Annotated in this window: 84 protein-coding genes, 2 tRNA genes, 1 other RNA gene and 2 pseudogenes; 28 read left to right on the top strand and 61 right to left on the bottom strand. The window is 58.6% G+C overall.

The genetic code is table 11. The annotated features are described in order from the left end of the window. Positions 1–1,426: 1,426 nt before the first annotated feature. The 10 genes from hisC to P406_RS25495 all read right to left on the bottom strand — a co-directional run bounded on the left by hisC (position 1,427) and on the right by P406_RS25495 (position 9,417). On the bottom strand, positions 1,427–2,479 hold the full coding sequence (gene hisC / locus P406_RS25540; RefSeq protein WP_046237717.1) for a histidinol-phosphate transaminase: 1,053 nt from the start codon (positions 2,477–2,479) through the stop codon (positions 1,427–1,429). Continuing rightward, the gene (gene hisD / locus P406_RS25535) at positions 2,479–3,825 is read right to left on the bottom strand and encodes a histidinol dehydrogenase (RefSeq protein WP_003418811.1); all 1,347 of its coding nucleotides are present in this window, start codon (positions 3,823–3,825) and stop codon (positions 2,479–2,481) included. The genes hisC and hisD overlap by 1 nt, the downstream gene beginning before the upstream one ends. A 123-nt stretch (positions 3,826–3,948) precedes the next feature. Then, positions 3,949–4,584, bottom strand: coding sequence for an ATP phosphoribosyltransferase (hisG, locus tag P406_RS25530; protein WP_002555077.1), 636 nt, complete (start codon positions 4,582–4,584; stop codon positions 3,949–3,951). Between the two features lie 153 nt (positions 4,585–4,737). Then, on the bottom strand, positions 4,738–6,003 hold the full coding sequence (gene murA / locus P406_RS25525) for a UDP-N-acetylglucosamine 1-carboxyvinyltransferase (protein ID WP_003413384.1): 1,266 nt from the start codon (positions 6,001–6,003) through the stop codon (positions 4,738–4,740). 22 nt (positions 6,004–6,025) lie between these two features. Beyond that, positions 6,026–6,265 (bottom strand): BolA family protein, encoded by a 240-nt coding sequence (locus P406_RS25520; RefSeq protein WP_002555079.1) that lies wholly within the window; start codon positions 6,263–6,265, stop codon positions 6,026–6,028. A 115-nt stretch (positions 6,266–6,380) separates the two neighbouring features. Continuing rightward, a complete protein-coding gene (locus P406_RS25515; RefSeq protein ID WP_003418813.1) occupies positions 6,381–6,686 on the bottom strand; it encodes an STAS domain-containing protein in 306 nt (101 codons plus the stop codon). Continuing rightward, positions 6,683–7,333 (bottom strand): MlaC/ttg2D family ABC transporter substrate-binding protein, encoded by a 651-nt coding sequence (locus P406_RS25510; protein WP_046237716.1) that lies wholly within the window; start codon positions 7,331–7,333, stop codon positions 6,683–6,685. The genes P406_RS25515 and P406_RS25510 overlap by 4 nt, the downstream gene beginning before the upstream one ends. Positions 7,334–7,343: 10 nt before the next feature. Beyond that, entirely contained in the window at positions 7,344–7,811 is a 468-nt protein-coding gene (gene mlaD / locus P406_RS25505) for an outer membrane lipid asymmetry maintenance protein MlaD (RefSeq protein WP_003313587.1), read from the bottom strand. After that, the gene (mlaE, locus tag P406_RS25500; RefSeq protein ID WP_003313588.1) at positions 7,811–8,608 is read right to left on the bottom strand and encodes a lipid asymmetry maintenance ABC transporter permease subunit MlaE; all 798 of its coding nucleotides are present in this window, start codon (positions 8,606–8,608) and stop codon (positions 7,811–7,813) included. The genes mlaD and mlaE overlap by 1 nt, the downstream gene beginning before the upstream one ends. Then, the gene (locus P406_RS25495) at positions 8,608–9,417 is read right to left on the bottom strand and encodes an ATP-binding cassette domain-containing protein (RefSeq protein ID WP_003313589.1); all 810 of its coding nucleotides are present in this window, start codon (positions 9,415–9,417) and stop codon (positions 8,608–8,610) included. The genes mlaE and P406_RS25495 overlap by 1 nt, the downstream gene beginning before the upstream one ends. A 305-nt stretch (positions 9,418–9,722) precedes the next feature. Between P406_RS25495 and P406_RS25490 the strand changes: the two genes are divergently transcribed. The 10 genes from P406_RS25490 to P406_RS25445 all read left to right on the top strand — a co-directional run bounded on the left by P406_RS25490 (position 9,723) and on the right by P406_RS25445 (position 16,759). Continuing rightward, a complete protein-coding gene (locus P406_RS25490) occupies positions 9,723–10,697 on the top strand; it encodes a KpsF/GutQ family sugar-phosphate isomerase (protein ID WP_003413388.1) in 975 nt (324 codons plus the stop codon). Continuing rightward, complete coding sequence (locus P406_RS25485; protein ID WP_046237715.1) at positions 10,697–11,236, top strand: KdsC family phosphatase; 540 nt, start codon at positions 10,697–10,699, stop codon at positions 11,234–11,236. Before P406_RS25490 ends, P406_RS25485 begins: the two co-directional genes overlap by 1 nt. An 8-nt stretch (positions 11,237–11,244) precedes the next feature. Further along, the gene (lptC, locus tag P406_RS25480) at positions 11,245–11,817 is read left to right on the top strand and encodes an LPS export ABC transporter periplasmic protein LptC (RefSeq protein ID WP_003413393.1); all 573 of its coding nucleotides are present in this window, start codon (positions 11,245–11,247) and stop codon (positions 11,815–11,817) included. After that, positions 11,804–12,349 carry a lipopolysaccharide transport periplasmic protein LptA gene (lptA, locus tag P406_RS25475; protein WP_003413399.1) on the top strand — a complete coding sequence of 182 codons (546 nt, stop codon included), beginning with the start codon at positions 11,804–11,806 and terminating at the stop codon, positions 12,347–12,349. The genes lptC and lptA overlap by 14 nt, the downstream gene beginning before the upstream one ends. Beyond that, positions 12,350–13,075 carry an LPS export ABC transporter ATP-binding protein gene (lptB, locus tag P406_RS25470; RefSeq protein ID WP_003313594.1) on the top strand — a complete coding sequence of 242 codons (726 nt, stop codon included), beginning with the start codon at positions 12,350–12,352 and terminating at the stop codon, positions 13,073–13,075. 183 nt (positions 13,076–13,258) lie between these two features. After that, complete coding sequence (locus P406_RS25465) at positions 13,259–14,752, top strand: RNA polymerase factor sigma-54 (protein WP_003340639.1); 1,494 nt, start codon at positions 13,259–13,261, stop codon at positions 14,750–14,752. A gap of 75 nt (positions 14,753–14,827) precedes the next feature. Continuing rightward, entirely contained in the window at positions 14,828–15,136 is a 309-nt protein-coding gene (hpf, locus tag P406_RS25460; protein WP_002555091.1) for a ribosome hibernation-promoting factor, HPF/YfiA family, read from the top strand. A 10-nt stretch (positions 15,137–15,146) separates the two neighbouring features. Continuing rightward, entirely contained in the window at positions 15,147–15,611 is a 465-nt protein-coding gene (ptsN, locus tag P406_RS25455) for a PTS IIA-like nitrogen regulatory protein PtsN (RefSeq protein WP_046237714.1), read from the top strand. A gap of 2 nt (positions 15,612–15,613) precedes the next feature. Then, complete coding sequence (rapZ, locus tag P406_RS25450; RefSeq protein ID WP_003413405.1) at positions 15,614–16,471, top strand: RNase adapter RapZ; 858 nt, start codon at positions 15,614–15,616, stop codon at positions 16,469–16,471. Between the two features lie 15 nt (positions 16,472–16,486). Next, on the top strand, positions 16,487–16,759 hold the full coding sequence (locus P406_RS25445; protein ID WP_003313599.1) for an HPr family phosphocarrier protein: 273 nt from the start codon (positions 16,487–16,489) through the stop codon (positions 16,757–16,759). A 186-nt stretch (positions 16,760–16,945) separates the two neighbouring features. On the opposite strand, the gene P406_RS25440 is transcribed toward P406_RS25445, so the two are convergent. The 3 genes from P406_RS25440 to pmbA form a co-directional block, all read right to left on the bottom strand. Next, a complete protein-coding gene (locus P406_RS25440) occupies positions 16,946–17,557 on the bottom strand; it encodes a superoxide dismutase (RefSeq protein WP_046237713.1) in 612 nt (203 codons plus the stop codon). A 1-nt stretch (position 17,558) separates the two neighbouring features. Continuing rightward, the gene (locus P406_RS25435; protein ID WP_003418820.1) at positions 17,559–18,020 is read right to left on the bottom strand and encodes a DUF2753 family protein; all 462 of its coding nucleotides are present in this window, start codon (positions 18,018–18,020) and stop codon (positions 17,559–17,561) included. Between the two features lie 786 nt (positions 18,021–18,806). Further along, on the bottom strand, positions 18,807–20,153 hold the full coding sequence (gene pmbA, locus P406_RS25430) for a metalloprotease PmbA (RefSeq protein WP_046237720.1): 1,347 nt from the start codon (positions 20,151–20,153) through the stop codon (positions 18,807–18,809). Positions 20,154–20,260: 107 nt separating this feature from the next. Here pmbA and yjgA point away from each other — a divergent pair, with 107 nt between their 5' ends. Beyond that, on the top strand, positions 20,261–20,782 hold the full coding sequence (gene yjgA / locus P406_RS25425; RefSeq protein WP_003364101.1) for a ribosome biogenesis factor YjgA: 522 nt from the start codon (positions 20,261–20,263) through the stop codon (positions 20,780–20,782). A 48-nt stretch (positions 20,783–20,830) separates the two neighbouring features. Here yjgA and tldD read toward each other — a convergent pair whose 3' ends face one another. The 8 genes from tldD to mreB form a co-directional block, all read right to left on the bottom strand. Further along, positions 20,831–22,270, bottom strand: coding sequence for a metalloprotease TldD (gene tldD, locus P406_RS25420; RefSeq protein ID WP_046237712.1), 1,440 nt, complete (start codon positions 22,268–22,270; stop codon positions 20,831–20,833). 2 nt (positions 22,271–22,272) lie between these two features. Further along, positions 22,273–23,118, bottom strand: a complete 846-nt coding sequence (locus P406_RS25415; protein WP_017277896.1) for a carbon-nitrogen hydrolase family protein — start codon at positions 23,116–23,118, stop codon at positions 22,273–22,275. 48 nt (positions 23,119–23,166) lie between these two features. Further along, the gene (locus P406_RS25410) at positions 23,167–26,982 is read right to left on the bottom strand and encodes a YhdP family protein (protein ID WP_046237711.1); all 3,816 of its coding nucleotides are present in this window, start codon (positions 26,980–26,982) and stop codon (positions 23,167–23,169) included. Between the two features lie 180 nt (positions 26,983–27,162). After that, positions 27,163–28,620: a ribonuclease G gene (rng, locus tag P406_RS25405; RefSeq protein WP_003364105.1), complete on the bottom strand. Its 1,458-nt coding sequence runs from the start codon at positions 28,618–28,620 to the stop codon at positions 27,163–27,165. Next, positions 28,617–29,219 carry a Maf family protein gene (locus P406_RS25400; RefSeq protein WP_046237710.1) on the bottom strand — a complete coding sequence of 201 codons (603 nt, stop codon included), beginning with the start codon at positions 29,217–29,219 and terminating at the stop codon, positions 28,617–28,619. Before P406_RS25400 ends, rng begins: the two co-directional genes overlap by 4 nt. A 67-nt stretch (positions 29,220–29,286) precedes the next feature. Beyond that, a complete protein-coding gene (mreD, locus tag P406_RS25395) occupies positions 29,287–29,778 on the bottom strand; it encodes a rod shape-determining protein MreD (RefSeq protein WP_003364106.1) in 492 nt (163 codons plus the stop codon). Continuing rightward, a complete protein-coding gene (gene mreC / locus P406_RS25390) occupies positions 29,771–30,838 on the bottom strand; it encodes a rod shape-determining protein MreC (RefSeq protein ID WP_004411686.1) in 1,068 nt (355 codons plus the stop codon). The genes mreD and mreC overlap by 8 nt, the downstream gene beginning before the upstream one ends. A 231-nt stretch (positions 30,839–31,069) precedes the next feature. After that, complete coding sequence (gene mreB, locus P406_RS25385) at positions 31,070–32,107, bottom strand: rod shape-determining protein MreB (protein WP_002555108.1); 1,038 nt, start codon at positions 32,105–32,107, stop codon at positions 31,070–31,072. Between the two features lie 205 nt (positions 32,108–32,312). On the opposite strand from mreB, the gene gatC reads away from it, so the two are divergent. The 6 genes from gatC (at position 32,313) to P406_RS25355 (ending at position 37,795) form a co-directional block, all read left to right on the top strand. Next, the gene (gene gatC / locus P406_RS25380; RefSeq protein ID WP_032699716.1) at positions 32,313–32,600 is read left to right on the top strand and encodes an Asp-tRNA(Asn)/Glu-tRNA(Gln) amidotransferase subunit GatC; all 288 of its coding nucleotides are present in this window, start codon (positions 32,313–32,315) and stop codon (positions 32,598–32,600) included. A gap of 14 nt (positions 32,601–32,614) precedes the next feature. After that, positions 32,615–34,066 carry an Asp-tRNA(Asn)/Glu-tRNA(Gln) amidotransferase subunit GatA gene (gene gatA / locus P406_RS25375; RefSeq protein ID WP_004411689.1) on the top strand — a complete coding sequence of 484 codons (1,452 nt, stop codon included), beginning with the start codon at positions 32,615–32,617 and terminating at the stop codon, positions 34,064–34,066. Between the two features lie 10 nt (positions 34,067–34,076). Next, entirely contained in the window at positions 34,077–35,522 is a 1,446-nt protein-coding gene (gatB, locus tag P406_RS25370; protein WP_046237709.1) for an Asp-tRNA(Asn)/Glu-tRNA(Gln) amidotransferase subunit GatB, read from the top strand. A gap of 377 nt (positions 35,523–35,899) precedes the next feature. Continuing rightward, positions 35,900–36,268, top strand: a complete 369-nt coding sequence (locus tag P406_RS25365) for a septal ring lytic transglycosylase RlpA family protein (protein ID WP_002555111.1) — start codon at positions 35,900–35,902, stop codon at positions 36,266–36,268. Positions 36,269–36,346: 78 nt separating this feature from the next. Further along, positions 36,347–37,378, top strand: coding sequence for a calcium/sodium antiporter (locus P406_RS25360; RefSeq protein WP_003340605.1), 1,032 nt, complete (start codon positions 36,347–36,349; stop codon positions 37,376–37,378). Between the two features lie 33 nt (positions 37,379–37,411). Next, a complete protein-coding gene (locus P406_RS25355; RefSeq protein WP_003400208.1) occupies positions 37,412–37,795 on the top strand; it encodes a carboxymuconolactone decarboxylase family protein in 384 nt (127 codons plus the stop codon). Here P406_RS25355 and P406_RS25350 read toward each other — a convergent pair. Together P406_RS25350 and P406_RS25345 are read right to left on the bottom strand one after the other, a co-directional pair. Then, complete coding sequence (locus tag P406_RS25350) at positions 37,792–38,733, bottom strand: AEC family transporter (RefSeq protein ID WP_046237708.1); 942 nt, start codon at positions 38,731–38,733, stop codon at positions 37,792–37,794. The two genes, P406_RS25355 and P406_RS25350, sit on opposite strands and share 4 nt — an antisense overlap. 107 nt (positions 38,734–38,840) lie before the next feature. Further along, on the bottom strand, positions 38,841–40,424 hold the full coding sequence (locus P406_RS25345; protein WP_046237719.1) for an alkaline phosphatase D family protein: 1,584 nt from the start codon (positions 40,422–40,424) through the stop codon (positions 38,841–38,843). Positions 40,425–40,581: 157 nt separating this feature from the next. On the opposite strand from P406_RS25345, the gene P406_RS25340 reads away from it, so the two are divergent. The 3 genes from P406_RS25340 to P406_RS25330 all read left to right on the top strand — a co-directional run bounded on the left by P406_RS25340 (position 40,582) and on the right by P406_RS25330 (position 45,041). After that, positions 40,582–41,598, top strand: a complete 1,017-nt coding sequence (locus P406_RS25340) for a class I SAM-dependent rRNA methyltransferase (protein WP_046237707.1) — start codon at positions 40,582–40,584, stop codon at positions 41,596–41,598. Positions 41,599–41,721: 123 nt separating this feature from the next. Further along, complete coding sequence (locus P406_RS25335) at positions 41,722–44,706, top strand: DUF748 domain-containing protein (protein WP_046237706.1); 2,985 nt, start codon at positions 41,722–41,724, stop codon at positions 44,704–44,706. Beyond that, the gene (locus P406_RS25330; RefSeq protein WP_032703184.1) at positions 44,703–45,041 is read left to right on the top strand and encodes a DUF2845 domain-containing protein; all 339 of its coding nucleotides are present in this window, start codon (positions 44,703–44,705) and stop codon (positions 45,039–45,041) included. The genes P406_RS25335 and P406_RS25330 overlap by 4 nt, the downstream gene beginning before the upstream one ends. A gap of 151 nt (positions 45,042–45,192) precedes the next feature. Here the strand turns inward: P406_RS25330 and P406_RS25325 are convergent, their stop codons facing one another. The 16 genes from P406_RS25325 to rlmE form a co-directional block, all read right to left on the bottom strand. Then, the gene (locus tag P406_RS25325; protein WP_046237705.1) at positions 45,193–45,546 is read right to left on the bottom strand and encodes a BON domain-containing protein; all 354 of its coding nucleotides are present in this window, start codon (positions 45,544–45,546) and stop codon (positions 45,193–45,195) included. A 289-nt stretch (positions 45,547–45,835) separates the two neighbouring features. Then, a complete protein-coding gene (gene pnp / locus P406_RS25320) occupies positions 45,836–47,941 on the bottom strand; it encodes a polyribonucleotide nucleotidyltransferase (RefSeq protein ID WP_004411700.1) in 2,106 nt (701 codons plus the stop codon). A gap of 175 nt (positions 47,942–48,116) precedes the next feature. Next, positions 48,117–48,386 carry a 30S ribosomal protein S15 gene (rpsO, locus tag P406_RS25315; protein WP_002555121.1) on the bottom strand — a complete coding sequence of 90 codons (270 nt, stop codon included), beginning with the start codon at positions 48,384–48,386 and terminating at the stop codon, positions 48,117–48,119. Positions 48,387–48,545: 159 nt separating this feature from the next. After that, positions 48,546–49,463, bottom strand: a complete 918-nt coding sequence (gene truB, locus P406_RS25310; RefSeq protein WP_003400189.1) for a tRNA pseudouridine(55) synthase TruB — start codon at positions 49,461–49,463, stop codon at positions 48,546–48,548. 3 nt (positions 49,464–49,466) lie between these two features. After that, positions 49,467–49,883, bottom strand: a complete 417-nt coding sequence (rbfA, locus tag P406_RS25305) for a 30S ribosome-binding factor RbfA (protein ID WP_003340588.1) — start codon at positions 49,881–49,883, stop codon at positions 49,467–49,469. 159 nt (positions 49,884–50,042) lie between these two features. Continuing rightward, entirely contained in the window at positions 50,043–52,568 is a 2,526-nt protein-coding gene (gene infB / locus P406_RS25300; RefSeq protein ID WP_003424545.1) for a translation initiation factor IF-2, read from the bottom strand. A gap of 27 nt (positions 52,569–52,595) precedes the next feature. Continuing rightward, on the bottom strand, positions 52,596–54,077 hold the full coding sequence (nusA, locus tag P406_RS25295; protein WP_046237704.1) for a transcription termination factor NusA: 1,482 nt from the start codon (positions 54,075–54,077) through the stop codon (positions 52,596–52,598). Positions 54,078–54,136: 59 nt separating this feature from the next. Next, positions 54,137–54,595, bottom strand: coding sequence for a ribosome maturation factor RimP (gene rimP / locus P406_RS25290; protein WP_002555126.1), 459 nt, complete (start codon positions 54,593–54,595; stop codon positions 54,137–54,139). Between the two features lie 130 nt (positions 54,596–54,725). Further along, positions 54,726–54,802: transfer RNA gene (locus P406_RS25285), tRNA-Met, on the bottom strand. Between the two features lie 95 nt (positions 54,803–54,897). Beyond that, positions 54,898–54,983 (bottom strand) — tRNA-Leu (locus P406_RS25280). Between the two features lie 46 nt (positions 54,984–55,029). Continuing rightward, positions 55,030–55,410 (bottom strand): preprotein translocase subunit SecG, encoded by a 381-nt coding sequence (gene secG / locus P406_RS25275; protein ID WP_046237703.1) that lies wholly within the window; start codon positions 55,408–55,410, stop codon positions 55,030–55,032. 4 nt (positions 55,411–55,414) lie between these two features. Then, the gene (gene tpiA / locus P406_RS25270; protein WP_046237702.1) at positions 55,415–56,170 is read right to left on the bottom strand and encodes a triose-phosphate isomerase; all 756 of its coding nucleotides are present in this window, start codon (positions 56,168–56,170) and stop codon (positions 55,415–55,417) included. A gap of 66 nt (positions 56,171–56,236) precedes the next feature. Continuing rightward, the gene (gene glmM, locus P406_RS25265; RefSeq protein ID WP_003395197.1) at positions 56,237–57,580 is read right to left on the bottom strand and encodes a phosphoglucosamine mutase; all 1,344 of its coding nucleotides are present in this window, start codon (positions 57,578–57,580) and stop codon (positions 56,237–56,239) included. A gap of 16 nt (positions 57,581–57,596) precedes the next feature. Beyond that, a complete protein-coding gene (gene folP / locus P406_RS25260) occupies positions 57,597–58,448 on the bottom strand; it encodes a dihydropteroate synthase (protein ID WP_046237701.1) in 852 nt (283 codons plus the stop codon). Between the two features lie 8 nt (positions 58,449–58,456). Further along, positions 58,457–60,361 (bottom strand): ATP-dependent zinc metalloprotease FtsH, encoded by a 1,905-nt coding sequence (ftsH, locus tag P406_RS25255; RefSeq protein ID WP_003313633.1) that lies wholly within the window; start codon positions 60,359–60,361, stop codon positions 58,457–58,459. A 193-nt stretch (positions 60,362–60,554) separates the two neighbouring features. Then, entirely contained in the window at positions 60,555–61,205 is a 651-nt protein-coding gene (gene rlmE / locus P406_RS25250; protein ID WP_003313635.1) for a 23S rRNA (uridine(2552)-2'-O)-methyltransferase RlmE, read from the bottom strand. 103 nt (positions 61,206–61,308) lie between these two features. On the opposite strand from rlmE, the gene P406_RS25245 reads away from it, so the two are divergent. Beyond that, the gene (locus P406_RS25245) at positions 61,309–61,620 is read left to right on the top strand and encodes a YhbY family RNA-binding protein (RefSeq protein ID WP_010427742.1); all 312 of its coding nucleotides are present in this window, start codon (positions 61,309–61,311) and stop codon (positions 61,618–61,620) included. A gap of 79 nt (positions 61,621–61,699) precedes the next feature. Here the strand turns inward: P406_RS25245 and greA are convergent, their stop codons facing one another. The 7 genes from greA to grpE form a co-directional block, all read right to left on the bottom strand. Further along, positions 61,700–62,176 (bottom strand): transcription elongation factor GreA, encoded by a 477-nt coding sequence (gene greA / locus P406_RS25240; RefSeq protein ID WP_046237700.1) that lies wholly within the window; start codon positions 62,174–62,176, stop codon positions 61,700–61,702. Further along, positions 62,173–65,394 (bottom strand): carbamoyl-phosphate synthase large subunit, encoded by a 3,222-nt coding sequence (gene carB, locus P406_RS25235; protein ID WP_003340565.1) that lies wholly within the window; start codon positions 65,392–65,394, stop codon positions 62,173–62,175. Before carB ends, greA begins: the two co-directional genes overlap by 4 nt. 136 nt (positions 65,395–65,530) lie before the next feature. Further along, positions 65,531–66,667 (bottom strand): glutamine-hydrolyzing carbamoyl-phosphate synthase small subunit, encoded by a 1,137-nt coding sequence (carA, locus tag P406_RS25230; RefSeq protein WP_003418841.1) that lies wholly within the window; start codon positions 66,665–66,667, stop codon positions 65,531–65,533. 216 nt (positions 66,668–66,883) lie between these two features. Next, positions 66,884–67,687, bottom strand: coding sequence for a 4-hydroxy-tetrahydrodipicolinate reductase (gene dapB / locus P406_RS25225; protein ID WP_003431540.1), 804 nt, complete (start codon positions 67,685–67,687; stop codon positions 66,884–66,886). Between the two features lie 21 nt (positions 67,688–67,708). Further along, complete coding sequence (dnaJ, locus tag P406_RS25220) at positions 67,709–68,851, bottom strand: molecular chaperone DnaJ (protein WP_003395180.1); 1,143 nt, start codon at positions 68,849–68,851, stop codon at positions 67,709–67,711. Between the two features lie 327 nt (positions 68,852–69,178). Further along, positions 69,179–71,095: a molecular chaperone DnaK gene (gene dnaK, locus P406_RS25215; protein ID WP_003418845.1), complete on the bottom strand. Its 1,917-nt coding sequence runs from the start codon at positions 71,093–71,095 to the stop codon at positions 69,179–69,181. A gap of 111 nt (positions 71,096–71,206) precedes the next feature. Beyond that, positions 71,207–71,770, bottom strand: coding sequence for a nucleotide exchange factor GrpE (gene grpE, locus P406_RS25210; RefSeq protein WP_003418846.1), 564 nt, complete (start codon positions 71,768–71,770; stop codon positions 71,207–71,209). 270 nt (positions 71,771–72,040) lie between these two features. Between grpE and recN the strand changes: the two genes are divergently transcribed. Next, entirely contained in the window at positions 72,041–73,714 is a 1,674-nt protein-coding gene (recN, locus tag P406_RS25205; protein ID WP_046237699.1) for a DNA repair protein RecN, read from the top strand. Positions 73,715–73,758: 44 nt separating this feature from the next. Here recN and fur read toward each other — a convergent pair whose 3' ends face one another. After that, positions 73,759–74,166, bottom strand: coding sequence for a ferric iron uptake transcriptional regulator (fur, locus tag P406_RS25200; protein ID WP_003313643.1), 408 nt, complete (start codon positions 74,164–74,166; stop codon positions 73,759–73,761). A 98-nt stretch (positions 74,167–74,264) separates the two neighbouring features. Between fur and P406_RS25195 the strand changes: the two genes are divergently transcribed. Next, positions 74,265–74,786 carry an outer membrane protein assembly factor BamE gene (locus tag P406_RS25195; RefSeq protein WP_003418851.1) on the top strand — a complete coding sequence of 174 codons (522 nt, stop codon included), beginning with the start codon at positions 74,265–74,267 and terminating at the stop codon, positions 74,784–74,786. A gap of 75 nt (positions 74,787–74,861) precedes the next feature. Here the strand turns inward: P406_RS25195 and P406_RS25190 are convergent, their stop codons facing one another. Genes P406_RS25190 through P406_RS25180 form a run of 3 tightly spaced genes read right to left on the bottom strand, consistent with a single transcriptional unit; the run spans position 74,862 to position 77,014 of the window. Then, on the bottom strand, positions 74,862–75,176 hold the full coding sequence (locus P406_RS25190) for an RnfH family protein (RefSeq protein ID WP_046237698.1): 315 nt from the start codon (positions 75,174–75,176) through the stop codon (positions 74,862–74,864). Further along, positions 75,169–75,603 (bottom strand): type II toxin-antitoxin system RatA family toxin, encoded by a 435-nt coding sequence (locus P406_RS25185; protein WP_003400153.1) that lies wholly within the window; start codon positions 75,601–75,603, stop codon positions 75,169–75,171. The genes P406_RS25190 and P406_RS25185 overlap by 8 nt, the downstream gene beginning before the upstream one ends. 7 nt (positions 75,604–75,610) lie before the next feature. After that, the gene (locus P406_RS25180; RefSeq protein WP_024648070.1) at positions 75,611–77,014 is read right to left on the bottom strand and encodes a sodium-dependent transporter; all 1,404 of its coding nucleotides are present in this window, start codon (positions 77,012–77,014) and stop codon (positions 75,611–75,613) included. Positions 77,015–77,127: 113 nt separating this feature from the next. Between P406_RS25180 and smpB the strand changes: the two genes are divergently transcribed. The 3 genes from smpB (at position 77,128) to ssrA (ending at position 78,703) form a co-directional block, all read left to right on the top strand. Beyond that, the gene (smpB, locus tag P406_RS25175) at positions 77,128–77,610 is read left to right on the top strand and encodes an SsrA-binding protein SmpB (RefSeq protein WP_003400147.1); all 483 of its coding nucleotides are present in this window, start codon (positions 77,128–77,130) and stop codon (positions 77,608–77,610) included. A gap of 306 nt (positions 77,611–77,916) precedes the next feature. Further along, a complete protein-coding gene (locus P406_RS25170) occupies positions 77,917–78,201 on the top strand; it encodes a PA2433 domain-containing protein (RefSeq protein ID WP_003364180.1) in 285 nt (94 codons plus the stop codon). 110 nt (positions 78,202–78,311) lie between these two features. Next, positions 78,312–78,703, top strand: a transfer-messenger RNA (tmRNA) gene (ssrA, locus tag P406_RS28385). Positions 78,704–78,981: 278 nt separating this feature from the next. Here the strand turns inward: ssrA and P406_RS25165 are convergent. Further along, on the bottom strand, positions 78,982–86,490 hold the full coding sequence (locus P406_RS25165; RefSeq protein ID WP_046237697.1) for a Tc toxin subunit A-related protein: 7,509 nt from the start codon (positions 86,488–86,490) through the stop codon (positions 78,982–78,984). 795 nt (positions 86,491–87,285) lie between these two features. Here P406_RS25165 and P406_RS25160 point away from each other — a divergent pair. After that, positions 87,286–88,371: a GGDEF domain-containing protein gene (locus P406_RS25160; RefSeq protein WP_046237696.1), complete on the top strand. Its 1,086-nt coding sequence runs from the start codon at positions 87,286–87,288 to the stop codon at positions 88,369–88,371. Between the two features lie 15 nt (positions 88,372–88,386). On the opposite strand, the gene P406_RS25155 is transcribed toward P406_RS25160, so the two are convergent. After that, a complete protein-coding gene (locus tag P406_RS25155; RefSeq protein ID WP_046237695.1) occupies positions 88,387–88,818 on the bottom strand; it encodes a GNAT family N-acetyltransferase in 432 nt (143 codons plus the stop codon). 389 nt (positions 88,819–89,207) lie between these two features. Here P406_RS25155 and katG point away from each other — a divergent pair, with 389 nt between their 5' ends. Beyond that, a complete protein-coding gene (gene katG, locus P406_RS25150; RefSeq protein ID WP_046237694.1) occupies positions 89,208–91,478 on the top strand; it encodes a catalase/peroxidase HPI in 2,271 nt (756 codons plus the stop codon). An 88-nt stretch (positions 91,479–91,566) separates the two neighbouring features. On the opposite strand, the pseudogene P406_RS30450 reads toward katG, so the two are convergent. From P406_RS30450 to P406_RS29520, 9 genes and pseudogenes are all read right to left on the bottom strand, one after another. Continuing rightward, positions 91,567–91,833: pseudogene (locus tag P406_RS30450) on the bottom strand (methyl-accepting chemotaxis protein); the annotation flags it as partial. A 21-nt stretch (positions 91,834–91,854) separates the two neighbouring features. Then, positions 91,855–92,574: pseudogene (locus tag P406_RS30445) on the bottom strand (PAS domain-containing protein); the annotation flags it as partial. 556 nt (positions 92,575–93,130) lie between these two features. After that, positions 93,131–94,309 (bottom strand): Na+/H+ antiporter NhaA, encoded by a 1,179-nt coding sequence (gene nhaA, locus P406_RS25140; protein ID WP_046237692.1) that lies wholly within the window; start codon positions 94,307–94,309, stop codon positions 93,131–93,133. A 166-nt stretch (positions 94,310–94,475) separates the two neighbouring features. Then, the gene (locus P406_RS25135) at positions 94,476–95,990 is read right to left on the bottom strand and encodes an ABC transporter substrate-binding protein (protein WP_003418984.1); all 1,515 of its coding nucleotides are present in this window, start codon (positions 95,988–95,990) and stop codon (positions 94,476–94,478) included. Positions 95,991–96,039: 49 nt separating this feature from the next. Beyond that, the gene (locus P406_RS25130; protein WP_046237691.1) at positions 96,040–97,020 is read right to left on the bottom strand and encodes an ABC transporter ATP-binding protein; all 981 of its coding nucleotides are present in this window, start codon (positions 97,018–97,020) and stop codon (positions 96,040–96,042) included. Next, positions 97,017–98,009 carry an ABC transporter ATP-binding protein gene (locus P406_RS25125; RefSeq protein ID WP_046237690.1) on the bottom strand — a complete coding sequence of 331 codons (993 nt, stop codon included), beginning with the start codon at positions 98,007–98,009 and terminating at the stop codon, positions 97,017–97,019. Before P406_RS25125 ends, P406_RS25130 begins: the two co-directional genes overlap by 4 nt. Then, positions 98,006–98,869, bottom strand: coding sequence for an ABC transporter permease (locus tag P406_RS25120; protein ID WP_046237689.1), 864 nt, complete (start codon positions 98,867–98,869; stop codon positions 98,006–98,008). Before P406_RS25120 ends, P406_RS25125 begins: the two co-directional genes overlap by 4 nt. After that, a complete protein-coding gene (locus P406_RS25115; protein WP_046237688.1) occupies positions 98,866–99,813 on the bottom strand; it encodes an ABC transporter permease in 948 nt (315 codons plus the stop codon). The genes P406_RS25120 and P406_RS25115 overlap by 4 nt, the downstream gene beginning before the upstream one ends. Beyond that, a complete protein-coding gene (locus P406_RS29520; protein WP_003368637.1) occupies positions 99,813–99,968 on the bottom strand; it encodes a hypothetical protein in 156 nt (51 codons plus the stop codon). Before P406_RS29520 ends, P406_RS25115 begins: the two co-directional genes overlap by 1 nt. Positions 99,969–100,139: the final 171 nt, after the last annotated feature.

The following is a 100,139-nucleotide window of genomic DNA, read 5'->3' as shown; positions in this document are numbered from 1 at the left end:
CCCCTCTCACCCCAGACTTTACCTTGATCAAAGACACAAGCGAGCTTGCTCGCGAAGACGGTGTTTCAGTCGATGCATTTTCGGCGTTTGTACAGACCCTTTCGCGAGCAAGCTCGCTCCCACAGGTACGGGGTGTTTTCGGGCCATGTGAAACACTCCCACAGGGCCGTGGTGTCTTCAAGCCATGTGGATTACTCACATAGGTCGGCTGTGTTTCAAGCCATGCGAATGCCCTGCGGCAATGATGACCTTGTGGGAGCGAGCTTGCTCGCGAAGACGGTGTTTCAGTCGATGCATTTTCGGCGTTTGTACAGACCCTTTCGCGAGCAAGCTCGCTCCCACAGGTACAGGGTGTTTTCAAGCCATGTGGATTACTCACACAGGTCGGCTGTGTTTCGAGCCGTGCGAATGCCCTGCGGCACTGATGACCTGGTGGGAGCGAGCTTGCTCGCGAAGACGGTGTTTCAGTCGATGCATTTTCGGCGTTTGTACAGGCCCTTTCGCGAGCAAGCTCCCACAGGTAACGGGGTGTTTTCTAGCCATGTGAAACACTCACACAGGGCCGTGGTGTTTTCGGGCCATGTGAAACACTCACACAGGTCCGGGGTGTTTTCAAGCCATGTGGATTACTCACACAGGTCGACGGTGTTTCGAGCCGTGCGAATGCCCTGCGGCAATGATGACCTTGTGGGAGCGAGCTTGCTCGCGAAGACGGTGTTTCAGTCGATGCATTTTCGGCGCTTGTACAGGCCCTTTCGCGAGCAAGCTCGCTCCCACAGGGCCGTGGTGTTTTCGAGCCATGCGAAACACTCACACAGGGCCGGGGTGTTTTCGGGCTATGTGAAACACTCACACAGGGCCGGGGTGTTTTCAAGCCATGTGGATTACTCACATAGGTCGACGGTGTTTCGAGCCGTGCGAATGCCCTGCGGCACTGATGACCTGGTGGGAGCGAGCTTGCTCGCGAAGACGGTATTTCAGTCGATGCATTTTCGGCGCTTGTGCAGCCCGTTTCGCGAGCAAGCTCGCTCCCACAGGGCCGGGGTGTTTTCGGGCCATGTGAAACACTCACACAGGTCCGGGGTGTTTTCAAGCCATGTGGATTACTCACACAGGTCCGAGGTGTTTTCGAGCTATGTGGATTACTCACACAGGTCGGCTGTGTTTCGAGCCATGCGAATGCCCTGCGGCACTGATGACCTTGTGGGAGCGAGCTTGCTCGCGAAGACGGTGTTTCAGTCGATGCATTTTCGGCGTTTGTACAGACCCTTTCGCGAGCAAGCTCCCACAGGGCCGTTGTGTTTTCGGGCCATGTGAAACACTCACACAGGGCCGGGGTGTTTTCGAGCCATGTGGATTACTCACACAGGTCGGCGATGAGTGACAGCGCAGAGTCAGCCCGTTTTCGGGCTGACCGGTCCGCTTCTCAGAGGTCGCTCAAACCTTCCAGCAATGCCTGATGCTGCTCTGGCGTGCCGATGCTGATGCGCAGGAACTGGGCAATTCGCTGCTGTTTGAAGTGGCGGACGATGACGCCCTGCTCGCGCAGTTTGGCGGCCAGTGCTGCGGCATCATGTTGCGGGTGGCGGGCGAAGATGAAGTTGGCTGCCGATGGCAGCACCTCAAAGCCTTTGCCCTGCAACTGCTCGACCAATGCCTCGCGGCTTTCGATGACCTTGTTACGGGTCATCTCGAAGTGCTCGCGATCCTCGAAAGCGGCCGCCCCGCCCACATTGGCCATGCGGTCCAGCGGATAGGAGTTGAAGCTGTTCTTGATCCGCTCCAGCGCCTCGATCAGGTCAGGATGCCCCACCGCCAAACCGACGCGCAGACCGGCCAGCGAGCGCGACTTGGAGAGGGTCTGGGTGACCAGCAGATTCGGGTAACGATCGACCAGCGTAATGGCTGTCTCGCCACCAAAGTCGATATACGCTTCATCGACGACCACCACCGAGTCCGGGCTGGCCTTGATGATCTGCTCGACCTTGTCCAGACCGAGCAGGCAACCGGTCGGCGCATTCGGGTTGGGGAAGATGATCCCGGCGTTCGGCCTGGCGTAGTCTTCGGCACGAATCTGGAACTGCTCATCCAGCGGGACCGTTTCATAGTCGATGCCATACAGGCCGCAATACACCGGATAGAAGCTGTAGCTGATATCCGGGAACAGCAGCGGCGCCTCGTGCTGAAACAAGGCGTGAAAAATGTGCGCCAGCACCTCGTCCGAGCCGTTACCCAGGAACACCTGATTGGGCTGCACCTTGTAGTAATCGGCGACAGCGTGCTTGAGCAGATCGCTGTTAGGGTCCGGGTACAGGCGCAAGTCGTCGGTCAGCGCAGCGCGCATGGCGTCGATGGCCTTTGGCGAAGGGCCATACGGGTTTTCATTGGTATTGAGCTTGACCACTCGGGTCAGCTTCGGCTGTTCGCCCGGCACATAAGGCACCAGATCGCTGACAAAAGGGCTCCAGAATTTGCTCATTATTTGCCGTCCTCTGTGTTGCCTGCTTTCCAGTCAGGGTCAGTGATTCGATATTCGGCACTGCGCGCGTGGCCGCTCAGAGACTCGCCACGAGCCAGCACGGACGCTGTCTTGCCCAGCTCGGACGCACCTTGCGGCGAGCAATAGATGATCGACGAGCGCTTCTGGAAATCGTAGACGCCCAGCGGCGAGGAAAAGCGCGCCGTGCCGGAGGTCGGCAGCACATGGTTGGGGCCGGCACAGTAATCGCCCAGCGCTTCGGAGGTGTGGCGTCCCATGAAGATCGCACCCGCATGGCGGATCTGCGGCAGCCAGGCTTCCGGATCGGCGACCGACAGTTCGAGGTGCTCGGGCGCGATGCGATTGGCGACTTCGATGGCCTGGGCCATGTCAGCCACCTTTATCAGCGCGCCGCGACCGTTGATCGACGTTTCGACGATGGCCGCCCGCTCCATGGTCGGCAGCAGACGGGTGATGCTGGCCGCCACCTTGTCGAGAAATTCGGCATCCGGACTGACCAGAATGGCCTGGGCATCTTCGTCGTGCTCGGCCTGGGAGAACAGGTCCATGGCGATCCAGTCAGGATCGGTCTGACCGTCACACACCACCAGAATCTCGGAAGGACCGGCGATCATGTCGATCCCCACCTGACCGAACACGTGACGCTTGGCGGTCGCCACATAGATGTTGCCAGGGCCGACCACTTTGTCGACTTTCGGCACGCTTTCAGTGCCGTAAGCCAGCGCTGCAACAGCCTGCGCCCCGCCGATGGTGAACACCCGGTCGACCCCTGCAATGCAGGCAGCGGCCAGCACCAGCTCGTTGATTTCACCACGTGGCGTCGGCACGACCATGACCACTTCGGTCACGCCTGCCACTTTGGCCGGTATGGCGTTCATCAATACCGAAGACGGATAGGAAGCCTTGCCACCCGGCACGTACAGGCCTGCACGGTCCAGCGGCGTGACCTTCTGGCCCAGCACTGTGCCGTCGGCCTCGGTGTAGCTCCAGGAATCCTGCTTCTGCTTTTCGTGGTAGCTGCGCACACGCTCGGCGGCCTTTTCCAGGGCTTCGCGCTGAACCGCAGTAATGCGCGTCAACGCCAGCTCCAGGCGCTCGCGAGGCAGGATCAGGTCAGCCATCGACGCAACCTGCAGCCCGTCGAACTTCTGGGTGAACTCGACCAGCGCCGCGTCGCCACGCTCACGCACCGCCTTGATGATGTCGAGCACGCGCTGGTTGACCGAGTCGTCAGACACACTTTCCCAGCTCAGCAGATGATCCAGATGTCGTGCGAAATCCGGGTCAGCAGCGTCGAGTCGGCGAATTGCAGTGGGAGTGGTCATAGCGGGGCCTCAATAATTGGCGGATGCTCAGGAGCCTAAAGCTACCAAGCTATCCGCGCAGGCACCTGAGAAATTTGGCTATGACACGGATAGCTGGACGCAACTCAACGTTGCGTGTGGGGATCAGCTACGGTGTCGCGACTCCACTGCCTTGCGCAGGGTGTCGATGAGGGCCTGAATACGTGCGTGCTGCATCTTCATGGAGGCCTTGTTGACCACCAGACGCGAACTGATGGTCGCGATCAGTTCCTGGGGCTCGAGGCCGTTGGCGCGCAGGGTATTACCGGTGTCGACCACGTCGATGATCTTGTCTGCCAGACCAATCAGCGGTGCCAGCTCCATGGAGCCGTACAACTTGATGATATCGACCTGACGGCCCTGCTCGGCGTAGTAACGCTTGGCAACGTTGACGAACTTGGTCGCCACACGCAGACGGCCCTTGGGCTCGACCGCACCGATGGCACCCGCGGTCATCAGCTTGCACTTGGCAATCTGCAGGTCCAGCGGCTCGTACAGGCCCTGACCGGTGTATTCCATCAACACATCCTTGCCCGCGACACCCAGGTCGGCGGCACCATGCTCGACATAGGTCGGCACGTCGGTAGCACGCACGATCAGCAGGCGCACATCGGCCTGAGTCGTGGGGATGATGAGCTTGCGGCTCTTGTCCGGATTCTCGGTCGGCACGATGCCCGCTTCAGCGAGAAGCGGCAGGGTGTCATCAAGAATGCGGCCCTTGGACAGTGCGATGGTCAACATGGGAAACGTAAGTCCTTATCAGGAAACTTTTGTCACGACGCAAGCGGCGCGTGACAACCCTCAGGCCTGTTGACCTGAAGTGAAACGAATCAGAAATCACACCCGCGACAGAACAGGCGGCCCCGATGCCAGCGGCATCAGGACCGCATGCTGCTAGCCCGGAACGCGGCGGATCTTGGCACCCAGCATTTGCAGCTTCTCTTCGATGCACTCGTAACCACGGTCTATATGGTAGATGCGGTCGATCAGCGTGTCGCCCTGAGCGACCAGCGCCGAGATCACCAGACTGGCCGATGCACGCAGGTCGGTCGCCATGACTGGCGCGCCCTTGAGCACTTCGGTGCCGGTGACAATGGCGGTGTTGCCTTCAACCTGAATCTGAGCGCCCATGCGGTGCATTTCATACACGTGCATGAAGCGGTTTTCGAAGATGGTCTCGATGACCGCCCCCGTGCCTTCGGCAATCGCGTTGAGCGAAATGAACTGCGCCTGCATGTCGGTCGGGAACGCCGGATAAGGCGCGGTACGCACATTGACGGCTTTCGGACGCTTGCCGTGCATGTTCAGCTCGATCCAGTCTTCACCGGTCGTAATTTCCGCACCGGCTTCCTGAAGCTTGAGCAGCACAGCTTCGAGGATGGTCGGATCGGTGTCCTTGACCTTGACGCGGCCGCCGGTAACGGCAGCGGCCACCAGGTAGGTGCCGGTCTCGATACGGTCAGGCATGACCTTGTAAGTGGCCGGGCCCAGACGCTTGACGCCGTCGATGGTGATGGTGTCGGTACCTGCGCCGTGAATCTTGGCACCCATTGCGATCAGGAAGTTGGCTAGATCGACAACCTCTGGCTCGCGCGCGGCGTTCTCCAGCACGCTGCGACCGTTGGCGAGGCTGGCAGCCATCATGATGTTTTCAGTACCGGTCACGCTCACGGTATCGAAGAAGAAATGCGCACCACGCAAGCCGCCTTCCGGTGCCTTGGCCTTGATGTAGCCACCTTCGACATCGATGATCGCGCCCATGGCTTCAAGGCCACGGATGTGCAGGTCGACCGGACGCGAACCGATGGCACAGCCACCTGGCAGAGCCACTTCGGCCTCGCCGAAGCGAGCGACCATCGGGCCCAGCACCAGAATCGACGCACGCATGGTCTTCACCAGCTCGTACGGGGCGACCAGGGTCTTGATGGTGCGCGGGTCGATCTCGACACTGAGCTTTTCGTCGATCACAGGCTCGATGCCCATGCGACCGAACAGCTCGATCATGGTCGTGATGTCGTGCAGATGCGGCAGGTTCTGAACGGTAACGGGTCCGTCCGCCAGCAACGTGGCAGCAAGGATCGGCAGGGCAGAGTTCTTTGCCCCGGAAATGCGAATTTCGCCATCAAGACGAACGCCGCCGGTAATAATCAATTTATCCATTAGAGTCTCGACACCAATTGGCTCAGGAACGCTCGGCCCATGCAGCGCGGCTGAAAAATTTCATGGTCACCGCGTGGATGCTGCCATCGGCAATCCAGGGGTTCAGATGGGTATAAATCTGTTGCTGACGTTTGACCGGGCTCAGGCCGGCCAACTCGTCGCTGATGATGTTCAGCTGGAAGTTGCAGCCTTCGCCTTCGACTTCCACTTTGATTTCCGGCAGCTTTCCTTCAAGGAAGCTTTTAACTTCTACGGCCTGCATGCTCAACCTCGATCGGCGCTATACGCGCGCGGGTCTGGCATCATACAAAAAAAGCCCATGTTATGCGAAGCCCGACAAGCAGGTCCCGGATAAAGGGCTTTTTCGATAGTGCCTTTCAGTGGGCGCCCAGCAGCTCGGTCAAACCTGATACGCGAGCTATCTGGCGCATGTCTTCGGGGAGTGAGCGGATAGTCATCGACTTGCCCGCATCCCTGGCATCACGCATGAACGCCAGCAACAAGGCCAGGCCGACGCTGCTGGACTTCTCGACACCCGAGCAGTCCAGCGTGAGGTCTGCCAGATCACCGGACTTGATCAGTGCCGCACCCTGCTTGCGCAGTTGCGGCCCTGTGCGGTAATCCAGCACACCGATCAGACTGAGCTCACCCGGCCCGATAAGGCGGACGGCAGATTCGGTCATTGTGCCGTCTTCTGCGTCGCATCAACGGTAGATTTGGTCTTGGCCACTTCGCCAGCCCAGTTGTCGATGGTTTTATCCAGATTGTTACCGTTGCGCTGCATCGCATCAGCGAACTGATCACGGAACAGCTTGCCGATATTGATACCGTTGATGACAACGTTACGCACTTTCCACTCGCCGTTCAGCTTGACCAGCGTGTAGGAGACCGGATAGACCGCGCCGTTATTGCCCTTGACCTGCATGTCCACGCTGGTGCGATCATCGCCTTCGTCCTTGGCAGGCGCGACGGTGATGCCCTGGTTGTTGAATTCAAGCAACGCATTGCCATAGAACTGCATCAGGCTGCGCTTGAAGTTTTCCTGAAAATCTTGAACCTGCTTGGGCGTCGCCTTGCGGGAATACTTCACGGTCATGATGCTTTTGGAAATGCCGTCGGCATCCACGACAGGACCGACGATGCGGTTCAGCGCATCGTAAAACGCGCTTGGGTTGGTTTTGTACTGTTCGCGATTGGTCGCCAGATCACTCAACAGTTCCTTGGTGGTGCGCTCCACCAGGTCATGAGCCGACGGGGTGGCCGCAGCATTCGCCAGCATTGGCAGAGTGGCCAGCAATACCAGCAGGCCACGGCGCAGAATAGAGATCATTTGAAGCTCCTCACTTGGCGTCTTTACTAACAGTATTGAGCAGGAATTTTCCGATCAGGTCTTCCAGCACCAGCGACGACTGCGTGTCATGGATAGTCCCGCCATCCTTGAGCAGCTTGTCATCGCCACCGACGCTGAGACCAATGTATTTTTCACCCAGCAAACCGGCAGTCAGAATCGACGCAGTCGAGTCCGAAGGCAGGTTATCGACCTTCTTCTGAATCTCCAGCGTGACGCGACCGGTGAAGGTATCGCGATCCAGATCGATCGCCGTCACCTTGCCGATCGTGACGCCAGCCATGCTTACCTTGGCTCTGACAGTCAAACCGGCAATATTGTCGAAGTAGGCATAAAGTTTATAGGTGTCGGTGCTCGCGCTCGTGCTCAGACCACTGACTCGCAGGGCCAGCAGGAGCAGAGCCAGTATCCCCGCCAGCAGGAACAGACCGACTCCGGTTTCGATGGCACGGTTTTGCATCAGAAATCTCCAAACATCAAAGCGGTCAAAATAAAGTCCAGTCCCAGCACGGCCAACGAGGCGTAAACGACAGTTCTGGTCGTCGCGCGACTGATCCCCTCGGAAGTAGGCTCGCAATCGTAACCCTGGAAAACGGCAATCCATGTCACCACGAAGGCAAATACGACGCTTTTGATCACCCCGTTGAGCACATCGTTCGTGAAAGAAACGCTGTTCTGCATGTTCGACCAGAAAGAACCGTCATAGACTCCCAGCCAATCGATCGCCACCCAGGAAGCTCCCCAGATACCAACCACGCTGAAAATCATCGCCAGAATCGGCAGCGAGATAAACCCGGCCCACAGACGCGGCGCAACGATGTACTTGAGCGGGTCGACACCGATCATTTCCAGGCTCGACAGCTGCTCGGTGGATTTCATGTTGCCGATCTCGGCGGTCAATGCAGAGCCTGCACGACCGGCGAACAGCAAGGCTGTCACCACAGGGCCGAGTTCACGCAGCAGGGTCAGGGCAACCATCTGGCCGACCGCCTGCTCCGAACCGTATTTGGTCAGGATGCTGAACCCCTGCAGCGCCAGCACCATGCCGATGAACATGCCGGACACCACGATGATGACCAGCGACATGACACCCACCGAATACAGCTGCCTGACCAGCAGTTGAAAACTGCTGCCCGCACCGCCGCGACCGAGCAAGGCATGCACCAGAAACAGACCGGAACGCCCCAGAACAGTAACAATATCGATGGCCGAGCGCCCCAGCAGGCGAACCCGGTCCATCAGTGACTTATTGCGCATCAGCGCTTCCCCAATAGATCTTCGCGAAAATCCGGCGCCGGATAGTGGAACGGTACAGGGCCGTCCGGCTCGCCGGTCATGAATTGACGAATACGTGGATTGTCCGAGGACATCAGTTCCTGAGGCGTACCCTGCCCCAGCACCTGCCCGTCGCCGACAACATATAGATAGTCGGCAATGCTCGCCGTCTCGCTGAGGTCATGGGACACCACGATACTGGTGATACCCAGCGCGTCGTTGAGCAGGCGGATCAGGCGCACCAGCACCCCCATCGCAATCGGGTCCTGCCCGACGAAGGGCTCGTCATACATGAGAATCTGCGGGTCGAGCGCGATTGCGCGCGCCAGCGCGACACGACGCTTCATGCCGCCCGACAATTCGTCCGGCATCAGTTCCACCGCGCCGCGCAGGCCTACGGCCTGAAGCTTGAGCAGAACGATGTCGCGGATCATTTCTTCCGGCAGCTCGGTGTGCACACGCAGGGGAAAGGCGACGTTTTCGAATACATCCAGATCGGTAAACAGCGCACCGCTCTGAAACAAAACGCCCATCTGCTTGCGGGCATCGAACAGATCACTGCGCGAAAGCTCCGGCAGATTCTGGCCGTTGACCCACACCTGCCCTTCGCTCGGGCGCAACTGGGCACCCATCAGGCGCAGCAGGGTTGTCTTGCCGCAGCCTGACGGCCCCATGATCCCGGTGACCTTGCCGCGCGGAATACGAATATCAACGTTATTGAAAATGCTGCGCGCACCGCGTTTGAAAGACACACCTTTCAACTCGACCGCATAGGCGTCATCAGGACTCATCTAAACTCCTTGCGATACAGCTTCCACCCCGAGCCGCCGGTTTTTTGAACACCGAGAGGCTGCCCAGGCGTGCCGAACAGGCCGCGAACTATATCACCGCAGCCACCCGCCCCCAAGAAGAGAACCGAGCGGTTCAGGTATTCGCTGAATTATTCTGTACCACAATGTTATGGCCACAGGCTTGAATACAGACCCGCAGGTGCGTAGGAAATTCGTTTAAAAACAACACAACGACGATCAGACGTGAGGGAATCGTTCATTACCGCTATAATCGCCGCCTTTCAGCAGGCTGACCCTCTCCAGACATGAACCAATCCAGTGACCTGATCCAATCGGCGCAACGCACCATTCGCCTTGAGATAGAAGCCATACAAGGCTTGCTTGAACGTCTTGACGGCGATTTCGTGCGCGCGTGCGAAATGATCCTCGCCAGCAAAGGGCGTGTGGTCGTGGTCGGCATGGGCAAGTCCGGACACATCGGCAACAAGATCGCTGCGACGCTGGCGAGCACCGGCACCACCTCGTTTTTCGTGCATCCGGCCGAAGCCAGCCACGGCGACATGGGCATGATCACCCGTGATGACATCATCCTGGCCCTGTCGAACTCCGGCAGCACCAACGAAATCGTCACCCTGCTGCCACTGATCAAACGTCTGGGCATAAAGATGATCAGCCTGACCGGCGACCCCGAGTCCATTCTGGCCAAGGCTGCCGACATCAACCTCAACGCGCATGTCGTGCATGAGGCCTGCCCGCTCAACCTGGCACCGACGTCCTCGACGACCGCCGCACTGGTCATGGGCGACGCCCTCGCCGTGGCGCTGCTCAACGCACGCGGCTTCACCGCCGAAGATTTCGCATTCTCCCATCCGGGCGGCGCATTGGGTCGCCGCCTGCTGCTCAAGGTCGAGAATGTGATGCACTCCGGCGAATCACTGCCTAGCGTGCAACGCGGCACCCTGCTGCGCGACGCGCTGCTTGAAATGACTCGTAAAGGTTTGGGTATGACCGCCATCGTCGAAGCTGACGGCACACTGGCCGGCATCTTCACCGACGGTGATTTGCGCCGGACCCTGGACCGCCCTGTCGATATCCGCCAGACCATCATCGATGAGGTCATGACGCTTCATGGCAAGACCGCCCATGCCGAGATGCTCGCCGCCGAGGCGCTGAAAATCATGGAGGACAACAAAATCAGTGCGCTTGTTGTCGTAGACCAGAACGACCGTCCGGTTGGCGCATTCAACCTGCAGGATCTCCTGCGCGCAGGCGTCATGTAATGGAAACCCAAATAATGACCCAGGATCTCAAGCAACGCGGCAAGGCCATCAAGCTGGCAGTCTTCGACGTCGATGGCGTACTGACCGATGGCCGCCTTTACTTCATGGAAGATGGCAGCGAGATAAAGACATTCAATACCCTCGACGGCCAAGGCATTAAAATGCTGATAGCCTCAGGCGTCACCACGGCGATCATCAGTGGCCGCAAGACCGCGATAGTCGAGCGCCGGGCAAAGAGCCTGGGCATTGAACACCTGTTCCAGGGACGTGAAGACAAGCTGGTAGTGCTGGACAAGTTGCTGGCAGAACTCGATCTGAGTTACGAACAGGTCGCCTATCTGGGTGATGATCTGCCAGACTTGCCCGTTATCAGACGCGTCGGTCTGGGCATGGCAGTGGCCAATGCTGCCGGCTTTGTACGCGAGCATGCACACGGGATAACCAGGGCGCGAGGCGGCGAAGGTGCAGCGCGCGAATTCTGCGAACTGATTCTGAGTGCGCAAGGCAACCTTGAAGCGGCTCACTCCGCCTATTTATAGAAGCCATTATGTTCACTAAAAAATTTCGCAAGTTCCTGCTTCTCGGGGTACTGGCGCTGCTGCTGGCAGCGGTCGGCTACTGGAACATCAGCCCGGAAAGCTTCATGGATCAGCCTGATGCGTCGATTGACGACACGGCGATCGACTACTATGCGGTCAATACTCGCAGCGTGCAGTATCTGCCAGATGGCACACTTCAGTACGACATGACCTCCGACAAGGTCGAGCATGTGAAGGCCACAGATGTGAGCCTGCTGACGACACCCAATCTGAACATGTACCGCGGCGGAGCATTTCCGTGGCACGTGCAAAGCAAACGAGGTGAAGTTTCGTCCGGGGGCGATCAGGTCGAGCTCATGGATTCCGTTCGTGTTGAGCGCACCGATGAAAAACAGCGTACGACCATTATTACCAGCAGTCGCATGACCGTATTTCCTCAGAAGGAATATGCGGAGACCGACCAAGACGTTAGAATCGACGGCGCGGGCGGTGTCACTACGGCCAAGGGAATGAAAGCGTATTTGAAAGACAGCAGGATGGACCTGCTGTCCAACGTAAGAGGACAGTATGAGGCTCGTTAAAACTCTTCCTTTATTGCTCGGCCTGGGCGCAGCACTGGGAAGCGCGAGCGCCTGGTCCCTGCCAACCGACCGAGATCAGCCTATCCACATCCAGTCTGACGATGCTCAGCTCGATGACAAGAAAGGCGTGGCGACTTACAAGGGCAATGTCATCATCACTCAGGGCTCGATGAAAATCACAGGCAACACCGTGACGATCACGCGAAACGCCCAGGGCGAAGTCGACATATTCACCTCCGTCGGCAACCTGGCCTACTACGAGCAGAAGCCTGCCGTGGACAAACCGATCGTGCAGGCCTATGCCGTCACCATCCAGTATTACGCCGGCCAGGACCGTATCGTCCTGATCGACAAGGCCAAGGTCATCAATGATGGCAACACCTCGGAAGGCGAGAAGATCGTCTACGACACGGTCAGACAGGTCGTCAGCGCCGGTCGGGCCAATGGCGCCAAGGTGACTACACCACGTCCGCGTATCGACATGGTCATCCAGCCGAAAAAGAAAACCGATCAACCTCAGAAGGCCCAGTAAATGGCGACGCTCAAAGCCCAGCATCTGGCTAAAAGCTACAAAAGCCGGCAGGTCGTGCGCGATGTGAGCATCTCCATCGACAGCGGCCAGATCGTCGGCCTGCTGGGCCCGAACGGCGCCGGCAAGACCACTTGCTTCTACATGATCGTGGGTCTGGTCCAGGCTGATCAGGGTCGTGTGCTGATTGACGATCTGGATGTCAGCCATCAACCCATGCACGGTCGCGCCCGCGCGGGTATCGGCTACCTGCCTCAGGAAGCCTCGATTTTCCGCAAGCTGTCGGTGTCCGACAATATCATGGCGATTCTCGAGACCCGCAAGGAGCTCGATGCCGGTGCGCGCCGCAAGGAACTGGAAAGCCTGCTGCAGGAGTTCCACATTACCCATATCCGCGACAACCTGGGCATGAGCCTGTCGGGTGGTGAACGTCGCCGCGTGGAAATCGCTCGGGCCCTGGCCACCGCGCCGAAATTCATCCTCCTGGATGAACCGTTCGCAGGTGTCGACCCTATTTCGGTAGGCGACATCAAGCAGATCATTCACCACCTCAAGGCCAAGGGTATCGGTGTACTGATCACTGACCACAATGTCCGGGAAACGCTGGATATCTGCGAAATGGCCTACATCGTCAACGATGGACAGCTGATTGCGGAAGGCGACTCCGAGACCATTCTGGCGAATCAGCTGGTGAAAGAGGTCTACCTCGGCCACGAGTTCCGCCTTTAATCGACTGCCCCTTTGCGCTTCGCAGCCGATTGATGCCTACGCAGTGTATTGACAAGATTTTATTTGTCATACCACTCTAGGCAAATGCACAGGTTTCAGGCATATAATTTGCTTAAGTTGGCGCCACGGCGCCTGTAGTAGATGGCGCATGCGCGCCGGCGAATAAGGTGTTTAGCCCCTGCCATGAAACCATCGCTAGTCTTGAGAATGGGCCAGCAGCTGACGATGACACCGCAGCTGCAACAGGCAATCCGTTTACTCCAGCTTTCCACTCTGGATCTCCAGCAGGAGATCCAGGAGGCGCTGGAGTCAAACCCTATGCTGGAGCGGCAGGAAGAAGGCGACGACTTCGACCACTCCGACCCGCTTGCCGACAACATCGAACAAAAGCCCAACCCCGACGTTCAGGAACCGACTTATCAGGAATCCGCGCCTACCGTGGACAACCTTGAAGAAGGCGAATGGAACGAACGCATTCCCAACGAGCTGCCCGTCGATACGGCCTGGGAAGACATCTACCAGACCAGCGCCAGCAGCCTGCCAAGCAACGATGATGACGAGTGGGACTTCACCACACGCACCTCTGTCGGCGAAAGCCTGCAAAGCCACCTGCTGTGGCAACTGAATGTTGCGCCGATGTCCGACAAGGACCGCCTGGTGGCAGTCACGCTGATCGACTGCATCAACAACCAGGGTTACCTCGACGAGACACTCGATGAGATTCTCGAGTCGTTCGACCCCGAGCTGGACATCGAGCTCGACGAGATCGAAGCGGTACTGCACCGCATCCAGCAGTTTGAACCTGCTGGCATCGGCGCACGCAACCTGAGCGAATGCCTGCTGCTGCAACTGCGCCAGCTACCGGCAAAAACGCCCTGGCTGACGGAAGCACAACGCCTGGTCAGCGACTACATCGATCTGCTCGGAAGCCGCGACTACGGCCAACTGATGCGGCGCATGAAACTCAAGGAAGACGAGCTGCGCCAGGTCATCGAGCTGGTGCAGAGCCTCAACCCGCGTCCCGGCTCACAGATCGAATCCACCGAAGCCGAATACGTCATTCCGGACGTGATCGTGCGCAAGGACAACGAACGCTGGCTGGTCGAACTCAATCAGGAGTCGGTGCCGCGCCTGCGCGTCAATCCGCAATACGCGGGCTTCGTGCGGCGCGCCGACACCAGTGCAGACAACACCTTCATGCGCAATCAGTTGCAGGAAGCACGCTGGTTCATCAAGAGCCTGCAAAGCCGCAACGAAACGCTGATGAAGGTCGCCACGCAGATCGTCGAACATCAGCGCGGTTTTCTCGAGTACGGCGACGAGGCCATGAAGCCGCTCGTGCTGCACGATATTGCCGAGGCAGTGGGCATGCACGAATCGACCATCTCGCGGGTGACCACGCAGAAATTCATGCACACCCCACGCGGCATTTACGAGCTGAAATACTTCTTCTCAAGTCATGTGAGCACCTCCGAAGGCGGTGAATGCTCGTCCACGGCAATTCGCGCAATCATCAAAAAACTGGTTGCGGCGGAAAATCAGAAAAAGCCGTTGAGTGATAGCAAGATCGCTGGTTTACTGGAGGCACAAGGCATTCAAGTAGCCCGTCGCACAGTCGCCAAGTACCGTGAGTCTCTCGGGATCGCCCCTTCCAGTGAGCGTAAGCGACTGATGTGATGCAGGCCGAGCCACAGCGTTCCAGTGGCAGGCGCCATGCCTGCCTCTTTATGCACTGGCAAAGGAGAAAGCTGTATGCAAGTCAACATCAGTGGACACCAACTGGAAGTGACCAAACCCCTTCGTGAATACGTTGAGCTCAAGCTCAAGAAGCTCGAAGGGCATTTTGACAAGATTACCAACGTGCAGGTCACGATGACGGTCGAAAAGCTCAAGCAGAAGATCGAAGCCACGTTGCACATCCATGGTGGAGAGGTCGTTGCCAATGCTGAACATGATGACATGTACGCTGCCATCGACCTGCTCACTGACAAGCTAGACCGACAATTGCTCAAGCATAAGGAAAAGCAGCAAAGCATCCTCAAAGGTGCGGCCGCTCGCTAACGCCCATTTAATGATCCGAATCGAAAATATCCTGACCCCCGGCCGCTCCCTCGTGAACGTGCCGGGTGGCAGCAAAAAGCGTGTACTCGAAGAAATTGCCAACCTGATCGGCCGTGAAGTGCCGGGCATGGTTTCGGACATGGTATTCGCAAGCCTCGTCGCCCGGGAAAAACTGGGCTCGACCGGTTTTGGCAACGGTATTGCCATCCCCCACTGCCGCCTCGCTGACTGCAGCGAGCCTGTCAGTGCAGTGATTCACCTCGCTACACCCGTGGATTTCGACGCCATTGATGGCGCGCCGGTTGACCTGCTGTTCGTACTGCTGGTCCCGCAAGCCGCTACCGATGAGCACCTGGAGCTGCTGCGCCAGATCGCCAGCATGCTCGACGACAAAGATGTGCGTAAGCGTCTGCGCAGCGCCCAAAGCGCTGAGGCGCTTTATCAGGTGGTGCTGGACGTGCAGAACGGAAACTGACCATGCGCATGATCATCGTCAGCGGTCGCTCCGGCTCAGGCAAGAGTACGGCGCTCGATGTACTGGAAGACAGCGGCTTTTACTGCGTCGATAACCTGCCGGCCGGCCTGTTGCCGGAGCTGGCCGAACGCGCGCTGATCAACACAGAACTCGCCGAACCCTTGCTGGCGGTTTCGATAGATGCCCGCAACCTGCCCAGCCATCTGACCCGTTTTCCGCAGATGCTGGATGAAGTACGTTCGCGCAATATTCAGTGCGACGTGCTGTACCTGGATGCAGACGAAGCCACCCTGCTCAAGCGCTTCTCGGAAACCCGGCGCCGCCACCCCCTGAGCACGGCAGATCGTTCGCTGGCCGAAGCGATACGCGACGAGACTGCACTGCTTGGCCCGATCATCGATCTGGCCGACCTGAAGATCAACACCACCCACCTGAACCTCTATCAGTTGCGCGACGCGCTCAAGCTTCGTCTGCTGAACAAGCCCGAACCAGGCACTGCGTTTCTGATCGAGTCGTTTGGTTTCAAGCGCGGCATGCCTGTCGATGCAGACCTGGTATTCGACGTGCGCTGCCTGCCCAATCCGTACTGGAAGCCAGAACTGCGCGACCACTCTGGGCTTGAACAACCCGTAATCGACTACCTGTCGGTGCAGCCTGATGTCGAAGAAATGTTTCAGGACATCTTCGCTTACCTGAACAAATGGCTACCCCGGTTTGCAGCCAGTAACCGTTCTTACGTTACCATTGCCATCGGCTGCACCGGCGGACACCACCGTTCGGTCTACCTGACCGAGCGGCTTGGTCAGGTCTTGCAACAATCACTCAAGAACGTTCAGGTTCGCCACCGCGACCTCAGCTGAAGGATTTTCACTGCGATGCCCGCTCGTCAAATCACCATCATCAACAAACTGGGCCTGCACGCCCGCGCTGCCGCCAAATTCGTCGGCGTCGCAGGCAAGTTTCCCTGCAAGATCAGGGTCGGCCGCACTCCGGAGAGCATGGTCGACGGCAAAAGCATCATGGCCGTGATGATGCTGGCTGCCGGCAAGGGCACCGAGATCCACCTGCACACCGAAGGCGAATTCGAACAGGAAGCGCTCGATGGTCTGGTCGAGCTGATCGACAACCGGTTTGATGAAGGCGAATAAGCCCTCGGACAAACGCGGTATCCGTCACCACCAGCCTTGAACGCGCATCCAGTTCAGCCCATGGGCAACCAGGAGCGCCATACCCGCCAACAGCAACACGCTCCCGACTGCCAGACGAAATAACCGCACATTGCTGAGCGTGAGGAATCCGGAGCGCATACGCGGCCTTGGGACCGGCTGCCAGGCTCAGGCCAGAGCGGCCTGATAACGGCGGGACACCTCTTCCCAATTGATCACGTTGTAGAACGCGTTAATGTATTCGGGACGACGGTTCTGATAGCGCAGGTAGTAAGCGTGCTCCCACACGTCCAGCCCCAGAATCGGCGTGTTGCCGTTCATCAACGGGCTGTCCTGGTTACCACTGCTTTCCACCACCAGCTTCTTGTCAGGCGTGACGCTCAGCCATGCCCAGCCACTGCCAAAACGGGTCAACGCGGCCTTGGTGAATGCCTCCTTGAAGCGTTCGTAGCCGCCCAGTTGTTCGTCAATCGCCGACGCGACAGCGCCTTTGGGTAAACCTCCCCCGCCCGGCACCATGACCTCCCAGAACAACGAATGATTGGCATGGCCGCCACCCTGATTGATCACTGCGGGGCGCAGGTTTTCAGGCAACTGTTGGACACTGGCGACCAGCTTCTCCAAAGACCAGTCGGCGAACTCCGTGCCTTCGATTGCCGCATTGAGGTTGTTGATGTACGTCTGGTGATGCTTGGTGTAGTGGATTTCCATGGTTTGCGCATCGATATGCGGCTCAAGGGCGTCGTATGCGTAAGGCAGTGCTGGCAAGGTGTAGGGCATTTCAATGTGCTCCGTAGAAAAGTCCGGAAGGGGCTGCCGAATGGCGCTGCAGCGCTGAGCGCGTATGCTCGCTGCTGCTGTTCAGCAACCGATGAGTGCGCGGGTATTCGCCGTGTTCGCTGATGAAACTCAGCAGCTCGGCGTAGGTTTTGCTGCTGTGGCGCAAGGCCGCTTCACGCAGGGCGGGCGAAAGACGTTGATCCTGCAGGGTCCGCAACAGGTGCTGGTGGATGGCGCACAGGTACTCGGCGCTCTCCTCCGGCTGGCCCAGACTCAGGTGCAGATCCGCCAGGTTATGGTGAGAAATCACACAGGCCGCGACGGCTTCGTCGACATCCGCCCAGCGCTCGAACAAGACCTGCGCCAACGCCAGCGCCTGAAGGTACAACTCGCGGGCCTCGACCCACTCGCCGAGATTGAAACAGCGATTGGCCTGCTCGATGGTGCGTTTCCAATGCTGCATGAAGTACCTCCAGGAACGTTGGCTAGGCAGCGACCATGGGCCGGGGCGTGGCGGTCAATCGCGTCAGGAACGCCTCTTGGCGAGGTAATGCTCGATCAGCAGAGGCTCGTCGGTTTCAAGCGCACAACGAATCCGCAGACTCAAGCCACGCTGATTTCCAGCTAAGACAACTCGCTCAGAACAGACCCCATGATCGCAGTTCATTTTAGAAATGATATTCATTATTAAATGAGATACAGAATCAACACAAGCCCGATCGCTTCACCGCCTTGCGCCGGTGAGCGTGAACATGCTTTGAGGGAAACGTAAAACGCGGGTTCGGACGGAGGTTATTGGCGGTCAACGCCGCAAGCGGATGGGTGACGCAGAGCGTCACGAAATGCATTCCCACGCTGGAGCGTAGGGAACGATAACCTCAACTATCGTGCGACGCTCTGCGTCCTCTTGCGACGCAGAGCGTCGAGAACTGCATTCCCACGCTGGAGCGTGAGGAACGATAACCGCAACTATCGTGCGGCGCTCCGCGTCGTATGCCTTTCCGGACGCTCTGCGTCCTCTTGCGACGCAGAGCGTCGAGAACTGCATTCCCACGCTGGAGCGTAGGGAACGATGATCGCAACTATCGTGCGGCGCTCCGCGTCGCATGCCGTTCCGGACGCTCCGCGTCCTCTTGACGGCGCAAAGCGTCGAGAACTGCATTCCCACGCTGTAGTGTAGGGAACGATGATTGCAACTATCGTGCGACGCTCTGCGCTTATGGGCACGATAGCCAGAATCGGGGATCTGTCAGCTCCCCGCCACCATCATTCGCTCGATCAGTACCGAGCCGGTGCGGATGTTGCTGCGCAGCTCAAGATCGCTGCCAACGGCGACGATCTGCTTGAACATGTCGCGCATGTTGCCGGCAATGGTCACTTCCTGAACCGGGAACTGAATCTCGCCATTCTCTACCCAGAAGCCTGCCGCGCCGCGCGAATAGTCGCCGGTGACCATGTTCAGGCCGCTGCCCATCAGTTCGGTCACCAGCAAGCCGCGTCCCATGCGCCGGATCAGCGCGCCCTGGTCGTCCGAACCGTGGGTAACGAACAGGTTGTGCACACCGCCCGCGTTGGCAGTGCTCGGCATGCCCAGCTTGCGGCCGGAATACGTGCTCAGCACGTAGGAAACCAGATCCCCACCTGCCACGAACGGTTTGGCGAAGGTCGCCAGACCATCACTGTCGAACGCCGAACTGCCCATCGCATGCTTCAGGTGCGGGCGCTCATCAATGGTCATCCACTCGGGGAACAGCCGCTGACCCAGCGCGCCTTCGAGGAACGACGACTTGCGGTACAGGGTACCGCCGGAAATGGCGCCGAGAAAGCTGCCGAACAGACCGCCTGCCAACTCCGCAGCAAACAGCACCGGCACTTCACAGGTCGGCACAGGACGCGCGCCCAGACGGCTCGCTGCACGCAACGCCGCCTTGCGGCCAATACTCTGCGCATCGGCCAGCAGATCGCCTTTGCGGTTGACGTCATACCAGTAATCGCGCTGCATCTGGCCTTCGCCCTCGGCGATCATCACACAGCTGAGGCTGTGCCGCGTTGACGCATAACCACCGATGAAGCCATTGCTGTTGCCGTATACACGGCAGCCCTGATGGGTATTGAGCGTGGTGCCGTCGGCGTTCTTGATGCGGCTGTCGGCATCGAAGGCTGCCGCTTCGCAGAGCAACGCCTTCTCGATGGCCTGCTCGGGCGTGATGTCCCAGGTGTGGTAAAGGTCAAAATCCATGACCTCTTTGGCCATCAGCGCAGCGTCGGCCAGCCCGGAGCTTTCATCTACGGAGGTGTGTTCGGCAATCGCCAGGGCAGCGGCGACCGTTTCACGAATCGCATCGGCGCCGGTTGCCGACGTGCTGGCCGAGCCCTTGCGCTGTCCGACATACAGGGTGATACCAAAGCCCTGATCGCGGTTGAACTCGACGGTTTCGACTTCACGCTGACGGACCGATGTCGACAGCCCCTGATCCACCGACACCGCGACTTCGCAGGCGCTGGCGCCCTGACGCCGGGCTTCGGCGATGATCTGCTCGACCTGCTCCTGCAGCTCGGGCAAGGCTTGTGGGCCGACGCTTTGGGTTGCACTCATGATTTTCTCCATCAAATTCTTCTTTCAGCACAGGCCGAATACCGACCGGGCCGGACAAGCGGCCCATGACTGGTTATCATGGCGGCGTTTCTTTGCGGACTGCCCCCATGGTTGATTCTTACGACGACTCCCTCGACGGGGAGAAAAGCAAAACCCAGGTCAAACGAGAGCTGCATGCTCTGGTCGACCTCGGCGAGCGACTGACAACACTCAAAGCCGATGTGCTGGCCAAGCTGCCGCTGACCGACGCTTTGCGCAAGGCCCTGGCCGAAGCGCCCAAGCACACGGCGAACATCGCGCGAAAGCGGCATATTCTGTTCATCGGCAAGCTGATGCGCGATCAGGACCAGGAAGCCATTCTGGTATTGCTGGACCAACTCGATGCCTCCACTCGCCAATACAATGAACGTTTCCACAATCTGGAGCGCTGGCGTGATCGCCTGATCGCGGGCGATGACGCCGACCTCGAGAAATTCGTTGTCGAATACCCCGATGCCGACCGTCAGCAGCTGCGTTCGCTGATCCGTCAGGCGCAACACGAAGTTGCACGCAACAAACCGCCGGCCACCAGCCGCAAAATCTTCAAATACATCCGTGAGCTGGACGAACTTCAACGCGGTCTGCGTTGATTTCGCCCTCGGGGCCGGCAGCAGCAAGCAGCCGGCCCCGACTCACATTCAGCTACCGGTGCCACCCACGGTAATCGCGTCGATTTTCAGCGTAGGCTGACCCACACCGACTGGCAGCGACTGGCCATCTTTCCCGCACGTACCGACGCCGCTGTCCAGCGACAGATCGTTACCCACCATCGACACCCTGCTCATGGCTTCCGGCCCGTTACCGATCAAGGTCGCGCCTTTGACCGGCGCAGTGATCTTGCCGTCTTCGATCAAATAAGCCTCACTGGTCGAAAACACGAACTTGCCGCTGGTGATATCCACCTGGCCACCGCCCAGGTTGGCGCAGTAGATGCCGCGCTTCACTGAGGCGATGATTTCCTGCGGATCGCTCTGCCCGCCCAGCATGTAGGTGTTGGTCATGCGAGGCATCGGCAGGTGGGCATAGGACTCGCGACGGCCGTTGCCGGTGCTGGCCACGCCCATCAGGCGTGCATTGAGCTTGTCCTGCATGTAGCCCTTGAGCACGCCGTTCTCGATCAGCGTCGTGCATTCGGTCGGTGTGCCTTCGTCATCGACACTCAGCGAGCCACGACGCCCCGCCAGGGTGCCGTCGTCGACGATGGTGCAGAGTTTCGACGCAACCATCTCGCCCATGCGCCCGCTGTAGGCCGAACTGCCCTTGCGGTTGAAGTCGCCCTCAAGGCCGTGGCCGACCGCTTCGTGCAGCAGCACACCGGACCAGCCGGAGCCGAGTACCACCGGCAAGGTGCCTGCCGGTGCGGGAATCGCTTCCAGGTTGACCAGTGCCTGACGCAGGGCCTCACGGGCGTAGCCCATGGCGCGATCGTCGGCCAGGAAATAACGGTAGTCGGTACGCCCGCCGCCGCCGTGCCCGCCCCGCTCGCGGCGGCCATTCTGCTCGACGATGACACTGACGTTGAAACGCACCAGCGGACGCACATCAGCGGCCAGGCTGCCATCCGCGGCGGCCACCAGGATGCGCTCCCAGACACCGGCCATGCTCACCGAAACCTGCTGGATACGCGAGTCCAGCGCACGCGTCGCAACGTCGATGCGCTTGAGCAACTCGACCTTCTCGGCGCGGCTCAGCACTTCCAGCGGGTTATCCGGGGCATACAACTGCGCCACGTCCTGCGAGGTGAAGGCTTGTACACGGCCCTTCTGGCCAGCGCGGGAAATAGAGCGCGCGGCCTGTGCGGCGGTGCGCAAGGCCTCGGGGGTGATCGCGTTGCTGTACGCAAAGCCGGTTTTCTCGCCCGACTGGGCACGCACGCCAACGCCTTGATCGAGATTGAAACTGCCTTCCTTGACGATCCCGTCTTCGAGCGACCAGGACTCGGAGATCATGCCCTGAAAATACAGATCGGCCGCGTCGATTCCTGGCCCGGCCAGATCGCCCAGCACGGACTGCAGGCTGTCGAGGCTCAGGCCGCCGGGTGCCAGAAGGTGTTCGCTGACTGAGGACAGATCACTCATATTCACTCCGAAGCAGGCCGCATGGCGTCCTGCGAAAAAAAGCGCCGGTGACTGGACACCGGCATCCGCGCCCGTATGGACGCCTGTTCTTCACTGTCGCGTGTGGCCAGCAGCACCGCTTCACCCTGCGCCTGCTCGGCCAGTACGCGGCCCCATGGATCAACGATGGCCGCGTGTCCGTAAGTCTCGCGAGGCCCCGGATGGACCCCGCCCTGTGCGGCCGCCAGCACGTAACACTGGGTTTCGATAGCACGCGCGCGGATCAGAATGTCCCAGTGCGCAGCCCCCGTTACCGCAGTGAACGCTGACGGCGCGGTAATCAGTTCAGCACCGGCCTCACGCAGCGCGGTGTACAGCTCGGGAAAGCGCAGGTCATAACAGACGGTCAGCCCCAGACGCCCCACAGGCGTATCGGCTACCACCACCCTGCTCCCATGAGCATAGTCATCCGATTCACGATAGCGGCCACGATTGTCAGCGACGTCCACATCGAACAGATGCAGTTTGTCATAACGGGCCACCTGCTCACCGTGCTCATCGATCAACAGCGAACACGCCGTCACCTTGCCATCCGGTCGCTCATCCGGCGGCAGTGGCAAGGTTCCGGCAACAATCCATAACTTGAGGTCGCGAGCGGCCAGTTTCAACCATGGCAGGATCGGTCCGTGCCCCTGAGCCTCGGCACGCCCGATATCGGCGACGTCGCGGCGCCCCATTGCGACGAAGTTTTCGGGCAGTACCGCCAGCCGCGCGCCACCTTCGGCAGCCTGTTCCAGCAGACGTCGGGCGCTGGCCAGATTGGCCAGGACATCGCTTTGGCTGACCATCTGAATCACCGCGAAGGACATGGCAACCCGCTCCTGAATGACATGGCCACCACTGTACTCCATGGGACGCTATTGGGGCTTTTCAAATGGCTTGTCGAAGGTGATCTTCGGCTCTTTCCAGGGCCCTTCGACCTTGTATTGCACGCTGGCAAAACGCGCAACCCGGTCGCCCAGCAGCTTGTCGACCAGGAACAGTGCCCCGCCAATGGCTGGCGCGCCGACAATCAGTGCAGCGATAGGCAGGTTATTGGTCACCGGCAAGGTCACCAGCAGCTTCGCATCGACACGATCGCGGACCATGTCCAGCGTACCGTTGAGCTCCAGATTGCTCGACGGCCCGGTCAGGGTGATCGGGTTACGCGTCACATAGACACCGTCGCTGGCGACCAGCAGCCCTTTGACCCGGTCGTAGCTCAGGCCTTTGCCCAGCAGGTCAGAGAAGTCCAGGCGCAGACGCCGGCCGATGGAGTTGAAATTCAACAGCCCGAACACCCGCAACGCCTGAGCGCCACCCTCGACTTCGACGAACTGGCCTCTGTTCAGCGTGGCATCCAGGCTGCCGGAATAGCGCTTCAGACCGACCCAGGCAGGCGAACCCGGCCAGCGTCCGTCCACGTTCATCTCGAAGCGTTCACTGGTGACAGTGGGTGCGAAGTTCCAGGCCTTTAGCACATCCGCGAGGTTCTTGCCCGCCAGACGACCTTTGAACGAACTGCTGCTGGCCCCGCGCGTACCCTCCCAGGTAGCGTCACCCTCCAGCAGAATACCTTTGAGCCCCAGGCTCATGTCCGACATGCGCATGCCGGCAGGCGTCGGCCGGGTTTTCAATGCCCAGGCCCCGAGCAACTGATCGCCCTGAAACAGCTGGGAGATCTTCACGTCCAGCGCAGGGATATTGTGCGGGTCGATATCCGCCAGAGGATCAGGCGCGTTTTCCACCACGGTCGCTGTCGGATCGGATGCAGGCAGTCGAACGTAGAGCATGTTGACCCCGATCGGTGCAGACTTGGCGTCGGGCAGCGTTGCCGTGCCTTTGGCCAGCGCGCTGTCCAGCGACAGGGCCCAGGCTGCCGCGTTGCGCTGCAGCTGGACACGCACGTCATTGAGTGTGGTGCCCATCGCGGTCAGCTTGCCAATCTGCAGATCAACGCTGTTAAGCAGTTGTTTTGCGTTGCCGCCCGGATCATTCCCGGTGTAGCGAGCGGCCAGTTCCTGCCAGGGCGCGATGTCCAGTTCGGACAACTCTCCACGGATCCGCAAGCCCTTGGCGTCCGGCACGATCGCCCCGCCGCGCCCCAGATAAAGCTCGCCACGACCTTCGGCAAACTTGCCATTCGGTGCTGAGAACGCAAAGTTGGCCCGATCGTTATAGGCCGCGCCGAGCCTGCGCTCCGCGCCTTGCAGGGTCATGCGGAATTCGCTGGGACGCTCCTGCTCGGCGGTCTTGCCAAACGGTGCGGGCAAATCGATCGCCACGCCCTTGAGCGTGGAGTTGATTACCAGCGGGCTGTCCTTGCTGTCCAGAATGAGCTGCAGCTGATACGGCAGATCACCGGACACCGGCAGCGGCTGGGTCACGTTCAGCCAGTCGGTGAGCCGCTTCACGGTGATTTGCCCGTTCGCCATAATGCGCGTCACGTTGTCGCCAGGCTTGCCCTCGGCGGCGATCTCTGCGGTGACAGGGCGATCGAATGCCTGGGCCTTGATGCCCTTGCCGCTCAGCCCGCTGGAGCTGTCAAAACGGAAGTCGCCTTTCAGGCGGGTCAGCTCCAGTACCGGGTCAGCCAGTTTCAAGCGCGCATTGTCGGTGCTGAAATCCACCACGACCTTTGGCTCGACGCCCTTGGCCAGCGGTATATCCAGCTTCAGCTTGCCGCCCAGCGGGCCCTCGCCCTGCCAGCCGGCAAACGTGCTGCCCGTACCGATGGGCGCCTGCTGGAGAATCTTCAGGCCGTCGATCAGGTTTCCGGAGAAATTACCGTCCACCAGCAGGTGACTGTCCTGACCTGACGGCACATGAGGAATATTGACCAGCACATTGCTGACCTTGGTATCCAGCAACTGGCCTTTGCTTGCCTTGACACGTACACCGCTGTTTTCGACGTAGACCTTGCCATCCACCCCGGTCAGCGACGGCCAGCCTGGCTGGAACGCCAGCGTTGCGTTGTTGACGTCGAAGAACAGGCTGATGACACGCGCCGTATCGGGCGAGTTCTTGTTCAGCGACCCTTGATACTGGAAGAAACCCTGCTTGACCGCGCCACTGACCACGGCGGTGCGCAACCAGTGATCAAGCTCCGGACTGAGCGCGGTCGGCAGGTACTTGCTGGTGTAACGGCCGTCGCCGTCAACCATGCCGACCCGCAGGTCCATGTAGTCTTCCTGATCATGATTGAGATGAATCTTGATCAGAAAGTCCGCCGCAATCTTGCCTTCGTCGCCAAGCACCTTGATGTACGGGGCGATCAGCGTGAACGCCTGGTCATCCAGTTTCCAGGTCAGACGGGCATTGGCCTTCTGGTAACGCCAGGGTTTGGCGAAGATCGGGTCCAGGTGCAGCATGAAGTCATCGGTGTCGAGGCGCAGCTCGCCCTGCCCCAGATCACCGCTGATGGCACCGCTGACATTTCCAGCCGCAGGCGCCCCGCGATACGCGTTGAAACCCACCTTGTCCAGATTGGCGGCAAAGCTCAGGCGCTTGTCGCCGACTGCCTGTGGCCGGTAGTCGAGCAGCACGTTATGCAGCCCGCCTGTCACCTTGAGGCCGTCGACCACTGCCATGGCCTTGTCAGGCAGCGGCGCGAGCGAGTCGATCAGCGGCGTGACGGGGGTCAGGTCCAGACGATCCGCCTGCACGTGCCAGAGCTCTTCGCTGTCAGGCGTCGCGGCGGTTTGCGTCAGTTGCACACGGCTTTCCCAACGCGTGTCGCCAAGGCTCATCGCCAGTGAATCGAGGTTCAGGTCGAAACCTGTTTCAGTCCGTGCAAACCATGCGTTCAGCGCAAGGTTATCGATCGTCGACGGTTTGCGGCCGGCATAAACGCCTTTGACCTGCGGTGCATTGAGGCGCGTGGTCGCGCTTTGCACCGTGCCCTTGCCCCAACTCAACCAGACCTCGCCGCCGGCCTGCAGCTTCGACAGTGTCCATTCGCGCGTGAGGCTTTTCGGCAGCCACTTGGCCCAGTCACTTTGCGGCAGGCTGGCGTAGACATCGGCCTCGCCGTCCTTCCACTGACTGGCCTGGATACGCGAGCGCACGTTGAGCGCGACCGGCTGACCATCCGGCAGGGTCAGGCGTGCGTCAAGTCGCTGGGCATAGCTGCCGGTGTCCAGGCTGAGGTTTACATAGGTGAGGGTCAGCGGCGCAGCGTCAAACGGTTGCACCGTGACCTGGCTGCCGAGCAACGACACATGCGCGACCATCTGCATCTGCTTGAGCACCTGCTCGGGATCGAACGGGCTGTCGTTGTGCACCGGCAAGCCCTGAACCGACCACGCGCCGTCCTTGTCCTGCCTGAGGCTGAACTGCAGGCCGTCCACTTCAAGATGAGCGATGCGCACGTCACGCGCCAGCAGACTTTCCCAAAGGTCGGGAACCACCCTTACGCGATCCAGACGCAGAGCACTGGCACCCTCGCCGACCATCACGTCGTGGGCCAGCAATACCGGGGCAAAGCGGCTCCAGCTGCCTTCCAGGCTGCCGATGCTCAGCGGTATGCCCAGCGCGCTGCTGGCACGGGTTTCCACATCGACACGGTATTCGGCAACCAGCGGCGTCAACTGACGGCCGAGGCTCACGTACAGCGCCGCAAGCACCAGAATCAGTGCGCACAGGCTCAGCCCCCAGCGGGTCAGGGTTGCGACGAGGCGAGGAAGACGTCCCATCTCAGGAGGTCCTCCACTGCGGGGTGCGAGGAGCAGAATCGGCGAACGGATTCCGGCTCGGATGTGCAGGTGCGGTCAGGTACAGGTTTTGCTCATTCGCCACGCATCATTCTCGATAAAACGGCATACCTGCCAGAAACCCTTAGGGCACTTGTCATATATTTCAAACGATCAGCACCCTCAGAGCAGCACCACGTCGTATTGTTCCTGCGAGTACATGGTTTCTACCTGAAAACGGATAGTGCGGCCAATAAAGCTCTCCAGCTCAGCCACGTTGCCGGACTCCTCGTCGAGCAGGCGATCCACCACGCGCTGATTGGCCAGAACGCGATAGCCCACTGCCTGATAGGCCCTGGCCTCGCGCAGGATTTCCCGGAAGATTTCGTAGCAGATGGTCTCGGGGGTCTTCAGCTTGCCCCGCCCTGCGCAGCAATGACACGGTTCGCACAGCACCTGTTCGAGACTTTCGCGGGTGCGCTTGCGGGTCATCTGCACCAGACCCAGCTCGGTGATGCCGATGATGTTGGTCTTGGCGTGATCGCGTTCCAGCTGTTTCTCCAGCGTGCGCAGCACCTGACGCTGGTGTTCACCGTCTTCCATGTCGATGAAATCGATGATGATGATGCCGCCCAGATTGCGCAGGCGCAGCTGCCGGGCGATGGCCGTGGCAGCTTCCAGGTTGGTCTTGAAGATGGTTTCTTCGAGGTTGCGATGCCCTACGAACGCGCCGGTGTTGACGTCGATGGTGCTCATCGCTTCGGCTGGATCGATGACCAGATAGCCGCCCGACTTGAGCGGCACCTTGCGCTCGAGGGCCTTCTGGATTTCGTCCTCGACCCCATAGAGGTCGAAGATCGGCCGCTCGCCCGGATAGTGCTCGAGCCTGTCGGCGATCTCCGGCATCAGCTCGGCGACGAACTGGGTGGTTTTCTGAAAGGTTTCCCGCGAGTCGATACGGATCTTCTCGATGCGCGGGCTGACCAGATCGCGCAATGTGCGCAGCGCCAGGCCCAGGTCTTCGTAAATCACCGTGGGCGGGCTGACCGTCTTGATCTGCTCGCCGATCTGATCCCAGAGTCTGCGCAGATAGCGGATGTCCATGAGGATTTCATCCGCCCCGGCGCCTTCGGCAGCGGTGCGCAGAATGAAACCTCCAGCTTCCTTGATACCTTCCTGGGCAACACAATCACTGACCACTTTCTTGAGTCGTTCGCGCTCGGCTTCGTCCTCGATCTTCAGCGAGATGCCCACATGCGCAGTGCGCGGCATGTACACCAGATAACGCGAGGGAATGGAGAGTTGCGTGGTCAGCCGTGCGCCCTTGCTGCCGATCGGGTCTTTGGTGACTTGCACGACAAGGCTCTGGCCATCATGTACCAGCGACGCAATGCTCTCGACCGCGGGCCCTTCACGCATGGATATTTCCGATGCATGAATGAACGCCGCGCGATCCAGACCGATGTCGATGAACGCCGCCTGCATGCCGGGAAGCACCCGCACAACCTTGCCTTTGTAGATATTTCCGACGATGCCGCGACGCTGGGTACGCTCGACATGCACTTCTTGCAGAACCCCGTTTTCCACCACGGCCACGCGCGATTCCATCGGCGTGATGTTGATCAGAATCTCTTCACTCATGACTTGTCACCTTCCAGGCATTGCCAGCAGGGTATGCCGAAATGGCCAAGCAGTTCTGCGGTTTCGCACAGGGGCAGACCCACCACCCCAGAATAGCTGCCTTGCAGACCCTCGACGAAAATCGCTGCCAACCCCTGGATGGCATAGCCGCCAGCCTTGTCGGCGGGCTCGCCACTGGTCCAGTAGGCTTGGGCTTCATGGGTTTGAATCGGGCGAAAGCGCACACGACTGGTAACAATACGGGTATCGCTGCGTTGCCGATCACAGAGCGCGACAGCCGTCAGCACTTGATGCTCGCGCCCGGACAGGGCCATCAGCATGGCCAGCGCATCCGCTTCATCGACCGGCTTGCCGAGAATGCGTCCATCGAGCACCACCGCCGTGTCAGCGCCCATCACGCAGGCCTGTTGTTCGGCTGACAGCACGGATAGCCCAGCCTGAGCCTTGCCCAGCGCAAGACGCTCGACATAGGCAGCCGGGGTTTCATGGTCGAAAGGAGTTTCGTCGATCTGAGCGCTCAGTACGGTAAAGGGCACACCGATCTGAGTCAGAAGTTCGCGGCGGCGCGGCGAGCCAGAAGCCAGATAAAGCGAGGGCATAAGGACATCTCCGTGTCTGTGCGGGTGAGCGCGAACAACGCAGCGGGGCGTCGCGCTCACCTTGCGCTTAATTGATTTTCAAACGTTTGCGCAATCCACGCAGGCCATAACTGATCCAGGGCCACAACAGAGCGCTGACCAACGCGGGCAGCACCAGCGCCAGCGTAGGCTGACGGTTGCCGGTCAGCGCACTCAGCCAGAGTTGCGCAAGCTGCGCCAGACCGAATACCACCAATAGCACCAGACACTGCTGCCACATGGGAAACATGCGCAGACGCTGCTGCAGGGACATCACCAGAAAGGTAATCAGGCTGAGGATCAGGGCATTCTGGCCGAGCAATGTGCCGTACAGCACATCCTCCATCAGGCCCAGTATCCACGCGGTGGTCATGCCGTATTTGTGCGGCAGCGCCAGGACCCAGAAGGTCAGCAGCAAGGCCAGCCACAGTGGCCGGAAGATTTCCATGAATTGCGGCAGCGGCGAAACACTCAGCAGCAGACCGATCGCGAACGTCAGCCAGACCACCCAGCCATTGCGCCCGGAAACATGACTAACCATCGATAGGCTCCCGGGCAGTGGAAGGTCGTGAGGCAGGCGGCTGTGACGCCGCAGGCCGGGCGGCAGGCCTTGCAGGTGTCGCGGGCGTTGCCGCCGGTGCAGGTGTTGCCGACTGCGCCGCCGGCTTGTGCGTCAGCGTACTGCCCGGAAAGACCGGAACGACTGCCTGCGGCCACATTGGGAAAGCGGGTGTCGGCGGCGGCAGCGTCGCCATCACGGAGGGCTCGACGCCCTTGTCGAGGGATTCCTGCGCTTGCGCCGCATCGGCAGCGCGCTCTTCCGGCGAGCGGCCGTCAGAGAACACCAGCAACAAATAGCGGCTGCGATTCAACGCGGCGGTTGGCACCGCACGAACGATCGCGAACGGCTGGCCGGAGTCGTGAATCACCTCCTTGACCGTCGCCACCGGGTAACCGGCCGGGAATCGCTGCCCAAGGCCCGAACTGACCAGCAGGTCGCCTTCCTTGATGTCTGCGGTGTCCGCCACATGCCGAAGCTCCAGACGTTCCGGGTTACCGGTGCCGCTGGCGATGGCCCGTAGGCCGTTGCGGTTGACCTGCACCGGGATGCTGTGGGTCGTGTCAGTCAGCAACAAAACGCGTGAGGTATAGGGCATCAACTCGACCACCTGCCCCATCAGACCGCGTGCATCGAGCACAGGCTGGCCGAGCACGACGCCGTCGCGTTCGCCCTTGTTGATGATGATGCGATGGGTGAAGGGGTTCGGGTCCATACCGATCAGCTCGGCGACCTCGACCTTTTCGTTGACCAGCGCCGAGGAGTTCAGCAACTCACGCAGCCGAACGTTCTGCTCGGTCAGTGCCGCCAGCTTTTGCAGGCGACCTTGCAAGAGCAGGGCTTCGGTCTTGAGTTTTTCGTTTTCGGCGATCAGCTCTGTGCGGCTGCCGAACTGACTGGCGACGCCTTGATACAGACGCTGTGGCAGGTCGACGATCCAGTAGGACTGCATGAGCACCATCGACATCTGGCTGCGCACGGGCTTGAGGATCGTAAAGCGGGCGTCGACAACCATCAACGCAACCGACAGAACGGCCAGCACCAGCAGACGTACACCCAGCGACGGGCCTTTTGAGAAAAGCGGTTTAATAGGCCGCTCCTCCGGGGCATGCGATCGTTGGATCGAACTTCGATTGGCAATTATTCATGCGGTATGTAACCGGCCCGGACAAATGAGAGAGATAGGCACCCTGTTTCGGCGTCAGCCCGAAGCATACAGGTAGCATATACGCCACCTGCATACAAAAGACTCCGTGAAAGGCACCCCGGCGAATTATTCGCTGGAGAGCAGATCCATGGTGTGCTTATCCATCATTTCCAGCGCACGACCACCGCCACGCGCTACACAGGTCAGCGGGTCTTCGGCGACGATCACCGGCAGACCGGTTTCCTGAGCCAGCAACTTGTCCAGATCACGCAGCAGCGCACCACCACCGGTCAGGACCAGACCCCGCTCGGCGATGTCCGAAGCCAGTTCAGGAGGCGATTGCTCCAGAGCGCTCTTGACCGCCTGAACGATGGTCGCCAGCGACTCCTGCAGTGCCTCGAGCACTTCATTGGAGTTCAGGGTGAACGCACGTGGAACGCCTTCAGCCAGGTTGCGGCCACGGACGTCGACTTCACGCACTTCACCGCCCGGATAGGCAGTACCGATTTCCTGCTTGATGCGCTCGGCAGTCGATTCGCCGATCAGGCTGCCGTAATTGCGGCGCACGTAGGTGATGATCGCTTCGTCGAAACGGTCACCGCCGACCCGTACGGATTCGGCATACACCACACCGTTCAGGGAGATCAGGGCGATTTCGGTGGTGCCGCCGCCGATGTCGACAACCATCGAACCGCGAGCTTCTTCCACCGGCAGGCCGGCACCGATTGCAGCGGCCATTGGTTCTTCGATCAGGAAGACTTCGCGTGCACCTGCACCCAGGGCCGACTCGCGAATCGCGCGACGCTCAACCTGTGTGGATTTGCACGGAACGCAGATCAGCACACGAGGGCTGGGCTGCAGAAAGCTATTTTCATGAACCTTGTTGATGAAGTACTGCAACATTTTTTCGCAGACGCTGAAGTCGGCGATAACGCCGTCTTTCATTGGACGAATGGCTGCGATGTTGCCTGGAGTACGGCCCAGCATGCGCTTGGCTTCGGTACCGACGGCCACGACACTCTTCTGGTTGCCGTGAGTACGAATGGCAACGACAGAAGGTTCATTCAGAACGATACCGCGCTCACGCACGTAAATAAGGGTGTTGGCAGTGCCCAGGTCGATGGATAGATCACTGGAAAACATGCCACGCAGTTTCTTGAACATGGGAAAGGGACCCTAGGGAACGCGTGGTAAAAAAAGTGCGGCAAACTCTAACAACGACAGGGATTTTGGGCAAGGAGCCAATATGCTAAATTGGCGGTTTTCCGAACACCACCCTCGACGTTAGCGGCTTGAGACAGTAATAACGCGATAGTGTTCCGCAATTGGCAACAAAGCAAATCCATAAGCATTCCACTGGAGATACCCCATGGCGCTTGAACGCTCCGACGTGGAAAAGATCGCTCATCTGGCCCGACTGGGCCTCAATGACGCCGATATCCCGCGTACCACCGAAGCACTTAACAGCATTCTTGGGCTGGTCGATCAGATGCAAGCCGTCGACACCTCTGGCATCGAGCCGCTGGCTCACCCGCTGGAAGCCACCCAGCGCCTGCGCGAAGACGCCGTCACCGAGCGAAATCGTCGTGACACTTACCAAGCCATCGCACCAGCGGTCCAAGACGGGCTGTATCTGGTTCCGAAAGTCATCGAGTAAGGGAAAGCGCCTGCATGCATCAAATGACTCTGGCCGAGATCGCTCGCGGACTCGCCGATAAAAAGTTTTCTTCCGAAGAGCTGACTCGCGTTCTGCTGTCGCGCATCGCGACGCTCGACCCGCAGCTCAACAGCTTCATCAGCCTCACCGAAGACCTGGCCATCACCCAGGCGCAGGCAGCAGACGCGCGCCGTGCAGCCGGTGAAAACGGCCCGCTGCTCGGTGCGCCGCTGGCCCACAAGGACCTGTTCTGCACCCAGGGCATCCGCACCAGCTGCGGCTCGCTGATGCTCGACAATTTCAAGGCACCCTACGATGCGACGGTCGTTTCGCGTCTGGCATCGGCCGGCACAGTGACCCTGGGCAAGACCAACATGGACGAATTCGCCATGGGTTCGGCGAACGAATCCAGCCATTACGGCGCGGTGAAAAACCCGTGGAACCTGGAATGCGTGCCTGGCGGTTCTTCCGGTGGTTCGGCAGCCGCTGTTGCTGCGCGCCTGTTGCCCGCTGCGACCGGCACCGACACCGGAGGCTCGATTCGCCAGCCTGCGGCACTGACCAACCTCACGGGTCTCAAGCCGACCTACGGCCGCGTATCGCGCTGGGGCATGATTGCCTACGCGTCAAGCCTCGATCAGGCGGGCCCGATGGCACGCACAGCCGAAGACTGCGCACTGCTGCTGCAAGGCATGGCCGGTTTCGACCCGCAGGACTCGACCAGCATCGACGAGCCGGTTCCGGACTACTCTGCCAGCCTCAATACCTCGCTCAAGGGCCTGCGTATCGGTGTGCCGAAAGAATATTTCAGCGCAGGCCTCGACCCACGCATCGCGCAGCTGGTGCATGAAAGCGTCAAGGAGCTGGAAAAGCTCGGCGCGATCGTCAAGGAAATCAGCCTGCCGAACCTGCAGCACGCGATCCCGGCCTACTACGTCATCGCCCCGGCTGAAGCCTCGTCCAACCTGTCGCGCTTCGACGGTGTGCGTTTCGGCTACCGCTGCGAAGACCCGAAGGACCTGACCGACCTGTACAAGCGCTCGCGCGCCGAAGGCTTCGGCCCGGAAGTCCAGCGACGCATCATGGTCGGCGCCTACGCGCTGTCGGCGGGCTACTACGACGCCTATTACCTGCAGGCGCAGAAAATCCGTCGCCTGATCAAGAACGATTTCATGAGCGCGTTCGCCGATGTCGACGTGATTCTCGGCCCGACCACGCCCAACCCGGCCTGGAAGATCGGCGCCAAGACCAACGATCCGATTGCCGAATACCTGGAAGACTTCTACACCATCACCGCCAACCTGGCGGGCCTGCCCGGCTTGTCCATGCCTGCGGGCTTCGTCGACGGTCTGCCGGTCGGCGTGCAACTGCTCGCTCCGTATTTCCAGGAAGGCCGTCTCTTGAATGTGGCGCATCAGTATCAGCAAGTCACCGACTGGCACACTCGCGCACCTGAAGGCTTCTGAGGAGAAACACATGCAATGGGAAGTCGTCATCGGGCTGGAGATTCATACCCAGCTTTCGACCCAATCAAAGATTTTTTCCGGTAGCGCGACCACGTTCGGCTCCGAGCCCAACACGCAGGCCAGCCTCGTCGACCTGGGCATGCCTGGCGTATTGCCGGTGCTGAACAAGGAAGCCGTGCGCATGGCCGTCAAGTTCGGCCTGGCAGTGAACGCCGAAATCGGCCAGCACAACGTGTTTGCCCGCAAGAACTACTTCTACCCGGACCTGCCCAAGGGCTATCAGATCAGCCAGATGGAGCTGCCGATTGTCGGCAAGGGCCACCTGGACATCCCCCTTGAAGATGGCACCGTCAAGCGCATCGGCATCACCCGTGCGCACCTGGAAGAGGATGCGGGCAAGAGCCTGCACGAAGACTTCCAGGGCATGACCGGTATCGACCTGAACCGTGCCGGCACCCCGCTGCTGGAGATCGTTTCCGAGCCGGACATGCGCAACGCCAAGGAAGCCGTGGCTTACGTCAAGGCCATCCACGCGATTGTCCGCTACCTGGGCATCTGTGACGGCAACATGGCCGAAGGTTCGCTGCGCTGCGACTGCAACGTATCGATTCGTCCGAAGGGCCAGGTCGAGTTCGGCACGCGCTGCGAGATCAAGAACGTCAACTCGTTCCGCTTCATCGAAAAAGCGATCAACAGCGAGATTCAGCGCCAGATCGATCTGATCGAAGACGGTGGCAAGGTTATCCAGCAGACGCGCCTGTATGACCCGAACACCAACGAAACCCGCGCCATGCGCAGCAAGGAGGAAGCCAACGATTACCGCTACTTCCCCGACCCGGATCTGTTGCCGGTGATCATCGAGGACTCGTTCCTCGAAGAAACCCGCGCCACCTTGCCAGAGCTGCCGCCGCAGAAACGCGAACGCTTCCAGAGCCAGTTCGGTCTATCGACCTACGACGCAAGCGTACTGGCTTCGAGCCGCGAGCAGGCTGACTACTTCGAACAGGTGGTGAGCATCAGCGGTGACGCCAAACTGGCAGCCAACTGGGTCATGGTCGAGCTGGGCAGCCTGCTCAACAAGCAGGGCCTGGAGATCGAACAGTCGCCGGTCAGTGCAGAGCAGTTGGGCGGCATGCTCAAGCGCATCACCGACAACACCATTTCCGGCAAGATCGCGAAAATGGTCTTCGAAGCAATGGCCAATGGTGAAGGCAGCGCCGATGAAGTCATCGAAAAACGCGGTCTGAAGCAGGTCACCGACAGCGGCGCCATTGAATCGATGCTCGACGAGGTGCTGGCAGCCAACGCGGAACAGGTCGAACAGTATCGTGCAGCGGACGAAGCCAAACGCGGCAAGATGTTCGGCTTTTTCGTCGGTCAGGCGATGAAAGCCTCCAAAGGCAAGGCCAACCCGCAGCAGGTCAATGAGCTGCTGAAGGCCAAGCTGGAGGGCTGATCCGCGTCACTCTCGTTCCCACGCTGTGCGATCAGCGTTATACACGAGTCTTGTGGGAGCCAACTTGCTCGCGAATAGGCCGGTACAGCCTCTAGAGACAGGGCGTTTGGACCAAGGTCTTCGTGAGCACGCTCACTCCCACAGAGGTCTTATTCACATCGCGATTATGGTCAAAGAGCCCGCCTTCTGGGCTCTTCATGACTTGTGTATAACGATGAGCGCTCTGTGTGGGAATGCAGTTCCGGACGCTCTGCGTCCGCTGTCGAGTACGCGCTGCGACACCGGGTTATGACGCGGAGCGTCACGAAATGCATGCCGACGTGGAGCCTTGGCACGAGCGTCAACCACAACTACTCCGGCACTCAGGAACCCACCCCATGCGCCGCCTTATTTTTGCCTGCAGCCTGCTGACGTTATTGGCAGGATGCGCTAATCACATCATCGACCCCCATGGTTATGACGAGACCGGCACCGCCGCTTATTACGGCGCCCGCCATCATGGCAACCGCACTGCCAGCGGTGAGCCGTTCAATCAGAATGCGCTGACCGCTGCACATCGACAGCTGCCCTTCGGCACGCGCGTCAAAGTCACCAATCTGGACAACGACAGGTCGGTAGTCGTACGTATCAACGATCGCGGCCCTCACACGCGCGGCCGTCTGATCGATGTCTCTCGCGAAGCGGCCGAACAACTGGGTATGCTGCGCAGCGGGACAGCGCCAGTCCGCGTACAGGCCCTGGATTAACCCCGACTCTCGATCACCTCCGATAAGGACACTCGTATTCTCCAGCTATCGGCCTTGCCCGCCCCCGCGCTCATCCAGATGCTCAGTGGCTTGTTATTGCTGCTGATCGGGGCAGAACTGTCAGTGCGCGCAGCGGTGCATCTGGCGGCGATTTTCAAGGTCCGGCCACTGATCGTCGGCCTGACCGTCGTGGCAATGGGCACCAGCGCGCCGCAGATGGCAGTAAGCCTGCAAGCCGCGTTTGCCGATAACACCGACATCGCTGTGGGCAGTGTCATCGGCGGTAACATTTTCAATGTGTTGGTGATCCTTGGCCTGTGCGCGCTGATCATTCCGTTACGCGTTGCCCGTCAGGTTTTGCACGTCGACATTCCGCTGATGATTGGCGCCTGCCTGCTGGCTATCGGCCTGTCCTGGAGCGGCGAATTCAGCAAACTGGACGGCGCAGTGCTGCTTGCCGGATTGCTGTTCTGCCTGATCGTCATCATCCGCCAAGGCGGCCATGCGCCGCGTCACGGACAGGCCGAGACAACCGAAAAACCTCGTACCTTCACGCGCATCCTCATGCTTGCCAGTGGCTTGCTGCTGTTGACCGCTGGCGGACACCTGCTGGTCGACGCGTCAGTGGTGATTGCCATACACCTGGGGCTTTCCGAACGCATAGTCGGCCTGACCATCATTGCCATTGGCACCTCATTGCCGGCACTGATGACGTCGCTGATCGCAGCGTTTCGTGGTGAGCGTGATATTGCCGTAGGCAACGTGATCGGCAGCAACCTGTTCAATCTGCTGGGCGTTCTGGGGCTGACCGCACTGGTCGCCCCGGTGCCGCTGACGATCTCGCCAAATGCACTGGTGTTCGACCTGCCGATCATGCTCGGTGTGTCGCTGCTGTGTGTGCCGCTGTTTTATTCCGGATACCGCATAGACCGTCTGGAAGGCCTGTTTCTGCTGTCGTTGTACCTGACCTACGGGCTGCATATCCTGTCGATCAGCACCGGTATGGCGCTGGCCGAACGGCTTGAAAGCAAAATGCTCACGCTGGTGTTACCTGTGCTGGGCGCTGTGGTTGTCTGGGGCACGATTCGCGCCTGGCGACGCCAGCACTGACCTCCAACCCGCATCGATACAAGGAGCAAGGCCATGACAGACAAGACAATCAGCGACGGCGAACAGATCCGTCGCCAAGTGATGGGCGATGTCTACGTCGACCGCGCGCTGGGCAATGCCACCGAGTTCAGCCAGCCGCTGCAGGATTTCGTCAACGAGCACGCCTGGGGCAGCGTCTGGAGTCGCGAGGGCCTGCCATTGAAAACCCGCAGCCTGATCACCCTGGCCACCCTCACCGCCCTGAAATGCCCGCAAGAACTGAAGGGCCACGTTCGTGGCGCACTGAACAATGGCTGCACGGTCGAGGAGATTCGCGAAGCCCTGCTGCACTGCGCGGTGTACGCCGGCGTGCCAGCGGCCATCGACGCGTTTCGTGCGGCGCAGGAAGTGATCGACAGCTACGTCAAAGCGGATTAAATCCAGCCGCCCCATTGCAGGATGAAAATCCCCACGTTGGTCGTGACTGCTGCCGCCAGCGTGGTGATGACGATGATCGCAGCGGCCAGCTCGTAATTGCCGTTGGCCGTGCGCGCCATGATGTAGCTGGCAGCCGCCGTCGGGCTGCCGAAATACAGGAACAGAATCCCCAATTCAGCGCCGCGAAAACCGGCCAGCCAGGCGGCCAGCGTGCACAGCACTGGCAGCGTGATCATCTTCATGACGCTGGCACTGACAGCCAGTTTTCCGCTCTTGCGCAACGAGGCCAGCGACAGCGTGCCACCGATGCAGATCAGTGCCAGCGGCAAAGTCATCTGTGCCAGGTAGCTGCCGGAGGTTTCCAGCCATTTGGGCAAGCCGATGGCGAAATAAGCGAAGGGCGAGGCGATGATCACACTGATGATCAGCGGATTGGCCAACACGCTTTTGAAGATGCTCCAGGGATCGGACTTGATCACCGGGCTGTAAACCGCCAATACCACCGTCGATAACGTGTTGTAGAAGACGATGACCAGCGCGGCGAGAATCGCGCCCAGTGAAATGCCAGGAGGCCCGTACATGCTGGCCGCCAGGGCCAGACCGATAACCCCGTTATTGCCACGAAACGCGCCCTGGACGTAGATCCCGCGCTCTTCGTGCGGGCAGCGCCAGATCGCCCAGCACCAGGCGAATGCAAAACTCAGAAGCGTGGCGATGCTGAAAAAAATCAGCAGTTTGGGCTGCAGGGCGGTGCGCAGGTCGGCGTGAATAATGCCCAGAAACAGCAGCGCAGGCATGGTGACGTTGAACACCAGCCCGGAAGCCGCAACGATGAAACCATCATTGATCGCGCCGATACGCCTGAGGAACACGCCCAGAAACAGCATGGCAAACACCGGGGCGGTGATGTTCAGGGTCTCGAGAAAAATAGCCAGCATGCAACGCGTCCGGTCCCGTCGTTAGGTCGCTCATGATAGGCCACCGAGGACAAGCATGTTGCACGGAATTTCCGAAACCCTGATCACCCCGCCGCGCCTGTTGTTCATCAGACGATGCGGCTGACTTCCTTCACAGGCTGGAGCTTGCGCTCGAAGACCGAGACCCCGTCCAGATCGCGCAGCGCCACAGTCAGTTCACCGGTCTGCCCGTCGATATTTACCTCGCCAAAGAACTGAAAACCCGCAAATGGCGAGGTGTTCTGCGCAGGGGGCGCCTTCTGGAACACCAGCTCGGGGCCAAAGGTCTTGTCCAGCACGTTAGGACCATAGCTACCGGCATTCAATGGCCCGGCGACGAACTCCCAGAACGGGTCGAAGTCCTGGAACACGGCCAGGTCCGGCTGGTAATGATGCGCAGCGCAGTAATGCACGTCGGCCGTCAGCCAGACACAATCGCGAATCTTCTGCGCGCGCAGGTACGCCAGCAATTCGGCGACCTCCAGCTCACGCCCCAACGCCGGGCCGTCATTGCCGTTGGCGATGGCCTCCCAACGCTGTACGCCGGGGCTGACCTCGCCATCCGGCACGCCCAGACCAATGGGCATGTCCGCCGCGATGACCTTCCACTGCGCGCGCGACGCATTGAGCTCGCGCTTGAGCCAGTCCAGTTGCTCACGGCCCATGAATGCGGTGGTCGGACCCGGCTTGTCGGCCAGATTGGCATCGTTGCCGGCGCGATAGCTGCGCATGTCGAGGACGAAGACGTCGAGCATCGGACCGTAGGGGACCTTGCGATAAATGCGTCCGCCGTTGTCGGCTTCCTGCAAGCGCAGCGGCGCGTATTCCAGATAAGCCTGGCGGGCACGCGAGGACAGCAGGCCGATGTCCTTGACCTTGTAGCGATCATCGAGCTGTTTGCTGGGCGACCAGTTGTTGGTCACTTCGTGATCGTCCCACTGCCAGATCTGCGGGACTTCGGCGTTGAAGCGGCGCAGGTTTTCATCCATCAGGTTGTAGCGGTAATTGCCCCGGTATTCGTCGAGGGTCTCCGCCACCTTGCTTTTCGCCTCGGTGGTGATATTGCGCCAGACGCGCCCGCCCTCCGTGGTGAGCTGCTCCGGCACCGGGCTGTCGGCGTAGATGGTGTCACCGCTGTGGATAAAAAAGTCCGGCAAGCGCAAACGCATGGCTTCGTAGATACGCATGCCGCCAATATCGGGGTTGATGCCAAAGCCCTGCCCTACCGTGTCGCCGCTCCAGACGAAACGGATGTCGCGGCGCTGCTGCGGTGTGCTGCGCAAATGACCGAACCACGGCTCACCGGCGACACCGCTCTGCGCATCCTCGAAAGACACCCGGTAGAAAATCGCCTGATCGACCGGTAGCCCGCTCAACTCGACCCGCGCGGTAAAGTCGGTACGCTGATCGGCCAGCGCCGACACCACGCGGCGTGGCTGGGTGAACATGCTGCGTGTGTCCCACTCGACGACCATGCGCGAAGGCCGGTCGCTACGGCTCCAGACGATTGCCTTGTCGCCGAACACATCGCCGGACTGCACGCCATCCATCATCTTCGGACGATCCTGCACCGAGGCGATAACCGCCGGCGCAACACCCGGTAACAGCAGACCGGCACCTACCGTTCCGACGGCCTGGATGACACGGCGACGCTTGAGATCGAACTGGCTCACGGTTATCCCCTCGCTGACAGGCAAAAAAGCACCGTAGCAGGGGAATATTGGCGCTGTATGACAACGCAGGAGATCAAGCGCATGACAGACGCCAAAAACCTCCGGCGCCCGGTAACTGGTAAACTCCCGCGCCTTATTCCAGCCCGAGGCGCTCAGCATGTCTTCCTTGAATCTGGCGCTCAGCGTCGCCCTCGACAATCGCCAGGCGTTGCTCGACGAACTGCATGGACAGGGCACGGACTGCTATCGACTGTTTCACGGCAGCCAGGAAGGTGCCAGCGGGCTGACCATCGACCGCTACGGCCCGCAATTGCTGGTGCAAAGCTTTCACTCCCGCCTGGATCGCGACGTCCTGCTGGCATTGCATGAACAGGTCAACACGCGCCTGGGCCTGGACACCCTGCTGGTCTATAACGATCGCTCGCAAGGCAACTCGCGCGTGGATCGCCATGACACCGTGTACAAGGCTGAAGAAGCAGCGCTGGCCGATCATGTCGGCCACGAATGGGGGCTCAATTACCGGGTCCGCGGCCGGCATGCAGGCCAGGACCCGCTGTTGTTTCTCGACCTGCGCAACACCCGCGGCTGGGTCAAGCAGCACAGCGCCGGCAAAAGCGTGCTGAACCTGTTCGCCTACACCTGCGGCGTCGGTCTCAGCGCTGCGGCCGGTGGCGCGAGTGAAGTGTGCAATCTGGACTTCGCCGAGGGCAATCTGGCGGTGGGTCGCGAGAATGGTGCGCTCAATCCGCAACTGCCGCCCATGCAATTCATTCAGTCGGATTATTTTCCGGCGATCCGCCAGTTGGCCGGGCTGCCCATTGCCGCGCGCCGCAGCCAGCAATTGCCCAGCTACGTGAAACTGCAACAGCGCCAATATGATCTGGTCCTGCTCGACCCACCAGCCTGGGCCAAGAGCGCGTTCGGCACCGTTGATTTGCTGCGCGACTATCAAAGCCTGCTCAAACCTGCGCTGTTGACCACGGCGGACGATGGTGTGCTGATCTGCTGCAACAATCTGGCGAAAGTCAGCATGCAAGACTGGCGTGAGCAGGTACTGCGCTGTGCCACCAAGGCCGGGCGTCCGGTCCGCGACTGCCAGGAGATGCGCCCCGCCGCAGACTTCCCGTCTCAGGATAATCAACCGCCGCTGAAAACGCTGATCCTGCAACTCTGAGCCGGCGCTTGATATCGTAAAGTACAACCGGAAAGTTCCTACAAGCCGCGATGGCAGTGCCTTCGGAACCGAACAGGCATGCCATACTCCAAGGGCTTCCAAAAGAGAGAGACGCCGCTGCCCATGTCCAGAGGATTGAAACGCACACTTGGCTCCTTGCTGGCTGTGATCGCGCTCTACAGTTTATTGGGATTTTTCATTCTTCCCGGCGTCGCTCTGCGGATCGCGAACCAGCAACTGGCCAATTACGCCACAGTGCCAGCAAAGCTCGAACGCCTGGAATTCAACCCCTTCACGCTGGAGCTGACGCTCTGGGGCCTGAACATCGGCACGCCGGGGAAGGAGCAGGTGGCGTTTGAAAAGCTTTATGCCAATCTGCAAATCAACAGTCTGTGGACACGGGCCCTGCATCTGCAACGCGTCGAGCTGATCAAACCGCGTACCGAGTTGCTGTTCGACAAACAGGGCAAGCTCAATCTGGCACAGCTGTTCAAGCTGCCCGCCAGCGAACCGACACAGGACGAACCCGCCAGCAAGCCATTCCCGCTGCGTATCGACGAAATCAAACTGGCGGGAGGCTACGTTCACTTCCAGGACCTGCGCCCCAGCCAGCCCATCGAGTTTCTCTACGACGCGCTGGACTTCGAGCTCAAGAACCTCAGCACTCTGCCTGAAGACAACGCCGACATGACCCTGGTCGCGGCGGGGCCGGACGGCGGGCAGATCGACTGGGTCGGCCGTATCAGCCTGATCCCGATCGCCTCCGAGGGCACGCTGAAAGTCACCGACAGCAAGATGAAGCTGTGGTGGCCTTATGTGCGTGATGCCTTGCCGCTGGCGCTCGAGGACGGCGTGCTCAATTTCAGCACGGCCTACACACTGAATCTGTCCAAGGAAACCGAGCTGAAGCTGACCAACGTGTCGGCCAGTGTCGCGCCATTCGCGCTCAACGCTCCCGACGGTCGCCCGCTGGTACGCCTGCAACGCCTGGACGTCAGCGAAACATCGGTCGACCTGGCAAAGCAGCTGGTTACCGTAGGCAAGGTGCGCAGCCAGAAGCTGGAAACCTGGGCCGCGCGTGAAGCCGACGGGCAACTGGACTGGCAAAAACTGTTCGCCAGCCAAGCGGGCAAGCCCGCAGCAGCGCACACCCCAGCCGTGGACGAAAAAGCCGCCGAGCCGGCCCCCGCCAACGAGGCCGCAGCCAAGGCCAGCGCTCAACCCGTGGCGCAGAGCAAACCCTGGCAGGTCCTGCTGCGGGATGTGCAGTTACGCAACTACATGGTCCACCTGGCAGATCGCGTGCCTCAAGAGCCGGTCGCGCTGGACGTTGGTCCGCTGAATCTGGACATCCAGAATTTCGACAGCCTGAACAAGGCGCCCTTCACGCTCAAGCTGGATACCGGGCTGGGCAAACAGGGCAATCTCACTGCCGCCGGTGACGTGAACCTCAACCCGGTCAGCGCACGACTCAACGTAACCACCCGCGACATCGACCTGCGTCTCGCCCAGGCCTACATCAGCCCGTTCATTCGTCTGGAGCTGCGCAGCGGCATGCTCGGCAGCGATCTGGCGGTCGACCTGAAAAGCACCGAGCCACTGGCGTTCAGCGTCACTGGTAAAGCACAGGTCAATCAGCTGCACACGCTGGATACGCTCAAACAGCGCGACTTCCTGAAGTGGCAGCAATTGGCGCTGGAGGGGCTGGACTACCAGCACGGCAAGGGCCTGTCGATTGCCAAAGTGAACATGGATCAGCCTTACGCGCGCTTCATGATCAATGAGGACCGGACCACTAACATCGACGACCTGTTGATCCCGCAGCCAGCCGACGCAGCTACTGGCAAGACCGCCGCCCAGCCAAAGGCAGCCAAAACCCAAGCCGCAGGCAAGAAGGAAAACCCGCTGGCGATCTATGTGGGTGAAGTGAATATCAACAATGGCTCGGCAAACTTTGCCGACATGACCCTGACCCCCAACTTCGCCACCGCCGTGCAGCAACTCAATGGGCGTATCGGCACCATCGACAATCGCAAGCCTACACCGGCGCCCGTAAATATCGAGGGCAAGGTCGACCGCTATGCGCCGGTGACCATCAAGGGCAGCCTCAACCCGTTCGACCCGATGGCCAGCCTGGATATCACCACCAGTTTCAAGCGCGTCGAGCTGACCAACCTGACCCCCTACTCCGGCAAGTTCGCAGGTTTCCGGATCCGCAAGGGCAGGCTCAATCTTGACCTGCACTACCTGATCACCAAGGGCCAGCTCAAGGCCCAGAACAAGGTGCTGGTGGAGCAGTTGCAACTGGGTGAACGGGTCGACAGCCCGGATGCGCTGGACCTGCCTATTCGTCTGGCGGTCGCGCTGCTCAAGGATACCAAGGGGCGCATTTCCCTCGAGCTGCCCATCGAAGGCGACCTGAACAACCCGCAGTTCAGCGTCATGCCGATTGTCTGGCAGACCCTGCGCAACCTGGTACTGCGTGCCGCGCAGGCCCCGTTCAAGATGCTCGGCGGGCTGGTTGCCGGTGGAAGCTCCGAGGACCTCGGCAGCGTAAGTTTCGCGCCAGGCACCAGTGACTTGTCGGCAGAGGCGCAAAAGGCTCTGGACAAGCTCTCGGTGGCGCTCAAGGAGCGTCCAGACCTGAAGCTGGAGATCGAAGGCACCAGCGCCGCCAGCAGTGACGGTCCATTGATCGCCCAGCAAAGACTGGAACGCGAATACCAGTACACGTATTACAAGATCCTCCAGCGACGCGGCGACAAGGTTCCAGCCAGGGCCGGCTTGATAGAGGTCCCGGAAGAGGAAAAGGCGCCTATGCTTGAAGGTATCTACAGGACACGCCTGAAACAGCAACCGCCCGCTGAATGGGCGAGTCTGGGCAAGGAGCAACGTGCCGCCCAGATGCGTGCCGCGGTGCTCAAGTTCTGGAGCAGCAATGAGGTGCTGCTGCGCGAACTGGGCCAGAGCAGAGCCAGCAGCATCAAGGATTACCTGGTGGACAAGGGCAAGCTCGAAGATGTTCGCGTGTACTTCGTCGACGCGCAACTGGGTCAGGCCCAACCGGATGGTAAAGTCATCAGCCCCCTCCACCTCGACAGCGAATGAAGCCTTTGGCACACACCCGAATCAAACGGCTGATCAACCTGACCCTCGCCGCCATGGCCGGGTCAGTTGTAGGCTCAGCACACGCCAGCTCAACCCTGCGCTGCGGTAGCCAAGTGGTCAGCACCGGCGACCGGGCATTCGAAGTCCAGCAGAAGTGCGGCGAACCGGTCAGCCAGGAAGTGCTCGGCACTCAGGAAACCTTCAATAGCAATTATCGGAGGTCCGAAGCCGTAAGGATCGAGGAATGGATTTACGGTCCTGATAACGGCATGTATCAGTACCTGCGCTTCGAAGGCGGGCGCCTGGTGGGCATCGAGAGCAAACGCCGCAACTGATCCCTCCTGCTTCCCTGCCCTTCATCTGATTTGTAGCGCCCATAGAAAAGGCCCCGACTCTTCAGTCGGGGCCTTTAATGGCTACATCCTTGTAGCCTCGCATGAACCTTCCATCAATCAATGACTGCGGCTGTTCATGAGCAGTATTCGATTACTCGGTTTTCAGGCCAGCAGCCGATACGTCTTTAACACCTTTGATTTTCTTGGTGATAGCGACGGCAGTAGTTTTCTGAGCTTCAGTCACTTTTACCATGGAGGACAGGGAAACCACGCCTTTGTTGGTCTCAACCTTGATGTCGGTGCCAGGGATGCCTTTCTCGGTTACCAGATCAGCTTTGACTTTGGTGGTGATCCAAGTGTCAGAAGTATCTTCTTTGACTTCTTGAGTAGTGGTGTTAGCTGCCAGAACCATTGGCGCTTGAGCCGAGGTCTGTGCGAAAGCAGCGTTGGCCATGGTCAGAGTCAGGGCAGTAGCGGTAGCAGCGGCAATAGCGAACTTCTTCATACGATAACTCCTGTTTTTCTCAAAATCTGCACCAGCATGCGGTGGCAGGGTTAACAGGTATATCGCAAGCGGTGTGCCAAAAATGAGACAGTCAAAATAACCTTTAAAATCAATTGCTTATGTTTTTATCTATTTTGCTGAGTCGTGCAGATTGCCCGTTCGTGCAAACCCGGGCTTGCAAGATGCATGTTTGCACCGAGCAGTTTGCATGCTCCATGTGTAAGCCTCTAATTGCGCTCATAAAAAAAGGACTCCGAAGAGTCCCTTTTTCACATGCCGCTCAGATCAATCAGACGCCCGACGCTTTCGCTGCGGCTACGTCCTTGATCGACAGCTTGATACGGCCGCGGTTATCCACGTCCAGTACCAGTACTTCGACTTCCTGACCTTCTTTGAGGATGTCGGTCACTTTCTCTACGCGAGCATCGCTCAGCATCGAGATGTGAACCAGACCGTCCTTGCCCGGCAGGATGTTGACGAATGCGCCGAAATCGACGATGCGCTCAACCTTGCCGACGTAGATCTTGCCGATTTCCGCTTCTGCGGTGATGCCCAGAACGCGCTGACGTGCTGCCTCAGCCGCTTCCTTGGACTCGCCGAAGATCTTGATCGAGCCGTCGTCTTCGATGTCAATCGAAGCCTTGGTCTCTTCGCAGATGGCACGGATGGTTGCGCCACCCTTGCCGATCACGTCACGGATCTTGTCGGTGTCGATCTTCATCGCGATCATGGTCGGAGCGTTGGCCGACAGTTCGTTACGCGACTGACCGATGATCTGGTTCATCTGGCCGAGGATGTTCAGGCGAGCTTCCAGGGCCTGGCCCAGGGCGATCTCCATGATTTCTTCGGTGATGCCTTTGATCTTGATGTCCATCTGCAGCGCGGTAACACCTTTGGAGGTACCGGCTACCTTGAAGTCCATGTCGCCCAAGTGGTCTTCGTCACCCAGGATGTCGGTCAGAATGGCGAACTTCTCGCCTTCCTTGACCAGACCCATGGCGATACCGGCAACCGGCGCCTTCATCGGCACACCAGCGTCCATCAGAGCCAGGGAAGCACCGCAGACCGAAGCCATGGAGCTGGAGCCGTTGGACTCGGTGATTTCCGACACGACACGGATGGTGTACGGGAACACGTCAGCGCCTGGCAGCATGGCCTGGACACTGCGACGGGCCAGACGGCCGTGACCGATTTCACGACGACCTGCACCGCCCATGCGACCACACTCGCCCACCGAGAACGGAGGGAAGTTGTAGTGCAGCATGAAGGGGTCTTTTTTCTCGCCTTCGAGGGTATCGAGCAGCTGTGCGTCACGTGCAGTACCCAGCGTGGCAACGACCAGCGCCTGAGTTTCGCCACGGGTGAACAGTGCCGAACCGTGAGTCTTCGGCAGAACGCCGACTTCGATGTTCAGAGGACGAACGGTGCGCGTGTCACGGCCATCGATACGCGGCTTGCCGTTAACGATGTTTTCGCGAACGGTGCGGTATTCGATTTCGCCGAAAGCGGCTTTGACTTCGCTGGCAGACGGGCTGCCTTCTTCCACGGCCAGTTTGGCAACGATCTGATCTTTCAGCTCGCCCAGACGCGCATAACGGTCGGCTTTGACGGTGATGGTGTAAGCCTGGGAGATCGCTTCGCCGAACTCGGAGCGGATAGCGCCCAGCAGTTCAGTCGCCTCAGGCTTCGGCTGCCAGGCCCAGGTAGGCTTGGCGGCTTCGGCAGCCAGTTCCTTGATGGCGTTGATCACGACCTGGAACTCGTCATGCGCGAACAGCACGGCGCCCAGCATCTGGTCTTCGGTCAGCTCTTTGGCTTCCGACTCGACCATCAGAACGGCTTCGGAAGTACCGGCAACGACCATGTCCAGGCTCGAAGCCTGCAGCTGCTCGTAAGTCGGGTTCAACAGGTAGCCGGTGCTTTCGTGGAAAGCAACGCGGGCAGCACCGACCGGACCGTCAAACGGGATACCGGAGATGGCCAGGGCAGCCGAAGTACCGATCATCGCAGCGATGTCCGGATCGATTTTCTTGCTGGTGGAGACGACGGTGCAGACGACCTGCACTTCGTTCATGAAGCCTTCTGGAAACAACGGGCGGATCGGACGGTCGATCAGGCGCGAAGTCAGGGTTTCTTTCTCGGAAGGACGGCCTTCACGCTTGAAGAAACCACCAGGAATCTTGCCGGCAGCGTAGGTTTTTTCCTGGTAGTGCACGGACAGAGGGAAGAAGCCTTTGCCAGCGTCAGCCTGTTTGGCGCCGACCACAGTCACGAGTACGCTGACGTCGTCGTCAACGGTGACCAATACTGCACCAGAGGCTTGACGGGCGATACGGCCTGTCTCGAGGGTTACGGTCGATTGACCGAACTGAAACTTTTTGATTACCGGGTTCACGGTTTCCTACCTTTCTTTGTGGCTCTTGGGGAACTGGTTTCTTGCGAATTCTTGGGCAGCGTGGGGAATCGGCCCCTTCCACAGCCCAGATAAAACTTGAGGCTGGGAGCCTGCCAGAACCACCGGGAAAACCCGACGGATCGTGACAGACAACCAACCTCTAGCAACGTCGTTATTAGCGACGCAGACCCAGACGACCGATCAGGGCGCTGTAACGGCTAACGTCCTTACCTTTCAGGTAATCCAGCAGCTTGCGACGCTGGTTTACCATACGGATCAGACCACGACGCGAGTGGTGGTCCTTACCGTTGGCCTTGAAGTGGCCTTGCAGTTTGTTGATGTTGGCGGTCAGCAGTGCAACTTGCACTTCTGGCGAACCAGTATCACCAACAGCTTGCTGGTAGTCGGTTACGATCTGAGCTTTTTCTTCAACGCTGAGTGCCATGTGGGCAATCCTTTTGTGCAAGGAAGCGCTTCCGGAGAAACGTTTCCAACAGGCCGAGGACAGATCCTCGTATTAAAAAATGAGGTATGACCGTGCCTGTTGACAGCCATCCTCGTTCCACCCCACTCGCCGGCAAGCCGACGGCTGGACTGGTTTCGGTCACTCTGACCGAATCAGGCGACGCGGCGCAATGCGCCCGTCTTCGGCGACTTCACCGATACCGATGAAGCGACCTTCGTGATCCTGCACGCGAACCATACCGAATTTCGGTGCGTCCGGCGCGCGTACTGGCTGACCATGCAACCAGTAAAACGAACTGTGTTCCGAAAACTTCAACAGCGGCCAGTCCAGCAGACCGCTGTCCGATGGCATCAGGAAACGGTCAACCGCTTCATTGCCGCCGTCGGCATGCACCTGCTCGAGCTCTTCCAGCGTCACTGTCTGAGCCAGCGTGAAAGGCCCGGCCTGGGTACGACGCAGCTCTGCGACGTAAGCACCACAACCAAGCTTCTCACCGATATCCTCGACCAGCGTGCGGATATAGGTGCCTTTGCTGCAATCGACGGACAGACGTGCCGTGTCGCCTTCGCAAGCAAGTAATTCCAGGCGCGCAATAGTAACAGAACGGGGCTCGCGCTCCACTACTTCCCCTGCACGTGCCAGCTTGTAAAGTGGCTGGCCATCACGCTTGAGGGCCGAGTACATGGGAGGTATCTGGCTGATTTGTCCACGAAAATGCGGCAGAGCCGCTTCGATATCGTCGCGACCAACGGTCACCGGACGCGTGAGCAAAACCTCGCCTTCAGAGTCGGCAGTGGTAGTGGTCTTGCCCAGTTGCGCCAGGGTCTCGTAGGACTTGTCCGAATCGAGCAGGTACTGAGAGAACTTGGTCGCTTCACCAAAGCACAACGGCAGAACACCCGTTGCCAGAGGATCAAGGCTGCCGGTGTGCCCGGCTTTCTCGGCATTGAGCAGCCAGCGAACCTTTTGCAGAGCGGCGTTGGAAGTGAAACCCAGTGGCTTGTCGAGCAGGATGATCCCGCTGACATTGCGGCGTATACGCTTGACCTGAGCCACTCTTTATTCCTCGGTACTTTCAGGCTTTGCATCCGCCGATGCAGGGCCTTCCTGATGCTGACCGTCTTCTGCCACGGCACGCTCGATCAGTGCCGAGAGATGCGCGCCACGTACGACGCTTTCGTCATAGTGGAAATGCAGTTGAGGCACGCTGCGCAGCTTCATTTCGCGGGCCAGCTGCATACGCAGGAAACCTGCGGCAGCGTTGAGCACCTTGATGGTCTGCGCGATTTCTTCCGCGCTGTCCTGGCCCATGACGGTCATGAAAATCTTCGCATGACCCACGTCACGGCTGACGTCTACGGCGGTGATGGTGACCAGACCCACACGTGGGTCCTTGATTTCGCGACGGATCAGCTGCGCCAGTTCGCGCTGCATCTGATCGCCGATACGTTGGGTACGGCTGTATTCTTTTGCCATGCTTGTTACCTGTTACTGATCCGGGACCAAACCCTGACAGTCTGAAAGCGGCAAACGCCCGGCCTGACAATTGCCAGACCGGGCGTTGCGTTTAGAGCCCATGGGGAAAGCAGGGCATTTGCATGCGAGGCTCCCACCATGACTCCTGAAGCTCGCGATTTAGAGGCTGCGAGCCACTTGGACCTTCTCGAAGACTTCGATCTTGTCACCGACCTTGACGTCGTTGTAGCTCTTGACGCCGATACCGCATTCCATGCCTGCACGTACTTCGGCAGCGTCGTCCTTGAAGCGGCGCAGGGATTCCAGCTCGCCTTCAAAGATAACGATGTCTTCGCGCAGAACACGAATCGGACGGTTACGGTAGACAGTGCCTTCCAGAACCATACACCCTGCGATCGCGCCGAATTTCGGCGAACGGAACACATCGCGGACTTCGGCGATACCCAGGATATTCTCCCGGACGTCGCTGCCAAGCATGCCGGTAAGGGCTTTCTTGACGTCTTCGATGATGTCGTAGATCACGTTGTAGTAACGCATGTCCAGACCTTCCTGCTCGACGATCTTGCGCGCGCCAGCATCGGCACGCACGTTGAAGCCGAACAGTACAGCGTTGGAGGCCAGTGCCAGGTTGGCGTCGCTCTCGGTGATACCACCGACACCGCCACCGACCACGCGCACTTGCACTTCGTCGTTACCCAGGCCGTTCAAGGCGCCGTTCAACGCTTCGAGGGAGCCGCGTACGTCAGATTTGAGGACGATGTTGAGCGTCTTCTTCTCTGCCTGACCCATGTTCTCGAAGATGTTTTCCAGCTTGCCAGCGTGAGCACGGGCCAGTTTGACTTCGCGGAACTTGCCTTGACGGAACAGAGCCACTTCACGGGCTTTCTTCTCGTCCGACAGCACGCTCATCTCGTCGCCAGCGTCCGGTGTACCGTCCAGGCCGAGGATCTCGACAGGGATGGAAGGACCTGCTTCTTTGACCGGCTTGCCGTTCTCGTCGAGCATGGCGCGGATGCGGCCGAAGTTCGAACCGACCAGAACCATGTCGCCCTGACGCAGCGTACCGTCCTGAACCAGAACAGTAGCGACCGGACCACGGCCCTTGTCCAGACGGGACTCGACAACAACACCACGACCAGGGGCCGACGGGGTTGCCTTGAGTTCCAGGACTTCGGCCTGCAGCAGAACAGCTTCCAGCAATTCGTCGACGCCAGTACCCATCTTCGCGGAGACCGAAACGAAAGGCGTATCACCGCCCCACTCTTCGGACGTCACGCCATGGACCGACAGCTCGCTGCGGATACGATCGAGGTCAGCACCAGGCTTGTCGATCTTGTTCACCGCAACAACCAGCGGAACGCCAGCCGCAACAGCATGCTGAACAGCTTCGATGGTCTGAGGCATCACGCCGTCGTCAGCTGCAACAACCAGAATCACGATATCCGTTGCCTTGGCACCGCGGGCACGCATGGCGGTAAACGCGGCGTGACCAGGGGTGTCGAGGAACGTGACCATGCCGCGTTCGGTTTCAACGTGGTAGGCACCGATGTGCTGGGTGATGCCGCCGGCTTCGCCAGCTGCAACCTTGGCACGACGAATGTAGTCGAGCAGCGAGGTCTTACCGTGGTCGACGTGGCCCATTACGGTCACAACCGGTGCACGGGAGAACGACTCACCTTCGAACTTCAGCGATTCGGCCAGGGAATCTTCCAGGGCGTTGTCGCTGACCAGCGTGACCTTGTGGCCCAGCTCTTCGGCGATCAACTGGGCAGTTTCCTGATCCAGTACCTGGTTGATGGTCACCGGGGTGCCCATCTTGAACATGAACTTGATGACTTCAGCAGCCTTGACCGACATCTGTGCCGACAATTCGCCGACAGTGATGGTCTCGCCAATGGCAACGTCACGGATGACCGGGCCGGTAGGGCTCTGGAAACCATGCGCATTGCGCTTCTTCAGCTTGCCCTTGCCACGACCACCACGACGGAAGCTGTCGCTTTCTTCGTCGGTAGTGCGAGGAGCAACGCGAGGGGCCGGAGCCTTCTCCTTGACCGAAGCGCGATGCGGAGCGTTTTTACGCTCGCCGTCGCCGCCACGGGCGTTGCGGTCGTCAGCACGAGGCTTGTCAGGGCGACGTTGTTCGTCACGCTTGCGAGCATCGGCAGAAGGCGCTGCGCTGGCCGGTGCCGGAGCAGCGGCTGGCGATGCTTCACGCACAGGCTCGGCGGCAGCAACAGGCTCGGCAGCAGCCGAAGCTGGCTGGCTTGCAGCAGGCTGATTGCGCGCATCTTCTTCAGCGCGACGCTTGGCTTCTTCTTCAGCCTTTTGACGAGCGGCATTTTCTACCGCACGGCGTTCGTCCATCTCGCGCTTGCGCTCGGCTTCGATCTCTTCCGGGCTACGCTGCACAAAGACTTTCTTCTTGCGCACTTCAACGCTGATGCTCTTGCTGCCAGCAACGCGCAGGGTGCTGGTGGTCTTGCGCTGCAAGGTAATCTTGCGAGGCTCTTCCACCTTGGCCTTGTGACCGCTTTTCAGGTGCGTCAACAAGGCTTGTTTTTCGTTATCGGTCACAACTTGCTCGGCGGCGGTGTGCGGCAGACCTGCCTCACGCATCTGCTGTAACAGGCGCTCTACCGGTGTGTCGACCACTTTGGCCAGTTCTTTCACCGTGACTTGCGTCATGCACTTCTCTCCTCAGGCCGCGCCCAATTACCCGAACCAGTGGGCTCGGGCGGCCATGATCAACTTGCCGGCACGATCATCGTCAATGCCGTCGATGTCGAGCAGGTCATCTATAGACTGCTCGGCCAGGTCTTCGCGGGTAATTACGCCGCGCACCGCCAGTTCCATCGCCAAATCCTTGTCCATACCCTCAAGCGAGAGCAGGTCTTCGGCCGGATGGGCGTCTGCCAGCTTTTCCTCTGTAGCGATGGCTTTAGTCAACAAACGATCCTTGGCACGAGCGCGAAGCTCGTTGACGATGTCTTCGTCAAAGCCGTCGATGTTGAGCATTTCTTCCAACGGTACGTAGGCAATCTCTTCCAGGCTGGTGAAGCCTTCATCAACCAGCACCTGTGCCAATTCTTCATCGACTTCGAGTTCTTCGATGAAATTGCGCAGGATGTCACCGGTTTCAGCTTGCTGCTTGGCCTGGATGTCCGATTCGGTCATTACGTTCAGGGTCCAGCCAGTCAGTTGACTTGCCAGACGCACGTTCTGACCGCCACGACCAATAGCCTGGGCCAGGTTGTCCGCTCCCACTGCGATATCCATTGCATGCGCGTCTTCATCTACGATGATTGCCGCTACTTCTGCAGGGGACATTGCATTGATCACGAACTGCGCCGGGTTATCGTCCCAAAGAACGATATCCACACGCTCGCCACCCAGCTCGCCGGAAACAGCCTGAACTCGCGAACCGCGCATGCCGATACAGGCACCTTGCGGGTCGATTCGTTTATCCTTGGAGCGAACAGCGATTTTCGCACGAGAACCCGGGTCACGGGAGGCAGCCATCACCTCGATGAGACCTTCGGCAATTTCCGGCACTTCGATGCGGAAAAGCTCGATCAGCATCTCTGGCGCAGTACGCGACAGGATCAGCTGAGGGCCACGGTTTTCGGTGCGAATTTCCTTCAGCAGAGCACGGACGCGAACACCGACCCGGAAAGTTTCCCGGGAAATGATGTCTTCACGAGCCAGCAAGGCTTCGGCATTGTTACCCAGGTCAACGATGACATTGTCACGTGTAACCTTTTTAACAGTACCAGAAATGATTTCACCCAGACGCTCGCGGTAGGCGTCGACTACCTGAGCACGCTCGGCTTCGCGAACTTTCTGCACAATGACTTGCTTGGCGGTCTGCGCAGCGATACGACCGAATTCGATGGAATCGATTTTTTCTTCGATCAGGTCGCCTGCAACAGCACCCGGCTTTTTCGCCTGGGCCTGATCCACCGCCAATTCGTAAGCAGGATCGTCCAGATCTTCGTCTTCGACAACTGTCCAGCGACGGAAAGTCTCGTAGTTGCCTGTCTGGCGATTGATCTCTACACGCAGTTCTACTTCATCTTCAAAACGTTTCTTGGTAGCAGTGGCCAGAGCCAGCTCCAGCGCTTCAAAAATGACACTTGCCGGAACGCCCTTTTCATTGGACACCGACTCAACAACCAGCAGTACTTCTTTGCTCATCGTACGCCTCGCCTTTCGCAAGCCATTGGATCCGCGGGATCCGCAGTAACCGGCACGTCTCAGTCAAACGTGGGAATAATGTTGGCCTTGTCGATCATGTCGATCGGCAACAGGAACTCATGGTCTTCAACCTGCACCACGACATCCTGCTCCTCCACCCCGCGGAGAAGGCCTTGAAAGTTGCGTCGACCTTCGAAAGGTGAACGCAGCTTTATTTTCACTTGTTCCCCGGCGTACGAAGCAAACTGCTCAATAGTGAACAGCGGGCGCTCCATGCCAGGAGAAGATACTTCGAGGGTGTACTCGGTGCTGATTGGATCTTCTACGTCCAACACACCGCTGATCTGGCGACTGACGATTGCACAGTCGTCGACCAGAACGCCCCCTTCCTTGTCGATATAAATGCGCAGCACCGAATGCTTGCCCTGGGAACTGAAATCGATTCCCCAGCATTGGTAGCCAAGGGCCACGACCACTGGGGCCAACAAGTCCTGCAACTGTTCTAGCTTGCTCGACACCTGAACCCCCTCGTGCATGCTTTAGAAATAAAAAAATGGGCAAAAGCCCATCCCTGAAAACGCCGCTGAACATCGACGTCATGTACTGTCCAGCTAACAAAAAGCCCCTTAAAAGGGGCTCCGCTAAAACTGGTTGCGGGGGCTGGATTTGAACCAACGACCTTCGGGTTATGAGCCCGACGAGCTACCAAACTGCTCCACCCCGCGACAAAGCTGGGGCGGAAGTATACGACCGATCCATTGCTGGGTCAATCCAACATCCACCTACAAGAAAGCCCGCTAGTGCGGGCTCTCCTGTTAATTGGTACCGAGAAGGGGACTCGAACCCCTACACCCTATGGGCACAACCACCTCAAGGTTGCGTGTCTACCAATTCCACCACCTCGGCATTACAACTCTTTTTGGCGACCTCACGAACATCGCCGAATTCTGTATTACTTCTTCTCTGGGGCTTGAGGTACGCCAGCTGGAACAGCGGCTGGCTTTTGCCCTTCGAGAACCGGTACATCATCTGCTGCCGGCTTTTGCTTCACTTCCAGTACTGCAGGGTCTGGCAAACCTACCTGAGTCAGCTGTTGAGCTTTCTCTTTAGCAAAGTAACCTAACCCCAAGCTGGTTATGAAAAAACATGCCGCAAGTATAGCAGTAAACTTACTGAGAAAGGTAGAGGTTCCTTGACCTCCGAAGACAGTATTTGATGCACCTGCTCCGAACGACGCGCCTGCGTCGGCACCTTTACCCTGCTGCAGCAATACCAGAGCGACAACGCCCAGAGCGCCCAACAGGTGAAAAACGATTACGACTGTTTCCAGCATTTTTTCAGTTTCCCGCGGCGCGACAGATCGCACCGAACTCATCTGCATTCAGGGAAGCTCCACCAATGAGCCCCCCATCGATATCCGGCATGCTGAAGAGCTCGACCGCATTGGCCGCCTTCACGCTGCCGCCATAGAGAAGTCGCACGCCTTGTGCGACTTCGGCATTCTCTTTTGCCAGTTGCGCACGGATGGCTGCGTGCACTTCCTGCGCTTCCTGAGGCGAAGCAGTCAATCCGGTGCCAATGGCCCAGACCGGCTCGTAGGCAATGACGGCGTTGACCAGTGCATTGACGCCAAACTCGGCGATGACACTGTCCAGCTGACGCCCTACCACTTCAAGCGTTTGCCCTGCCTTGCGCTCTTCCAGGGTTTCACCTACGCAAAGCACAGGTGTCAGACCTTTCGCCTGGATCGCCGCAAACTTCTTGTTCAGAACATCATCCTGTTCGCCAATCAACTGACGACGCTCGGAGTGCCCGACAAGTACCAGCTTGCAACCTGCATCAGCCAGCTGGCTCGATGCAACTTCACCCGTCAGCGCGCCCTGCTCAGCCTGAATGGCTGCATCCTGCGCACCAACGATGATCGACGTTGCCTTGAGCCCTTCGACCACCTGACAGGTAAACAGACTGGGAGGCATCACGGCGATATCGACGCTGCCTGGCAACGACTGCTTGTACAAACCCTCGATCAGCTCAGCGACGCTGGCGCGGGTACCGTGCATTTTCCAGTTACCAGCTACCATTGGGCGACGCATGCTACACCTCGTGGGTCAAAGTGGGCGCAGATGTTACCCAACAGTTCAGACACTGGCAAGCCGAAATCAGGCGCAAACTTCAGTAACCAGTTTTGCGAGTTCTTCGGCGTACGCCCTGACCTGCGTTTCGTCCTCGCCTTCGACCATAACGCGCACCAACGGCTCGGTACCCGATTTGCGCAGCAGCACCCTGCCACGCCCGGCCATCTGCTCGGTGACGCGGGCGCAGGCTTCCTGGACCGACGGATGCGAAACCGGGTCTACACCCGACCCGGCGAAGCGCACGTTGATCAGGATTTGCGGGCACTTACGCAATTTCAGACGCGCTTCGGCCAGACTTACACCACTGCGGCGCAGAGCCAGTATCACCTGCAATGAGGCGATAATCGCGTCACCGGTGGTGGCGTGCTGGAAACAGACGATATGACCGGAGTTTTCACCGCCGATCTGCCAGTTGCGCTCGAGCAGCTCGGCGATCACGTAGCGGTCGCCGACATTGGCCCGAACAAAAGGAATGCCCTGCTCGGCCAGGGCCAGTTCAAGCCCCAGGTTGCTCATCAGTGTGCCGACGACGCCGCCCTGCAAGCGGCCACGCTCATGCAAGTCGCGGGCGATGATGTAAAGCAACTCGTCGCCATCGACGATGGTCCCGGTGTGATCGACCATCAACACGCGGTCGCCGTCACCATCGAAACCGATGCCCATGTCCGCATGCTCGGCAAGCACGGCCGCCTGCAGGGCTTCCATGTGCGTGGAGCCACAGTCCTTGTTGATGTTGAGCCCGTCAGGTTGCGCGGAAAGCACCACGACCTGTGCGCCCAGCTCACGAAATACGTTGGGCGCCACCTTGTAGGTCGCACCGTGGGCACAGTCGATGACGACCTTGAGGCCGGCGAAGTCGGTGCTGGTAGGCACGCTGCTTTTGCAAAATTCGATGTAACGCCCGGCCGCATCGTTGATCCGCGAGACCTTGCCGAGGTTCTCGGACTCAGCCACGGTCATCGGTGCGTCGAGCAGCTCTTCGATCATCATTTCGATCTCGTCAGGCAGCTTGGTGCCCTGACCGGAGAAGAACTTGATGCCGTTGTCGTAGTGCGGGTTATGCGAGGCGCTGATGACGATGCCAGCCTCGGCATGGAAGGTACGTGTCAGGTAGGCGATGGCCGGTGTCGGCATCGGGCCCAGCAAGAGAACGTCAGCGCCCGCAGCGGAGAGGCCGGCCTCGAGGGCCGACTCGAACATGTAGCCGGAGATGCGCGTGTCCTTGCCGACGAGAATCCGGCAGGCGCCCATCTTGCGGAAAGCCATGCCGGCGGCCCAACCCAGTTTCAGCATGAACTCGGGAGTGATCGGGAATTGCCCTACACGACCGCGAATGCCGTCGGTTCCGAAATATTTTCTGGTAGTCATGGATGCCCCACTGTTGTTATTCAGCTGCTTCGACAGCTGCGATCATGCGCATCACGTCAGCCGTTTCGGCGACATCATGCACACGTAGAATTCTTGCCCCTTTGGCCATCGCCAGAACCGCCAGGGCGAGCCCGCCGGACAGACGCTGGTCGACGGGACGCCCCAGCACAGCACCGATCATGCTCTTGCGCGAAACACCCACCAGCAAAGGCCGGCCGAGCGCATGCAGCGCTTCCATATGCTTGAACAGGCTCAGATTGTGCTCCAGTGTCTTGGCAAAGCCAAAGCCCGGATCGAGAATGATCTGCTGCTGACCGATGCCTGCAGCGACGCACTGCTTCATGCGCTCAGCCAGGAAGGCACAGACCTCGCCCACCAGGTCATCGTAGTGCGGGTCATTCTGCATGGTTCCGGGCTCGCCCAGCATATGCATGAGACAGACCGGCAAACCGGTGCTTGCGGCCGCCTCAAGCGCGCCTGGGCGCTGCAGCGAGCGAACGTCGTTGATGAGCCCGGCACCCAGGCCAGCCGTCGCCAGCATGACCTCAGGCGTGGAGGTATCCACCGAGATGATCACATCCAGCTCGCGCGCGATGACCTCGACCAGCGGGGCCACACGCTCGACCTCTTCCGACGCAGAGACAGGACGCGCGCCTGGACGCGTTGACTCGCCACCGATATCGATAAGCGTCGCGCCAGCCTGCACCATTGCCTCGGCGTGACGCAGCGCCGCATCGAGCTGGCTGTAGCGGCCGCCATCGGAAAATGAGTCCGGGGTTGCATTGAGGATGCCCATCACGTGCGTATGGGCCAAATCAAGAACCCGGTTGCCGCAAGGCAACCGGGTTGGGTACAGCGCAGATGTCATGTCAGACCTTAGTGCTCGGCAGCAGGGCCGCCAATCGGAGTTTCCGGACGAGGGTCAGGCGTGATCGGAGTACCGTTGGTACCCGAACCTCCACCCCAGTCACGCGGCTCACGCGGAGTACGACCGGTCATGATGTCGTCGATCTGGTCGGCATCAATGGTTTCATACTTCATCAGCGCGTCGGCCATCGCTTCCAGCTTGTCGCGATTGTCCGTCAACAACTGCTTGGCGGTGCCATAGCAGTGGTCGATGATGCTGCGCACTTCGGAGTCGATAAGCTTGGCAGTATCACCGGAAACACTGGAGTTCTGGCTTCCGCCGCGACCCAGGTAACCTGCATCTTCATCTTCCGAGTACATCAGCGGGCCGAGCTTTTCAGACAGACCCCACTTGGTGACCATGTTGCGGGCGATCTGGCTGGCACGCATGATGTCATTGGAGGCACCGGTTGTGACGCCATCGAAGCCCAGGGTCATTTCTTCCGCAATACGACCACCGTACAGCGAGCAGATCTGGCTGATCAACGCACGCTTGGACAGGCTGTAACGGTCTTCTTCCGGCAGGAACATCGTCACACCCAACGCACGACCGCGCGGGATGATGGAGACCTTGTAGACCGGATCATGCTCTGGCACCAGACGACCAACGATAGCGTGACCCGCCTCGTGGTAAGCCGTGTTGCGCTTTTCCTTATCGGACATGACCATCGATTTGCGCTCGGCGCCCATCATGATCTTGTCCTTGGCCAGTTCGAACTCTTTCATCTCTACAACGCGCTTGCCGGAGCGAGCAGCGAACAGCGACGCTTCGTTGACCAGGTTGGCCAGGTCCGCACCGGAGAAGCCCGGCGTACCGCGAGCGATAACGCCCGGGTTGACGTCTTCGCCCATTGGCACTTTGCGCATGTGAACCTTGAGGATCTGCTCGCGGCCACGAATGTCCGGCAGACCTACAACTACCTGGCGGTCGAAACGACCTGGACGCAGCAGCGCCGGATCCAGTACGTCAGGGCGGTTGGTTGCGGCAATGACGATGATGCCGTCATTCATTTCAAAACCGTCCATCTCGACCAGCAACTGGTTGAGTGTCTGCTCGCGCTCGTCATGACCACCGCCCATGCCGGCGCCACGATGGCGACCGACTGCGTCGATTTCGTCGATGAAGATGATGCATGGCGCGTGTTTCTTGGCTTGCTCGAACATGTCGCGAACGCGGCTCGCACCAACACCCACGAACATTTCGACAAAGTCGGAACCGGAAATCGTGAAGAACGGGACCTTCGCTTCGCCGGCAATGGCCTTGGCGATCAGCGTCTTACCAGTACCTGGAGGGCCGACCATCAGCACGCCGCGCGGAATACGACCGCCCAGACGCTGAAACTTGCCCGGATCGCGGAGAAATTCGACCAGCTCGCCAACTTCTTCCTTGGCTTCGTCGCAACCGGCAACGTCAGCCAGGGTCGTCTTGACCTGATCTTCTGACAACAGACGCGCCTTGCTCTTGCCGAAGCTCATCGGGCCGCCCTTGCCGCCCGCCCCGCCCTGCATCTGGCGCATGAAGAACATGAACACCGCGATGATTACCAGTATCGGGAAGCTGGCCACCAGCAACTGGGTCCAGATGCTCTGCTGCTCAGGCTGCTTGCCTTCGATCACGACGTTATTGCTGACCAGATCACCGATCAGGCCATTGTCCGGGATGTTCGGGCGGATGGTCTTGAAGGTGTCGCCATCGCTGCGCTTGCCCGTAATGACGTAGCCGTCAACAGAAACCTTCTCGACCTTGCCATCCTTGACCTGCTGGATGAACTCGGAATAGTTGAGGTTCTGCGGCTCGTTCGGGCTGGAGAAGTTGTTCATCACCGTCACAAGGACAGCCGCGATGATCAACCACAGGATCAAATTCTTTGCCATATCGTTCAATTAGCTACCCTCTGAAGCAAGCTCCACGCAGCAAGCGTGCCTCGCATGATATTCACCGGCCTAACTTACTACAGAACCTACAGATACGGCAGACACCGTCTGTAACCCTTTGTGAAACTTTGACAACATAATGTTCAGTCATGCTGCATCGGTAACGCCATTTGAAAAAAGCTATCGCGCCTTGTCAAAAACGTTCGATGCTGGCCGCGCCATCAATGCCGCGAAAGCCGCGAGCCAGCAGGTATTGCTCGCGTGACCTGTCGCGGGACGACGACGGCTTGCGCATCTGCACCTTGTCGAACAGCTTGCGAATGTCCTTGTGGTAGACATCGAAGCCTTCACCCTGGAAGACCTTGATCAGAAAATCGCCACCGGGACGCAGTACCCGACCGGCAAGATCGAGCGCCAATTCGCAGAGAAACATTGCACGCGGCATATCTACAGCGCTCAATCCACTCATATTGGGGGCCATATCGGAAATCACAAGGTCTACCTGCGTATTACCGACTGCCTCGAGGATCTGCTCAAGAATCGCATCCTCGGTAAAATCCCCCTGAATGAAGGTCACATCGGGGATGCTGTCCATTTCAAGGATGTCGGAAGCGATCAGACGACCTTGACCGCCGATCAGACGACTGGTCACCTGCGACCAGCCTCCCGGTGCTGCGCCGAGGTCGATCACAGTCATGCCCGGGCGGATGAGTTTGTCCTTTTCCTGGATCTCGAGCAGCTTGTAACTGGCACGCGAACGGTAACCGTCCTTCTGCGCCATTTTGACGTACTTGTCGTCGAAGTGTTCTTTGAGCCAGTTATGGCTTGTCTTGGAACGGGCCACGGGGCACCTCAAAAATAAACGAGTCGTGATTAACTGGGCGGTCCCGGACTCGCTCGGGTAAACTGGCCGCCGCTTTTAAAAGATCAGACGCAGAGGTCAGATTATGCCGCTCACTCCAGAGCAGAAGAAACAATACAAATCCATTGGCCACCATCTGAAACCGGTATTGATCGTGGCTGACAATGGTTTGACTGAAGGTGTACTTGCAGAGCTTGAACGCGCACTGAGCGATCATGAGTTGATCAAGATCAAGCTCAACATCCTCGACCGCGAAAGCCGTGTCGGCGCCATCGCAGAACTGTGCAAGGCCGGTTCTGCCGACCTGGTTCAGGTCATCGGCAAAATGGCGTTGATCTATCGCAAGAACCCAAAGGTAAACAAGCAACTGTCCAACGTCCACCGCGCACACGGATAAAAACAGAAGTCAGGGCCGCCAAAAGCGTGCCCTGACTCTTTTTTGCCGCTGAAAGCGCCCGCAAACACGGGCGCCAGCATCAGATATGACGCACTTCGATGATTTCGTACTCGATCACGCCACTCGGCGTTTTCACGACAACGACATCACCCTCTTCCTTGGCAATCAAGGCACGGGCAATGGGCGAGCCCACTGAAATCTTGCCTTTCTTGATATCCGCTTCGTCCTCACCCACGATCTGATACACCACGCCTTCGTCAGTCTCGACGTTGGCGATTTCAACTGTCGTGCCGAAGATCACCTTGCCGGTGTGCGGAATAGTCGTGACGTCGATGATCACAGCGTTCTGCATGCGGCCTTCGATATCACGAATACGCGCCTCGACCATCCCCTGCTGCTCGCGGGCAGCATGGTATTCGGCGTTTTCCTTGAGGTCGCCCAGCTCGCGCGCAGTACCGATGTCCTGGCTCAACTTGGGACGAATCACCTTGGTCAGGTGGGTCAGCTCTTCTTCCAGGGCGCGAGCGCCCTGGACGGTCATTGGGTATTTGATCATGCCTTCAATCCTGCATGGAGATCCTGCAAACGACGTACGGTCTTCTCCGGACCGAACTTGAGCGCTTCACAGATCGCTTCGCCTGCTGCAATGGTAGTGGTGCAGTAAATCTTGTGCTGCAGGGCGTTGCGACGGATGGAGTAGGAATCCGCGATCGACTGGCGACCTTCGGTGGTGTTGATGATCAGAGTGACTTCGTCGTTCTTGATCATGTCGACCACATGCGGACGGCCTTCGGTCACCTTGTTGACGCGACGCACTTTCAGGCCTGCCGCTTCGATCAGCTTGGCGGTGCCTGCGGTGGCAACGATCTCGAAACCAAGATTGATAAGGTCACGAGCGACCGCTTCAACCAGAGGCTTGTCATCGTCACGTACGCTGATGAACGCGGTACCGCCAGTCGGCAACACTTCGCTCGCGCCCATCTGGGCCTTGGCAAACGCTTCGCCAAAGGTATCACCCACACCCATCACTTCACCGGTCGATTTCATTTCCGGGCCGAGGATCGGGTCAACGCCAGGGAATTTGGCAAACGGGAACACGGCCTCTTTCACGCTGTAGAAGTTCGGAATGATTTCCTTGGTGAAGTTCAGCTCTTTCAGGGTTTTGCCTGCCATCACGCGGGCAGCGATCATCGCAAGGGAAACACCGATGCACTTGGAAACGAACGGCACGGTACGCGATGCGCGCGGGTTGACTTCAATGACGTAGATGTCTTCGCCCTGAAGCGCCAGCTGCACGTTCATCAGGCCGACAACGCCCAGTTCCAGCGCCATCTTCTTGACCTGCTCGCGCATCTCGTCCTGGATATGAGCCGGCAGCGAGTAAGGCGGCAGCGAACATGCGGAGTCACCGGAGTGAACACCCGCCTGCTCGATGTGCTGCATGATCGCGCCGATCACCACGTCAGTACCGTCGCAGACCGCATCGACGTCCATCTCGATTGCGCAGTTCAGGAAGTGGTCCAGCAGCACCGGGCTGTCGTTGGACACCTGAACGGCTTCGCGCAGGTAACGCTTGAGTTCGTCTTCCTGGTAAACGATTTCCATCGCACGGCCACCCAGTACATAGGACGGACGCACCACCAGTGGATAACCGATCTTCGCTGCGGCACGAATCGCTTCGTCTTCGCTGCGCACAGTGGCGTTTGGCGGCTGACGCAGGTTCAGACGCTCGACCATGTGCTGGAAGCGCTCGCGGTCTTCGGCACGGTCAATGGCATCGGGACTGGTGCCGATGATCGGCACGCCAGCGGCTTCAAGAGCACGCGCCAGTTTCAGAGGCGTCTGGCCACCGTACTGGACGATCACACCTTTCGGCTTCTCGACACGGACGATTTCCAGCACGTCTTCCAGGGTGACAGGCTCGAAGTACAGACGGTCCGAGGTGTCGTAATCGGTGGAGACGGTTTCCGGGTTGCAGTTGACCATGATGGTCTCGTAACCGTCTTCACGCAGCGCCAGCGCGGCGTGCACACAGCAGTAATCGAACTCGATACCCTGGCCGATGCGGTTCGGGCCGCCGCCCAGGATCATGATCTTGTCACGCGTCGACGGGTTGGCTTCGCACTCTTCCTCGTAGGTCGAGTACAGGTACGCAGTGTCGGTTGCGAACTCGGCTGCGCAGGTGTCGACGCGCTTGTAGACCGGGAACACTTCGAGCTTGTGACGATGCGTCCGCAGGTTCTTCTCGGTAACGCCCAGCAGTTTGGCCAGACGCGCGTCGGAGAAGCCCTTGCGCTTGAGACGGAACATGACGTCGCGGTCGATTGCCGACAGCCCCAGGGTCTTGATCTTCTCTTCGTCCTTGATCAGGTCTTCGATCTGCACCAGGAACCATGGGTCGATCATGTTCATGGCGAAGATTTCTTCGACCGTCATGCCGGCGCGGAAGGCGTCGGCGACGTACCAGATACGCTCGGCGCCCGGCACAGTCAGCTCGCGCTTGAGCGTGCTCATGCTTTCCGGATGGCTCAGGTCCAGCTTCGGATCAAGACCGCACACGCCGACTTCCAGGCCGCGCAGGGCTTTCTGCAGGGATTCCTGGAAGGTACGGCCGATGGCCATGACTTCACCGACCGACTTCATTTGAGTGGTCAGACGCGCATCGGCCTTGGCGAATTTCTCGAAGGCAAAGCGCGGCAGCTTGGTGACGACGTAGTCGATCGACGGTTCGAACGATGCCGGAGTCTTGCCGCCAGTGATTTCGTTCGACAGCTCGTCAAGGGTGTAGCCCACTGCCAGCTTGGCGGCAACGCGAGCGATCGGGAAGCCGGTCGCCTTGGAAGCCAGTGCAGAGGAGCGCGATACACGCGGGTTCATCTCGATCACGACCATGCGGCCGGTGTTCGGGCAGATGCCGAACTGAACGTTGGAACCACCGGTTTCAACGCCGATCTCGCGCAGCACTGCCAGCGAGGCATTACGCAGGATCTGGTATTCCTTGTCGGTCAGGGTCTGTGCCGGCGCCACGGTGATCGAGTCACCGGTGTGCACACCCATCGGGTCGAAGTTTTCGATCGAGCAGACAATGATGCAGTTGTCCTTTTTGTCGCGGACAACTTCCATTTCGTACTCTTTCCAGCCGATCAGCGATTCGTCGATCAGCAGTTCCTTGGTTGGCGACAGGTCCAGACCACGGGCGCAGATTTCTTCGAACTCTTCACGGTTGTAAGCGATACCGCCGCCGGTGCCACCCATGGTGAACGACGGACGGATGATGCAAGGGAAGCCGAGCTTTTCAAGCACCGCGTTGGCTTCTTCCATGCTGTGCGCGATGCCGGAGCGCGGGCACGCCAGGCCGATGGACTTCATCGCCTTGTCGAAGCGCGAACGGTCTTCAGCCTTGTCGATGGTGTCGGCGTTGGCGCCGATCATTTCGACACCGAACTTCTCCAGAACGCCTTCGCGCTCCAGATCCAGTGCGCAGTTCAGAGCGGTCTGGCCGCCCATGGTTGGCAGGAGTGCGTCCGGACGTTCTTTTTCGATGATCTTGGCAACGGTCTGCCACTTGATCGGCTCGATGTAGGTGGCGTCGGCCATGGCCGGGTCGGTCATGATGGTGGCCGGGTTGGAGTTCACCAGGATGACGCGGTAACCCTCCTCACGCAGAGCCTTGCAGGCCTGGGCGCCGGAGTAGTCGAATTCACAGGCCTGGCCGATCACGATGGGGCCGGCGCCGAGAATCAGGATGCTTTTAATATCTGTACGTTTTGGCATGGGTTGTCACTCAAATCCGCAGGTCAGTCGGCAAGCCGTCTTGAACATTTGTCTGAGGTGGCCTGGGCGGCAGCGACCGGACACTGAGTCCGGGGCCGCCCTGGGCACCTGCGTATTACAGTCTCAAGGCAACCGGTCAGCGGCGCTTGGCCATGGCTTCGATAAAGCGATCGAACAAAGGCGCGACGTCGTTCGGGCCCGGGCTCGCTTCAGGGTGACCCTGGAAGCTGAATGCGCTCTTGTCGGTCAGTTCGATACCCTGCAGGGTGCCGTCGAACAGCGACTTGTGAATGGCGCGAACGTTGCTCGGCAGGGTTGCCTCATCCACCGCAAAACCGTGGTTCTGGCTGGTGATCATGACCACACCGGTGTCCAGATCCTGGACCGGGTGGTTGGCACCGTGGTGGCCGTGGCCCATCTTCACGGTCTTGGCACCCGCGGCCAGCGCCAGAAGCTGATGGCCGAGGCAGATGCCGAACACCGGAATGTCGGTTTCCAGCACTTCCCTGATCGCCTTGATGGCGTAGTCGCACGGCTCCGGGTCACCAGGGCCGTTGGACAGGAAAACCCCGTCCGGCTTGTAGGCGAGCACTTCACTGGCAGGCATTTGCGCTGGCACCACGGTTACCCGGCAACCGCGCTCGACCAGCATGCGCAGGATGTTGACCTTGACGCCATAATCGTAGGCGACCACGTGATAAGGCAGCTCGGAGGCGGCGATTTCAGGGTGGCTGTCGGTTTTCAGATCCCAGACGCTGGAACGCCACTCGTAGGTGTCCTTGGTGCAGACTTCCTTGGCCAGGTCCATGCCCTTGAGGCCCGGGAAGCTGCGGGCAGCGGCGATGGCCGCCTCTTCGGTGATGTTATCGCCGGCCAGGATGCAGCCGTTCTGGGCGCCTTTCTCACGCAGGATGCGGGTCAGGCGGCGCGTGTCGATGCCAGCGATGGCAACGACGTTATTGGCTTTCAGGTAATCACCGAGGGACAGCTTGTTACGCCAGTTGCTGGCTACCAGAGGCAGGTCGCGAATGACCAGGCCGGCGGACCAGACGCGATCAGACTCTGCGTCTTCAGGAGTGGTGCCGGTGTTGCCGATATGCGGGTAAGTCAGGGTAACGATCTGCTGGGCGTAGGAAGGATCGGTAAGAATTTCCTGATAGCCTGTCATTGCGGTGTTGAACACCACCTCACCAACGGTCTGACCGTCGGCTCCAATGGCTTCGCCGCGAAAAATGCTGCCATCAGCAAGGGCGAGTATGGCTGGCTTAGTCAAGAAGACCTCCCGTAAATAAAACCTGAAAGGGCGATCGCAGGCTGCAAAAAAGCGGAATGACGTGTTTACGTCACCCCGCTTTCTTATGGAATCATCTGCGCGCTTTTAGTGGACACACTAAAGTTGTAGCTTACAGAAAAGGCCCATTTTGGTCTACCACCAATGAGCCTGAAATGCGGGAAAATGCGACAGGGCCACGAATGACCCTGTATGAAATCAATGCAGACCCAACACATCCTGCATGTCGTAAAGCCCTGGCGCCTTGCCGTCGAGCCACATTGCAGCCCGAACGGCACCCTTGGCGAAGGTCATGCGACTGGACGCCTTGTGCGTGATCTCGACCCGCTCACCGTCCGCTGCGAACAGCACGGTGTGGTCACCCACCACGTCACCGGCACGAATGGTCGCAAACCCGATGGTCTGACGATCCCGCGCGCCGGTCTGGCCTTCACGACCGTAGACCGCGACTTTTTCCAGATCGCGACCCAGCGCGTTGGCCACCACTTCACCCATACGCAGGGCGGTGCCGGACGGCGCATCGACCTTGTGCCGATGGTGCGCCTCGGTGATTTCGATATCGACCTCATCACCCAGAACGCGCGCAGCGGTGTCGAGCAGCTTCAGACACAGATTCACACCAACGCTGAAATTGGCAGCAAAGACGATCGGAATGTCTTTGCCCGCCTCTTCCAGACGCAGCTTCTCTTCCGCACTGAAGCCTGTCGTACCGATAATCATCGCCTTGCCTGCCTTGCGACAGAACGCCAGATTTTTCAGCGTCACCGAAGGATGAGTAAAGTCGATCAGAACGTCGAACTCGTCCGCCACCTTTGCCAGATCACCTGACAGCGGCACACCGATACGACCCAGCGCAGCCAGTTCGCCCGCATCAGCGCCCACCAGCGTGCTGTCAGGACGATCGATAGCGGCGGTCAAACCGGCGCCCGGCGCCTGCTGAACCGCCTCGATCAAGGTCTTGCCCATACGCCCGGCGGCGCCTACTACAGCAATACGTCGCATGCCCTGCTCCCGTTGATAGCCTTACAGATCGCCGAAGAAACGCTTCACACCCTCAAACCAGCCACTGGCTTTCGGAGAGTGGGATTCGTCGTTTTCAAGCGAGGTGCGGAACTCTTCAAGCAGCTCGCGCTGGCGCTTGCTCAGGTTGACCGGGGTTTCGACTGCAACACGGCACATCAAGTCACCGGCACCACCGCCACGCACTGGAGCGACGCCCTTGCCACGCAAGCGGAACTGCTTGCCGGTCTGGGTACCTTCGGGGATTTTCAGTTTGACGCGACCGTCGAGTGTCGGCACTTCAAGCTCGCCGCCCAGCGCTGCATCGGTAAAGCTGATAGGCACTTCGCAGAACAGGTGCTTGCCGTCACGCTGGAAGATCGCGTGTTCGCGCACATTGATCACGACATACAGGTCGCCGGTCGGGCCACCCTGGGTACCCGCCTCGCCTTCGCCAGACAGGCGAATGCGGTCACCGGTATCGACACCTGGCGGCACTTTGACGGAAAGCGTCTTGGACTCTTCGACGCGGCCTTCGCCATGGCAGGAGTCGCACGGATCGGAAATGATCTTGCCGTGGCCATGGCAGCGCGGACAGGTTTGCTGCACAGAGAAGAAACCCTGCTGCATGCGCACCTGACCAATGCCACCGCACGTAGGGCATGTGACCGGCGAAGACCCTTTCTTGGCACCGCTGCCGTCGCACGGCTTGCAGTTGACCAGCGTCGGAACGCGGATATTCACGTTAGTACCGCGAACCGCCTCCTCCAGATTCAGCTCCAGCGTATAGCGCAGGTCGCTGCCACGCTGAGCGCCGCCACGACCACCGCCGCCACCGGCACGGCCGCCACCAAAGAAGTCGCTGAACACATCGCCGAAGATATCGGAGAAGTTGGCGCCACCGGCACCACCACCAAAACCACCGCCGCCACCCATGCTCGGGTCGACACCGGCATGGCCATACTGATCGTAGGCCGCGCGCTTGCTGGCGTCGGAAAGCACTTCGTAGGCTTCGTTGGCCTCTTTGAACAGCTCTTCCGATGCTTTGTCATCAGGGTTGCGGTCAGGGTGATGCTTCATCGCCAGACGGCGATAAGCCTTCTTCAGATCCGCCTCGCTGGAGCCTCGCTCCACTCCCAACACTTCGTAATAATCACGCTTTGCCATAATTCTTCCGCACTCTTGAGGACGTTCGGCGAAGGCTCTCCTGAGCCGCACCAAACTCGTTGAGCCCCATACAGGCCCGGACCCAACTCACGTCGATTCAACGATCCTGGTCTTCGTTCAGCAGCCAGATGCATCCGGCCGAGAAAGCGGCAGAATGATTCGCCACGCAGGAGCGTCGCGATCTTGCCACGTGGCGTGCGGAGCAACTCCACACGCCGAAATTTTTGCTTGTTCCAGACACGCCAACGCGGGAGCAAGCTCCCGCGCGGCGACATCCTACCAGTCAGCGCTCGAAAGAGGTCAACCGGCTTTCAAGTGAGCCTGCGCTTACTTGTGGTCTTTTACTTCTTCAAACTCGGCGTCGACGACATCGTCAGCCTTGGCAGTTTCTTCAGCTGGCTTGGCCGCAGCGTCCGGGTTTTCAGCCTGCTCGGCGTACATCTTCTGAGCGATTGGCGCGGAAACCTTCGACAGCTCTTCGACCTTGGCTTCAATGGCAGCCTTGTCGTCGCCTTTGATAGCGGCTTCCAGAGCAACCAGTGCAGCTTCTACCGCAGTCTTCTCTTCAGCGGTGACCTTGTCGCCTGCGTCAGCGATCATCTTGCGAGTCGAGTGGACCAGCGCATCACCCTGGTTACGGGCAGAGGCCAGCTCTTCGAACTTGCGATCTTCTTCGGAGTTGACTTCAGCATCGCGAACCATCTGCTGAATTTCTTCCTCGGACAGACCGGAGTTGGCCTTGATCACGATGGACTGCTGCTTGCCGGTGGCCTTGTCTTTCGCGCCAACGTGCAGGATGCCGTTTGCGTCGATGTCGAAGGTCACTTCGATCTGTGGCACGCCACGTGGAGCAGGTGGAATCTCGGCCAGGTCGAACTTGCCCAGCGACTTGTTCTGACCGGCTTGCTTACGCTCACCCTGCAGGACGTGGATGGTTACCGCGTTCTGGTTGTCATCGGCCGTCGAGAACACCTGGGATTTCTTGGTAGGAATCGTGGTGTTTTTCTCGATCAGCGCAGTCATCACGCCGCCCATGGTTTCGATACCCAGAGTCAGCGGGCTGACGTCCAGCAGCAGAACGTCTTTGACATCACCGGCCAGGACTGCGCCCTGAATGGCAGCACCCATGGCAACGGCTTCGTCAGGGTTGACGTCTTTACGTGCTTCTTTGCCGAAGAACTCGGTCACCAGCTTCTGAACCAGCGGCATACGCGTCTGACCGCCGACCAGAATCACGTCGTTGATCTTGCTGATATCGATACCCGCGTCTTTCAACGCCATGCGGCAAGGCTCGATAGTGCGCTGAACCAGGTCTTCAACCAGCGATTCCAGCTTGGAGCGGGAGATCTTGACTACCAGGTGCTTAGGACCGGTTGCGTCTGCAGTGATGTACGGCAGGTTGACTTCGGTCTGGGTGCTGGAAGACAGCTCGATCTTGGCTTTTTCGGCAGCCTCTTTCAGGCGCTGCATGGCCAGCGGGTCACCCTTGAGGCTCATTCCGCTTTCTTTCTTGAATTCGTCGACGAAGTAGTCGATCAGACGAATGTCGAAGTCTTCACCACCCAGGAACGTGTCGCCGTTGGTGGCCAACACTTCGAACTGGTGCTCGCCATCGACTTCAGCGATCTCGATGACCGAGACGTCAAAGGTACCGCCACCCAGGTCATAAACGATGACAGTGTGGTCGCCCTTGGCCTTGTCCATACCGTAAGCCAGCGCGGCTGCGGTAGGTTCGTTGATGATGCGCTTGACGTCCAGACCGGCAATACGGCCAGCGTCTTTGGTAGCCTGACGCTGACTGTCGTTGAAGTAGGCCGGAACGGTGATGACCGCCTCGGTAACCGCTTCGCCGAGGTAGTCTTCGGCAGTCTTTTTCATTTTCTTCAGGATTTCAGCGGAAATCTGAGGAGGCGCCATTTTCTGGCCATTCACTTCAACCCAGGCATCACCGTTGTCAGCCTTGACGATCTTGTAAGGGACCATCTGGATGTCTTTCTGAACGACATCCTCTTCGAACTTGCGACCGATCAGACGCTTCACCGCGTACAGCGTGTTGTGCGGGTTGGTGACCGCCTGACGCTTGGCGGACTGACCGACCAGGATCTCGTTATCGTTCGCATAAGCGATGATCGAAGGCGTAGTACGAGTACCTTCGGCGTTCTCGATAACCTTGACGTTACCGTTTTCCAGAATGGAGACGCAGGAGTTGGTAGTCCCCAGGTCGATACCGATAATTCTGCCCATCTTTGACTCTCCCGAAACTTGCAAAACTTGGATTTGGTTGCCGCCAGTGCGTTTACACCGTGCGGTAGCTCTTAAACGCTTGACCTTTAAATGGGGGCCTTACAGCTGATTTCAAGCCTGCTCGTTGATTGACGGCGTTGCAGGCGATGGTGCCTTGCTGACCACGACCATGGCCGGGCGCAACAGGCGACCATTGAGCTGATAACCCTTCTGAAATACCTTGAGCACCGTGTTGGGCTCAACGTCGGCACTTTCCTGCATGGCCATCGCCTGGTGCTGGTCGGCACTGAACGGTTGGCCGTGCGGATCGATGGCTTCCAGCTGATAACGCTTGAGGGTGTCCTGGAACATCTTCAAGGTCAGCTCGATGCCTTCACGCATCGGACGAATGCTTTCATCGTCCGGACTGGACAGATCAAGGCCTCGCTCCAGACTGTCGATGATCGGCAACAGATCACCGGCAAATTTTTCCAGCGCAAACTTGTGCGCCTTTTCAACATCCTGTTCGGCACGGCGGCGGACATTCTGCAGATCCGCAGCCACGCGAAGGGATTGGTCCTGCGCAGCAGCCAGCTGCTCTTCGAGCACCTGCACGCGGGTTGTCAGTTCATCACCCGTGCCCGCCTCGGCAGCCTGATCCTGAGCCTGCGCATCCAGATTCTGTTCGTCAGCCATACATCTTCTCCTCTAAAAACGTCCGCGATCCCGATTCGCGCTTCTGCCCACCTATATGGGATCGGATTTTCCGGCTTCAAGGGTTTCGTGTGATCGAGATACGCATTCCCTGACAAATAATCCGGATTCCGGCCCTGCAAAAAATGGCGCATTGACACAATAGGGACTAAAAACCACTTCAGACCGATCAAATCGAGCTAAGCAAGGGCATTGTCAGCCACAAATAAAACACTGTATAAATAACCAGACAAACAGCCCGGGAGCCGCTCAATGCTGGTGCACCTTTCCGTACACAACTACGCCATTGTCGAACACCTTGACCTTGAACTGGATCGAGGCATGAGCGTCATCACCGGCGAAACCGGCGCTGGCAAGTCGATCATGCTCGACGCCCTGGGCCTTACCCTGGGCGACCGTGCCGACAGCGGCGTGGTCCGGCCAGGCGCCGACAAGGCCGACATCCTGGCCACGTTCGATCTGGGCGATATTCCCGAGGCACAGACCTGGCTCAAAGAGCGCGACCTGGACAACGACGGCCCCTGCATCCTGCGCCGGGTCATCACGGCCGAAGGTCGGTCACGCTCCTATATCAATGGCTCACCTTGCCCTCAGGGCGACCTGAAGGCACTGGGCGAACTGCTCATCGATATTCACAGCCAGCATGAACACCAGTCGCTGCTCAAGACCGACACCCACCGACGCCTGCTCGACGAATACGCGGGCGCGACCGATCTGGCCCGTCAGGTCCATCTCGCCGCACAGCGCTGGCGGCAGACGCGGCAGGAGCTCGAGCGCCTCTCCAACTCGGGTGACGAACAACGCGCACGTCATCAGTTGCTGAGCTATCAGCTCGAAGAACTGGAAAGCCTGAGCCTGGGCGAAAACGAGCTCGAACAGCTCGAACAGGAACACAAGGACCTGACCAACGCCGAAAGCCTGTTGAGCATTTGCCGACAAGTGGTCGAGCAGTGCAGCGAAAGCGATTCCGGCAACGTGCTCAATGCCCTGACCGCCAGCCTGCATCGTCTTGGCAGCGTCGACCATTCCCCGTCCGCCCTGAGCGAGGCCACAGGGCTGCTGTCCAGCGCGCAGATACAGGTAGAAGAAGCGGTAGGCGAGCTGAATCGCTTTCTGGATCACTTCGATGCCGACCCTGCCCGCCTGCAACAGCTTGAAGAGCGACTCGATGCTATCTATACGCTGGCGCGCAAGCACCGCATCCAGCCAGGCGAAGTGGCGACACTGCAACAAAAGCTGCTGGATGAAATAGAAACGCTGAATGCCAACGACGAATCCATCGAACGGCTGGAGCATGAGGTGCAGGCATTCGCGCGGCACTATCAGGATAAAGCCCGCGAGCTGAGCGACCTGCGTCACAATTCGGCGACGAAACTGGCCAGCGCTGTAGAACAGGAAATTCATCGTCTGGGCATGCCCGGCGGCCGTTTCCAGATCGACCTCAAAGCCAACGCCAGCGTAGAACCCTCGCCTCACGGCCTGGAGCAGGTAGAGCTATTGGTCAGCGCCAACCCCGGCCAGCCATTGAAAGCGCTGGCGAAAGTCGCGTCGGGTGGCGAACTGTCGCGCATCAGCCTGGCGATTCAGGTCATCACTGCGCAAACCTCGCGGGTGCCGACGCTGGTATTCGACGAAGTGGATGTGGGGATTGGCGGACCGACCGCCGAGATCGTGGGGCAACTGCTGCGTCGCCTGGGCGAGCGCGGCCAGGTCATGACCGTCACTCACCTGCCGCAGGTCGCGGCGCAGGGCCATCAGCACCTGTTCGTGCATAAGGTGCGGGACAACGACGCAACGCGCACAGCCGTGTCCAGGCTCAGCAAGACTGAATGTATAGAGGAAGTCGCCCGCATGCTGGGCGGCATCGACCTGACCAAGGAATCTCTGGCGCACGCCAAAAAGATGGTCGTTACGGCTAAAAGCTGAGCGATAGAAAGCACAAAGGCGACCGCGGTCGCCCCTGTTGCTGATTACGCCTTCTTGTTACGGACGTAGAGCACCAGATTGTGGTCCACCAGGTCAAAGCCGTGTCTTTCGACGATGGCTTTCTGAAGCTTCTCGATTTCTTCGTCGAAGAATTCGATCACCTCACCCGATTCCACGTTGACCATGTGGTCGTGGTGGCCGCCATCAGCCAGCTCGAACACAGCATGACCGCCGTCGAAATTGTGGCGCACCACCAGTCCAGCGGACTCGAACTGAGTCAGAACACGGTAAACCGTGGCCAGACCGACGTCCTCGCTAGCCTCCATGAGAGCCTTGTAGACATCCTCGGCACTCATGTGGCGTTGCTCTGCAGAATCGAGCATTTGCAGTATTTTGACCCGCGGTAAGGTTACCTTGAGTCCTACTTTACGTAGTTCGTTATTTTCAACCATGGTCAGCTTTCTCGCAGACGCTGCTTCGCAGCTTCTCTTAATGCAGGTATGATCGGAGTTTACGTTGTCCCAGCCAAGATAGTGGAAGTCGCCCACCGATGCAAAACACCAAGCTCTTGCTAACCAGTTTCACCTTCGTGGGACTGCTCGCACTCGCCGGTTGTTCATTCCCCGGGGTTTACAAAATCGACATCCAGCAGGGTAATGTCGTCACGCAGGACATGATAGACCAGTTACGCCCCGGAATGACCCGGCGGCAAGTACGGTTTATCATGGGCAACCCCCTGCTGACCGACACTTTCCACTCCGATCGGTGGGATTACCTGTACAGCCTGCAGCCAGGTGGCGGTGAACGCCAGCAGGAGCGTGTCAGCCTTATATTCAACGGCAATGACCAGCTCGTGAGCCTGTCTGGCGACTTCATGCCCGGCGTCAGCCGCGATGAAGCCATTCTCGGCAAGGACAGCGACACCACTGTCCCGGCAGAGAACCAGCCAGTGCAGCAGCCTGAAGAACCGGCCAAGCCAGGTTCGTTGCTGGATACAATCCAGAAGGACGTGGACAGCGTCGAGACCGTACCAGTCCCGACTCAGGAGCCGCTGGACACCAACACCCGGTAGTCCAAAGCGCCCAACAAAAAGCCCGGCATGCCGGGCTTTTTTGTGTCTTCCATTCAGCCAGCGTTCAGCCCGAACTCATCCTGTAGGCGTTCTTTTCTCACGCGCCTTGGCGGCACGCAGACGCCTGATCTCCATCGGGTCGGCCACCAGCGGACGATAAATCTCTATCCGCTCACCCGCCTCCAGCACCCGCGCAGCAGGATCAGCCACCACCTTGCCGAAGATACCGACGGCGCACAGGCTCAGATCCAGCTCGGGAAACTCCTTGTCCATACCGCTGAGTGCCAGCGCCTGACTTACCGAAGAGCCGGCCGGGACATCGACCGTCTTCAATACCTGGCGCTGCACTGAGGCGTAGACCACCTCTATCTGAATCGATGCGTCAGCCATGCAGCTCTTTCGCTCGCTGGCAGAACGCATCCACCAGCGTGTTGGCTGCCTGATTGAACAGCGGCCCCAGCGTGGCGCGAACGATGGTGCCGGCATAATCGAAGGACAGATCCAGACTGATCTTGCATGCTTTCTCGCCAAGCGGCTTGAACGTCCAGACACCGTGAAACTGTTCGAACGGCCCTTCGACCAGATCCATCACGATCGACTCACCGGGAACCAGCGTGTTGCGCGTCATGAACTTCTGGCTCAGACCGCCCTTGGCGATCTCCAGGCTGGCGCGCATCTGCGCCTCACTGGCTTCAACCACGGTAGCGGACGAGCACCACGGCAGGAACTCGGGATAACGAGCCACATCATTGACCAGGTCATAAAGGAACCCGGCCGGGTACGGCAGTAAAGCAGAGCGTTGTATATGCGTAGTCATGTGAGCGTCATTTCCAGAGCTGAGCGGCAAACACCACAAGAATGCCGAGCGGCGCCACGTAGCGCATCAAAAAGTACGTCAGGTTGAAGAGCAGCGGACTGCGAATCGACAATTCGTCGCGCACCGTCTCACGGCCCATCACCCAACCAGCGAATACTACAAAACACAACCCACCCAGCGGCAACATGATCCGCGAAGTGAAGAAATCAATGACTCCGAAGAAGTCCAGGCCAGTCGATGCGCCCCATTGATAGAGGTGGAATGCGCCTCCATCGTTCACGAAAAACTTGGCTTTCTGCCAGATATTGAACGAGAACACCGTGCCCAAGCCCACAAACCAGCAGGTAAAGGCCAGCCAGAACGTCACCCAGGCGCGGCGAATACGGGTGCGCTCGACCAGGTAGGCAACCATCGGCTCAAGCAACGAAATCGCCGAACTCCAGGCTGCAACCGCCACCAGCACGAAGAACACGATACCCATCAATTGGCCGAACGCGACGTTGCCGAATGCATAAGGCAGCGTGACGAACATCAGGCCCGGCCCCTCGCTGGGGTTCAGGCCTGCGGCGAACACGATCGGGAACAGCGCAAGGCCGGCCAACAGCGAAACGAAGGTATCGAGCAACGCGATGCCGACGACGGTGCTGCTGATCGACGCGCCTTTGGTCATATACGCGCCGTAAACCATGATCGAGCCGACACCGACGCTCAGGGAAAAGAACGCATGGCCCATCGCGGGCAGCAAGCCATCCAGCACCTTTTCGGGATTGAAGTCGAACATGAAATGCACGCCTTCCATGAAATGCCCGGTAGTCAGGCTATAGCCCAACAGCGCGAGCATCAGCAGGAACAGCATCGGCATCATGATGCGCAGGCTTTTCTCCAGCCCGGCCTCGACCCCCTTGCCGATCACCACCGCCGAAAGCAGCATGAAAATGGTGTGCCACAGAATCAGACGCCATGGGTCGGCAATCACCGCACCGAAATACGCACCGACCTGATCCGGCGACACACCCTGAAAGTCGCCGCGCCCCATGTCGATGATGTAATCCAGCGACCAGCCGCCCACCACACTATAAAAGGAGAGAATCAGCAGCGCAGTGATCATCCCGGCAAACGCACCCCAGGACCAGCGCGGCGAATGCCCCGCTTCCTGTGCCAGCGTCTTGAGCGCATTCGCAGGACTGAGCCGGGAACGACGACCAATCAGCGTCTCGGCGATCATGACCGGAATACCGATCAGCGCGATGCACGCCAGAAAAACCAGTACGAATGCACCGCCGCCATAGGCACCGACCATGTACGGAAATTTCCAGATACTGCCCAGCCCCACAGCAGAGCCGGTAGCAGCCAGGATGAACACCCAGCGACTTGCCCAGCTACCGTGGACCGAAACCTTGTCCGTCGACATTATCGAAACGCCCAGCCAAAAAAGATCGCGCATTGTCCGGGATTCAACCTTTGTGCTCAAGCACGCGCTTTCCCGTAGCCGACATTGATGCAACTGCCTATAATGCGCCCCCTATGGCTAAGCTCAAGAAACACCCTACAGGGACCATCGCGCAAAATAAGAAAGCGCGTCACGATTACTTCATCGAACACAAGTTCGAGGCCGGTCTGGTCCTGTCTGGCTGGGAAGTAAAAAGCCTGCGTGCCACCAAGGTACAGCTGGTCGACAGTTATGTGCTGCTCAAGGATGGCGAGGCCTGGCTGATGGGTTGCCACATCACGCCTCTCAAGACTGCCAGCACACACGTCATCGCTGACCCGACACGCACCCGCAAACTGCTGCTGAACAAGCGCGAGCTCGAAAAGCTCACCAGCTCGGTTCAGCAGAAAGGCTATGCCTGCGTCGCCCTTTCCGTTTACTGGAAGGAGCACCTGGTCAAGTGCGAAATTGCGCTGGGTAAAGGCAAGAAGGAATACGACAAGCGTCACACCGAACGCGAACGCGATTCGGACCGTGAGCTGCAGCGTGCCGTGCGCTCCAAGGGCAAGGACGACTAGCTTCTGGCGCTGGCGTGTGCCAAATGTCCTGACGCGGATATTTGGCACTTCATATCGACCCCTTTACTCCCATACCCCGCCCCACTCCCAGCCTCAACCCGTTCGATACCTCCAAGCGAAGATCGCCTCATTTTGGTGCTTGAATGCGCAATGTGGCTATTTCGCAGTATTCCGAAAATAAAATAGAACGCCTGCGTTACACCACAGTCAATCCTTTAGGCCCAACTATTAAACGGGCTTTCAAACCCTCGGGCGACGGCCTCAAACACCGGCCATACCGAGTCCACAGGTTACAAGGAGAGACACATGAAGCGTACCGCCCTCACTGGATTGTTCCTCAGCGCCGCCCTGTTGGCTTCGCCGGTTTTTGCCGCCGATGATTTGTGCGCCGCAAACATCAAGACCATCGAAAACGCCAACACCTCGTCCAGCACCAACTTGAGTCCGGAAAACAAGACCATGCTCGAGACCACTGTGAAGAACGCCAAAGCGGCCCAAGCGCAGAACGACGAGAAAAAATGCGTTGAGATCACCACCAAGACCATCACTTCCCTGAAAAATACCGGCTCGGGCAGCGAAGGCACCAAGTAAACCTCCGAGCAGGCCAGCCACCCAGGCTGGCCTGAACGATTGCAGCAGACGGGTCGACGTGCCACGCCAATTGGCGTACACTGCGTCCCAGCGATTGCGAAAGCAGTCTCGGGGCCGATTTGGATTCGACGCCGGTGATGAAACTTTAGGTGCATGCCGAGTTGGTAACAGAACTCGTAAATCCACTGTTGCAACTTTCTATAGTTGCCAATGACGAAACCTACGGGGAATACGCTCTCGCCGCGTAAACGGTGCTAGCCTTCCTTCTGGTAGCTTCGGCTCCAGCAATCATCAGGGGATGCCTGTAAACCCGAAATGATTGTCATATAGAACAGGATCGTCGCCTAGTACGTTGTGGACGAAGCGACTAAAACTTACACAACTCGCCCAAAGCACCCTGCCCGTCGGGTCGCTGAGGGTTAACTTAATAGACACGGCTAAGCATGTAGTACCGACAGCGGAGTACTGGCGGACGGGGGTTCAAATCCCCCCGGCTCCACCAAATTGCAAATGAAGACGCCCCAGGGCGTCTTTTTTTGTGTCTGTGATTCAGAAAATACAAGGGTTTCGACGCTTTTGGAGTGCTATGGATATTGGCGCTCCAAATGGTATTCCAAAGCACCTGATGCGAGCTTTTGGAAACGCACGGCCAGGCGGCTAGCACCGCGAATGATGACCTAAGAAGCACGGGGGGGGGGGCAGCGATGCCACTAACACCGTATCACTCACATGACTCTCCAAAAGACCCGCCCCCTTTGCAGGCGGGTCCAGCCAGGAAGACTATAGAGAGCGGATCGTGTAGTTGATGTGCAAAATGATATCGGTCAGGCTTTCCAGCAGCGCCTTCTGTTTCGTTTCGGCCTGCGGGAAACTGATTATCATGCTGCCCTCCTTGATATCTGCACCTTCAAACGGTAACCAACGCGGGTCATTAAAGTCGGGCTGAAACTGACCGCTGTCATTCACGCCTCGCGAGATTGCCATGTTGTCGCAGCCCGGCGGTAACTCGTTCACAACACCGGTATAATTGAGTACCGCCTGAACATCCTGATAAGGTCCTAACAAGGCGGGCAGTGATACGCTGACCTGCTTGATTCGGCGCAGATCTCCCAGCCCGCTGGGGTAGTCATCAACTATATTCAGATCCGCCAGTGCAATTGAAGCCGTTAACGCGCCGCTTTCGTCCAGCCTGACACGCTCGGCGCTGCCCTCTGGAGGCGTGTCACCGTTCAGCAACGCCGACACCGCAGCTGACAGCTCAAACTGATCGGTTTCTGCCAATGTGCTGCGATAAAAATCAGCCAGCGAAACAGTGCGTGTGACTTCAAGAGCACGTTTAGACCACTTCATCCGTGCGGTTTCCAACTGCGCCAGATTGAGCATAAGTCCCTCGCCACAGGTAAGTCCGGCCCAGGTACCCTGCCATCCACCACTGCGAATGTAGGTATCGCTCTTACCACTCTCCCAGTGCCACGCTTTTTCGGCCATCAGGCATCGAGACACAGCCAGGTCGTAAAACTGGAAGTAAATGGTTGCCAAACGACCACGCAGCCAGCTGTATAGAGCGCTATTACTAAACTTGGTCTGCAGAAAGTCCAACTGCGCCTGTGCTTGTCCTTGCTGCATCTCAAGGTGAGTTTTCTGCAGTTCAGCGGACTCTATGCGTACATCCAGAGCCGCCAGCTGGGCCTCAATCTGATGGATATCACCTTCTGCATTGTTGCGCTGGATCTCCCACTCCTCACGCCGGCGACGGTACATCTCTTCCTGCGAAATGCGGGAACTGTCCATCATCAAACCGTCGGAGTCTATGGTAATGCCAAGACCCACTATGTTGCCTACAGCACCAAAGTTCATCCCCCCATTGGCCAGCCCGAAGACATTAGGCGCAAGATCCAGAGTAGCCGCCGTCATGTGTACCATCTTGGCTCCGGTAGCAAGCGATTTTGCGCTTTTTTGTGCATCCAGAGACAGGCGCTCGCGAGCATTGAGGTCTTCATCATATAAGCGCGAGTAGCTGTCAAATCGTAGCTGGGCACTGTCTTTGGTGCGAGAAAGGACCGCTTTTTCGGCCTCCAGATCTCTGAGCATGCCTTCTTGTACGCGGATACTGCTGGCCATCAACTCAGTGCCCTGGTTTTGCAATAAGGCATTCAGTGATTCTGCATCTTGGCGCTCGAGCACGCCCTGCACCGCATTACCAAACTGAATAAGTTGAAATACCAGCCCGCGAGCACTTTCCAGCATCGGATCAAACCGCCAAAGAGGGAGAGAGGTGACGGGGAGCTCTGACCCGCCACTACTTTCTGCGGCCACGGCAGCGTTGAGCAAAGCCTTTGGATCGGCCGGCTTGGCAAACAGCGGCAACAGTAACGGTTGGCCGTCCAGCGTTAAGTTATGCCGCAAGTTGTACATGCGTTGGCGCAACGTTAACCAATAGCCCTGCATGACCTCGTTGACTTCCGGCAGGAACAATGAACTTGCAGTGGCCGTGTTTTTAGATGCCATAGCCTTAAGGGTTTCGGCTCTCCCCTCGCGCAGTAAGCTCAATACGGTCACGTGTTGCTCAGCCAATGCCTGAGAGGATGCATCGCCTAGCGATGGCTCAGTCCACTGCGCATTAGCGCGGATGTAGGGCTGTTCACCCAGCAGGTTCAGAGCCTGGCTGTACCAGACTTTCGCCTCGGTGAGGGTATCTCGCTCAAGCTTACGGTAGGCAGAGTCGCCTCGAGCAATAAGCAAGTCCAACGCCCGCATGAAGGTAGCCACCTTGTAGTGCATAGGGTCATTTTGCGCCACGGCATCAGGATCTACGGCTTTGAGTGGAGCGTCGTTCCAACTGATGTCCTCTTGGAGTGGGCGCACGTTCCAGTTACGGTCGATATGCTGACCGCGAACAACATAACCCGATGGGCTCCATACATAGCGCAACCATTGATCAGCCAGCGTGAATTGTTGTTCTTGCAGGAAGCGTTGCGCCGACATCATTGGGGTGTAGTAGAACAGCTCCCAGAAGTACAGGGCGTTGCCGCCCGCGAAGTCCATCGGTACGGTGCTATTATCACGTCCCGTAACGCTGTGGACAATATACGGAGCAAGAGGCGACGTGCGCCCGGGTCTCGCGATATCGACATCCCTCACGTTAGGTACGTAACCGATCCAAACGCTTTGGTTATTAGCTTTGTTGAAGTCTGCGCCTTGATACTGTATCCGCAGATGAATATCCGACGGTACAAACCAGCCGCGGTCAGGGCATGGAACAAACAGCTCCACTGGCGTTATAGCCTGATCACTAAGATTCCCTGACCACGCGAGATAGTTATCATCAACCTCAGCAAATGATTGATAATAAATCCTTACCCATTTCTCATCGCCGTGTTGTGCTTGGTCATAGACGGGCAAATTAAGCGTCACAAAAAAACCCTCGCCCAGCTGTGGTTCCTGAATCTCTTGCGTCTCGTAGCTAAGAATAGTATCGATACCCGCAGCAGCTCTCTCTACCAACTGGCGTGCAAACAGTGTATTGAGGCGCGTGCGATATGCATCAATCTGCATGTATTGGGCGTTTTCAGAAGTGGTTTTTAGCTGAATGAGATTTTTGACATCCAGAGAAGGCCGAAACAGGCGCAGTGTGTAGTGGGCGTAATCGCTTTCACGAACCTTAAACTTAACGTCCAGCGTAATCTCAGTACGCTCGCCCCATGAGCCGGCTACAGGCACTTGAAGCAACTTGAACTGATAGATCTTGGTTTCAAACCAACCTAAATCCCCGGGCTCTTCAGCATAATCTGTAATCGGAAAAGTTGCAGCACTTCCTCCACCCGTAATTTCTACGCGAATATCCTCTTGTGAAGCAGCGGTACCGCTAGTCACTTCAGACCCAGGCAACACTTCCAATTCTATCGGAATAATAAAAAGATACAGAAGTCCAATACGAGGTATCGGTACACGATTGGAGCCCGGACTAAAGTCTGCGTACTTATAGATGGCATATCCATCCGAACTTATATACATCTCCTCAAGCGTTAATGACACAAACATATCCGAGGAAGAATCATACGCGAAAAAGCTTCCATAGAACTTCTGCTCTTCCATAGACAAGGTCGTAGGAAATACAATATAAATGAAATTCGCCCCTCGTATGACATGATGCTCACCAAAGTCAGTTGTGACACCATGAAAAAACTCATATCCATCACCATTTACCAATAAGATCTCCACAAAAACCCTTGCTTTCCAGCCCGTCACTTTACTCGTAACTGTAAACCTAGGCGACAAACTAAGCATTATAGGGTCCAACCCAGATGCATCCACAACAGCTATATTATTAGCATCGCCTACAATTTCGAAATCCATTTCATGCCTGTTGAAAAAGGTTAGTTTTTTATCAACATCCAGCGCCTGCGCATACACATTGACGACGAAAGTAGAGTTTTCATTGTCCAACTGTTGTTCAATGTACGCAGCGAACGTTACCGCCTCATCATAGACCTTATAACTTATCGACATATCTTCATACACATAGAGTAGACGCTTGTCTGGCGCGTCCTCCGACGCTCCACTTACCGGTTCTTTGGTGTACACCAATACCGTCATGGCTTCCTCTTTCTGGAAGTGACTGCAATACAAACCTAGCGACGTCTTCTCCAGATCGAACCGGCTTAGCTCATCGGTAACATCAACAATTTTTGGTGAAGTCCAATTACCGTCGTAACGCAGGTAGGAAACATTGATGGCGTACTCAAACACCCCTGCATTATCCAATGCACGGTACGCATCAGGCGGTGTCACGTCTTTTCGCTCTAACCAGCAAAGATAAAGGCGCGATTTGAAAATCACTGGCCGGATACAGTCTCCCCACGGCTGTGCGGCACACTCTATCTTGCGCCAGTCTGTCCAGGCGTTCGCCGCTAACTGACCGTCTTCACCGCGCCGGCCTTCGTCCGCGCTGCGCCAGTAGAATTCACGCACTTCGCTCTGGTTAGTTCCGACGAAGTAGGTCTTCCCCTCGTGGACGTCCAGGTTGTCGTGATAGCCACTGATCACCCTGAGATTGGCCACCTCCTCAAAACTGTTGAGGTAGGTGTTGAATGCGTCCCCGACCGTATCGGTATTGAGTTGCGCCTGCCCCAACGTTTGCAGCATCGTATTCATCATGCCGCTTTGGCCCAGACGCACCGTGGGATCAACGTAGTTCTCCGGGTAGTAGACTAACTTCGCCGCGCCTGCCCAGGTGCTGTAGCGCTGGTTATAGCGTTCCCAGTCGGTAAAGAATTGACCCGTCACTGTCGCCTTATCCACGAAACCTTGTGACTCGGGCGCACTTAAGGTCCGTTGTATAAATGTCTGCAAGCTCACGATGGCTTCAGCCACTCGAGAGGTCATGACCTGCGGCCCGTTAAGGTTGTCCAAAAGCAGATATTGATAAAGCCCTTCGCGGGAGCTATTTGCCAACTGGGCAGTCATCCCGGACTTGAGCAAATAACCGCACAGGGCGGCGCTGAGTCCGGAGGCCAAAGCCGCCTCCATGCCTTTCGTCTCGTTTTGCGATAGTCCGGCTGAGAACGCATCTGCAACGCGCACCCAGTCGTCCCATGCCGGCTGATTATCTGCTGCATAGCTCAGCGCAAGCAGCTCCCCGATATTCACGGGTGTCACACCAAAGGCGGCGCTCAATGCCGCCCACTGCAACACAGCGTCGATCTCCGACCACGCACTCAGCTGTGTGTCTGAAGCGGCTTGAGCCTGGGCAAATGCTTGCTCAGTAGCCTGCTCGAACCTTGCCGCATCGTCATTCAGCGCAATGGCAAGATCGGCCGGGGTGAGGGTGTCCGCCACAAAGGCTGCCAGTAAGGTAGACGCACCATCACCCAGGCTTTTTAGCCAGGCACTAAAGTTACACAGCGCTTGTACCGTTGCCAAAGCACGCGGCAACACCACAGTCTCTGGCACAGGACCCAAGAGCCGAGCAGGACTGGCTACAAACAATGAAAAGGCTTGGGGGTTGATACCTGTGGCGTGATAAATCAGCGCCAATTGCGCCAGGCCGTAGCAAAAGGCAACGGCCTTCACATCGTTGGTCGCCGCCCCGTCCCAGAATTGATCCACGGTCCACTCAGCGGGCTGGAGGCCATTGGCCCAGGCAAGAACCGACTCAGCCACTGCAGCGGACGGTAGCGCTAAAGACGAAACCAAAACGGGTGCAAGAAGAGAGATACGTTTAGCCAACGTATCGGCGTTACCGTTAGCGTCTATCATTCGCTTGACTTCGTCCAGTAGCGCCGAAATTTCGGTGCTGGCCACCTGCATAAATGTGGGGCGTGTTAGCAGCTCAACGGAGGCAACGGACAGTTTTCGGGCGTTAAGCCACTGCGTCAGGCTGTCGACCTTTTGCAGCCAACCTGACCATAGCTGAGTATTCTCTAGCTCGGAGGTGAGCCTGGGCAAGTCAGCAGCTTTTAGTAATTGCCCTAGCTCCGCCACACTAAGCCCATGCAGTCGTGCCCAACGACTCAAGGCGTACATCGCTGAAAGATTTTTCAGGTTAAGGGTAAATGCGCCTGTAGATACGCTATTGTCGAATATACTCAGCAACGTAAAAAGACCCACGTCATCAACGTTGAACGCGCGTTTCAAAACAGCTTTTTCAAAAGAGTGGTCGGCCGCGTTATCCGGCAGCAGGTTTATCTGGGTCGTCGACGGCGCGAATGACTCGCCATTGAGCGGCGGACTATTAAATACCTGATCGAACAGGCTTTGATTGTCGTCATAACTATTATTGGACAGTAGTCCTCCGCAGAGCACCAAGGCTTCTTCAGGCTTAACGCCATAACGCTGTACGCAGCGCTGAACCTGAAACAGAAGCTGCAATGTCTCATCGGTAATACTATTAGGATTAACGCTATTGACAATAGTTTCCAACGCTCTAGGATGCATCCCTGTCGCACGCCACAGGCGTATCGCTTTATTCAACTTAAGCAAGTAAGCTATCGCCGAGCGACTAATACTTACCTCGTACGCAACAGGAGCACGAATAAATAAGCCGTCTAGGCGATACCTTTCCAAATAAAGCGTAAAGCTACCCTCTGGAACACCCGACGCTATCTGAACGACGCAAGTGGTTCCCGCATCCGGTGGGGTCCAGTCAGGATCATCAAATAGAGTGTCCCCGTTATTTAAGCGTACCCGAAACGCGCTAAATTCCGGATGAACATTATTGTAACTAAATCTGAGTTCATAGGCGCCCGTTCCTTTAGGGAACAACCAAGCAAAGTCTAATGTATAATGCCGACCGCACTGCAAACGGTAGACCGCGCCATCAATCATGGTCGTGAGCACATTATCGACGTATTCGCCTTCTCCGCCTCCGTCTTGCTCACCCTCCCAGTCAATGGTTGTAAACAGCGTCACCTCTTCGTCACTGAGTCCGTAATAACGACGCAAACCCTGCGGATTCAGCAGGTACTCTTGAGGTAAGTCTCCAAAGTTTTTAGCGTATAGCTCTGCTGCGTTTTCCGAAGTGACCTCCTCGGTCAAAATAGTGTACAACTCAGGAGGCATATCAAAGGCCATTCCCGCCATAGTAGCCCCGGAAAACAACCCCGTTACCCGAGGGTTGGCCGCTAACTGTTTAAACTTAGGGTCCTTCTGTATACGACTCTGACGCAGACGTGCATGGGAGTGGTGATACGGAGTCGAGGCACTGAGTCGAAATTCAGCCAAGGCTTCCAATACCGCATTTTGATCATCAACCGCCATCTCCTTGCCGGCCAGGGTCATCAGCACCTCGTTGGAGAGCGAGAGAGCAGAAACTTCCTTGCTCATATTGCTCTGGCTGAGTAATAACCCCTTTAGGTCGGGCCGGCGCTTATCAATGTGATAAGGCGACTCTTCCGGGTACAAGCCGCGAGCATTGCGGTAGAGAGCCGTCAAGTAGGCCGCGGGTGAGAACATCGATGATACAGAGCCTGGTGACGTATAGACGCTGGCGCGATTACCAAACTGCTCTTCATAATCACGTAACGATGCGCCCGGAGGGTTGATGCCTAAACGCACTGCGTTTTTCAGCAATGGAGAGGATCGAGCCAACAAGCATTTCTCGTAAATGAGCGCCGCATCTCGCTCCTCTCGGGCAGCCTCGTACAGTTCGTCTACCTCACTGGATAATAACTCGCGAGTCGATAGCTTCTGACGGAAGGCTGCGACGGATGCCAACGCCTGCGCAGCCAGTGAATCCAGCCCCGCACGCGCTGACAAGCGTTTTATTCTGGACAATCTATTAAGACCCATGGGAATATCCTTATAATTAAATTCGCACACATGGCTATGTTTAGGGCTATGAAAGCACTGTCACAATTACAGTCGGAAATACATGGCCACCTTTCGGAGTGAGGAGCCTGGCGCTCAAGTGTTGTTCATGATAATTGAGCGTAGCAACGAACTAATCTTTAGCAACGCGAACACATCAACTTCATGATGACCGGTTGAAACCGAACGCTCGTCTTTTAGGCGAGAATGCTTTAGGCGAGCAGGTTTTATAGATCGATATAGTTGATGACGTCGCGCTTATTCCAGTGTTCTGTTTTCTAAATAACTCACTTTACGTTTAAGGTTTCAAGCGCCTCACGTCTCCATGGGATTTTATTCAACGTCTCCTGTCCCTTTGCGTTGCAAAACGTATCGGACTAGCTGAGCATTTCGTAACGCTGTGAACCCCGGATAAATACAGATCCTGGGTGGAACAAGATTATTTACCTGGCCCGCGTCGATGGAATTTCAGTAGCAACAGGGCTGACCCATCTCAAGAGGCAATCTTCGTATTGCCCGCATTCATGGACCAGGGCGGAAGCGCCCATGCTGTCTACATCAGACCATCGGGCTACGTCTGGCTGCGCAAGCAACTGTAGATCAGTCCGGCCGCTGCCCTGCTCTTCATCCTCCCAAGCCTGCCCCCCGCCACCGTAAGACCAGCGGCCATCCCGCTCATCTGACAATAAAGTATAGTGGCCATATATCATCACCCCTCTCGACCAAGGCGTGTGCCGTCGATAACGCTTCGACCGGCATAAGTATGGAAAACAGCACATGCCGCAACGAAGAAACCTGAAAAACTCTATTTTCGTCCCCCTGAAGCTGTCTCAATTGATCGGTCTTTTCAGTTGGGTTATCAGTTGGTGCCTGAACCCGTCCATTGATCGATCACTGGATATATTCATCTGCTGCGCGCTGGCGGGGGCGGCGCTGTCGATTATTGTCACGTCCAATAGCAGGAGCATGCTGGCGTGGCGTCTGTTTGGCATCATTTACATGGCATCCCTGACCTTTCTGTTCAGGGAACAGATCGAACGCATGGGCGTGGAAGCGTCGATGTGGGGGCTGGTTGTCACCTCCCTGCTCATCACGGGCATGAGCGTATTCTTCGTCAAGTTTATTGATTACATCGCTGCGGCGGCGTTGATCTGGTTGATCATGTGGCAAATGGACCTTACAGCCGTCGGCGTCAATCATGCACCTCTGTTTTATGTGTTCCTGATCAGCTCGACCTTGCTGGGCGGCTGCCTGAATGCAACCTTCCTGAGTCTGATCATGCAGACCATGGCAGCCAGGGACCGCTATCAGGAACTGTCCGAAACCGACACCCTGACGCACGCCCCCAATCGCCGCGCACTGGTTGCCAGTCTGAATACTGCGCTGGCGTCCGCTGAAAAATCGTCGTTGTGGTTTGCCATGCTTGATCTGGATCACTTTAAAAGTATCAACGACACCCATGGGCATGACGTGGGCGACCACGTCCTTGTTGGTTTTGCGACACTCCTCAAAGGCACAAAGGGACGGATCGCCTTCGGGCGTCTGGGCGGCGAAGAGTTTGGCGTAATCTTATCGGCGGCGAACGCCAAAGACGCTGTACACGCACTGGAAGAGTTATTGATGCTCGCGCAAAAAGATGAAACGGCTCAAGTGCCCTATTCATTCAGTGCCGGTGTTGCGAGTTTGTCGCGGGTTGAAACGGTCAACGACCTGTTGAAAGAGGCCGATGAGAACCTGTATCACGCCAAGCGCAGTGGCAGAAAATGTATTTCCTTTGAAGGCAGGATAGTTTCGTCGAGCGCTGCAAGTACGACGAAGCAGAATCAAGCGACGCAATCCGTTGACGCGCCTACGCATGCGTAGCGCCCGTCTGCCCCTTCAAACATTGCCGCCGCGCCGCACGTTCGAATACCGATCGATATCCTCCCGCAACGTCCACCCCTGCCGGTGCCAATAACGCCCGGCCGCTTCATTACTTTTCATGACGTCCAGGTGACACTTGTAAATACCCAGCGCGTCCAGACACTCGAGGCAGCGTTCGACCAACTCATGGGCAATACCGCGCCCGCGATACTCGGGCAGCACGATCAGATGCTGCAGATAACCGCGGCGGCCGTCATGCCCGCACATCACGCAACCGCACAAGGCGCCGTCCGCCTCGGCGACGAAACTCATGCCGGGGTTGCGTTCGAGGTAGCGCGCGGTGGCTTCGCGTGAATCTGCGTCGCGCAGGGAAATGCCCGGTGTGCTGCGCATCAACTCGATGACCGTGTCGTAATCGTCCAGGGTCATGCTGCGAATCGTGATCATGGGCTAAGCGGCCTGCCGTCTCATGGGCTGCACAGGTTAGCAGAGCCGCTTGATGCCTTGATGACAGCGCTGCCAGAGTCTGCCTATCGCCCCGTAATGTTCTTTCTATTAGAAATCTTCGTGAAGAAGGCTAATCTGCATAAGCATCGGCGAGAGTCGTGCGGTTTCACCCTGATAAGGAGATAACAATGAGCTCAAGTTTGCGACGCACGCTGTGGGCTCGGCTCGCAGCAATCTGATGATCGCTGTGCTGCGTATCTGTAGAGCTGGCCTGATCGTTGACCGAACGGCCGGCATGAACCCAGTGCTGTTGAGTTCCGTCATCACTGTCTGAGGTCCCACGAGTGGACTGGATGGCCGGATGCAAATGACAAAAAGGTGTATCAAGCATGTCAACTGAATCGAAATGCCCCTTCAACCACGCTGCCGGCGGCGGCACCACCAACCGTGACTGGTGGCCCAAGCAGCTGAATCTGAAGATCCTGCATCAGCATTCCTCGCTCTCTGACCCGATGGGCGAGAGTTTCGACTATGCCAAGGAGTTCAAGAGCCTTGACATCGAAGCGGTCAAACAGGACCTGCGCAACGTCATGACCCAGTCCCAGGACTGGTGGCCGGCAGACTTCGGCCACTACGGCCCGCTGTTCATTCGTATGGCCTGGCACAGCGCCGGTACCTACCGCACAGGCGATGGTCGTGGCGGTGCAGGTGCTGGCCAGCAACGTTTTGCGCCGCTCAACAGCTGGCCTGACAACGTCAGCCTGGACAAGGCGCGCCGCCTGATCTGGCCGGTCAAGCAGAAGTACGGCCGCAAGATCTCCTGGGCTGACCTGATCGTGCTGACCGGTAACGTCGCGCTCGAATCCATGGGCTTCAAGACCTTCGGTTTCTCCGGGGGTCGCGCGGACGTCTGGGAACCGGAAGAAGACGTGTACTGGGGTTCCGAGACCACCTGGCTGGGTGGTGAAGAACGCTACGGCGCGCAGAAAAAAATGCAGCAACCGGGCGACGGCACGCTGGTGGCCGAGCCGGAAAATCACGCCAACGAAGAAAGCCGTACCGCCAGTGGCGAACGCAATCTGGAAAACCCGCTCGCCGCCGTGCAGATGGGCTTGATCTACGTGAACCCTGAAGGCCCTGAAGGTGTGCCGGACCCGGTTGCTTCGGCAAGGGATATCCGCGAAACCTTCGGTCGTATGGCGATGAATGACGAAGAGACCGTGGCGCTGATCGCCGGTGGTCACGCGTTCGGCAAGACCCACGGTGCCGGCCCTGCCGACAACGTTGGTCCAGAGCCTGAAGCAGCCGGCCTTGAAGAGCAGGGTTTTGGCTGGAGAAACAAATTCGGCAGCGGCAAGGGTGGCGACACCATCACCAGCGGCCTGGAAGTGACCTGGACTTCGACGCCGACCAAATGGAGCAACGAGTACCTCGAAAACCTCTTTGGCTTCGAATGGGAACTGACCAAGAGCCCGGCAGGTGCGCATCAGTGGACGCCGAAGAACGGCGCTGGCGCTGGCAAGATTCCGGATGCCCACGATCCATCCAAGCGTCATGCACCGAGCATGCTGACCTCAGACCTGGCGCTGCGCTTCGATCCGGCTTACGAACAGATCTCCCGCCGCTTCCTGAACAACCCTGAGCAACTGGCCGACGCGTTCGCCCGTGCCTGGTTCAAGCTGACTCACCGTGACATGGGCCCGCTGGCCCGCTACCTCGGCCCGGAAACACCGGCCGAAGAGCTGCTGTGGCAAGACCCGATTCCACACGTTGATCATGCGTTGGTGGATGATCAGGATGTGGCCGCACTCAAGGCCAAGATTCTCGCTTCGGGCCTTTCGGTCTCGCAGCTGGTATCGACGGCTTGGGCGGCAGCTTCTACCTTCCGTGGCTCGGACAAGCGCGGTGGTGCCAATGGCGGCCGTCTGCGTCTGGCTCCGCAGAAGGATTGGGCGGTCAATCAGCCTGCGCATCTGGCGGGCGTGCTGAACACCCTCGAGGGCATTCAGAGCGAGTTCAACGCAGCTCAGTCGAACGGCAAGAAGGTTTCAATCGCCGATCTGATCGTCCTGGCGGGTAACGCAGGTGTCGAGCAGGCTGCGAAACATGCAGGTCAGCACGTCACGGTTCCGTTCGCACCGGGCCGCGCCGATGCGTCTCAGGAGCAGACCGATGTTGAGTCGTTCAGCTTCCTCGAGCCGATCGCCGATGGTTTCCGCAACTATCAGAAGGGGCATTACAAGGTCTCGGCAGAATCGTTGCTGGTCGACAAGGCGCAACTGTTGACCCTGACTGCACCGGAAATGACTGTACTGCTGGGCGGCCTGCGGGTCTTGAACATCAACGTCGGACAGAGCAAGCATGGCGTCTTCACTGATCAGCCAGGCACCCTGACCAACGACTTCTTCAAGAACCTGCTGGACATGGGCGTGGAGTGGAAAGCGACCGCGGGTGGCACTGATACCTTCGAGGCCCGTGACCGCAAGACTGGCGCAGTGAAATGGACCGGCACCCGTGTCGATCTGGTCTTCGGCTCGCATGCTCAACTGCGTGCGATTGCCGAGGTGTATGGCAGCTCCGATGCACACGAGAAGTTCGTCAAAGACTTCGTGGCAGCCTGGACCAAGGTGATGAACCTGGACCGCTTCGACCTGGCTTGATGTGTCTGATGTGCTGAGTTGAAAAACGCCTCCCTTGCGGAGGCGTTTTTTTGCGGCTATCAAAAAGCGAAGGCTGATTTTATCAGCGGCTCATCATGCTTGCCGCCTGCTCCGTCGCTTCGGTGGTTCTGGTCGCCAGCTTGCGGACTTCATCCGCCACAACCGCAAAGCCCCGCCCTGCTTCACCGGCGCGTGCAGCTTCGATTGCCGCATTGAGCGCCAGAAGGTTGGTCTGGCTGGCAATGCTCTGGATAGTGCCAACTATCTGGGTCAGTTGAGCGATGTTCTCTTCCAGGTTTTTCTGATGCTGTGCTTCGGTGTCGCGAAGAGCGTCCTGCTCATGTTTCAAATGCACATCCACCAACGCACCGACCACCCTCAGCGGAACACCTTCGGGATTGCGCCGGGTCTGGCCACGCGCACGGAACCAGCGGTACTCGCCGGTTTTCATCTTCAGGCGGTACTCGATATCAAACGGGGTCTTGCCAGTCCGGTCATTCAAGTGCGCACCGAATGCCGTCAGACTGCGCTCCTTGTCTTCAGGGTGCAGCCGTGACGCCCAGCTATCCAGTACGTCGGGAAACTCTTCGACCGTTTCAAAACCCAGCAGGCGCCTGAACTGGGGGGACCACCAGAACGGATTGCGCGCATTGACCGGGTCGCCGGCAATCACCTCCATGTCCCAAAGACCATCGGAGAGCATCTCCCGAGCCAGTTCGAAGCGGGTAATGATCACATCGTGTTCAAGATCACGCTCAAGCTCGTCGTGGATATCCCGCAGAGAACCGGCGACCCGCAGCGGCGTTCCGCGTGCGTCTCTTAACGTTTCGCCCTGGGCATAAAACCAGCGATAAGTGCCGTTCTTCATCGCCAGACGATTCTTGATCCGATACGGCGTGTTGCCGGAACGGTCATTCAGGTGTTTGGCAAATGCGTCCAGCGAGGCTTGTTTATCCTGAGGATGAAGCCGGTCTGCCCAGCTCGCCAGTACGTTGGGGAAATCGCGCTCGTCGTTGAAACCGAGCAATGTGCGAAATTGCTGCGACCACCAGAATCGATTGTTCGGGTTGACCGGATCGCCCGCGACCACCTCCATGTCCCAGAGGCCCTCACTTGACGCGCGGTTGACCAGATCAAAGCGTGTTCCATAAGCGGCAGCCGAGGCAGAGGCTTCGCCCAGCAGATGGCGGGCGGTTTCCAGTTCTTGCTCAAGCGCGGCAATACGTTGCTCGTCGAGGCGACGCTGGGTGCTCAGCGAGCTCCAGCATTCAAGTACCGCAGTCTTTTCCGCACATCCCCCTACCGCGGGCTCAGTGCCGCCCTTGAGCGAGGAGATCAGTTGCTGAAGGGCTTTTTTGTCACGACGGGGGCTGAACAGGTGAAGCATGCTGTGGGCTCTCAAAGTAGGAGAAGTTGGCCGAGTCCCTGGCACGTCCCGTCTTTATCGTCCTGCCGCCCGGTTTCTGTAATGCCAGATTGCAATCAGATAATGGTCACTCGTTCCAGCATCAACTTCACGGCCTGCTGATCGGTTTGCGCCCCTGCCACCGACTTCGCTACCCGGATGCGGACGCAGAGCGTCCAGAACGGCATTCCACTGGAGCGTGAGGAACGATAGTCTTGTAACTATCGTGCCAAGGACTACTGCAGTTTCACCCCCGCTGTGCAAACCTGCGCAATACCACCACACCCAGCACAGCCGACAACACCGACCCGATCAGCACGCCCACCTTGACCTCGTCGACCAGTTCCGGCGCGCCCGGGAAGGCCAGTGCGCCAATGAACAGGCTCATGGTGAAGCCGATACCACACAAGGCTGCGACGCCATACAACTGGCCCCAGTTGCTGCCGTCCGGCAAACGGGCCAGGCCAGCGCGAATCGCCAGCGCGGCCATGGCGAATATGCCGACCTGCTTGCCGACCAGCAGCCCTAGCGCAACGCCGAGCGGGACCGGGTCCACGAGCTTGTCGGCGGTAATGCCCGACAGTGACACGCCAGCGTTGGCAAAACCGAAGATCGGTACGACGGCAAACGCCACCCACGGGTGCAGCTTTTCTTCCAGATGCAGCAGTGGCGAGCGAGCCTCTTCATCGGGTTTGCCCAACGGGATGCACAGCGCCAGCGCGACGCCCGCCAGGGTGGCGTGGATACCGGACTGGAGCATGAAGAACCACAGCAGCGCGCCTACAACCAGGTAAGGCAGCAGTTTTTTAACACCCAGACGATTCAGCGCGACGAGCACGGCGATGGAGCCCAGCGCTGCCAGCAGCATGGGAATGGAGAGATCGCTGGTGTAGAACAACGCGATGATCAGCACCGCGCCGAGATCATCGAGAATCGCCAGTGCCGACAGGAAGATCTTCAGCGACAGCGGCACGCGCTTGCCCAGCAGTGACAGCACACCCAAGGCGAACGCGATGTCGGTCGCTGCCGGAATGGCCCAGCCGCCGATGGTGTCTGGCCGCCCCCAGTTGAAGGCCACATAGATCAGCGCAGGAACCAGCATGCCGCCCAAGGCCGCAAAGCCTGGCAGGGCCCTCTGGCTCCAGGAGGCGAGCTGACCGGCGAGCACCTCGCGCTTGATCTCCAGGCCGACGAGCATGAAGAAGATCGCCATCAGACCGTCGTTGATCCAGTGCGAAACCGACAACCCGGCGAACACTGCGTGCAGCGCGGCGAAGTAGCTGTCGGCCAGCGGTGAGTTGGCAACGATCAGGGCCGCCAGCGCAGCCGCCATCAACACCAGCCCGCCAGCGGATTCAGCAGCGAAGAAACGCGTGATGAACGCCAGCGCGTTCGGGGATTCGGTACGGGGGGTGGGTTTGTGCATGACAGCTCCGCGGGGGTACAGCGCAAAAAGGCCGCAATTTTACCACCCGCAGAACCTGTCAAAGGCCTGGTAAACCTGAGGATACAAATTAACGTTTCCCGACCGAAAGCAGGCCGCGAAACGCCGCAGAAGAGTGCCTGCCGATCAGGCAGGCACCCTGCTCATGTCACTTCTTGACCGTTTCTTCGAGCGTAAAGCGGCCCAGCGGGTTCTGACCGAAGTGCTCGATGTTCTTGCGCGACACACTGATGTAGGGACTGTAGTAGAGGTCAATCCAGTTGACGTCCGCCTTGGCCATTTTCTGCAGGTCGATGTACATCTGCTCACGCTTTTTCGGGTCCATCTCGACCCGTGCGGCAGCGACCAGCTCCTTGACCTTGTCGTTCTTGTAACGGGTCATGTAGTTGTTGTTGGTGTCGTGGCCGAGCACGAAGGTGGTCTTCTGGTCCGGGTCGAGGATGTCGTTGGTCCAGTACATCACGGAGATGTCGTAGTCACCGGCAATCAGCATGTCCCAGCTCTGGCTCGGGTCGACTTTCTGCAGCGTTGTGGTCACGCCGACCTTGGCCAGTTGCTGTTGCAGCATGACCGCGATTTGCTCGTCGACCTCGTTGCCCGCGTTGACCACGTAATTGAGTTTCAGGTCCGACGCACCCGCGTCCGCCAGCATCTGTTTGGCCTTGACCGGGTCATAAGGGCGTTGCAGGTTGTCGGCGTAGTGGTACAGCGCGCCTTTGGGAATGTAGGAATTGGCCACGGTGCCCAGCCCGAAGGTGGCGGCTTCGACCAGCGATTTCTTGTCGATGGCCATGTCCAGCGCCTGACGCACTTCCGGCTTGGCCAATGCGCCGTGTTCGTGGTTGATCAGCAGATGATCTTCACGGGTGGAGGGGTCGAGATGGACCACCAGATCGGGGTCCTTCTGCAGATTTGCGATGCGCGAGAACGGTATCCATATCGCAGCATCGAGCTCGCCCTTCTGGACCATGAGCGTGCGGGTGTTGTCGTCCGGCACCGAGATCCACTCGACACCGTCCAGGCTCACGCTCGGCGCTTCCCAGAAGTTGGGGTTCTTCGCCAGAATCACCCGGTCACCGCGCCGCCATTCCTTCACGGTAAACGCGCCGGAGCTGACAGGCTGCTCGGCATACGCCTCTTCGCCCATGCTCTTCATGGCTTTCTCGGAGAGAATCGACACGTTGGGCAGGGCCAGTTGCGAGAGGAACGAGGCCGAAGGATTCTTCAGCGTGATCACCAGCGTATGCGGATCTGTCGCGACGGCCTTGTCGATAATCTTGTAGGAATCGCTCCATAGCGAACCCTTGTCGTCGCGAATTCGCAGCAGGCTGAACACTGCGTCACTGGCCGTCAGGTCCGAGCCGTCGGAGAATTTGGCCGGACGCATCTTGAGCGTGTAGGTCAGCCCGTCAGGCGAGATCGACCAGCTTTCTGCCAGCCCCGGTACCAGCTTGGTGCCTTTGTCATCTACGCGGATCAGCACGTCGTAGACGTTGGAAAACACCCAGTTGTCGATGTTCTGCGCACTTTTGATCGGGTCGAACGTGGTGCCGTCCTCACGACGGCCGATGGTCAGCACGCCCGCAGCTTCGGCCACGCCAGCCGCCAGGGAACAGGCCGCCAGCATGGCGACGGTCAGCATTTTCATTGGTCGAGCTTTCATACACAGAACTCCTTGTCGATGTCGGGACAGATGTCGTTACAGGTCAGGATCAAAAAATCGGGGCTTCCAGCACACAGTCGTAGCGCTGCTGGCCGACATGCCGGGTCGGTGGCGCGACGCTGGAACAGCTCGGCCTGGCAAACCGGCAACGCGGATGAAACGCGCAGCCGTCGGGTAAATTCAGGGGGCTTGGCGGCTCACCCTGCAACGGCTCGCCGGACAAAGGACGATCCGGATCGATTTCCGGAATCGCCTGAATCAGCGCCGCGGTATAGGGGTGGCGCGGCGAAACAAAGACATCCTCGACCGGGCCTTCTTCAACGATTCTGCCCAGGTACATGACCGCCACCCGATCACACAGGCGACGCACGATGGCCAGGTCATGGGCAATGAACAGAATCGCCAGATTCATGCGCTGGCGCAGCTCCAGCAGCAGGTTGATGATCTGCCCCTGAATGGAGACGTCCAGCGCCGCCACGCATTCGTCGGCAATGATCAGCCGTGGCTCGATGGCCAGCGCGCGGGCGATACCGACACGCTGACATTGTCCGCCGCTCAAGGCACCCGGCTTGCGTTCGGCAAATTCGGGCCGCAGACCGACCATGTCGAGCAGCTCGATGACCCGCGCCGGAATGTCGGAAGTGGCGACCTTGCGCTGCACGCCAAGCACTTCGGCCAGCGTCGCACCGATGGTCATTCGCGGGTTGAGCGAAGAGGACGGGTCCTGAAAGACCATCGCGGTTTCGTTGCGCAGGCGTTGCAGATTGATACCGCTGCCCTGGGCCATGTCGACGTCATCGAAGACGATCTGCCCGGAGGTAATGTCATTCAGGCGCAGAATGGCCCGCCCCAGCGTGCTCTTGCCGCTGCCGGACTCGCCGACCAGCCCCAGCGTTTCACCCGCACAAATGCTCAGCGATACGCCGTTGACGGCATGCACCCAACGCTTGTTGAGGCCCAGGAAACCCGAGCCGGGGGCCGGGAAGCGCACCACCAGATCATTGACGTTCAGCAGTGTGGTGCCGCTCATGAAACGGCCTCACGGGATTGCACCAGCGGGTAGTGACAGGCCGCAGCATGGGCAACGCCCATCGGCCGCATCAGCGGCAGCCTGTCAGGACAGTCTGCCCCTGCGTGGCTGCAACGCGCATGAAAACGGCAGCCGCTTGGCAGTGCATCGAGCAAGGGCGGCTGACCGGGAATGGTCCGTAGCAGTTCGCTGCCCGCGCTGCTGGCGGGCTGGCATTCGATCAGGCCGTGGGTATAAGGATGGCGTGCGCGAGCGAGCACGTCGCGCTTGCTGCCGTGCTCACAAAGGCGGCCGGCGTACATCACCGCGATGGAGTCGCAGGTTTGCGCCACCACGCCGAGGTCGTGGGTGATCATGATCAACGACAGCCCGTGACGATCGCGCAGGTCCAGCAACAGACGCAGGATTTGCGCCTGCACCGTCACATCCAGTGCGGTGGTCGGCTCGTCGGCGATCAGGACCTGCGGCCCACAGCCCAGCGCCACGGCAATCATCGCGCGCTGGCGCATGCCACCGGAAAACTCATGGGGAAAGTTATCCACACGCGACGCTGGATCGGGAATGCCGACCTGGCGCAAAAGATCGATGGCCTGCGCCCGGGCTTCACGCTTCGACGCGCCCTGATGCAGACGAACACCTTCGACGATCTGCTCGCCGATACGCATCAGCGGGTCCAGGTGGCTACTGGGGTTCTGGAAAATCATGCCGATCCGCCGTCCGCGCATGGCACGCATTCCAGCGGCATCCAGCTTCAACAGGTCGACATCGTTGAGGCGTACCGAGCCGCCGCGCACGTGCAGATCCGGCGACGGCATCAACTGCATCAGCGCCCGGCAGGCCATGGTCTTGCCAGAGCCGCTTTCACCGACCAGCCCGAGAATCTCGCCCTGGTGCAGGTCGAACGACAACCGGTCGACCAGCGTCACATTGCGGCCACGATGGCTCGCCACCACGCTCATCTCGCTGACCTGCAGCACGGGCGTACTCATTGCCGTTCTCCCAGGGTTTCGGCGACGCCGTCCGCCAACAGGCTGAAGCCCATAGCCAACGTCACGATGGCCAGGCCCGGAAAGGTGCAGATCCACCACGCAGAGGTGAGGAACGCCTGCCCTTCGGCGACCATGGTCCCCCACTCCGCCATCGGTGGTTGCACACCCAGGCCCAGGTAGCTGACCGATGCGCCGCTGAGCAACACCAGAACCGCGTCAGACATGGAAAACACAATCGAGCCGAACATCGCGTTGGGCAGTAGATGGCGAAACAGGATACGCAAGTGACCAAAACCCAGGCTCTTGGCTGCCAGGGCGAAATCGCTCTCCTTGAGCACCAGTATCTGTGAGCGGATCAGCCGCGCATAAGACACCCAGCCCACCAGTGCCATGGCGATGTAGAAACTGCTCAGGCCTGGCCCGAGAATCGCGATGATCGCCAGCATCAGCACCAGAAACGGGAACGCCAGCACGATGTCGATCACGCGCATGCACAGGTTGTCGAAGCGTCCGCCGATGTAGCCCGACAAGGCGCCGACGAAGGTCCCGATCATGAACGGGAAGATCACCCCGATCACGCAGATCTGCAGGTCGACGCGTGCCGCCCAGATCACTCTGGACAGAATGTCGCGACCGAAATTGTCGGTGCCGAACGGATGCGCGAGGTGCGGCGCGAGCATGCGCAGCTCGGTGTTCTGGTAGATCGGATCGTAAGGTGCAAGCCATGGCGCAAACAGCGCCAGTATCAGCCACCCGCCCAATAAAGAGCCGCCCAGCAGCATCGCCAGCCGGCCATTGCGCAAACGCAGACGAAACCGGGAACGCCAGTGCGGACGAAGATGGGCATGGGCCACGGTCATTTGATATTCACCCGCGGGTCAATGGCCACCGTGGCCACATCGGCCAGGAAGTTCACGATCACCGTGGCACAGGCCAGCACCATGGCCACCCCCTGCACGACCATGTAATCGCGACTGAAGATGCCGCGCACCAGCAACTGACCGATGCCGGGAATCGCAAACAGACTTTCGATCACCACGGTGCCGCTGATCAGCCAGCCGATGTTTACTGCCAGCAGGTTGATCGAAGGCACCAGCGAATTGGGCAACACGTGGCGCCGAAACAGCGCACCTTCACTGAGGCCACGCGCCCGGGCCGCCGTCACATGATCGGCTTGCAGCTCCACGAGCATGCTCGCGCGCAGGTTGCGAATCAGCACCGCAGACAGGGCCAGCGCAATGGTCAGACAAGGCAGCACCAGGTGATGAACCTTGTCCAGCCAGTCGCTGCCGTAACCCGACACCGGAAACCAGCCAAGCTGCACACTGAACATCAGGATCAGCATGATGCCCAGCCAGAACGCCGGCATGCCCAGCCCTGTGGTGGTAAAGACGCGGATCAGGTTGTCGCTCCAACTGCCTTTGTTGCGCGCCGCGAGCGTGGCCAGGGGCACGGCGATCAGCAGCGCCAGCAGAACGCTGCCCAACACCAGAAATACGGTGGGCTCGATCCTTGTGCTGATCAGCTTGAGTACGTCTATCTTGTACAGCAGCGATTTGCCCATATCGCCCTGCATCAGGTTTTTCATGAAATACACGTACTGTGTCCACAGGGGCTCATCCAGACCATACTGGGCACGGATGTTGGCCAGGGCCTGCGGTGTGGAACGCGAACCCAGCAGGATGCGCGCCGGATCGCCGGGGATCGAACGCACCAGAATGAAGGTGACCAGGCTGATGCCGAACAGCACCGGCAGCAGCTGCAACGGACGCTGGAGAATGAAACGATAACGACCCAGATTCATCAGACGCCCCGATGCTGTGACAGAAAATTCAGCAGGACCGGAAAGTACGCCGCCGCCCCCTCTACGTAAAAGGGCAGAGCAAAGTTGTAGTCGAACATTGACCATCCGTCGACTTTGATTGTTTTCAGCTCATCCGGCCTGTGTTCATAGCCCATTGCACTGCACCTTTGCGGACGACGCTCATGGCATCAACCCTATCCTGCAAGGCGAGCGCAGACAGCTAGCAATTCTTATAGGTTTTACAGGACTGGCAGCCGATTGGGCGCACGCGTGGCACCGTCCTTGCTAATTGTTATATTAGGCTTTGTACGAAAAGTCGGCGAGCG

Source organism: Pseudomonas syringae pv. coryli str. NCPPB 4273 (genome assembly GCF_000972175.1).
GTDB lineage: Bacteria > Pseudomonadota > Gammaproteobacteria > Pseudomonadales > Pseudomonadaceae > Aquipseudomonas > Aquipseudomonas syringae.
The sequence above is the reverse complement of the archived record's forward strand: the minus strand, read 5'-3'. Positions and strand labels throughout refer to the sequence as shown.

Excerpts from the sequence above, each read along its gene's own strand:
- hisC (WP_046237717.1), bottom strand. The coding sequence starts at position 2,479 with ATGAGCAAATTCTGGAGCCCTTTTGTCAGCGATCTGGTGCCTTATGTG.
- hisD (WP_003418811.1), bottom strand. The coding sequence starts at position 3,825 with ATGACCACTCCCACTGCAATTCGCCGACTCGACGCTGCTGACCCGGAT.
- hisG (WP_002555077.1), bottom strand. The coding sequence starts at position 4,584 with ATGTTGACCATCGCACTGTCCAAGGGCCGCATTCTTGATGACACCCTG.
- murA (WP_003413384.1), bottom strand. The coding sequence starts at position 6,003 with ATGGATAAATTGATTATTACCGGCGGCGTTCGTCTTGATGGCGAAATT.
- P406_RS25520 (WP_002555079.1), bottom strand. The coding sequence starts at position 6,265 with ATGCAGGCCGTAGAAGTTAAAAGCTTCCTTGAAGGAAAGCTGCCGGAA.
- P406_RS25515 (WP_003418813.1), bottom strand. The coding sequence starts at position 6,686 with ATGACCGAATCTGCCGTCCGCCTTATCGGGCCGGGTGAGCTCAGTCTG.
- P406_RS25510 (WP_046237716.1), bottom strand. The coding sequence starts at position 7,333 with ATGATCTCTATTCTGCGCCGTGGCCTGCTGGTATTGCTGGCCACTCTG.
- mlaD (WP_003313587.1), bottom strand. The coding sequence starts at position 7,811 with ATGCAAAACCGTGCCATCGAAACCGGAGTCGGTCTGTTCCTGCTGGCG.
- mlaE (WP_003313588.1), bottom strand. The coding sequence starts at position 8,608 with ATGCGCAATAAGTCACTGATGGACCGGGTTCGCCTGCTGGGGCGCTCG.
- P406_RS25495 (WP_003313589.1), bottom strand. The coding sequence starts at position 9,417 with ATGAGTCCTGATGACGCCTATGCGGTCGAGTTGAAAGGTGTGTCTTTC.
- P406_RS25490 (WP_003413388.1), top strand. The coding sequence starts at position 9,723 with ATGAACCAATCCAGTGACCTGATCCAATCGGCGCAACGCACCATTCGC.
- P406_RS25485 (WP_046237715.1), top strand. The coding sequence starts at position 10,697 with ATGGAAACCCAAATAATGACCCAGGATCTCAAGCAACGCGGCAAGGCC.
- lptC (WP_003413393.1), top strand. The coding sequence starts at position 11,245 with ATGTTCACTAAAAAATTTCGCAAGTTCCTGCTTCTCGGGGTACTGGCG.
- lptA (WP_003413399.1), top strand. The coding sequence starts at position 11,804 with ATGAGGCTCGTTAAAACTCTTCCTTTATTGCTCGGCCTGGGCGCAGCA.
- lptB (WP_003313594.1), top strand. The coding sequence starts at position 12,350 with ATGGCGACGCTCAAAGCCCAGCATCTGGCTAAAAGCTACAAAAGCCGG.
- P406_RS25465 (WP_003340639.1), top strand. The coding sequence starts at position 13,259 with ATGAAACCATCGCTAGTCTTGAGAATGGGCCAGCAGCTGACGATGACA.
- hpf (WP_002555091.1), top strand. The coding sequence starts at position 14,828 with ATGCAAGTCAACATCAGTGGACACCAACTGGAAGTGACCAAACCCCTT.
- ptsN (WP_046237714.1), top strand. The coding sequence starts at position 15,147 with ATGATCCGAATCGAAAATATCCTGACCCCCGGCCGCTCCCTCGTGAAC.
- rapZ (WP_003413405.1), top strand. The coding sequence starts at position 15,614 with ATGCGCATGATCATCGTCAGCGGTCGCTCCGGCTCAGGCAAGAGTACG.
- P406_RS25445 (WP_003313599.1), top strand. The coding sequence starts at position 16,487 with ATGCCCGCTCGTCAAATCACCATCATCAACAAACTGGGCCTGCACGCC.
- P406_RS25440 (WP_046237713.1), bottom strand. The coding sequence starts at position 17,557 with ATGCCCTACACCTTGCCAGCACTGCCTTACGCATACGACGCCCTTGAG.
- P406_RS25435 (WP_003418820.1), bottom strand. The coding sequence starts at position 18,020 with ATGCAGCATTGGAAACGCACCATCGAGCAGGCCAATCGCTGTTTCAAT.
- pmbA (WP_046237720.1), bottom strand. The coding sequence starts at position 20,153 with ATGAGTGCAACCCAAAGCGTCGGCCCACAAGCCTTGCCCGAGCTGCAG.
- yjgA (WP_003364101.1), top strand. The coding sequence starts at position 20,261 with ATGGTTGATTCTTACGACGACTCCCTCGACGGGGAGAAAAGCAAAACC.
- tldD (WP_046237712.1), bottom strand. The coding sequence starts at position 22,270 with ATGAGTGATCTGTCCTCAGTCAGCGAACACCTTCTGGCACCCGGCGGC.
- P406_RS25415 (WP_017277896.1), bottom strand. The coding sequence starts at position 23,118 with ATGTCCTTCGCGGTGATTCAGATGGTCAGCCAAAGCGATGTCCTGGCC.
- P406_RS25410 (WP_046237711.1), bottom strand. The coding sequence starts at position 26,982 with ATGGGACGTCTTCCTCGCCTCGTCGCAACCCTGACCCGCTGGGGGCTG.
- rng (WP_003364105.1), bottom strand. The coding sequence starts at position 28,620 with ATGAGTGAAGAGATTCTGATCAACATCACGCCGATGGAATCGCGCGTG.
- P406_RS25400 (WP_046237710.1), bottom strand. The coding sequence starts at position 29,219 with ATGCCCTCGCTTTATCTGGCTTCTGGCTCGCCGCGCCGCCGCGAACTT.
- mreD (WP_003364106.1), bottom strand. The coding sequence starts at position 29,778 with ATGGTTAGTCATGTTTCCGGGCGCAATGGCTGGGTGGTCTGGCTGACG.
- mreB (WP_002555108.1), bottom strand. The coding sequence starts at position 32,107 with ATGTTCAAGAAACTGCGTGGCATGTTTTCCAGTGATCTATCCATCGAC.
- gatC (WP_032699716.1), top strand. The coding sequence starts at position 32,313 with ATGGCGCTTGAACGCTCCGACGTGGAAAAGATCGCTCATCTGGCCCGA.
- gatA (WP_004411689.1), top strand. The coding sequence starts at position 32,615 with ATGCATCAAATGACTCTGGCCGAGATCGCTCGCGGACTCGCCGATAAA.
- gatB (WP_046237709.1), top strand. The coding sequence starts at position 34,077 with ATGCAATGGGAAGTCGTCATCGGGCTGGAGATTCATACCCAGCTTTCG.
- P406_RS25365 (WP_002555111.1), top strand. The coding sequence starts at position 35,900 with ATGCGCCGCCTTATTTTTGCCTGCAGCCTGCTGACGTTATTGGCAGGA.
- P406_RS25360 (WP_003340605.1), top strand. The coding sequence starts at position 36,347 with ATGCTCAGTGGCTTGTTATTGCTGCTGATCGGGGCAGAACTGTCAGTG.
- P406_RS25355 (WP_003400208.1), top strand. The coding sequence starts at position 37,412 with ATGACAGACAAGACAATCAGCGACGGCGAACAGATCCGTCGCCAAGTG.
- P406_RS25350 (WP_046237708.1), bottom strand. The coding sequence starts at position 38,733 with ATGCTGGCTATTTTTCTCGAGACCCTGAACATCACCGCCCCGGTGTTT.
- P406_RS25340 (WP_046237707.1), top strand. The coding sequence starts at position 40,582 with ATGTCTTCCTTGAATCTGGCGCTCAGCGTCGCCCTCGACAATCGCCAG.
- P406_RS25335 (WP_046237706.1), top strand. The coding sequence starts at position 41,722 with ATGTCCAGAGGATTGAAACGCACACTTGGCTCCTTGCTGGCTGTGATC.
- P406_RS25330 (WP_032703184.1), top strand. The coding sequence starts at position 44,703 with ATGAAGCCTTTGGCACACACCCGAATCAAACGGCTGATCAACCTGACC.
- P406_RS25325 (WP_046237705.1), bottom strand. The coding sequence starts at position 45,546 with ATGAAGAAGTTCGCTATTGCCGCTGCTACCGCTACTGCCCTGACTCTG.
- rpsO (WP_002555121.1), bottom strand. The coding sequence starts at position 48,386 with ATGGCACTCAGCGTTGAAGAAAAAGCTCAGATCGTAACCGACTACCAG.
- rbfA (WP_003340588.1), bottom strand. The coding sequence starts at position 49,883 with ATGGCAAAAGAATACAGCCGTACCCAACGTATCGGCGATCAGATGCAG.
- infB (WP_003424545.1), bottom strand. The coding sequence starts at position 52,568 with ATGACGCAAGTCACGGTGAAAGAACTGGCCAAAGTGGTCGACACACCG.
- nusA (WP_046237704.1), bottom strand. The coding sequence starts at position 54,077 with ATGAGCAAAGAAGTACTGCTGGTTGTTGAGTCGGTGTCCAATGAAAAG.
- secG (WP_046237703.1), bottom strand. The coding sequence starts at position 55,410 with ATGCTGGAAACAGTCGTAATCGTTTTTCACCTGTTGGGCGCTCTGGGC.
- tpiA (WP_046237702.1), bottom strand. The coding sequence starts at position 56,170 with ATGCGTCGCCCAATGGTAGCTGGTAACTGGAAAATGCACGGTACCCGC.
- glmM (WP_003395197.1), bottom strand. The coding sequence starts at position 57,580 with ATGACTACCAGAAAATATTTCGGAACCGACGGCATTCGCGGTCGTGTA.
- folP (WP_046237701.1), bottom strand. The coding sequence starts at position 58,448 with ATGACATCTGCGCTGTACCCAACCCGGTTGCCTTGCGGCAACCGGGTT.
- ftsH (WP_003313633.1), bottom strand. The coding sequence starts at position 60,361 with ATGGCAAAGAATTTGATCCTGTGGTTGATCATCGCGGCTGTCCTTGTG.
- P406_RS25245 (WP_010427742.1), top strand. The coding sequence starts at position 61,309 with ATGCCGCTCACTCCAGAGCAGAAGAAACAATACAAATCCATTGGCCAC.
- greA (WP_046237700.1), bottom strand. The coding sequence starts at position 62,176 with ATGATCAAATACCCAATGACCGTCCAGGGCGCTCGCGCCCTGGAAGAA.
- carB (WP_003340565.1), bottom strand. The coding sequence starts at position 65,394 with ATGCCAAAACGTACAGATATTAAAAGCATCCTGATTCTCGGCGCCGGC.
- dapB (WP_003431540.1), bottom strand. The coding sequence starts at position 67,687 with ATGCGACGTATTGCTGTAGTAGGCGCCGCCGGGCGTATGGGCAAGACC.
- dnaJ (WP_003395180.1), bottom strand. The coding sequence starts at position 68,851 with ATGGCAAAGCGTGATTATTACGAAGTGTTGGGAGTGGAGCGAGGCTCC.
- dnaK (WP_003418845.1), bottom strand. The coding sequence starts at position 71,095 with ATGGGCAGAATTATCGGTATCGACCTGGGGACTACCAACTCCTGCGTC.
- grpE (WP_003418846.1), bottom strand. The coding sequence starts at position 71,770 with ATGGCTGACGAACAGAATCTGGATGCGCAGGCTCAGGATCAGGCTGCC.
- recN (WP_046237699.1), top strand. The coding sequence starts at position 72,041 with ATGCTGGTGCACCTTTCCGTACACAACTACGCCATTGTCGAACACCTT.
- fur (WP_003313643.1), bottom strand. The coding sequence starts at position 74,166 with ATGGTTGAAAATAACGAACTACGTAAAGTAGGACTCAAGGTAACCTTA.
- P406_RS25195 (WP_003418851.1), top strand. The coding sequence starts at position 74,265 with ATGCAAAACACCAAGCTCTTGCTAACCAGTTTCACCTTCGTGGGACTG.
- P406_RS25190 (WP_046237698.1), bottom strand. The coding sequence starts at position 75,176 with ATGGCTGACGCATCGATTCAGATAGAGGTGGTCTACGCCTCAGTGCAG.
- P406_RS25185 (WP_003400153.1), bottom strand. The coding sequence starts at position 75,603 with ATGACTACGCATATACAACGCTCTGCTTTACTGCCGTACCCGGCCGGG.
- P406_RS25180 (WP_024648070.1), bottom strand. The coding sequence starts at position 77,014 with ATGTCGACGGACAAGGTTTCGGTCCACGGTAGCTGGGCAAGTCGCTGG.
- smpB (WP_003400147.1), top strand. The coding sequence starts at position 77,128 with ATGGCTAAGCTCAAGAAACACCCTACAGGGACCATCGCGCAAAATAAG.
- P406_RS25170 (WP_003364180.1), top strand. The coding sequence starts at position 77,917 with ATGAAGCGTACCGCCCTCACTGGATTGTTCCTCAGCGCCGCCCTGTTG.
- P406_RS25165 (WP_046237697.1), bottom strand. The coding sequence starts at position 86,490 with ATGGGTCTTAATAGATTGTCCAGAATAAAACGCTTGTCAGCGCGTGCG.
- P406_RS25160 (WP_046237696.1), top strand. The coding sequence starts at position 87,286 with ATGCCGCAACGAAGAAACCTGAAAAACTCTATTTTCGTCCCCCTGAAG.
- P406_RS25155 (WP_046237695.1), bottom strand. The coding sequence starts at position 88,818 with ATGATCACGATTCGCAGCATGACCCTGGACGATTACGACACGGTCATC.
- katG (WP_046237694.1), top strand. The coding sequence starts at position 89,208 with ATGTCAACTGAATCGAAATGCCCCTTCAACCACGCTGCCGGCGGCGGC.
- nhaA (WP_046237692.1), bottom strand. The coding sequence starts at position 94,309 with ATGCACAAACCCACCCCCCGTACCGAATCCCCGAACGCGCTGGCGTTC.
- P406_RS25135 (WP_003418984.1), bottom strand. The coding sequence starts at position 95,990 with ATGAAAGCTCGACCAATGAAAATGCTGACCGTCGCCATGCTGGCGGCC.
- P406_RS25130 (WP_046237691.1), bottom strand. The coding sequence starts at position 97,020 with ATGAGCGGCACCACACTGCTGAACGTCAATGATCTGGTGGTGCGCTTC.
- P406_RS25125 (WP_046237690.1), bottom strand. The coding sequence starts at position 98,009 with ATGAGTACGCCCGTGCTGCAGGTCAGCGAGATGAGCGTGGTGGCGAGC.
- P406_RS25120 (WP_046237689.1), bottom strand. The coding sequence starts at position 98,869 with ATGACCGTGGCCCATGCCCATCTTCGTCCGCACTGGCGTTCCCGGTTT.
- P406_RS25115 (WP_046237688.1), bottom strand. The coding sequence starts at position 99,813 with ATGAATCTGGGTCGTTATCGTTTCATTCTCCAGCGTCCGTTGCAGCTG.
- P406_RS29520 (WP_003368637.1), bottom strand. The coding sequence starts at position 99,968 with ATGGGCTATGAACACAGGCCGGATGAGCTGAAAACAATCAAAGTCGAC.